We start from the raw sequence: 109,049 nt of genomic DNA, 5'->3' as shown, positions 1-109,049 counted from the left end.
GCATGGTCGTGCTCACCGACTCCGGGCGGCCCCTGCGCGTGCGGCAGATCGCCTTCGTGGTGCTGTTGGTCGGCATCACGCTCTCGCACTACTCGACGATCTACGTCGTGATCGTCGTCCTCGGGGTCGCCCTCGTCGCCGACGTGATCTGGCGCACGGTGGACCGCTACAGGTCCAGGCGCGCGCGCCAGCGCAAATACCGCCCTACCGAGGCCGCGCCCTTCCTGACCTGGTGGATCGTGGCGGGGGCAGCGGTCATGGCACTGGCCTGGGCGGGCCCGGTCACGCACACGAGCGGGCAGCTGCGGAGCACGCTGAGCGCGGTCGTGCAGGAGATCAAGAACCCGGGGCACGCGCGCGTCGGTTCGTCCGACACCTCGTACAGCCTCTTCGGCGGCGGGCCCTCGCTGACGGCCGAGCAGCGGCTGGGCGACTACCGCGAGGAGACCGTGCGGGAGACGACCGCCGACCGGGCGAAGGGGACGTACCTGCCCCTCGAGACGGTGGACGCCTACGCGACCCCTGTCGTGCCCAAGCAGAACATGGCCCCCACCGCCGCGGGGCGGGTGCTGGAAGGCATCGGCCTGAAGGCGACCACGGTCAACTCCCTGCTGCGCCAGTTCACCGCCGGCATGATGCAGCTCCTGCTGATCATCGGCCTCATCGTCATCGACGTCGGGCGACGCGGGGCCTTCCGCCCACGGCGCGAGCAGACCACGCTGGCCATCGGCGCCATCGCCCTCCTCGGGGTCCTCACGGTCGTGCCCCAGCTCTCCGTCGACTACGGCGTGCTCCGCGCCTTCCAGCAGGGCTTGTTCTTCTTCGCGCCCTTCATCGCGGCGGGCATGCTCTCCGCCCTGCGCTGGACCGGGCGCCGTCGGACCGTGACGGTGTACGCGCTGGTGGTGGCCCTCTTCCTGGACCTCACCGGCGTGGTGCCCAAGCTGCTGGGCGGCTATCCGCCGCAGTTGCAGCTCAGCAACGCCGGCCAGTACTACGACGTGTACTACCCGAGCGCCGAGGAGCGCATGGCCGCCTACTGGCTGTCGCAGCGCTTCGCGGCCGAGGGCAAACCGTCCCTGGTGCAGACGGACCGCTTCACCTTCAACCGGCAGCAGACCATCCTGACCGGACCCGTCGTGGGCGACGTCTTCCCGACCAAGCTGCGCACCGACTCCTACGTCCTGCTGGGCACTTCGACCGTGCGCACCGGACGCATGACGTTCTCCTACCGGGGCGACCTGGTCACCTTCCGCTACCCCACGGGCCTCCTCGACACGACCAAGAACGAGATCTACAGCAGCGAGGGAGCGAGGATCTACCGATGAGGGTCCTCCTGGTCAGCCACTACTACCCGCCGCACGTCGGCGGCATCGAGAACGTCGTCCGGATGGAGGCCGTGCACCTCGCCGCGCGCGGTGCCGACGTCACGGTGCTCACCAGCGGCACGCGCAGCGCGATCAGCCAGGAGGACGGCGTACGCGTCGTCCGTGTCGCGGCGTGGAACGGTGCGGAGCGGGCCGGCGTGCCCTTCCCCGTCCTGTCGCCCAGGCTGCTGACGGCCGCACTCCGCTGGGCCCGCCGGGCCGATGTGGTCCATGTGCACGACTGCCTGTACCTGACCTCGTGGACGGCCGGACTCGCCTCCGTGCTCACCCGCACCCCGCACCTGGTCACCCAGCACGTCGCCCTGGTCGAACACCCGTCCGCGTTGGTGCGCGGGGTGCAGCGGGCCGTGTACGCCGTCGCCGGACGCGGCCTGCTGCGGCGGGCCCGTACGGTGATCACCCTCAACGCCTCGGTCGCGGACTTCGTACTCCGCCACGGCGCCCGTCCCGCCCGGGCCCGCCACCTCGCGAACGGCGTGGACACCGCCCTCTTCCGGCCGGCCGCCTCGGTCGAGGAGCGGGCGCTGGCCCGCAAGCGCTTCGGGCTGCCCGAAGACCGGCCGCTGGTGCTCTTCGTGGGGCGCCTGGTGCCGAAGAAGGGCTACGACCTGCTGCTGTCCGGCCACGACCCCTCCGCCGGCTACGACCTGGTGTTCGCCGGGGACGGCGACTCCGCCGCCCTGGCGGGCCGGCCGGGCGTGCACCACCTGGGCGGGCTGCCCCCGCAGGAACTGGCCGAGGCGTACCGGGCCTGCGACGTCTTCGCGCTGCCGTCGACCGCGGAGGGCTTCCCCCTCACCGTCCAGGAGGCCATGGCCTCCGGCCTGCCCGTCGTCACCACCGACGACCCCGGCTACGCGCCCTACGGTCTGGACCGGTCGCGCGTCACACTGCTGGACCGGGACGCCGAGGAGATCCGTTCCGCGTTGTCCGCGCTCGCCGGGGACGAGCGGCGGCGCGAGCGCATGGGCCGGTACTCGCGCGAGCTCGCGACGACGGCCTTCGCCTGGGAGGAGCACGTGAGCGCGCTGTCCGAGTGCTACCGCGAGGCGGCGGGAGCGACCACCCATGGCTAGGAACGGCAAGCGCGCCCTGTCGCAGGACCAGGTGTACCGCAACTCCTTCTTCCTGATGGCGTCCACGGTGACCACGGCCGGACTGGGCTTCGTCTTCTGGGTCGTGGTGGCCCGCTTCTACACCCCCGAACAGGTCGGACTCGCCACATCGCTCATATCGGCGACCTCTCTGATCTCCTATCTGAGCCTGTTCGGACTGAACAGCACGCTGATCCGCTTCCCGGCGCCGGCCGCCTCCCGCAACGGACAGCTCACCCAGTCCCTCGTGCTGGTCGGCGCGGTCTCGTCCGTGATCGCCGCCGTCTACCTGCTCGGCCTGCCGGTCTACGCGCAGAAGCTGGTCTTCGTCCGCGACCACGCGTCGGCGGCCGCCGCGTTCGTGATCTTCTGCATCTGCGCGGCGGTCAGCCAGCTGACCTTCTCGGTCTTCGTCAGCGCCCGCATGGCCCATCAGAACGCGCTGGTCTACGGCCTGCTCCAGGGGCTGGTCAAGCTGGCCCTGCCGGTCGCCTTCGCCGCCTACGGCTCGGTCGGCATCCTCGGTGCCAACGGCGGCGGCTACGTGGCGACGGCGCTGGTCTCGCTGATCCTGATGCGCCGCCGGCTCGGCTTCCGGTTCCACCTGCGCGCCCGCGGCACCCGGATGCTGGAGCAGTTCCGCTTCTCCCTCGCGAGCTACGTCTCCAGCCTGCTCAACCTCGCGCCGCTGCTGGTCCTCCCGTTGATCGTCCTGGGGCAGTTGGGCGCGGCGGCGGCGGGCTACTACTTCATCGCCTTCCAGATCGCCAACCTGCTCAACTCCGTGTCGTTCTCCGTCGGTGAGGCGGTGTTCGCCGAGGTCTCGTACGATCCCTCGCGCTTCTCCGTACTGCTCCGCCGGTCCGCCGGCATCATCGCCGCGGTGCAGGTGCCCTCGGTCCTCGTCGTCGCCTTGGGCAGCGGACTCCTCCTGCGGATGTTCGGAGGTCCCTACGCGGACCGCGCGCAGACGCTGCTCACCGTGCTGGCCTGCGGAGCCCTCGCCGTCGCACTGAACACGTGGGCCAGCTTCGCCCTCAAGCTCGCCCGGAAGATGACGCAACTGGTCCTCAGCAACGTCGTCTACGCCGTGGTCACCATCGGTCTGGCCGCGCTGTGGGCGCCTCGCGGACTGGTGTGGCTCGGCTGGGCCTGGGGCGTGGGCAACCTCGCCAGCGGTCTCTACGCCGCCGTCGCCCTGTTCGGCAAGCGCGCGGCCGTGCCGCAGCTGCGGGCTTCGGAACCGGGCATCCCCATGGAAGAACCCGACATGAGCCCAGTCGAGGGGTACCACCGGTGAGAATCGTCGTCATCAACGCGTACGTGCGGGAGAACGCGGGGGACGCCGCCCTGCTGTCGGTCTGCCTCCGCCATGTCAAGGAGGCATTCCCGGGCGCCACGCTCGCCATCGCGGGCATGGAGGACGCCGCTGCCCACCCCTCGTTCGAGGGGGTGGACAACCTCGGCTCGATCCGTCGCCACGTCGCCGACGGCGGGGTGTCCCGGTCCCGGCGCCTGCTGCGCAAGCTGCTGGTGGCTCTTGTGGGCACGGCGGCCCTGCTGCTGCCACGGGCCGTCGCCAATGTGCTGCTGAGGCTGCTCCCCGTGGAAGCGCGCCGGGAAGCCGACGCCGTGTCCGAGGCGGACATGGTGGTGTCCATGGGCGGCGGGTACCTCCTCGCACGGCCCGGGCTGGACGGATACCAGAACGTGTTCTTCGTCCTGCTGCCCGCGCTGCTGGCGCAGAAGGCGGGGGTGCCCGTGGTCTTCGCGCCCCAGTCCTTCGGCCCGTTCCCCGGCAAGCCGCAGCGCCTGCTGGTCGGCCGCGTACTGCGCCGCGCGGCGCTGGTGCTCGCTCGCGAGGACGTGAGCGTCGGTCTGCTCGAGGAGTGCGGCGTGTCCGCGCGGCAGGTGCAGCGTGCCATCGACTCCGGCTTCGCCTTCGCGCCCGAGGTCACCTCCAACTGGCGCGGCAGGCTCCAGGTCGGGGCCCAGGAGCCGCTGGTGGGTCTCACCGCGCGTCGTTGGCTCGCTCCGGCCGCCCAGGAGCTCTACGAGCGGGCGCTCGCCCGGACGATCGACGCGCTCCAGTCGGACGGGGCCCGCGTGGTGCTCATCCCCCAGGTGACCACGGACTACCTCGGCGACGACGACCGCATCGTCGAACGTCGTATAGCGGACTACTGCGCGACCGCGCCGCTGCGGATCGAGGAGCGCGTCGACTACCGCGACCTCAAGGGTCTGTACGGCGAGTGCTCCCTGCTCATCGGGACCCGCTTCCACTCGGTGATCTTCTCGCTCACCAGTGGTGTCCCGTGCGTCGCGATCGAGTACGAGCACAAGACACGGGGCATCATGGCCGACCTCGGCCTCGGTGAGTGGGTCGTGCCGATCGCCGAGGTCACCTACCCGGCCCTGTGGGCCCTGGTGGACAAGCTCCGCGCGAACCCCGAGGCGTACCGTGCGGTGCTCCAGCAGCGGCTGCCCGCGTACATCGCCCGGGCGGAGGAGTTCCCCGCCCTGCTCCGCGCCGCCGCGGACACGGGCACCCGTCAGGGAACCGAGCGGGCGGCGAAGGTCGCGTGACGGTACGCACGGACCGGCTCGGGGAGCACGGTCGCCGGACCCGCACGGTGGCGGTGGTCGCACCGTATTACCCGCCCAAGGTCGGCGGCGTGGAGAACTACGCGGCCCGGATCGCCCGCGCGGTCGCCGAGGCCCCCGGGCTGCGTCCGGTCGTCATCACGACACGGCTCTCCGGACTCCGCACCACCGTCGACGTCGAGGAGGGCGTGCAGGTCATCCGGCTCGGCGCCTGGCTGAAGCTGTCCAACACCCCGCTCAGCCCCCTGTGGCCGCTGCAACTACGCCGCTGGCTGCGCCGGACCGGGGCCGAGGTGGTGAACGCCCACGCCCCGGTCCCCGGATTGGCCGACCTGGCGGTGGCGGTCTCCGGGAAGCGGCCGGCCGTCCTCACCTACCACGCGGGCTCGATGCACAAGGGCGAGCCCGGCAGTGGTGCGGCGGACCGGCTCATCGGCCTGTACGAACGCCGCGTGCTGCCGCGGGTGTTCCGGCGGGCGCGGACGCTGGTGGCGGTGTCGCCGGTCTCGCTGGCCGCCGGGCACCCGCACGCGGTCGAGATCACCCCCGGCGTCGACGTCGAGCGGTTCACCCCCGGGCGGCCCGCCGCGGAACGTCCCCGCACGGTCGTATACGTCGGCCGCATGGACCGCTCGTCGGCCTGGAAGGGCGTCGACGTCCTGGTGAGGGCGTTCGCCGGGCTGGCGGCAGAGGTGCCCGATGCGCGGCTGCGCCTGGTCGGCGGCGGCGACGCGGTGCCGGACCATCTGCGGCTCGCGGCGGAACTCGGCATCGCGGAACGGGTGGAGGCGGCCGGCGAACTGACCGGGGACGCCCTGGTCGACGCGGTGCGGACGGCCGCCCTCGCGGTACTGCCGTCGCGCACCGAGGCGGAGTCCTTCGGCATGGTGCTGGTCGAGGCGATGGCCTGTGGCACCCCGGTGGTGGGCGCCGCCGTGGGGGGCATCCCGCACGTCGTGACGGACGGCGAGACCGGGCTCCTGGTCCCGCCCGGCGATCCCGGCGCGCTGGCCGCCGCGTGCCGCAGGGTGCTGACCGACGCCGCGCTCGCCGACCGGCTGGGCGCGCGGGGCCGGCAGGAGGCGGAACGACGTTTCGCCTGGGACGGCCTGATGGAGCGCTACATCAGGCTGTTCCTGGCGCTGTAGCGACGGCCGGCCCGCGGGGCCGCTACTTCTTCTTGCGCTCGTAGGCGGCTATCGCCGCCTTGAGCGCCTCGAAGGCCGGCTTCTTCGTGCCGTCGTAGCTGCGCATCCCGTAGTACAGCGACCGTGACTTCTTCTCCTCGGGAGGTGCCTGGTCCTGGTCGGTGTACCAGAACATCGCCTCGACGTACGGGTTCGCCACCGCGGCCGGGATCGTGTCGGTGGCGATCTCGGCCTGGCGGGCCTGCGTGACGTGCGTGGTCCCCGGGGGGACCACCTTGCCGTCCGACACCTCACCGGGCCCGCTGGTCGGTGCTCCCGTCTCGGTGAGCCAGATGGGCATGTCGGGGGTGCCGTACTTGTCCAGGATCCCCACCAGGTTCTCCCGGAAGTTGCTGATCCGCTCGAAGGCGGTCCCGGTGCCGGGTGTCGCGCTGGGCAGGGTGGGATAGTTGAACGGGTGGTAGCCGACGGCGTCCACGTACTTATTGCCGCCGAGCTTGCAGACGGCGGTCAGGAAGTCCGTCTGGGAGAGCCTGTGGCGCGCGGGCTCGGTCTTGGCCACCGCGAGGCCGCCCATGATGACGTACGCCTTGGGGTCCGCGGCCCGCAGTGCCTGGCTCGTCGCCCGGAGGAGGATGGTGTAGCCCTTCGGGTCGGCGGCGGGCTTCCAGAAGCCGATGTTCTCCTCGTTCCACACCTCCCAGGTGTGGATCCCCATCGCGGAGTACCGCTCGGCGGCCAGCTTGGCGAAGCTGGCGAAGATCTCGGGGTCGGCCGGTGCGCAGCTCTGGCCGGACGTACAGCCCGCCACACGCGCCCACTTCGGGGTGTAGGCGAGCACAGGGAGCACCTTCAGACCGCGGGCCTTGGCGGCCTTGGCGACCCGGTCGAAGCGGTGCCACGAGTAGGTGTAGGGCGAATCCGGCTGGATGTTGTTCCACGACAGGTCCATCCGGACCCAGGTGACGCCGACTGCGACCGCGTCGTCCAGACCCCGTGCGAGGTCCGCGTCCGACTTCCACGTCAGGGTGTCGCCGTACGAGATGCCCATCTTCACCTCGCGCACGCCGCCGGCCTCCGCCTCGGAAGGCGACGACGACGGCTTGCCGGTGACGGGCGGCGAGGCCGCTGGGCTCTTCGACGGCATGGACGCGGCGACGATGGTCGCGACCGCGGACACCACGAACGCCACGAGGGCGACGAGCAGGCGCTGCCGTCGACTGGGATCCTTCACCATGCGCACAGCGTAGGCCAATCATTCATCAGGTCCTCCCGCCCCAGGACGTACCCGTCAGGCGGTGTAGTGCTCGCTCGGCACTCGTTCCCACTCCGCGTCGCCCACCTGGGGCGACTGCGCCTGCCGCTGCGCGGACATCAACGGCGCCGGTTCGGGCCGCGTGGAGCGGTCGTACCACTGGGCCCTGGTGTCGGTGCGCAGGGCGTTGTCCCGCAGCCGGTGGCGGAACAGCTGCGCCAGGTTGGCCACGCCGTCGGACAGCGCGTTGAGCTTCACCTGGCCACCGCGGGGCCGGTACTCGATGGGCACCTCCATGCAGCGGAAGCCCTCCCGCACGGCGGCGTTCTTGATCTCCTGCGAGAAGCCCATACCGTCGGAAGTGACCTTGAGGGTCTCCCAGATGTAGCGGCGGAACACCCACATGCCGCTCTGGGAGTCACGGATCCCGCTCTTGAAGAGCACGCGGCTGAGGAGGCTGAGGGCGTGGTTCGCGACGGTGTGGGAGGGCTTCATCGCCGCACGGTTCTCCGGGCCGAGCCGGTTGGTGTTGAGGAACTCGACCTGGTGCTCGTCGACGATCCTCAGCAGCCGGGGCAGGTCGTCGAAGGGGTAGGTGCAGTCGGCGTCACCGGTGGCGATCACGTTGCCGTACGCCGCGGCGATCCCTGCCTTGTAGGCGTTGCCGTAGCCGCGCAACGGCTGGTGGACGACCCGGGCTCCGTAGGACGCGGCTATCTCGGCGGTGCCGTCCGTGGAGCCGTTGTCCGCTATCACCACCTCGACGCCCCAGCCCTCCGCGGCGAGTTCTTCGAGCGGGATCGTCCCGAAGACGTGCGGCAGGTTCTCGGCCTCGTTCAAGGCGGGAATGACGATGGACAGAGTGGACACGGCAGGCTCCCCCAGCTGGCAGTGTGCGCAGAGGCCAAGTCAAGACCCGGCTTCCGTGCTCTCCCACCCCCCAGCCGGACCGTCCGATGGCATCGAACACTGTAGACGACGGTTAGCACAGCAGAACCACGGATACGCGATCGTAACCGAAAATCACATGCTCATCCACGGCGCTTAACCTTCCGGTTGTCGCCCGTCCCTCGTAAGTCCCTTGCCCACAGCGACATGTGACGGTCCGCCGGCGACCGATCCGGAACCGGCTCGGCCGAACACCCCCTCCTCCGCGCGGCATCCGCCGGTCACCCACGGAACGCACCGGGGCCCGTACCGCCGGGCGGCGGTACGGGCCCCTGGAGCCTGGAACGGCGGTCAGCGGTGGTGCGTCGGCGACACGGTGACCTCGACCCGCTGGAACTCCTTCAGTTCGGAGTAGCCGGTCGTGGCCATCGCGCGGCGCAGCGCGCCGAAGAAGTTCATGGAGCCGTCGGGCGCGTGCGAGGGGCCGAGCAGGATCTGCTCGGTCGTGCCGGCGGTGCCCAGGTTCATGCGCTTGCCGCGCGGCAGTTCCTCGTGCGTGGCCTCCATGCCCCAGTGGAAGCCGCGGCCGGGTGCGTCGGTGGCGCGGGCCAGCGGGGAGCCCATCATCACCGAGTCGGCGCCGCAGGCGATCGCCTTGGGCAGGTCGCCGCTGGAGCCGAAGCCCCCGTCGGCGATGACGTGCACGTAGCGGCCGCCGGACTCGTCCATGTAGTCGCGACGGGCCGCGGCCACGTCGGCGACCGCGGTCGCCATCGGCACCTGGATGCCGAGGACGTTGCGGGTGGTGTGGGCGGCGCCGCCGCCGAAGCCGACGAGGACGCCCGCGGCACCGGTGCGCATCAGGTGCAGCGCCGCGGTGTAGGTGGCGCAGCCGCCGACGATGACCGGGACGTCGAGCTCGTAGATGAACTGCTTCAGGTTGAGCGGCTCGTGGGAGCCCGACACGTGCTCGGCGGAGACCGTCGTGCCGCGGATGACGAAGATGTCCACGCCGGCGTCGACCACGGCCTTGGAGAACTGCGCGGTGCGCTGCGGCGAGAGCGCGGCCGCCGTGACCACACCGGCGTCGCGCACCTCCTTGATGCGCTGGCCGATCAGCTCCTCCTTGATCGGCGCCGCGTAGATCTCCTGCAGGCGCCGGGTGACGGAGGCGTCGTCCAGCTCGGCGATCTCGGCGAGCAGCGGCTCGGGGTCCTCGTAGCGGGTCCACAGACCCTCGAGGTTGAGCACGCCCAGGCCGCCGAGGTTGCCGATGCGGATCGCGGTCTCCGGGGAGACCACGGAGTCCATCGGTGCCGCCAGGAAGGGCAGCTCGAAGCGGTAGGCGTCGATCTGCCACGCGATCGAGACCTCCTTGGGGTCCCGCGTACGGCGGCTCGGGACGACGGCGATGTCGTCGAATGCGTATGCCCTGCGGCCGCGCTTGCCCCGCCCGATCTCGATCTCAGTCACTGTCGCTATGCCTTTCCTTCGTGGCCTGCCCGTCCAGTATCCCAGGCAGGGCAGCCGGAAGCCCGCGGCCGTGCGGCGCCGCGGGCTCCGGGTGATCCGCTCGTACCGGTCAGCGGGTGTGGTAGTTCGGCGCCTCGGTGGTCATCTGGATGTCGTGCGGGTGGCTCTCCTTGAGCCCGGCCGCGGTGATCCGCACGAAGCGGCCCTTCTCCTTGAGCTCGGGGATGGTGTGGGAGCCGACGTAGCCCATGGAGGAGCGCAGGCCGCCGATGAGCTGGTGGGCCACGGCGGAGAGCGGGCCGCGGTAGGGCACCTGGCCCTCGATGCCCTCGGGGACGAGCTTGTCCTCGGAGAGGATGTTGTCCTGGAAGTAGCGGTCCTTGGAGTACGACTTGGCCTGCCCGCGCGACTGCATCGCCCCGAGCGAGCCCATGCCGCGGTAGGACTTGAACTGCTTGCCGTTGATGAAGAGCAGCTCGCCCGGCGACTCCTCGCAGCCCGCGAGGAGGCTGCCCAGCATGACGGTGTCCGCGCCGGCCGCGATGGCCTTGGCGATGTCGCCGGAGTACTGCAGGCCACCGTCGCCGATCAGCGGGACACCGGCCGGGCCGGCCGCGAGGGAGGCCTCGTAGATCGCCGTCACCTGGGGCGCGCCGACACCGGCGACCACCCGGGTGGTGCAGATCGAGCCGGGGCCGACACCGACCTTGATGCCGTCGGCGCCCGCGTCGATCAGCGCCTGGGCGCCGTCGCGGGTGGCGACGTTGCCGGCCACCACGTCGATCTTGATGTTGGCCTTGACCTTGGCGACCATGTCGAGGATGCCGCGGCTGTGGCCGTGCGCGCTGTCGATGACCAGGAAGTCGGCACCGGCCTCGACCAGCCGCTGGGCGCGGAGGAAGGCCTCGTCGCCGACGCCCACCGCGGCGCCGACCAGCAGGCGGCCCTCGGCGTCCTTGGCGGCGTTGGGGTACTTCTCGGCCTTCACGAAGTCCTTGACCGTGATCAGGCCCTTGAGACGGCCCTCGTCGTCGACGAGCGGCAGCTTCTCGATCTTGTGCTTGCGCAGCAGGTCCATCGCCTCGACGCCGGAGATGCCGACCTTGCCGGTGACCAGCGGCATCGGCGTCATGACCTCGCGGACCTGCCGGGAGCGGTCGCTCTCGAAGGCCATGTCGCGGTTGGTCACGATGCCCAGCAGCTTGCCGGAGGCGTCGGTGACGGGGACGCCGCTGATGCGGAACTTGCCGCACAGCGCGTCGGCCTCGGCGAGGGTGGCGTCGGGGTGGACGGTGATCGGGTCGGTCACCATGCCGGACTCGGACCGCTTCACCAGGTCGACCTGGTTGACCTGGTCCTCGATGGACAGGTTGCGGTGGAGCACGCCCACGCCGCCCTGGCGGGCCATCGCGATGGCCATCCGCGCCTCGGTGACCTTGTCCATCGCCGCCGACAGCAGCGGGATGTTCACGCTGACGTTCCGGGAGACCTTCGAGCGGGTGTCGACCTGGTTCGGCACGACGTCCGACGCACCTGGGAGCAGCAGCACATCGTCGTAGGTGAGTCCGAGCAGCCCGAACTTCTCGGCTACTCCGTCGGCGTTCAGTGTCATGACACCTTCCCCATGGTCTTGCCCGGCGAGATGTTCAATGCTAATGGCTCCCGCGCGAAACCAATTCCGCCCCTGGTGTGGGGGCCGGGGGCGGGGTGCGCTAGGCGCTCAGACCGGGAGCACCCGCGGCGGCTTCCTCCGCCAGCGCCCGCAGCCGGGACAGCGCGCGGTGCTGCGCCACCCGGACGGCGCCCGGCGACATGCCGAGCACCTGACCGGTCTCCTCCGCCGTGAGGCCCACGGCGACGCGGAGCAGCACCAGCTCCCGCTGGTGCTCCGGGAGGTTGGCGAGCAGCTTCTTCGCCCACTCCGCGTCGCTGCTGAGCAGCGCCCGCTCCTCGGGCCCGAGCGAGTCGTCCGGCTGCTCGGGCATCTCGTCGGAGGGCACGGCCGTCGAGCCCGGACCGCGCATGGCGGCCCGCTGGAGGTCCGCGACCTTGTGCGCGGCGATGCCGAAGACGAAGGCCTCGAAGGGCCGGCCCTGGTCCCGGTAGCGGGGCAGGGCGCACAGCACCGCGAGGCAGACCTCTTGCGCGAGGTCGTCCACGAAGTGGCGCGCGCCACCCGGCAGCCGCGACAGCCTCGTACGGCAGTAGCGCTCGGCGAGCGGGTGCACATGGGCGAGCAGATCGTGCGTCGCCTGCTCGTCGCCGTCCACGGCTCGACGTACGAGTGCCCCTATGGCTGTCTCATTGCCGGTGGCCTCGTCGCGCATCCGTCCATAGTGCATCGCCGTGGGCCGCTCCGTGGGCTCACACCCGTGGTTGTGCTCCGAAGCGTTATGCGGCGCGCCGTGCGGAGCGTTCCGAGGGACCGCACCGGCCGTAGTCATGTCATGCACCCGCCGCCCCGCCCGACCGTGTCCCCGAGAGTCCATGCCTCAAGCATGCGCCCTCGGCGCGGAAACCGGTACGAGCGGGGCAGCCGCACAGCTGCCCCACAGCTCATCGGCCCCTCCAGCCCTCGAAGCCGCTGCCTCAGCGCACCAGGCCCCAGCGGAAGCCGAGCGCCACCGCATGGGCCCGGTCCGAGGCGCCGAGCTTCTTGAACAGGCGTCGTGCGTGCGTCTTGACGGTGTCCTCGGAGAGGAAGAGCTCGCGGCCGATCTCGGCGTTGGAGCGGCCGTGGCTCATGCCCTCCAGCACCTGGATCTCGCGGGCGGTCAGGGTCGGGGCGGCGCCCATCTCGGCCGAGCGCAGCCGGCGCGGGGCGAGCCGCCAGGTCGGGTCGGCCAGCGCCTGCGTGACCGTGGCCCGCAACTCGGCGCGCGAGGCGTCCTTGTGCAGGTACCCGCGGGCACCTGCGGCGACCGCGAGGGCCACCCCGTCCAGGTCCTCGGCGACCGTGAGCATGATGATGCGGGCGCCGGGGTCGGCGGACAGCAGCCGCCGTACGGTCTCGACACCGCCGAGGCCGGGCATCCGGACGTCCATGAGAATGAGGTCCGAGCGGTCGGCGCCCCAGCGGCGGAGGACTTCCTCGCCGTTGGCCGCGGTCGTCACACGCTCCACGCCGGGCACGGTCGCTACCGCGCGGCGCAGGGCCTCTCGGGCAAGCGGGGAGTCGTCGCAGACGAGAACGGAAGTCATGACCGTCCTCCGCAGCTGATCCGCGTCACGTTGAGCCTCCAGGCTGTACGAATCGTTCACCGGTGGGGATGACGGCCTCGGGCGCCTGCCCGATTAGTTCGACCGCCAACCACTTCCGCACCTTCAACGACCCTCACTCGAAAGAGTTACGGAGTTTGGCGGCCGACTCCCGCACTCTCCGTGCGCGGACCGACACGGATCAGCAACGTCGCAGGTCGCGGCTGTTCGCCGGGCCCCAAAAACCCGCACAACGGGCGCCCGCTTGCAGCACACATCAGCCGCCGACCGGGGGGCAATGTCAGATTTTGCCTGTTTGGAGGCTTTTTACCCGCATGGCGGGAGTTCGTTGGCGATTTTGTGATGAATCATATTTACATCTACTTCGACAGTAGATGTAACGTCGACAGCACCCTCCCAGAGCTTCGCGCCTGGACGGTGTCCCTGCAGCCCACCTCTCGAGGAGATGAGCAATGGCAGACTTCTCCCGCCTCCCGGGCCCGAACGCCGACCTCTGGGACTGGCAGCTCGTCGCCGCCTGCCGCGGTGTCGACAGCTCCCTGTTCTTCCACCCCGAGGGAGAGCGCGGCGCTGCCCGGAGCGCGCGTGAGGCGGCGGCGAAGGAGGTGTGCATGCGCTGCCCCGTCCGCGCCGAATGCGCGACGCACGCTCTGACGGTCCGCGAACCCTACGGGGTCTGGGGCGGACTCACCGAGGACGAGCGCGAGGAGATGATGGGCCGGTCCCGCAACCGGGTCATGAGCTCGCACGCCACCGGCAGTCACTGACCCACCGGACATCAGCCACAGAGGAAACGTTTCACCACAACGACGGACGTCCGCCTGCGCGCGGACTCAGACCGAAGGGCGGTCGCGCAGAGCCGCGAGACGCAGCCGCCCCAGCATCATGTCGACGGCCGGCACCTGGGCCAGGTCGGGCAGCGTCACCGCGGCCACGTCACGGCGTACGGCCGGCCGGAGTTCGCGCACGGCCACTGCGGGCAGCCGTACCGCCTCCAGCGCGAGGCCCGGCTGCGCCGAGACGTCCATGCCCGAGGCCACCAGGCCGACCGGCCGCCGGGTAGTCGTCCGTGGCGAAGTCGATGCGCGGCTCGAAACCCTCCCGCCCGCACAGCTCGACCAGGTGCCGGCGGCAGTGCGGGCAGCCCGCGATCCACGGTTCGTCCGCGAGGTCGGACAACCGCACCGGACCACCCCCGCGCGCCAGCGGGTGCCCGGCGGGGAGCACCGCGAAGAGCCGGTCGGACAGCAGTGGCCGCACCAGCAGCCCCTCCCACGCGGCCGCCCGATCGCCGCCGCCCTCGCCCTCGTCCTCGTAGCGGTAGGCCAGCGCCAGTTCGCACTCACCGGCACGCAGCATTTCCACCGCCCGCGGCGGCTGCGCCTGGGCCGGCGTGATCCGTACGTCCGGGTGCGCGGCGCGCATCGCGGCCGGCGCGGTGGGAACCGGGGACGGCCCCGCGCTCGGGAACGTCACCAACCGCACCCGCCCGGCGCGCAGGCCCCCGATGGCCGCGACCTCCTCCTCCGCGGCGGCCAGCCCCGCCAGGATGCCGCTCGCGTGCCGGGTCAGCGCCTCGCCCGCCTCGGTCAGCCGGGTAGTCCGCCCACCTCGGACCAGCAGCGGGGTGCCCGCGGCGAGCTCCAGCGCCTTCATCTGCTGGCTGACCGCCGGCTGGGTGCAGCCCTCCCGCGCGGCGCCCGACAGCGAGCCGGTACGGGCCACGGCGCGCAGCACACGGAGGTGGCGGGCCTCGAACACGCCCCGAGCACAAGCGTTCCTTGGGGGTGGCGTTCAGTGATCGATGATGGACTTTGGGCAGCCCGGGGCGCAGGCTGAGGAACCATGGACATCGCCGGGGAATTCGCGCTGGACGCCGGGATCACCTACCTCAACACCGCCTCCTCGGGCATCGGCCCGCTCCGCTCCGTCGAGGCGCTGCGCACCGCCGTGGCCGCCTGGTCCGACGGCACCGACGACTGGGTGCGCGACGAGCGCGTCCTGGGCGCCGCCCGCGCCGCCTACGCCCGCCTCACCGGGGTCGCCGCCGACCGCGTCGCGGTCGGCTCCTCGGTCACCACGCACGTCGGCATGATCGCCGCGGCCCTCCCCGCCGGGGCCGAAGTCGTGCTGGCCGACGGCGACTTCAGCTCGCTGGTCAACCCCTTCGCCTCCCGCGCCGACGTCGTGATGCGCACCGTGCCCCTGGAGGCGCTCGCCGACGCCGTACGTCCCACCACCGGCCTCGTCGCGGTCAGCGCGGTGCAGTCCGCGGACGGCCGGGTCGCCGACCTCGCGGCGGTCCGCGAGGCCGCGTCGCGGCACGGGGCGCGCGTGCTCGTCGACGCCACCCAGGCGGTCGGCTGGCTCCCGCTGCGCGCGGACGGCCTCGACTACGTCGTGTGCGGCGGCTACAAGTGGCTGCTCGCCCCGCGCGGGGTGTCCTTCCTGACCGTGCGGGAGGGCGCCGAGGACGGGCTGTCGCCGCACTTCGCCGGCTGGTACGCGGCCGAGGACCCCTGGGGCGACTGCTACGGGCCGGTCGCGCACCTCGCGCGTTCCGCCCGGCGGTTCGACGTGATGCCGCCGCTGCTGCCGTACCTGGCCGGGGCGGCCTCGCTGGGGCTCGTCGAGGAGCTGGGCGTCGAGGCCATCGGCGCCCACGACGTCGCGCTGGCCGAGCGCTTCCGGGCGGGCCTGCTGGGGCTCGGCCACAAGCCGGTGCCCTCCGGCGCGCAGGCCTCGGCGATCGTGGCCGTCCCGGGCCTGGGCGACGCGGCGGAGCGGCTGGCCGCCGCCGGCATCCGCGTCTCGGCCCGCGCGGGGAACCTGCGGGCGGCCTTCCACCTGTACAACACCGAGGCGGACGTCGACCGGCTGCTCCGGGTGCTCGCGGGCTAGGGCGTGTCTGATGAATAGCGCCGTCCGCCCGGAGGGCGGGGCTCGTGGCGGCTGGTGCCGGTCGCCGGAAAAGACCTCGCCGGGTGCAGGGCGGGAGCCGTACGGTCACGGGATGAAGCTGCTCTCGGTGAACGTGGGCCGGCCCCGTCCGAACCCGTGGAAGACCAGCGGGACGACCGGCATCGACAAGCTCCCGGTGCCGGGCCCGGTGGCGGTGACCGCACCGGGCCCCAAGGGCACCGGCGCGGTCGGCCTCGCCGGCGACCGGGTGTACGACGTGGCGCACCACGGCGGTACCGACCAGGCGGTCTACGCCTACGCACGCGAGGACCTCGACACCTGGGAACGCGAACTCGACCTGCCGCTGCGCAACGGCATGTTCGGGGAGAACCTGACCACCTCGGGGCCGGACGTCAACCAGGCCCTGATCGGGGAACGCTGGCGGATCGGCGGACCGGGCGGCGCCGTCCTGGAGGTGTCCTGCCCCCGGATCCCCTGCGCCACATTCCAGGGCTGGCTGGAACAGGGCGGCTGGATCAAGACGTTCACCCGCGCCGCGCTGCCCGGTGCCTACCTCCGGGTCGCGGAACCCGGGGAGGTCCGGGCGGGCGACCGGGTCGAGGTCGTCCACCGCCCGGACCACGAGGTCACCGTCGCGCTGACCTTCCGCGCGGTCACCCTGGAGCCCGCGCTGCTCCCCCGGTTGCTGGCGGCGGACGCGCTCCCACAGGACGTGCGCGCCGCGGCCCGCGGACGTACGGGGGCTCACTAGCCTGCGGGGCATGACGACTTCACTGATCACGGGAGCCACCGCGGGGATCGGCGCGGCGTTCGCGCGCCGGCTGGCGGGGGACGGTCACGCCCTCGTCCTGGTCGCCCGCGACGAGCAGCGGCTGGAGGAGTGCGCGCAGGACCTGCGGCGCGCGTACGGGGTGACCGTCGAGGTGCTGCCCGCCGACCTGTCGGCGGACAAGGGCATCGAGACGGTCGAGGCACGGCTCCGCGACCGCGAACGCCCGGTCGACGTGCTGGTCAACAACGCGGGCTTCGGCAACCGGGGCGGCTTCGGCGACGTGCCGATGGCCGATGAGCTGACCATGCTCAAGGTGCACTGCGAGGCGGTGCTGCGGCTGACCGGCGCCGCGACCGGCGCCATGCGGGAGCGCGGGCGCGGCTTCGTGATCAACGTGGCCTCGGTGGCGGCCTTCGTGCCGCGCGGCACGTACGGGGCCAGCAAGGCGTGGGTCGTCAGCTTCACCCAGGGCGTGGCCCGCGACCTGGCGGGCACCGGGGTGCGGCTGCTGGCGCTGTGCCCGGGCTTCGTCCGCACCGAGTTCCACCAGCGGGCCGGGATGGACACCGGCGGCATCCCCTCCTGGGCGTGGCTGGACGCCGACAAGGTGGTCGCCGCGGCCCTGCGCGACCTGGCCCGCGGCCGCTCCCTCAGCGTGCCCGACCCCCGCTACAAGGTCGCGGTGGCGGCGGCCAGGCTGGCGCCGAGCGGGGCGCTCGGCCGCGTCTCGTCGAAGGCGGGGAGGCGCTTCGGTCCGGCCTACCCCCGCGACTGAGACCGGCCGTCGAGGCGGCGTGGGCCGTCCCTGGCCGTCCCTGGCCGTCACAGCCCGAAGGCCCCCGTTCCCGGCCGGGAACGGGGGCCTTCGCGGTCCAGCTCAGTGGGAGTGGCCGTGGCCGTGACCGTGACCGGCCTCGGCGGGCTCCTCCTCCTTCTTCTCCACCACGAGGGTCTCGGTGGTGAGGAGCAGGGAGGCGATGGAGGCGGCGTTCTCCAGGGCGGAGCGGGTGACCTTGACCGGGTCGATGACGCCGGACTTCACCAGGTCGCCGTACTCGCCGGTCGCGGCGTTGAAGCCGTGGCCCTTCTCCAGCTCGGCGACCTTGGAGGTGATGACGTAGCCCTCCAGGCCGGCGTTCTCGGCGATCCAGCGCAGCGGCTCGACCGCGGCGCGGCGGACGACCGCCACACCAGTGGCCTCGTCGCCGGTCTTGCCGAGGTTGTCGTCCAGCACCTTGACCGCGTGGACGAGCGCGGAGCCACCACCGGAGACGATGCCCTCCTCGACCGCGGCGCGGGTCGCGGAGATGGCGTCCTCCAGACGGTGCTTCTTCTCCTTGAGCTCGACCTCGGTGGCCGCGCCGACGCGGATGACGCACACGCCGCCGGCCAGCTTGGCGAGGCGCTCCTGGAGCTTCTCGCGGTCCCAGTCGGAGTCGGTCGAGGCGATCTCGGCCTTGATCTGGTTGATCCGGCCGGTGATCTCCGAGGACTCGCCGGCGCCGTCGACGACGGTGGTGTCGTCCTTGGTGACGGTCACGCGGCGGGCGGTGCCGAGCACGTCCAGGCCGACCTGGTCGAGCTTGAGGCCGACCTCCTCGGCGACGACGGTGCCGCCGGTGAGGGTGGCGATGTCACCGAGCATGGCCTTGCGGCGGTCGCCGAAGCCGGGGGCCTTGACCGCGACCGCGTTGAAGGTGCCGCGGATCTTGTTGACCACCAGGGTCGACAGGGCCTCGCCCTCGACGTCCTCGGCGATGATCAGCAGCGGCTTGGAGGCACCGGCCTGCAGGATCTTCTCCAGCAGCGGGAGCAGGTCCTGGATGGAGGAGATCTTGCCCTGGGTGATGAGGATGTACGGGTCCTCCAGGACGGCCTCCTGGCGCTCCTGGTCCGTCACGAAGTACGGCGACAGGTAACCCTTGTCGAAGGCCATGCCCTCGGTGAAGTCCAGCTCCAGGCCGAAGGTGTTGGACTCCTCGACGGTGATGACACCGTCCTTGCCGACCTTGTCGATCGCCTCGGCGATCAGCTCGCCGACCTGCTTGTCCTGGGCGGACAGCGCGGCGACGGCGGCGACGTCGTCCTTGCCCTCGATGGGGCGGGCGGTCGCGAGCAGCTCGTCCGAGACGGCCTTGACGGCGGCGTCGATGCCCTTCTTCAGGGCGGCCGGGGAGGCGCCGGCGGCGACGTTGCGCAGACCCTCGCGGACCAGCGCCTGGGCGAGCACGGTGGCGGTGGTGGTGCCGTCACCCGCGATGTCGTTGGTCTTGGTCGCCACCTCCTTCACCAGCTGCGCGCCGAGGTTCTCGTACGGGTCGTCGATCTCGACCTCACGCGCGATGGTCACACCGTCGTTGGTGATGGTCGGGGCGCCGAACTTCTTGTCGATGACGACGTTGCGGCCCTTGGGGCCGATCGTCACCTTCACGGTGTCGGCGAGCTTGTTGACGCCACGCTCGAGGGCGCGACGGGCGTCCTCGTCGAACTTCAGGATCTTGGCCATACCGGCGGAATTCCTCGTCTTTGGGTTCTCGTCAAAGACCGCGCCCCGGGTCCCCGGTCCGTGCGAGGACTCGGTGTGCCCGGGGCGTGGTCACGGCATTTCTCGGTTACGAGCGGCGCCGGATTTACTTCTCGACGATCGCGAGGACGTCGCGAGCCGAGAGGACGAGGTACTCCTCGCCGCTGTACTTGACCTCGGTGCCGCCGTACTTGCTGTACAGCACGATGTCGCCGACCTTGACGTCGAGCGGGATGCGGTTGCCGTCCTCGAAGCGACCCGGGCCGACGGCCAGGACGACGCCCTCCTGGGGCTTCTCCTTGGCGGTGTCCGGGATGACCAGGCCGGAGGCGGTGGTCTGCTCGGCATCCAGCGGCTGGACCACGATGCGGTCCTCGAGCGGCTTGATGGCAACCTTGGTGCTGGTGGTCGTCACGATCCGACCTCCCCCTTCAAAGGGCTCACGGGAGTGTCTGTCTGGGGTGGCGACCTGGTAGGCCCGTCGTCGCGGGTGCCGGACCTGCCCGTCGCGTTTGTTCTGGCACTCGGCATGGCTGAGTGCCAGGTCCGAGATTAGGACGCGCTTAGCACTCGGTCAAGCGGAGTGCCAACGCCGCGCCGCACGATCCGCGCTCCCCCGGGGGGAACGGGGTGCCCGGACGCGCGGTTCCGGGCCCGGCGCGCCCGTGCCGCTCACCGGCGGACGGCGCTCCACGCGCCGAGCGCGGCAAGGGTGAACCCGTCGCGCAGCTCGCCCGAGCGGACCGCCCCCGCGATGTCGTCCGGGCCCCACCAGCGCGCCTCGGCGACCTCGCCGTCCCCGGCGGCACCGGGCCCGGCCACGGCGTCCCCGGCGACGGCCACCTCGACGACGGCCACCTGGCTCTCCAGCAGCCCGGAGTCGACGTCCAGGACCGCCACCACCGTCGCCGCCGAGCCCACCAGCCCGGTCTCCTCGGCGAGCTCGCGCAGCGCGTCGGCGGCGGGGTCGGCCTCGCCGAAGCCGCGCGGCAGCTCCCAGGCCCAGCGTCCCACCGCAGGCCGCCACTGACGGACCATCAGCACGTCCTCACCCCGCCGGGCGAGGACCACGACACCTGTGCGACCGCCGCCGACCCGGACCCGGTGCAGCTCGACCTCCGCCCCGGACGGCAGCCGGTAGGTGTCGAGGTGGACCTCGCACCACCGCCCGCCCTCGGCGTCGCCGTACGCCTTGCGGCTCCCGGTACGTGCCGCCTCGCCGTCCATCAGACCGCCCCCCGCGGGGTCGCCGGGAACTCCATCACGTCGTACCGGCCCCGGTAGTCCCGCAGGCGCGGCAGCCCCGCGGTCACGGCGGCGACGAGCACGGGCGTCAGGGCACCGGCCGCGCCGGCCGCGAACGAACCGAGCGCCCCCTGGCCGAGCACCCCCGCGGCGGCGCTCAGCCCGCCCGCCGCCAGGGACTCGGCGCCGAGCCCGCGGACCGCCCGCGCGACGCGCCGCACGCGGGTCACCGGCACCTCGTCCCCGCGGCCTTCCGGGGGCTCCTTGGTCCGTCCGCCGAGCAGGTCGCCGACCTCCTGGAGCGCGGCGAGGTCCTGCCGCTCCCACCACGCCGCGAGGGCGTCCGCGGCGTCGTCGGTGAAGCGCTGCCACTGCGCCGCGGTCAGCAGCCCGAGCCGCAGCTCGAAGCGGGTCGGCCAGGCCACCACCTGGGTCCGCTCCCCCAGCGCCTCGGCCTCCGCCCGCGGTACGCCGTGCCGGGTGGCGCTCACCCCGAGCGCGCACCCCTCACCGGCGGCGATCGCCCGGTAGTACGTCTCGTCGAAGGCGTCGCGCAGCGTCCGCCCGTCGGCCCGCACGTCCGGGTCGGGGTCGTGCAGCAAGGCGTCCAGCCGCTCGTGCACGCGGCTGCGGTGGGGCATGCCGTCCACGTCGAGCTCCCCGCCGGTCCACGCGGCCAGCACGGCCCGTCCCGCGTCACCGGCGAGCGCCCCGGGCGGGGGCGGGGGCTGCACGGCGTACGCGGCCCCGTAGTCGGCCGGCCGCAGCGGGCTGACCTCCAGCTGGCCGCGTCCTGCCGCCTGCAGCCAGTCGTCCCAGCGGGTGACCATGCGCCGCCGCAACGGGGTGCCGAGGACCCCGGTCGCCGCGAGCAGCCGGTCCGCCGTGGCGGCCGGACCCTCCGCCGCGAGCCTCGCGGCGGCGGCGGCCGGGTCGGCGCGGACGGCGAGCTCGTGCTGCAGGCGCAGGCACCGGTCGTCGGGGAGCGGCAGGGAGGAGAAGAGGAAGCCGCGGGAGAGGAGTGCGACGAGCTGCCCCGCCAGGTCCGCGTCGCGGGCGTTGACCCGGATCGGCATCATCGCCCCGCCGCCGACGGCGCGCAGCGCGAGCTCGTCGAGGAGTTCGGCGGGCCGCAGCACGGCGAAGGCGGCGCCGTCGAGCAACTGGGAGTAGGCCAGGAAGAGGCCGCCGCCCTGGAGGACCTCCCAGCGCAGCCGCCCGAGCAGTTCCGCCCGGGTCCGCGCGTCCACACGCTCCACCGGGGCGGCGCCGCCGGGTGCTCCGGCGCTCAGCGTGGCCCGCTGCCGTAAGGAGTCCCATTCCGTGCTGAGCACGGCCGTCATCCGTCCCCCCTCGTCCTCCACGTACCGGGCAAGTCCAGCACGCACCGGTGCCGCGGGACAATGGACGGCGTGGATCTTGACGCGTTCTCGGCTCTCCTGACCGACGAGGGGCAGTCGCTGCTGACCTCCCTGCGGGACTACGACCCCGCCGCCGAACTGGCGGCCGCGACACGGCTGCGGCGGGAGCACGACGCCGGGCTGGTGGCGGCGGCGCTGACGCAGGCCCGGCTGCGGCAGCGGGCGGCGGCGAAGTTCGGGGAGGACGCGTACCGGATGTACTTCACACCCGACGGGGTCGAGCAGTCGACGCGCGCCTCCGTCGCCCGGCACCGGGCGGAGCGGTTCGCCGCGCTCGGGGTGCGGCGGCTGGCGGACCTGTGCTGCGGGATCGGCGGGGACGCCGTCCCGCTGGCCCGCGCCGGGGTGAAGGTGCTGGCGGTCGACCGCTCCCCGCTGACCTGCGCGGTGGTGCGGGCGAACGCCGAGGCGCTGGGGCTGGCCGACCTGATCGAGGTGCGCTGCGCCGATGTGACGCAGACCGCCACGGACGGCTTCGACGCGGTGTTCGCCGACCCCGCCCGGCGTGGCGGACGGGGCAGGATCTTCGACCCCGAGGCGTACTCCCCGCCGCTGTCGTGGGCGGTGGCGGCGGCGCGGAGGGCGCCGCTGGCCGCCGTGAAGGTGGCGCCGGGGATCCCGCACGAGGCCGTGCCGGAGGACGCCGAGGCGGAATGGGTCTCCGACCACGGCGACGTGAAGGAGGCCGTGCTGTGGTTCGGCACCACACCGGGCGCCCGCCGCGCGACCCTCCTGCCGTCGGGCGCCACGCTGCCCGCCGCCGGGCTGCCCGACCCCCAGGTGCGCCCCGTGGGGCGCTGGCTGTACGAGCCGGACGGCGCGGTCATCCGGGCCCACATGGTGGCCGACGTGGCGGCGCAGGTCGGCGGCGGGCTGATCGACGGGACCATCGCGTACGTCACCTCGGACGAGCCGCACACGACGCCGTACGCGACCGCCTACGAGATCACCGACGTGCTGCCTTTCAACCTCAAGCGGCTCAAGGCCCTGCTGCGCGAACGCGAGGTCGGCGTGCTGACCGTCAAGAAGCGCGGCTCGGCCGTCGAGCCGGAGGAGGTGCGCCGCCGCGTCAAGCCCCAGGGCCCCCACGCGGCCACGGTCTTCCTCACCCGTGTCGCGGGCGCCCCGAGCATGCTGGTGGGCGGCCCGGTCCGCGGCTGAGGCGCTACGTCCGCCGCAGCAGGCGCCGCGCGGCGCCCGGCACGTCGGTGAGGGCGCCGGCGAGGACGGTGGGGTCGCAGCTGCCCAGCGCGGGGCCGGTGTACCCCCAGACCGCGCCGATCGACGGGATCCCGGCGGACGCCGCGGCGACGACGTCGGAAGGGCTGTCGCCCACGAAGCAGGCACGGCCGGGCGGCACCCCGAGACGGTCGAGCGCGAGCAGGATCCCCTCCCCGGAGGGCTTGGGCGCCGCGTCGCCCCATCCGACCACCACGCCGAAGTGCGCGGACAGCTCCGCGGGGACGAGCCGCGCCACCCGGCTCGCGGGCTGCATGGTCACCACCCCGATCGCCGTACCGGAGGCCGCGAGGTCGCGCAGCACGCCGACGGCGCCCGGGAACGGCGACGCACCCCACGTGGCGAGGGTGAGCGCGTCCTCCCAGGAGGCTCCGAACACGGTCTCCTCGTCGGTCACGCCGAGACGCGCCAGGAGTTCGTGATGGGGAAGGTGGTCGAGTCCGGCCGGCAGACGGCTCTCGTCGACGGGCTCGCCCAGGGCGGCGCGGGCGACGTCGAGGATCGCCTGTCGCATCGCCCGCCGGCTGTCGAGGAGGACGCCGTCGAGATCGAAGAGGACGGCACAGCCGGAATCGGTCACTACTTCGCCACCTGCGAGAACGCCTCCCGGACACCGGTCGTCCGGCAGGACGCCTGCTCGGGGGCGGCGCCGAGCAGAAGCCCGGTTGCGATCGACGCCGGACTCATCATACGACCGGCCCTCCCGCCCCCCGGGGCTAGGCCGTGTCCCCCACCGACTCGAAGCGCCAGCGGTGGACGGCCCGCCGGGCCAGGCCGTTGCCGGGCTCGGGCAGCTCGGGCAGCTCCGCGTCGTACGGGGCGTCCCACCAGGTGATGACCAGGACCCGGTCCTGGGGGGCGGAGAAGGTCTCGCGGCGCAGCGGGGCCGGGGACAGCGTCCGTTCGCGGGCCCACGCCAGCAGCTCGGGCCCGCGCCCTTCGACGGCGCGGGCCTCCCACATCAGGGCGACGGTCACGAGTAGAGGTTGTCCTTGCTGAGCTCGTGGAGATGGTCGTGGTCGTGGTCGTGCGTGTGGCCGGGCACGGACACGTCCGTCACCTGCAGCGAGGAGTCCGCCGGCAGGTCCCACGTGGAGGACGGCCGGCCGCGGGCCACCATCTCCGCGCCGAGGGCCGCGACCATGGCGCCGTTGTCGGTGCACAGCTTGGGGCGCGGCACGCGCAGGACGATGCCCGCGTCCTCGCAGCGCTCCTGCGCCAGCGAGCGCAGCCGGCTGTTGGCCGCGACGCCGCCGCCGATCATCAGGTGGTCGACGGCGTTGTCCTTGCAGGCCCGGATCGCCTTGCGGGTGAGGACGTCGACGACGGCTTCCTGGAAGGACGCGGACACGTCCGCGACCGGCACCTCCACGCCCTCCCGGCGCTTGGACTCGATCCACCGGGCCACGGCCGTCTTCAGGCCGGAGAAGGAGAAGTCGTAGAGCGGGTCGCGGGAGCCGGTCAGGCCGCGGGGGAAGCGGATCGCGTCCGGGTCGCCCTCGCGGGCCGCGCGGTCGATGGCCGGGCCGCCGGGGAAGCCGAGGCCCAGCACGCGGGCGACCTTGTCGAAGGCCTCGCCCGCCGCGTCGTCGATGGTGGAGCCCAGCGGGCGCACGTCGCCGGTGATGTCAGGGGCCAGCAGCAGCGACGAGTGGCCGCCGGACACCAGCAGCGCCATCGTCGGCTCGGGCAGCGGCCCGTGCTCCAGCTGGTCCACGCAGATGTGGGAGGCCAGGTGGTTGACCCCGTACAGCGGCTTGCCGAGCGCGTAGGCGTACGCCTTGGCCGCGGACACGCCGACCAGCAACGCGCCCGCGAGTCCGGGGCCGGCGGTGACGGCGATCCCGTCGAGGTCGGAGGCGGCGACGCCGGCCTCCTTCAGCGCGCGCTGGATCGTGGGGACCATCGCCTCCAGGTGCGCGCGGCTGGCGACCTCGGGGACGACGCCGCCGAAACGGGCGTGCTCGTCCACGCTGGACGCGATCGCGTCGGCCAGCAGGGTGTGCCCACGCACGATGCCGACACCGGTCTCGTCGCAGGACGTCTCGATGCCGAGGACAAGGGGCTCGTCAGCCATGGGTGGTCTCTGTTCCTTGTAGTCCCGGTACGTCAGGGGATGCCGGCAGCTCGCCGAGCCTCATCACGAGCGCGTCGACGTTGCCCGGCTGGTAGTAGCCGCGGCGGAAGCCGATCGGCTCGAAGCCGAAGCGCGCGTACAGCCGCTGGGCGCGGACGTTGTCGACCCGCACCTCCAGCAGCACCTCGTGGCACTCGAAGGCGGTGGCCTGGCGCAGCAGTTCCCCGAGCAGCAGCGCGCCGAGGCCGGTGCCCCACTGCTCGGGGGCGACGCCGATGGTCTGCACGTCCCCGGTGCCGCCGACGGCGGCCAGGCCCCCGTAGCCGATGATCCGCCCGGCCTCGTCCTCGGCCACGACGTAGTGCCGGGTCGCCGACGGGTGCCGCGCGTCGGCCAGTTCGGACCAGAACATGCCGCGCGACCACGCGTCGTCCGGGAAGAGCCGGTGCTCCAGCTCCATCACCGGGTCCAGGTCCCACCAGCGCATCTCGCGCATCAGCGCGGTCACTTCGGCAGGACCGCCTTGTAACCGGCCGGCACCTGGGCGTCCGGGCGGCGCAGGTAGAGCGGCAGCGCGGGGAGGAAGTCCTCGCCGTCCGCCAGCTTCACGGCGGCGAGCGCGGCCAGCGCGGCGGCGGACTGGTCGGCGGGCGGGCGGACGTCGGTGAAGGCCTCGGGGTAGAGGGCGGCGCCCGCGCCGACCGCGGGCACCCCGGCGACCTCGCCGGCGATGTCGCCGGGCCGGTCCACGGCCGGGTCGGTCACCCGGGCCCGCGGGCCCTCGTACCGGGCCCAGTAGACCTCCTTGCGGCGCGCGTCCGTCGCCACGACGAACGGCCCCTCGATCCCGGCGGCGTAGGCCAGCCCGTCGAGGGTGCAGATCCCGTGGACGGGGACGCCGAGCACGTCGGAGAAGGAGACCGCAGTCACCAGCCCGACGCGCAGCCCCGTGTACGGGCCGGGGCCGACCCCGACCACGATCCCGGTCACGTCGCCCAGTCCGGTCCCCGCCTCCCGCAGCACACGGTCCACGGCGGGCATCAGCAGCTCCCCGTGCCGTCTCGCGTCGATCTCCGTCGACTCGGCGAGCACGCGCCGGCCGTCGTGCAGGGCGACCGTCACGGCGGGGGTTGCGGTATCGAAGGCAAGCAGCAGCACGCGTTCAGCCTACGGCGTTCACCGGGGTGGCCCTGCCAGGACGGAGGCACCACCGCGGCCCGGGACGGCGCTCCCGTCGGCGTGCGGCCCGGCTGCTAACGTCAACCCAGCGTGACGCCCACCTCCGGAGGAAAGCCGTGGCAAGGATCGGTTCAGGGACGATCGTGACCGGACTGACCGCAGCCGCTCTGGCCGCCGTCGGCGTGCTCGCCGTCCAGGCCTCCAGCTCCGCCAGTGAGATGACCAAGGGCGTCCGTCCCACGGACACCGGCGGCCGCGACACCTCCCTGGCGGCCTCCGCCTCGCCCTCGCCGAAGCGGACGGACGAGCTCCCCGCGGCCTCCGGCACCGGCAGCAGGGTCGTGTACTCGCTGCGCGCGGACCGCGTGTGGCTGGTCGGCGACGACGGGAAGGTGCGCACCACGTACGGGGTCGTCCCCGGCACCGTGGACCCCGCCCCCGGCACCTACTCCGTGACCTCCCGCAGCGCCGCCAGCGTCGGCGGCGACGGCGTGGCCGTCGAGAACGTGGTGCGGTTCACGACCGTGGACAGCGTGGTGATCGGCTTCAGCGCGGCGAAGGACGGCTCCCTGCCCGACGCCCCGCCCCCGGGTCAGCAGACCGGCGGCATCCGCGAGAAGCGGAAGGACGGGGCGGCGCTGTGGAAGTTCGCGACCGTGAACACCAAGATCGTCGTCGTGCGCTGATTTCCCCCGGACGAGTGAACGCCTCCCGGGTTCACCCGGCGGGCGGGCACCTCGTGTCCCGCTGCCCGGCCGGACCGGTCCGGCCGGCCTCCGCCTGGGCGGCGTGCGCCTAGGCCGCGTCCGCCTCGGGGCGCCGCGTGGGTTCGTCCTGCGCCGTGTCCGGTTCCGGCTCCTCGGGCTCCCCCGGCGGGGTGCACACCGCGTTCGCCGCCGCGGCCGCCGCCAGCAGCGCCTGCATCGAGTAACCCGGCTCCGGCTCCGGGGCCGTGTGGGCCGACATGGATGCCTCCTGGGTCCGACGGGGGTCGGGTTAGGCAGCCCTAACCGACTCCTGGACTCCAGCAGAACACGGGGGACGTGCCGTACGCAACATCTTCCCGACACCTTGTCGGAACGGTTACGCGCTCAGACGCCGAGGCCCGCCAGGTCCTCACCGGCCCAGCGCCCGCCGACCCCGGTCACGACGACCTCGCGCACGTCGTGGTCCTCCTGCCCGTTCGCGGCGACCTCGCCCACCGCGCGGTGGATCACCAGCTGCAGCCGGTCGTCGGAGAGCTCCTCGACCTTGCCCTCGCCCCACTCGACCACGACCACCGACTCCGGCAGCGAGACGTCGAGGTCCAGGTCCTCCATCTCGTCGAGGCCGCCGGTCAGCCGGTACGCGTCCACGTGCACCAGGGCGGGGCCGCCGCCCAGCGAGGGGTGCACCCGCGCGATCACGAAGGTCGGCGACGTCACCGCGCCCCGGACGCCCAGGCCCTCGCCCAGGCCACGGGTCAGCGTGGTCTTGCCCGCTCCCAGGTCACCGCTGAGGACGACGAGGTCGCCGGCGCGCAGTAGCGGCGCGAGACGGCGCCCCAGCTCGCGCATCTGGTCGGGGGTCTTGACGGTGACCCGGATCGCTTCCATGCCGATGGCTTCCATGCCCATGTGCCCGAATGCTACGCGCCGCCGGAGACCACGCGGTCCGCCCTGCCCGGCCCGGCGGGCGGCGGCACCGCCAGTTCGCGCAGCGCCTGCGGGACCGCTGCGCGCGAGGCGTCGGCCGCCTCGGCGAGCAGCGCCGCCAGGTGCGTGTTGACCAGCTCGGGGTGCTCCAGCATCACCAGGTGCCCGGCCCCGGGCACCACCACCAGCTCGGTGTCCGGCAGGCGCTCGGCGATGGCCCGGCTGTGCTCACTGGGCGTCAGCAGGTCCTTGTCCCCGGCCAGTACGAGCCCGGGCAGGCCGTCCAGCACGTCCAGGGCCTCGCTCTTCTCGTGCTCGGTGAAGGCCGGGTAGAACTCGGCGACGACGTCGATCGGGGTCGACTCGATCATCCGCTCGGCGAAGCGCGCGACGCCCGGGTCCACCTCGGAGCCGAAGGAGTAGCGCTTGATGATCCCGGCGAAGAGGTCGGCCGTCGCCCGGCGCCCCCGTTCCACCAGGTCGACCTGGGTGCCCAGGATCCGCAGCACCCCCGGCGCCAGCGCCCGCAGCGCCCGCGCGCCGGCCGCCGGCAGGCCCAGCGTCACGCTGGCCAGCTTGCCGGAGGACGTGCCGACGAAGGCGAAGCCGGCCACGCGCTCGGCCACCACCTCGGGGAACTGGTCGGCGAACGCCATGACCGTCATGCCCCCCATGGAGTGCCCGACGAGCACCAACGGGCCCTCCGGCGCGGCGGCGTCGATCACCGCCTTCAGGTCGCGGCCGAGCTGGTCGATCGTGGCGGGCTCGCCGTCCGCCTGGTCCTTGCCCCGGCCGGAGCGGCCGTGGCTGCGCTGGTCCCAGTAGACGGCGCGTATCGCCCCGCGCAGCGCGGCGCGCTGGAAGTGCCAGGAGTCCTGGTTGAGGCAGTACCCGTGGCTGAAGACCACGGTCAGCGGCGGCGCCTGGCCGCTGCGGCGGAAGAACTGCCAGCGTCGCGTCGGCGCGGCCGCGTCGATCGCCGCCGGGTCCGCCTCCTCGACCTCGTAGTAGATCTCGGTGCCGTCCTCCGCGGCGACCCTGCCCGGCATCCCGCGCAGCGAGCCGTACGGCCCGGCCAGGTCGAGGGCGAGCCGGGCGCGTTTGCGCATCCCCCGGCCCACCGTGGCCCGCTCCAGCGCCACCCCCGCGGCGGCACCCGCCGCGACGACGCCCACGGCCGCGCCGACGATCCCGGCGCGCTGCCAGCGACCGGAAGCGGCGGCCGCTTCGGCCACCGCCTCGATCGCCGCCCCCGTTGCCCTACCGCTCTCGGTCATGGTCGTATCGCTGCTTCCCCTTGGCTACGCGTTTACGTACCCACGTAGACGCGCGGCACCCGGGTCCCGATCCGAGTGACGATCTCGTATGCGATGGTGCCCGCCGCCCGTGCCCAGTCCTCGGCGGTCGGCTCACCGCGGTCACCAGGGCCGAACAGTACTGCCTCGTCACCCGCGTCGGCCCCGTCGCCCCCGAGGTCGACCACGAACTGGTCCATCGCCACCCGCCCGGCGACCGTCCGCCACTTGCCCGCCACCAGCACCGGGCCGGTGCCCGAGGCGTGCCGCGGGACGCCGTCGGCGTACCCGACGGGCACCAGGGCGAGGGTCGTCTCGCCGGGCGTCGTGTAGTGGTGCCCGTAGGAGACCCCGTGGCCGCCGGGGACGCGCTTGGCCGAGGCCAGTCGCGCCGACAGCGTCATCACCGGGCGCAGCCCGAAGTCGGCCGGGCCGCCGACCTGCGGGACCGGCGAGATCCCGTACATCGCCACCCCGGTCCTGACCAGGTCGAAGTGCGCCTCGGGCAGGGTCAGCGTGGCCGGGGAGTTCGCCATGTGCCGGACCTCGGGGCGCAACCCGGCGCGCTCCGCGGTCTCCAGAGCGCTGTGGAAGACGGCGAGCTGCGCCGCGATGGAGGGGTGGCCGGGCTCGTCGGCGCACGCGAAGTGCGACCACAGCCCGGTGACCTTGACCAGGCCCTCGGTCTCGGCGGCGCGGGCGGCGGCGACGAGGTCGGGCCACTCCGCGGGCTGGGCGCCGTTGCGGCCCAGACCCGTGTCGGCCTTCAGCTGGACGCGCGCGGTCCGGCCCGCGGCCGCGGCGGCCTCCGCGACCTCGCGCAGCGCCCACGGCGCGCTGACCGTCACGTCGACGTCCGCCTCCACGGCGGCCCGCCAGGGCCCTCCCGGCGTCCACAGCCAGCACAGCACGGGGGCCGTGATCCCGGCTGCGCGCAGGGCCAGCGCCTCGTCGGGCGTCGCCGTGCCGAGCCAGCCCGCGCCCGCCTCCAGGGCGGCCCGGGCACACGGCACCATCCCGTGGCCGTAGGCGTCCGCCTTGACCACGGCCATCAGCCCGGAGCGGGGTGCGCGGGCGCGCAGCGCCGCGACGTTGGACCGCAGGGCGGCGAGGTCGATCGTGGCCTGGGCGCGCAGATTCGTCTCATCCATCGCGCCCAGTGTCTCAGGCCGGCCCCGTGCCGCCGTCACGTGGCGGGCTTCCTGCCCCACACGTACACCGCCTCCTGGATCTTCAGGACGTTCCACAGCAGGCGCGCGTTGCGGTTGGACAGGTTGATGCAGCCGTGCGATCCGGGCGCCTTGTAGACGCTCCCGGGAGTGGCGTGCATCGCCTGGCCGCCGCTGAAGAACTGGCTGTAGGGCATCGGGGCGTCGTAGATGTCGGAGACGTGGTCCTTGTGGCGCCAGTAGACGGAGAAGCGGCCGGTACGGGTGAGGTAGCCGGTGCGGCCGCTGCGGATGGCGACGGGGCCGAAGACGACCTTGGTGCTGCTGCTCTGCACCCACAGCAGCTGGCGGTTGAGGTCGATGCAGACGATGCGCTTGCCCCGGGCCGGCGCCGGGCACCGGCGGGAGGCGTTGGGGCCCTTCCTGGTGGCCTCGTCGAGACGGAGGTAGCCCCAGGTGGTGGGGCCCGCGAAGCCGGTGGCGGGCACGATGCCCTTGGACTTCTGGTAACGGCGGATCTCCGAGCAGTCGGCCTCGGACTGCCTGCCGTTCACACGCAGCCGCAGCCGCTTCTCGACCTCGCGCTGGTAGGGGCCGGTGAAGGACGTGCAGTACTCGGCGGGCTCCGGGTTCGACCCGTCCTCCTCGTCCTCCTCGTAGTACGGGTCCTGATCCTCCTCCTCGGCGGCCCGCTCCTGCTGGAACGTACGCGCCCGCTCGACGTCCTTGGCGGGCACGAACTCCACCAGCTGCGGATCCACCCAGTCCTCGCCCTCGTCCTCGGAGAGCACGGCGCTGCGCGTGGGCCCGGTCGGTGCCATGCCGATCGTGCGGGGCAGCGCACCCTGGTCGGGGGTGTCGACCTGCCGGGAGGCGGCAGGGCCGAAGGGGACCCCGGGGACGAGCCGGTCCACCGGCACCGGCCAGTCGTCGTCCGCGGCGGCCGTCGTGTGCGCACCGAGTGCGGCAAGGGCGACCACTGCCGCGGTGAGCAACCGGACCCTGCTTCTGGCATACGTTCCCATGAACACACAAATTGACGTGCGGCCGCCCGGCGGAACACCACGTCGGCGGACTCCACCCGTTTCGCCCAGTTGATTGACGGCGGATCAGGACCTGATGTCGCGCCAGGCGTCAGGAAGGGCGGCGGCCACGTCGTGCGCGGCGATCGGCGCGCCCACCGGGCCCGCGGCGACCCGCGCCGACAGACCGTGCAGGTAGGCGCCGACGGAAGCCGCGTCGCGCGGGGCGAGCCCGGCGGCCAGCAGGGACCCGGTGATACCGGAGAGCACGTCACCGCTGCCGGCCGTGGCCAGCCAGGACGTCCCCGTGGGATTGACCCGGACCGGCACCCCCGGCTCCGGGGACGCGACGAGCGTCGTGGAGCCCTTCAGCAGCGCCGTGGCGCCGAACGCCTCGGCCAGCCTCCGTACATGGTCCAGCCGCGCCGCCTCCACCTCCTCGCGGGCCACACCGAGCAGCGCCGCCGCCTCCCCCGCGTGCGGGGTCAGCACGGTGCCCGCGGCGCGGGAGCGCACCACGGCCCGGTCCAGCAGCCGCAGGCCGTCCGCGTCGACGAGCACGGGCACGTCCGAGGCGAGCACGTCGTCCACCGAGCGCCGCGCCTCCGGCCCGTCGCCCAGCCCGGGGCCCACCACCCAGGCCTGCACCCGGCCGGCCTTGTGCGGCGGCCCGGCCGACACCAGCGTCTCCGGGAAGCGGGCCAGCACGGCCCGCGCCCCTGGGCCCACGTACCGCACGGCCCCCGCGCCCGCCCGCAGCGCCCCCGCCACCGCGAGCACGGCGGCCCCGGGGTAGCGCTCCGAGCCCGCGACGACGCCGATCACGCCACGCCGGTACTTGTCGCTCTCGGCGTCCGGGCCCGGCAGGAGGGCGGCGACGTCGGCGTGCTGCAGCGCCTCCAGGTCGGGCGCGGTGCCGTCCAGACAGGGGCCGAGGCCGATGTCCACCAGGCGCAGGGCGCCGGCGTGCTCGGCGGCCGGGTCCACGAGCAGGCCCGGCTTGTACGTCCCGAACGTCACCGTCATGTCGGCCCGCACCGCCACGCCCCGGACCTCGCCGCTGTCGGCGTCCACCCCGCTGGGGAGGTCCACGGCGACCACGACCGCCCGGGACGCGTGCGCGGCCTCCGCCAGCGGCACCGCCTCGGGGCGCAGCCCGCCCTTGCCCCCGATGCCCACGATGCCGTCCAGCACGAGGTCGGCGCGGTGTATCAGAGCCACCGCGTCCACGTCGTCCGGGGCGACCGCACGGCCGCCCGCGGCGCGCAGGGCCGCCAGGCCACCGCGGTGCGCCTTCTGCGGCGCCACCAGGACGGCGGTCACCCCCGCCCCGCGCCGCGCCAGGCGCGCCCCCGCGTACAGCGCGTCGCCGCCGTTGTCCCCGCTCCCGGCCAGCACGACGACGCGGGCCGCGTAGACCCCGCCCCCGGTGCCGAGCGCGTTCGCGCACGCGGCCGCCAGCCCGGCCGCCGCCCGCTGCATCAGAGCCCCCTCCGGAACCCGCGCCATGAGCGCCCGCTCCGCCGCCCGTACGGTCTCCACGCTGTACGCCACCCGCATGGGGCCATGTTCCCACCGCGGGGCCGTGGTTGCGCGCCGTGCGCGGTCCGTCTCTGCCCGGCCGGTGGCTGTGCGCGGGTGCGTACCGCCTGCGGGCGGCTGCGCCGGGCTGCCCGGGTGTTTGTGTGCGGGTTGTTTGCGCCTGCGGCGGGCGTCCACCCGCCCTCCCGCCCTCCCCCAGCCTTCGGCCGGGGGGACCCCCATCCGGCGCGGTCAGTGACCGCCTCGCGCGGTCGTTGTGGGGTCGGTGCCGCGCCGGGGCACGCCCCCAGCCTTCGGCCGGGGGGACCCCCACCTCGGCGCTCGCGGCGCTGCCCAACATCATCCGGCCCCGCGCCCACCGCTCGTCGCCTGCGGGGGCACCCCGCCACACCCCCTCCTGCCGGTCGAGGCGACTAACGGCCGGACGAGGTTCAGAGAGCGGTCCGGGGTTGCCGCAAGTGCCTTACTCACCCCCACCGGCCGTCATGCGCCCACACAACGGGAGGGGGTGCGGCGGGGTGCGCCCATGGGGGTCCCCCCGGCCGAAGGCTGGGGGAGACGAGCGGCGGACCCGGGTGCCAAACGATGTCGGGGTAAACCGCGAGCGCTGTGGGGGCCCCCGGCCGAAGGCTGGGGGAGTGCGCCGGCGCGGCACCGACTCAGGCACACGTTGCGAGACCCGCACCGACCGCGCCGGATGGGGGTCCCCCCGCCGAAGGCTGGGGGAGGGAGGGCGGGCGGGGGATGCCCGCCGCAGGCGTAAGCAACCCGCACACAGACACCCGGCCGCAAGGGAAACCGCAAGAACAAACGCCCCGCACGCGGCGACACGGGGTAGGCCGGACCGGGTCAGCCCTCGGCGATGACCACCGCGGACGCGACCCCCGCGTCGTGGCTGAGCGAGACGTGGAACGTCCGCACCCCCAACTGCTCGGCCCGCGCCGCCACCGTCCCCCGGACGATGAGCCGCGGCTGCCCCGAATCCTCCGTGACGACCTCCGCGTCCGACCAGTGCAGCCCACCGGGCGCCCCCAGCGCCTTCGCGACCGCCTCCTTCGCGGCGAACCGCGCCGCGAGGGAGGCGCCGCCCCGGCGGGCCCCACTGGGGAGGTGGAGCTCGCCGGGGAGGAAGAGCCGCTCGGCCAGACCGGGCGTGCGCTCCAGGGACTGCTCGAAGCGGTCGATCTCGGCGACGTCGATGCCCACCCCGATGATCACGGCGTGCTCACTCGACCGTGACGGACTTCGCGAGGTTCCGCGGCTGGTCGACCTCGTTGCCGCGGGCCGTGGCCAGTTCGCACGCGAAGACCTGCAGCGGCACCGTCGCGACCAGCGGCTGCAGCAGCGTCGGGGTCTGCGGCACCCGCACCAGGTGGTCGGCGTAGGGGACGACGGACTCGTCGCCCTCCTCCGCGATGACGATGGTGCGCGCCCCGCGGGCCCGGATCTCCTGGATGTTGGAGACGATCTTGTCGTGCAGCACCGAGCGCCCGCGCGGCGACGGCACGACCACGACGACGGGGAGGTCCTCCTCGATCAGCGCGATGGGGCCGTGCTTGAGCTCGCCGGCGGCGAAGCCCTCGGCGTGCATGTAGGCGAGTTCCTTGAGCTTGAGCGCGCCCTCCAGGGCGACGGGGTAGCCCACGTGGCGGCCGAGGAAGAGGACGGTGTTCTTGTCCTTGAGGGAGCGGGCCAGTTCGCGGACCGGCTCCATGGTCTCCAGGACCTGCTCGACCTGACGGGAGATCTGGGAGAGCTCGCGGATGACGGCGAGGATCTCGTCGCCCCACTTCGTGCCGCGCACCTGGCCCAGGTAGAGGGCGACGAGGTAGCAGGCGACGACCTGGGTGAGGAACGCCTTCGTGGAGGCGACGGCGACCTCGGGGCCGGCGTGGGTGTAGAGCACCGCGTCGGACTCGCGCGGGATGGTGGAGCCGTTGGTGTTGCAGATGGCCAGCACCTTGGAGCCCTGCTCGCGGGCGTGCCGCAGGGCCATGAGGGTGTCCATGGTCTCGCCGGACTGGCTGATGGCGACCACCAGGCTGCGCGGGGCCAGGATCGGGTCGCGGTAGCGGAACTCGCTGGCGAGCTCCACCTCGCAGGGGATGCGGGTCCAGTGCTCGATCGCGTACTTGGCGATCATTCCGGCGTGGAAGGCGGTGCCGCAGGCGACGATGACGATCTTGTCGACCTCGCGCAGCACGGAGGCGGGGATCCGTACCTCGTCGAGGGTCAGCAGTCCGCTCGCGTCGATCCGGCCCAGCAGCGTGTCGGCGACGGCCTTGGGCTGCTCGGCGATCTCCTTGAGCATGAAGTAGTCGTAGCCGCCCTTCTCGGCGGCGGAGGCGTCCCAGTCGATGTGGTACGGCCGGACGTCGGCGGGCTTGCCCTCGAAGTCGGTGACGGTGACGCCCCCGCGGCGCAGCTCCACGACCTGGTCCTGGCCGAGCTCGATGGCCTCGCGGGTGTACGCGATGAAGGCCGCGACGTCGGAGGCGAGGAAGTTCTCGCCGTCGCCGACGCCCACGACGAGCGGGGAGTTGCGGCGGGCGCCGACCACGACGTCGGGCTCGTCGGCGTGGACGGCCACCAGGGTGAAGGCGCCGTCGAGGCGGCCGCAGACCTGGCGCATGGCCTCGGCGAGGTCCCCGGTGGAGGAGTAGGCCTCGGCGAGGAGGTGGGAGACGACCTCGGTGTCGGTCTCGGAGAGCAGGTCGTGGCCGCGCTCGGCGAGTTCGGCGCGCAGGGCGGCGAAGTTCTCGATGATGCCGTTGTGGACGACGGCGACCCGGCCCGCGTTGTCCAGGTGCGGGTGCGCGTTGGCGTCCGTGGGGCCGCCGTGGGTGGCCCAGCGGGTGTGCCCGATCCCGGCGGGGCCGCTCGGCAGCGGACGCTCGTCCAGCAGCTTCTCCAGGTTGGCGAGCTTCCCGGCCCTCTTGGCCGCGGCGAGCCCGCCGTCGGCGAGGACGGCGACGCCCGCCGAGTCGTACCCCCGGTACTCCAGGCGCTTCAGACCCGCGATGACGACGTCGAGGGCGGACTGGCCGCCCACGTATCCAACGATTCCGCACATGGGAAGAACTCTAGGCGGCGGACGGCGGACGTCGAACCCGACGGCGGACGCCGGTGGGCCCCGGACCGGGACGGTCCGGGGCATCCCGGGAAGCGCGTTCAGCTGCGCGCGCGGTAGGCGCGCATCACCAGCGGGACGAAGACCACCGCGATCCCCGCGGCCCACAGCAGCGACCACATGACCGGTCCGGCGACCGCACCGGAGCCGGTCATCAATCCCCGTACGGCGTCGGCCAGGCGGGTGACCGGGTTCACGTCCGCCCACGCCCTGAGCCAGCCGGGCATGGTGTCCGCGCGCACGAAGGCGCTGGAGGTGAAGGTGAGCGGCATGACCAGCACGAAGCCGAAGGTCATCACCTTCTCCGGCTCGGAGACCAGCATCCCGATCAGCAGCGTCATCCAGGACATGGCGACCGCGAAGGCCAGCAGCAGGCCCGCCGCGCCCAGTACGCCGGGCACGCCGCCGTCCACGTCGAAGCCCATGAGCACGCCCAGGCCCAGCATCAGCAGCAGCGACCACAGTTGCTTGCCGAGGTCCGCCACGACCCGCCCCATGAGCGGCGCGGAACGGGCGATCGGCAGCGAGCGCAACCGGTCCAGGACGCCCTTGGTGAGGTCGATGTTGAGGCCCATCGCGGTGTTCATGGTCGCGAAGAGGGCGTTCTGCACGATGATCCCGGGCAGCGCGTACTGCAGGTAGGCGTCGGGCGATCCGGCCATCTGGCCGCCGAAGACGTAGGTGAAGAGCAGCACGAACATGACGGGCTGGACGCTGAGGTCCATCAGCTCCATCGGGTTGTGCTTGATCTGCACCAGGTTGCGCCAGGCGAGGGTGCAGGTCTGCTGCAGCCCGTCGCGGAGCCGGACCTTGGCGACCGGCATCAGGTCCGCGGTCACGGCGCTCATACCAGGGCCTCCGTCTTGTCCTCGTCCGTCGTCGTCTCCTTCACCGCGCGGTGCCCGGTGAGGGACAGGAACACCTCGTCGAGGCTGGAGCGGCGCAGCGTGAGCTCGCTCACCCGCACCCCGGCCTCGTCCAGCCGCCGTACGACGGCGGGCATCAGCTCCGGGTCGTTCACCGCAGCGGTGACCAGGCCGGACTCGATCTTCGCGCCGGGCCCGGCGACCACCGAGACCATCGCGTGGACCTTCTCCAGCTCCGCCGCGGCCATCGGCCGCACCTGCAGAACCTGGCCGCCGACCTGCTCCTTGAGCCCGTCGGGGGTGCCCTCGGCGATCACCCGGCCGCGGTCGATGACCGCGATGTCGTCGGCGAGCTGGTCGGCCTCCTCCAGGTACTGCGTGGTCAGCAGCACCGTCGTACCGTCCCCGACCAGGCCACGGACGATGTCCCACAGCTCGTTGCGGCTGTGCGGGTCCAGGCCGGTGGTGGGCTCGTCGAGGAAGAGCACCCGCGGCCGGCCGACCAGGCTGGCGGCAAGGTCGAGGCGGCGCCGCATGCCGCCGGAGTACGTCTTGGCGGCCCGGCCGCCGGCGTCGGCGAGCCGGAACTCCTCCAGCAGCCGCGTCGCCCGGGCGCGGGCCTCACGGCGCGGCAGGCCCAGCAGCCGGGCGATCATCAGCAGGTTCTCGTGGCCGGTGAGCATCTCGTCCACGGCCGCGTACTGCCCGGTGAGCCCGACGAGCGCGCGTACGGCGCCGGCCTCCCGCACCACGTCGTGGCCGCCGACGAGCGCCCGGCCGGCGTCCGGCCGCAGCAGGGTGGCCAGGATGCGCACCGCCGTGGTCTTCCCCGCCCCGTTGGGGCCGAGCACGCCGAGCACCGTGCCGCTGCGCGCGGCCAGGTCCACGCCGGCCAGGGCCGTGGTCTCCTTGAAGCGTTTGACCAGGCCCTCCGCCTGGATCGCGTAGCTCATCCGCGATGTCCTCCCCGTCATGGTTCGCTCGGTTTTGCTCCGTTGCGCACCACTGTCCCGGACGCCACTGACAACGGGCTGACATACCGCTGACGCCGGCGCCGGCGCCGGCCCGGCCGACCCCGGCGTGAGCGCAGTTCACCGCGGCGCAACAATGAATCCGTGCCGCCGACGATTTCCCCCCACCCGACGCGCCGCCGCGCCGAGCCCACGCCGTACGTCGACCTGACGCGGGCCGAGTGGAGCGCGCTGCGCGACCGCACGCCGCTGCCGCTCACCGCGGACGAGGTCGAGCGCCTGCGCGGTCTCGGCGACGTCATCGACCTGGACGAGGTGATCGACGTCTACCTGCCGCTGTCGCGGCTGCTCAACCTCTACGTCGGCGCCACCCACGGACTGCGCGGCGCCGTCAACACCTTCCTCGACGACACCGGGGAGGGCCACGGCTCGCAGACCGGCACGCCCTTCGTCATCGGGGTCGCCGGCAGCGTCGCGGTCGGCAAGTCGACCACCGCGCGCATCCTGAAGGCGCTGCTCGCCCGCTGGCCGGAGCACCCGCGGGTGGAACTGGTCACCACCGACGGCTTCCTGCTCCCCAAGGCCGAGCTCCAGCGTCGCGGGCTGATGTCCCGCAAGGGCTTCCCCGAGTCGTACGACCGGCGCGCCCTGACGCGCTTCGTGGCCGACGTGAAGGCCGGCAAGGACGAGGTGCGCGCGCCCGTCTACTCGCACCTGATCTACGACATCGTGCCCGACGAGGAGCTGGTCGTCCGGCGCCCGGACATCCTCATCGTCGAGGGCCTGAACGTCCTGCAGCCCGCCCTGCCGGGCAAGGACGGCCGCACCCGGGTCGCGCTCGCCGACTACTTCGACTTCAGCGTGTACGTGGACGCGCGCACCGAGGACATCGAGCAGTGGTACCTGGCGCGCTTCCGCCAGCTGCGCGAGACCGCCTTCCAGAACCCGCTGTCGTACTTCCACCGCTACACCGAGGTCTCCGAGGTGGAGGCCATGGAGTACGGCCGCCACACCTGGCGCGCCATCAACCAGCCCAACCTGCTGGAGAACGTGCTGCCCACCCGCGGCCGCGCGACCCTGATCCTGCGCAAGGGCCCCGACCACAAGGTGCAGAAACTCTCCCTGCGCAAGCTGTAGTCCACCGGCCGCCGGGTAGCCTGCCCCGCATGCTGCATCTCCGGATGATCGTCCCGCAGGGGAGCACCGACGAGGTCGTGTCCCTCGTCGAGGGGACCGTGGGCGCCACCCACCTCGCCGTGCTGCCCGGAGCGGCCCGCAACCCGCGCGGGGACATCGTCATGTGCGACGTGGCGCGCGAGGCGGGCGACGAACTGCTGCGGGCCCTGCGGCGCATGGGCGTCGCCGACACGGGCTCGATCGCGGTGGAGCACATCGACCTGTCGCTGTCGGCCCGCGCCGAGAAGGCCGAGGAGGACGCGCCCGGGGAGGGCGCGGACGCCGTGCTGTGGGAGTCGCTGACCGACGCGACCCACGAGGAGTCCACCCTCACCGTCACCTATCTGGCGTTCCTGGCCCTGGCCACGATGCTGGCGGCCTGCGGCGTGATGCTCGACAGCGCGATCCTGATCGTCGGCGCGATGGTGGTCGGCCCGGAGTTCGGCCCGCTGGCGGGGGTGTGCACCGGTCTGGTCCAGCGCCACGGGCGGCTGGCCCGGCGCTCGCTGGTGGCGCTGCTGGTGGGCTTCCCGGTGGCGATGGTGCTCACCGGCGGCTTCGCCTACCTGATGGACGTCCTGGGCGTCTTCGGCGTGGCCGACTTCACGGCGCCGCATCCGTCGACCGCCTTCATCTGGCAGCCGGACGCCAGTTCCTTCGTGGTGGCGTTCCTCGCCGGGATCGCCGGGATCCTCTCGCTGACCTCCGCCAAGTCCGGCGCCCTGGTCGGCGTGGCGATCTCGGTGACCACCGTCCCGGCGGCCGCCAACGCCGCCCTTGCCCTGACCTACGGCGACTACCGCGAGCTGTGGGGCTCCTCGGCGCAACTGGGCGTCAACCTGGCGGGGATCGTCATCGCGGGCGTCCTGACGCTGCTCGCCCAGAAGGGCTTCTGGGCGATGCAGCGCAGGCGGCGGCGTACGGTGTCGGACGCGTCCTCGGTCTAGCCGAGCGCGGACTTCACGACGTCGGCGAGCCGGCCGGCCACCGAGCGGGCGTGGTCGATGTCGGCGGCCTCGACCATGACGCGGACCACCGGCTCGGTGCCGGAGGGGCGCAGCAGCACGCGGCCGGTGCTGCCGAGCTCGGCCTCCGCCTCGGCCACGGCCGCGGACAGCTCGCTGGAGGACCCGACACGGCTCCTGTCGACGTCCCGGACGTTGACCAGGACCTGCGGCAGCCGCTCCATGACGGTGGCCAGCTCGGCCAGCGAACGGCCGGTGGAGACGACCCGGGCGGCCAGCATGAGGCCGGTGAGGGTGCCGTCGCCGGTGGTGGCGTGGTCGAGGATGATCACGTGGCCGGACTGCTCGCCGCCGAGCGCGTAGCCGTGCTCCTTCATCGACTCCAGCACGTAGCGGTCGCCGACGGCGGTCTGGATCAGCTCGATGCCCTCGCGCTCCATGGCGAGCTTGAACCCCAGGTTGGACATGACCGTGCCGACGACGGTGTTCTTCCGCAGCCGGTCCGCCTCGCGCATGGCGACGGCCAGGACGGCCAGGATCTGGTCGCCGTCGACCTCGTTGCCCTGGTGGTCCACGGCCAGGCAGCGGTCGGCGTCGCCGTCGTGGGCGATGCCGAGGTCCGCACCGTGTTCGATGACGGCGGCCTTGATCAGGTCCAGGTGGGTGGAACCGCAGCCGTCGTTGATGTTGAGGCCGTCCGGCTGGGCACCGAGGGTGACCACCTCGGCGCCGGCCCGGGCGAAGGCCTCGGGCGAGACGCGGGCCGCGGCGCCGTGGGCCTCGTCCAGGACGATCTTCAGGCCGTCCAGGCGGTTCGGCAGGACGCCGATCAGGTGGGCGACGTACTGGTCGAAGCCCTGGTCGTACTCACGCACGCGGCCCACGCCGGCGCCGGTGGGGCGGTCCCAGGGGGCGCCGGTGCGGTGCTCCTCGTAGACGGACTCGATGCGGTCCTCGAGCTCGTCCGCGAGCTTGTGGCCGCCCCGGGCGAAGAACTTGACGCCGTTGTCGGGCATCGGGTTGTGGCTCGCGGAGAGCATCACGCCCAGGTCCGCGCCGAGCGCGCCGGTGAGGTAGGCCACGGCCGGGGTCGGCAGCACGCCCACCCGCAGCACGTCGACGCCGGCGCTGGCGAGCCCGGCCACCACCGCGGCCTCCAGGAACTCTCCGGACGCACGCGGATCCCGTCCCACCACGGCCACCGGCTTGTGGCCCTCGAACGTGCCCGCCTCGGCGAGCACGTGCGCCGCCGCGACCGACAGTCCGAGCGCCAGCTCAGCCGTCAGATCCGCGTTCGCGACACCGCGCACACCGTCCGTACCGAAGAGTCGTCCCACGTCGTTACCTCCGAGATGTTGCCGTGCTCCGCCCCGTACTCGCCGGGCGTCCATCCGGTTATACGTCTATACCCCCCGGAATGCGTACGCCCCGGAGACGCACAAAGTGCCTCCGGGGCGTACGTGCAGTGCAGCGCGCGCGTGATGCTTAGCGCTTGCTGTACTGCGGCGCCTTGCGGGCCTTCTTCAGACCGGCCTTCTTGCGCTCGATCTCGCGAGCGTCACGGGTCAGGAAGCCGGCCTTCTTGAGCGGGCCGCGGTTGTTGTCGACGTCCGCCTCGTTCAGCGCACGGGCGACGCCCAGGCGCAGCGCACCGGCCTGGCCGGAGATGCCGCCGCCGTTGATGCGCGCGATGACGTCGTAACGGCCGTCGAGCTCAAGGATCTTGAACGGCTCGTTGACTTCCTGCTGGTGCACCTTGTTGGGGAAGTACTCCTCAAGGGTGCGACCGTTGATCGTCCACTTGCCGGAGCCCGGGATGATCCGGACGCGGGCGACGGACTCCTTGCGGCGGCCCGTGCCGGCGGCCGGCTGGGGCTCGCCGAAGCGGGAGGCGAGGGACTCGGAGGTGTACTCCTCCGGGATCTCGATGGTCTCCACGATCTCGCCGTCCTCGACGAGAGGGGTCTCAGGGGTGGTCTCGGCCACGATGCTCCTCAGATGCTTTCTGTGTATCGGTGGTGGCCGGGACTAGCCCTGCGCGACCTGGCTGATCTCGAACGGAACCGGCTGCTGGGCACCGTGCGGGTGCTCGGCACCCGCGTACACCTTCAGCTTGGAGAGCATCTGGCGGCCCAGGCTGTTCTTGGGCAGCATTCCCTTGACGGCCTTCTCGATGGCCTTCTCGGGGTTCTTGTCGAGCAGCTCGTCGTAGCGGACGGAACGCAGACCGCCCGGGAAGCCCGAGTGGCGGTAGGCCAGCTTCTGCTGCTTCTTGTTACCGGAGAGGTGCACCTTGTCGGCGTTGATGATGATGACGAAGTCACCGGTGTCGACGTGGGGCGCATAAATCGGCTTGTGCTTGCCCCTCAGGAGGGACGCGGTCTGGGACGCCAGACGGCCCAGGACGACGTCCTGCGCGTCAATGACGTGCCACTGGCGCTGGACATCGCCGGGCTTGGGGCTGAACGTACGCACGGTCGTAGCCTTCGCTTCTTCAGTGAGTGGGTACTGACAAGGCCACCCGGACGATCACGACAGCCCTGTCACCCTGCGGCGACGCATACCGCGAGGTGAACGCTGGTCATCGGCCCGGTGGACCGGCGTAGCGGCCTCTCACGTGAGAACGAGCAAGCCAATACGCATAACGAACCTGCAGAATACCCGCGGCTGCCCGTTCGGGTCAAAACAGCCGGTGCGGGGGCGTGCCCGCACCGGCCGCCCCCGCCCGCCCGCCTCGGGGGCGCCGGCCCCGGGCCCCCGGCCCCGAGGCCCCGGTCACCGCTCCCGCGCGACCCGTGTCTCGTCCCACACCGGCTCCGGCGCCTCCCGGACGACCCCGTCCGCACCGAAGACCAGGTACCGGTCGAAGCTGCGGGCGAACCAGCGGTCGTGCGTCACCGCGAGCACGGTCCCGTCGAACGCCTCCAGCCCCTCCTGCAGCGCCTCCGCCGACTCCAGGTCCAGGTTGTCGGTCGGCTCGTCCAGCAGCAGTGCCGTCGCCCCGGCCAGCTCCAGCAGCAGGATCTGGAAGCGCGCCTGCTGCCCGCCCGACAGCTGGTCGAAGCGCTGGTCGCCCTGCCGGTCGAGCTCGTAGCGCCGCAGGGCGGACATCGCCTTGCCGCGGTCGCGCGCGTGCTCGGTCCACAGGATGTCGACGAGGGTGCGCCCCGCGAGCTCCGGGTGCGCGTGCGTCTGCGCGAAGTGCCCCGGCACGACCCGCGCACCCAGCTTCCACTCCCCCGTGTGCCGCACGCCGGGGTCGCCGGCCAGCAGCCGCAGGAAGTGCGACTTGCCCGAGCCGTTCGAACCGAGGACGGCCACCCGCTCCCCGTAGAAGACCTCCAGGTCGAACGGCTTCATCAGCCCGGTCAGCTCCAGCCGCCCGCAGGTGACGGCGCGCATGCCGGTGCGCCCGCCGGACAGCCGCATGCGGATGTCCTGCTCGCGCGGCGGCTCCTGCGGCGGCCCCGCCTCCTCGAACTTCCGCAGCCGGGTCTGCGCGGCCCGGTAGCGGGAGGCCATGTCGGGGCTGATCGCCGCCTGCTGACGGAGGGTCAGCACGAGCTTCTTCAACCGGGCATGCTCCTCCTCCCAGCGCCGTCGCAGCTCCTCGAAGCGGGCGAAGCGTTCGCGCCGCGCCTCGTGGTACGTGGCGAAGCCGCTGCCGTGCACCCACACGTCCGAGCCGGCCGGTCCCGGCTCCACGCTGACGATCTTCTCGGCGGAGCGGGCCAGCAGCTCCCGGTCGTGGGAGACGAACAGCACCGTCTTCCTGGTCTGCTGCAGCTGCTCCTCCAGCCAGCGCTTCCCGGGGACGTCGAGGTAGTTGTCCGGCTCGTCCAGCAGCAGCACCTCGTCGGTGCCGCGCAGCAGCGCCTCCAGCACCAGCCGCTTCTGCTCGCCGCCCGACAGCGTCCGCACCTCGCGCCACTGGGCCCGCTCGTACGGAACCCCCAGCGCGGCCGTGGTGCACATGTCCCAGACCGTCTCGGCCTCGTAGCCGCGGGCCTCGGCCCAGTCGCTGAGCGCCTGCGCGTAGGCCAGCTGGGCGGCCTCGTCGTCCTGCGCCATGATCTCCAGCTCGGCGGCGTCGACCGCGGCGGCTGCCTCGCGGATCCGCGGCGTCGCCACGGACACCAGCAGGTCCCGCACGGTGCGGTCGTCCCGCACCGAGCCGACGAACTGCGGCATGACCCCCAGCCCCCCGCTCACCGTGACCGTGCCGCCGTGCGGCTTCAACTCACCGGAGATCAGCCGCAGGAGGGTCGTCTTGCCGGCGCCGTTCGCCCCGACGAGGGCCACCGCGGCGCCCTCGCCCACCCGGAACGAGACGTCGCCCAGCAACACCCGGCCGTCCGGCAGGTAGTACTCCAGATGCGCAACGTCCACATGTCCCATGCCGTGGATTCTCGTAGCACGGTCGCCCGCCGCCAAACTGGTTTTCTCCTCTATAGAATCCGCGCCATGACTGACGGGCCGCTGCAGCCGTACCACCCGGACGAGGGATGGACCGCACCGCCGGGACGGCAGGGCGTCCCGGGCGTCCCCCGGGAGCGGCGCCACGTGGTCCTCGGACGGGTCGGCTCCGGCGGCTCCGGCCGCTGCCCCGCCGAGGCCGGCTCGCCGGCCTGCTGACCCCGCCCATGCCCTCCCTGCGCACGCTGCTGACCCTGCCCCGCATGCTCCGCCACGGCGCCGCCGTCGGGGCCGGCCTGCCACCGGACGAGGCCGTCGTCCTGGACGTCCCCGGCGTCCCGCTGCGCGGCGCGCTCGCCGCGGCGGGGACCGGCGACCACGGGCCCGCCCGGGAGCTGCTGTCCGCGACCCGGCTGGGCTGCCAGTGGGAACTGCGCGACACCTACGTCTGCGAGCTGGCGCAGTTCGCGCTCCACAACCCCGGGTGGCTGGACGCCTGGCTCGCCGCCGCGCCCGAGGACCCGGACGCGGCGCTGGTCAAGGCCGACCTGTGCGTCCTCCAGGCCTGGGAGATACGCAGCGGCGCCCGTGCCTCCGAGGTCTCGCCGGAGCAGTTCAAGGCCTTCTTCGCGCTGCTCAAGGACGCGGTGCCGGTGATCGGCGCCGCCGCCGAGCTCAACCCAGCCGACCCCGTGCCGTGGCGCGTCGCACTCACCCACGCGCGGGGCATGCAGTCCTCGCGGGAGATCTTCGACGCGTACTGGACCGAGGCCGTCGAGCGCGCCCCGCACCACTACGGCTGTCACGCCTCCGCCCTGCAGTACCTGTGCGCCAAGTGGTACGGCACCCACCGCGAGATGTTCGACTTCGCCGAGCAGGCCGCCGAGGAGGCGCTGCCCGGCTCGAAGATCAACTCATTGCCGCTGCTCGCGGCCGTCGAGTACGAGATCGTCGCGGGCGGACCCGCCGCCGACGACGCGTCCGGCGCGGACGCCGTCGAGCCCGCCCGCATCGCCGCCGCCGTGGACCGCGCCCTGGAGCTGTCCGGCTGGTACGACCCCGGCGACCCGGAGGCTGCGGGGTTCCGCAACCACCTGGCGCTGATGCTGATGCGCGCGGGCCGCTGGGAGGAGGCGCTGCGCGTCTTCCGCGACATCGGCGTGCACGCCACCAGCTTCCCCTGGGCCCACCTGGGCGCGGACCCCCGCCAGGAGTTCCTGGACTTCCGCACCGGGGTGCGGATGCAGGTCGCCACCCGCACGCCGTTCTTCGGCACCCCGCCCGCGGTCCCCCTACCGGCCGGCGCCCCCGACTGGGCGCCGCGCGCCCTGGCGGTGGCCTCCGCACCGCTCACCGCCGTCGCGCAAGCGGCGCTGCTGTGCCGGACCGGGCTGCGGCTGGCCCCGGCGGGGGCGGACTTCACCCATGTCGAGCTGACCGGGGAAGGCAGTCTGGCGGGCGCGGTCGACCTGTTCACGGCGGGCGAGAAGTGGCCCGCGGTCGTCCTGCAGCGCTCGGGCGACCGGTACGGGATCACGCTGTACGCCAGGGGCAGGAAGGTCGCCGCGCACGAGTGGGCACCGGGGGCGCCCGTACCCTCGCTGGACGCCGCCGGCGCCACGGCCGCCGCCTTCGCCGCGGCCTACGGCGTCCACGACGCACGGCCCCTCACGGCGCTGCTGCGCGGCATGGACGCCCCGGGGCGGCGGCTCGCGGACACGGTGGCGGCACTGGGCCTGCCGGTGCTGCCGGAGGGCTTCGGGGAGCGTCCGGCCGCGCTCGACGGGGTGCCCGGCGCCCGGGTGCTCGCCCCGCGCGGTTTCCTCTCCGGGGTCAGGGACACCCTCACCACGGAGACGGGCGCGATGCCGCTCCCCCCGCGGGGCACGCCGGTGCGCCTCCCCGCCCGCTGGTGGGCGATGCGCGCGCTCTACCTGCTGCTGCTCGTCCCGGCCGCCTGCTTCTCCTGGTGGGGCGCCTTCCACGACCGCCTCCGCCCCGTCCCGCTGGTGCTGACGTCCCTGGGCTCGGGCTACGTCCTCACCCAGGTGGTCACGGCACTGCGGCGCCGCAGATGAACGCACGGGCCGGCGGCGGCCCGGTGCGCCGCGGCGCCGCCCCTCAGGCGCGCGGCAGCGGCAGGGTACGCATGTTGCGGGCCTCGCGGCTGCGCGCGGCCAGCAGCTCGTCCGCCGGGTAGCCGACCTCCTCCAGGGTCAGCCCGTGCGGCCGCACCACGTTGACCGCCGAGTGCCGGACCCGTCCCGCCAGCACCTCCCCGGGGAAACCGGCCGGCCGGTGGCCGTCGCCGACCAGCAGCATCGACCCGACCAGGGCGCGCACCATGTTGTGGCAGAAGGCGTCCGCCCGTACGGTCGCCACCGCCAGCCCGGAGGCGTCCCGCTCCCAGTGCAGCTCCAGGAGGGTGCGGATGGTCGTCGCGCCCTCCCGCTTCTTGCAGTAGGCCGCGAAGTCGTGCTCGCCGAGGAGCTTGCGCGCCGCCTCGTTCATCAGGTCGACGTCCACCGGCCGGTCGTGCCACAGCACATGCCCCCGCAGCAGGGGGTCGACCCCGCCCTGGTGGTCGCCGACCCGGTAGGCGTAGCGGCGCCAGATCGCGGAGAAGCGCGCGTTGAAGCCGGCCGGGGCCTGCGAGACCTTCCACACCCGTACGTCCCAGGGCAGCCGTCCCGCCAGCCGGCGCAGCAGCTTGCCGCCCTCCGCCGCCCAGACGTCCACCGGCAGGTCGACGTGCGCGACCTGCCCGCGGGCGTGCACACCCGCGTCCGTACGCCCGGCGACGGTCAGCTCGACCGGCTCGGGCAGCCGCAGCACCGTCCGCAGGGCCGACTCCAGCTCCCCCTGCACGGTCCGCCGGTTTCGCTGCTTCGCCCAGCCGGAGAACTCGGCCCCGTCGTACGCCAGGTCCAGCCGCACCCGGACGTACCCGGGCTCCACCTCATCGCTCGCCACACTCACCCGCAGATCCTCTCAAACACGCGGACGGGCCCGCCCCCAGAGATCTGGGTGCGGGCCCGTCCGGTCAGGACGTCAGGCGTCCTTGGACTCCTCGGCCGGAGCCTCGGTGGCCTCGGCCTTGTCCTCGACCTCGGCCGGAGCCTCGGTCTTGGCCTCGGCCTCCTTGACCGCGCGCTTGGTCGCGGCCTCCGCCTCACCCGTGGCCTGCTGGGCCACGGTCAGCGCCTCCACCAGCTCGATGACGGCCATCGGCGCGTTGTCGCCGCGGCGGTTACCGATCTTGGTGATGCGGGTGTAACCACCCGGGCGGTTCTCGTACCGCGGGGCGATCTCGGTGAAGAGCGTGTGGACGATGCCCTTGTCCGTGATCGTCTGCAGTACCAGGCGACGGTTGTGGATGTCGCCCTTCTTCGCCTTGGTGATCAGGCGCTCCGCGACCGGACGCAGACGGCGCGCCTTGGCCTCGGTGGTGGTGATGCGACCGTGCTCGAACAGCGACTTCGCGAGGTTCGCGAGAAGCAGACGCTCGTGCGCGGCGCTGCCGCCCAGACGGGCACCCTTGGCGGGCTTCGGCATGGTGTTTCTCCTCAATCTCTGCACCGGCCGTGTCAGGTACCGGTGTCAGGCCCCCCAGGCGGACGCCTGGGGGCAGTCAGATCAGTACTGCTCGGTCTCCACGAAACCGGCGTCGACGTCGTCGTCCGCACCGAAGGTGTCGGCGGCGGAGGTCGGGTCGAATCCGGGCGGGCTGTCCTTCAGGGCCAGGCCCATGCCGGCCAGCTTCGCCTTGACCTCGTCGATCGACTTCGCACCGAAGTTGCGGATGTCGAGCAGGTCGGCCTCGGAGCGTGCCACGAGCTCACCCACGGAGTGGATGCCCTCACGCTTGAGGCAGTTGTAGGAACGGACGGTGAGCTCGAGCTCCTCGATCGGGAGCGCGAGGTCCGCCGCCAGGGCGGCGTCCGTGGGGGACGGGCCCATGTCGATGCCCTCGGCGTCGACGTTGAGCTCGCGGGCGAGCCCGAACAGCTCGACCAGGGTCTTGCCGGCCGAGGCCATCGCATCGCGCGGACGCATGGCCTGCTTGGTCTCGACGTCGACGATCAGCTTGTCGAAGTCGGTGCGCTGCTCGACACGGGTCGCCTCGACCTTGTAGGTGACCTTGAGCACCGGGCTGTAGATGGAGTCGACCGGGATGCGGCCGATCTCCTGGCCCTGCTGCTTGTTCTGGACGGCCGAGACGTAGCCGCGACCGCGCTCGACGGTCAGCTCCATCTCCAGCTTGCCCTTGCCGTTCAGGCTGGCCAGGACGAGGTCGGGGTTGTGCACCTCGACACCGGCCGGGGGCGCGATGTCGGCGGCGGTGACCACACCCGGGCCCTGCTTGCGCAGGTACATCACGACGGGCTCGTCGTGCTCCGAGGAGACGACGAGCTGCTTGATGTTGAGGATGAGGTCGGTGACGTCCTCCTTGACACCCGGCACGGTGGTGAACTCGTGCAGGACGCCGTCGACCCGGATCGAGGTGACGGCGGCACCCGGGATCGAGGAGAGGAGCGTACGGCGGAGCGAGTTGCCGAGGGTGTAGCCGAAGCCCGGCTCCAGCGGCTCGATCACGAACCGGGAACGGAACTCGTCGACGACCTCTTCGGCCAACGAAGGGCGCTGAGCGATCAGCATGGGGTGATGCCTCCAGTCTTCGGCACCCACTATTTGATGCCGAGGCTTCAAGGGTACGGGCGGCGCGGCGCCAGGAGCACCGCACCGCCCGGGACCGTGAGCGCTGCTACTTCGAGTAGAGCTCGACGATCAACTGCTCCTGCACCTGGGTGTCGATGACCGGGCGCTCGGGCAGGTTGTGCACGAGGATCCGCAGACGCGAGGGGATCGCCTCCAGCCAGGCCGGGACGGTCCTCTCGCCGGCCTCCCCCTGGGCCACCGCGAAGGGCGTCAGGTTACGGGAGGACTCGCGGACCTCGACGATGTCGTTCGCGACGACACGGGCCGACGGGATGTCGGTCTTGACGCCGTTCACGAGGAAGTGGCCGTGACGGACCAGCTGCCGCGCATGATCACGCGACTTGGCGAAGCCCGCCCGGTAGACCACGTTGTCCAGCCGGGACTCGAGGATGCGGAGCAGGTTCTCACCGGTCTTGCCGGACCTGCGGTTCGCCTCCACGTAGTACCCGCGGAACTGCTTCTCAAGGACACCGTAGATGCGCGCGCACTTCTGCTTCTCGCGCATCTGCAACAGGTACTCGCTGTCCTTGGTGCGCCCGCGTCCGTGCTCACCCGGGGGGTAAGGACGGATCTCGATCGGGCACTTCGCGCTCTCGCACTTGCTCCCCTTGAGGAAGAGCTTCTGCTTCTCCCGACGGCAACGCTTGCAGTCGGCCCCGGTGTAACGCGCCATTCCTGTTTGTCTCCTACCTGCTCAGCGGATTGCTGATCAGACGCGCCGGCGCTTCGGCGGGCGGCATCCGTTGTGCGGGGTCGGAGTGACGTCCTGGATCGAGCCGACCTCGAGGCCGGTGGCCTGGAGGGAGCGGATCGCGGTCTCACGGCCGGAGCCGGGGCCCTTGACGAACACATCGACCTTGCGCATGCCGTGCTCCTGCGCGCGGCGCGCGGCCGACTCGGCGGCCATCTGCGCGGCGAACGGGGTCGACTTGCGCGAGCCCTTGAAGCCGACGTGGCCGGCAGAGGCCCAGGAGATCACGTTGCCGGACGGGTCCGTGATCGAAACGATGGTGTTGTTGAACGTGCTCTTGATGTGGGCGTGCCCATGAGCGACGTTCTTCTTCTCCTTGCGGCGCACCTTCTTGGCGCCGGCCTGACGGCCCTTCGGAGGCATATGTGGTTACTCCCGGTGGAGGTGGTCGGTCCTACAGCGAAGACCGCTGACGAGCGTCCGCTGAGGACTACTTCTTGCCCGGCTTCTTCTTGCCGGCGATGGCGCGACGCGGGCCCTTGCGGGTGCGGGCGTTGGTGTGGGTCCGCTGGCCGTGGACCGGCAGGCCGCGACGGTGGCGCAGGCCCTGGTAGCAGCCGATCTCGACCTTGCGACGGATGTCCGCCTGGATCTCGCGACGGAGGTCACCCTCGGTCTTGATGTTGGCGTCCACGTACTCGCGGATCTTGACCAGGTCCTCTTCGTCCAGGTCGCGGACCCGGGTGTCCGGGTTCACGCCGGTGGCGGCGAGGGTCTCCTTGGCCAGGGTGCGGCCGATGCCGAAGACGTAGGTGAGGGCGACCTCCACACGCTTCTCGCGCGGGATGTCGACACCTGAAACGCGTGCCATTCAATGGCTCCTGTTGGTGTCCGGGGGTCTTCCACAGCGCCGTTCCTGACCGCCGTACCAGGTACGGATCAGGTCTCCGGCCCCCGCCGGAGGTGCCGTCAGCCGGAGCGTTCCGGCCGGACGGGCGCTGCGTATGTACATGTGTTTCGCGTCGCGCGAAGAACTGCGAGGTGCAGGTCGGCGTGCGTCAGCCCTGGCGCTGCTTGTGGCGCAGGTTGTCGCAGATGACCATGACCCGGCCGTGACGGCGGATCACCTTGCACTTGTCGCAGATCTTCTTGACGCTCGGCTTGACCTTCATGGGATGTCAGGTTCTCCGGGTCTTGAGATCTACTTGTAGCGGTAGACGATCCGTCCGCGCGTGAGGTCGTAAGGGGACAACTCCACAACGACCCGGTCATCGGGAAGGATGCGGATGTAGTGCATGCGCATCTTGCCACTGATGTGCGCGAGGACCTTGTGACCGTTCTGCAGCTCCACCTTGAACATAGCGTTCGGCAGAGACTCGATCACGGTGCCCTCGATTTCGATGGCGCCTTGCTTCTTGGCCATGTCCTGCTTTCGGGATCGGCTACCTTGGTCGGCTTTTGGCATGCCTGAAGGCATACGCGGGCCGACGTGACAGTCTACGTCAGCCGATCTGGAAAGACGAATCCGGGGTGTATGCCCGCGAAAGATGATCGGTAAGCGCGGCGGGCGGGGCGCTCAGGCGAGCGGGTCCGGCGCGGCCGTGATCCCGTACTCCGCCAGCTTGGCCTTGCCGCCGTCGCGGGCGGTCAGGACCAGCGGGCCCTCCTCGGTGAGCGCGACGGAGTGCTCCCAGTGCGAGGACCAGGTGCCGTCGTCGGTCTTGACCGTCCACTCGTCCTCGAGGACGTGGGTGAGCGGGGTGCCGAGGCTGACCATCGGCTCGATGGCCAGGCACATGCCGGGCACCAGGCGGGGGCCCTTGCCGCGCTTGCGGGACACGTAGTTCAGCAGGTGGGGGTCCATGTGCATCTGCGAACCGATGCCGTGGCCGCCGTACTCCTCGATGATCCCGTACTTGCCGCCGCCGGGCTTCGGCTGCCTGCGGATGTACGTCTCGATGGCACGGGAGATGTCGACCAGACGGTCACCCTTGCGGAAGGCGGCGATGCCGGCCCACATGGACTCCTCGGTCACCCGGCTGAGCTCCACCAGTTCCGGAGCGTGGCCGCTGCCCACGAACGCCGTGTACGCGGCGTCGCCGTGCCAGCCGTCGACGATCGCGCCGCAGTCGATCGAGATGACGTCGCCGTCCTTCAGGACGGTCGCGGTGTCCGGGATGCCGTGGACGACGACGTCGTTCACGGAGGTGCAGATGGTGGCGGGGAAACCGCCGTACCCCAGGAAGTTCGGCTTGGCCCCGTGGTCGGCGAGGACCTTGCGGGCCACGTCGTCCAGGTCCTTGGTGGTGGCCCCCGGGACGGCCGCCTCACGGGTGGCCTCGTGGATCGCGGCGACGACCAGGCCGGCCGCGCGCATCTTCGCGATCTGCTCGGGGCTCTTGATCTCCACCATCGGTCCTGGCCTTCCTTCGTCCCACCGGATACCTCAACGGTACGGCCGCGGGGTCCTGGGGGACACCGCGGCCGTACCGGTCACGCATGTGCTCAGGCGGCGCTGTCGCCCGAGTCCTTCTTGTCGTGCAGCGCGTCCATCGCCCGCTTGGTCACCTCGGCGACCTTGCCCAGGGCCGAGATGGTGCGCACCAGGCCCTGCTGCTTGTAGTAGTCGATGATCGGCTCGGTCTTGCTGTGGTACTCCTCCAGCCGGACCCGCACCTTCTCCTCGGTGTCGTCCGACCGCTGGTACAGCTCGCCGCCGCACTCGTCGCAGACGTTCTCATCGGCCGGCGGGTTGTACACCACGTGGAAGACGTGGCTGCCGTTCTTGCGGCACAGCCGGCGACCGGCGATCCGCTTGACGACCTCCTCCTCGGGAACCTCGAGGTCCAGCACCGCGTCCAGCGCTATCCCGGCCTCGGCGAGGATCTTGTCGAGCGCCTGCGCCTGGCCCACGTTCCGCGGGAAGCCGTCGAGCAGGAAGCCGTTCCCGGCGTCCGGCTGCAGCATGCGGTCCTTGGCCATGCCGATGGTGATCTCGTCGGGTACCAGCCGGCCGGCGTCCATGTACTCCTGGGCCTTGCGGCCCAGCTCCGTGCCCTGGCTGATGTTCGCCCGGAAGAGGTCGCCCGTGGAGATGTGCGGGATCGACAGGTTCCTGGCAAGGTACGCAGCCTGCGTACCCTTGCCGGCCCCGGGGGGCCCGACGAGGACGATGCGCATCAGCGGAGGAACCCTTCGTAGTTACGCTGCTGAAGCTGGCTCTCGATCTGCTTCACGGTCTCCAGGCCGACACCCACGATGATCAGGATGCTCGTCCCGCCGAACGGGAAGTTCTGGTTCGCGTTGAACAGCACCAGCGCCACGGTGGGCACCAAGGCGATCAGACCCAGGTACATCGCGCCCGGCCACGTGATGCGGTTGAGCACGTAGCTGAGGTACTCCGCGGTGGGACGACCAGCCCGGATGCCCGGGATGAACCCACCATACTTCTTCATGTTGTCCGCGACTTCTTCGGGGTTGAACGAGATGGCCACGTAGAAGAAGGCAAAGAAGACAATCAGCAGGAAGTACGCGGTGATGTAGATCGGGTGATCACCCTTGACCAGGTTGTCCCTGACCCAGTTTGCCCAGGTAGACGTGGATCCACTGAACTGGACGACCAGTGACGGGATGTACAGGAGCGATGACGCGAAGATGACGGGAATCACACCCGCCTGGTTCACCTTCAGCGGGATGTAGGTGGACGTTCCTCCGTACGAACGACGGCCGATCATGCGCTTCGCGTACTGCACGGGGATGCGGCGCTGCGCCTGCTCGACGAAGACGACGAGGGCGACCATCGCCAGACCCACCAGGATGACCGCGCCGAACTCGACCCAGCCGTCCGCGATCTTCCCGGACTTCTTGATCGCCCAGAGGGCGCCGGGGAAGCCGGCCGCGATCGACAGGAACATCAGGATCGACATGCCGTTGCCGATGCCGCGGTCGGTGATGAGCTCGCCCAGCCACATGATGAGGGCGGTACCCGCGGTCATCGTGATGACCATCGTGATCGTGGTGAAGATCGACTGGTCGGGGACGATGTTGAAGCGGTCGGGGCACTGCTGGAAGAGGCTGCCGGAACGGGCGGTGGCCACCAGGCCGGTGCCCTGCAGGATCGCCAGCGCCACGGTGAGGTAGCGCGTGTACTGCGTGATCTTGGTCTGGCCGGCCTGGCCCTCCTTCTTGAGGGCTTCCAGGCGCGGGATGACCACGGTGAGCAGCTGCAGGATGATGCTCGCGGTGATGTACGGCATGATGCCGAGCGCGAAGATCGTGAGCTGCAGAAGCGCGCCGCCGCTGAAGAGGTTCACCAGGCCGAAGAGGCCCTGGTTCCCGCCGACCGCCTTGATGCAGGAGTTGACCACCTGGTAGTCGACCCCAGGGATCGGAATGTGCGCTCCCAGCCGGAACAGCACCATGATGCCCAGCGTGAACAGCAGCTTCTTGCGCAGGTCGGGCGTCCTGAACGCCCGGGCGAACGCGGTGAGCACGGTGCCTCCTGCGCCCCCCGCTTCTTCGGCGGGAGGTGACGGTGTTGAAAGCTACGAATGGTCGAACTGCAAAACGATGGGGGTTGCCTGACCCGCGTCAGCGCACAGGCTCCGCAAGACCAGCCCGGCCCACCTTACCGGCGAGCGTCCGTCCCCGGAATGACCAACCGGGGATGCCCCGCACGAAAGTGCGGAACATCCCCGGCTGGATGTGGCATCACTCTCAGACGAGCTCGGTGACCGAGCCGCCCGCGGCGGTGATCTTCTCCTTGGCGGAGCCGGAGACCGCGTCGACGGTCACCTGCAGCGCCACGGAGACCTCGCCGGTGCCCAGCACCTTGACGAGCTGGTTCTTCCGCACGGCACCCTTGGCGACCAGGTCGGCCACCGTGACCTCGCCACCCTCGGGGTAGAGCGCGGTCAGCTTGTCCAGGTTCACGACCTGGAACTCGGTGCGGAACGGGTTCTTGAAGCCCTTGAGCTTCGGCAGACGCATGTGGAGGGGCATCTGCCCACCCTCGAAGCGTGCCGGAACCTGGTAGCGGGCCTTCGTGCCCTTGGTACCACGACCGGCCGTCTTGCCCTTGGACGCCTCACCACGACCCACACGGGTCTTGGCGGTCTTGGCACCGGGGGCCGGACGGAGGTTGTGGACCTTCAGCGGGTTCGACGTGTTGTCGGTGCCCATGTCAGTCAACCTCCTCGACCGTGACGAGGTGGCGGACGGTCTGGACCATGCCGCGGATCTCCGGGCGGTCCTCCTTGACCACAACGTCGTTCAGCCGCTTCAGGCCGAGCGAACGCAGGGTGTCACGGTGGTTCTGCTTGCTGCCGATGTACGACTTGACCTGCGTGACCTTGAGGCGAGCCATTACGCACCCACCCCAGCACGCGCCCGGAGCAGAGCCGCGGGGGCCACGTCCTCGAGGGGCAGGCCACGACGGGCGGCGATCTCCTCGGGGCGCTGCAGCCCCTGGAGAGCGGCCACCGTGGCGTGCACGATGTTGATCGCGTTGTCGGAGCCGAGCGACTTCGACAGGACGTCGTGGATGCCGGCGCACTCCAGAACGGCGCGCACCGGACCACCGGCGATCACACCCGTACCGGGGGAAGCAGGCTTGAGCAGGACGACGCCCGCGGCCTTCTCGCCCTGGATGGGGTGGGGGATGGTGCCCTGGATACGGGGGACCTTGAAGAAGTGCTTCTTGGCCTCCTCAACACCCTTGGCGATGGCGGCCGGCACCTCCTTGGCCTTGCCGTAACCGACACCCACGGTGCCGTCACCGTCGCCCACCACGACCAGCGCGGTGAAGCTGAAGCGACGACCACCCTTCACAACCTTGGCGACGCGGTTGATCGCGACGACGCGCTCAACGTACGCGGTCTTCTCGGCGGCAGCTGCGCCGCCGTCACGGCCCTTCCGGTCCCGCCGCTCGCCGCCACCGGCACCGCCACCGCGGCGCTGGGGTCCAGCCATTGGATTACCTCTCTCTGTTTCCGCTAGCTACGGAACCGGCTCAGAAACCGAGCCCGGCTTCGCGGGCGGCGTCGGCAAGGGCGGCGATGCGCCCGGCGTACCGGTTGCCACCACGGTCGAACACGACGGTCTCGACACCGGCCGCCTTGGCGCGCTCGGCGACCAGCTGGCCGACCTTCTTGGCCTGCTCGGTCTTGTCACCCTCGACGCCTCGGATGGAGGTGTCCAGGTGCGACGCCGAGGCCACGGTGTGGCCCTTGAGGTCGTCGATGACCTGCGCCGTGATACCGCGGTTGGAGCGGGTCACGACCAGGCGCGGACGCGCCTCGGTGCCCGAGATCCGCTTGCGGACGCGGATGTGGCGGCGCTTCTTGGCGGCGCCCTTGTAAGCATCGCCCTTGGCGATCTTCACACCGTATGCCATGGCTTACTTACCAGCCTTTCCGACCTTGCGGCGGATGACTTCGCCCTCGTACTTGACACCCTTGGCCTTGTACGGGTCGGGCTTCCGCAGCTTGCGGATGTTCGCGGCGACCTCGCCGACCTTCTGCTTGTCGATGCCCTCGACCGAGAACTTGGTGGGGCTCTCGACCTTGAAGGAGATGCCCTCGGGGGCCTCGACGACGATCGGGTGGCTGTAGCCCAGGGCGAACTCCAGGTTGGAGCCCTTCGCCTGGACGCGGTAACCGACACCGCTGATCTCGAGCTTCTTCACGTAGCCCGCGGTCACGCCGGTGATCATGTTCGCCACCAGCGTGCGCGACAGGCCGTGCAGGGCCTTGTTCAGGCGCTCGTCGTTCGGACGCGACACCTGCAGGGTGCCGTCCTCGCCCTTGACGATCTCGATCGGCGCGGCAACGGTGTGGGTCAGGGAACCCTTGGGGCCCTTCACCGAGACCGTCCGGCCATCGATGGTGACGTCCACGCCGGCGGGAACCGGGATGGGCAGCCGTCCAATACGCGACATGGCTATACCTCCGTTTCCCGACTACCAGACGTAGGCGAGGACTTCCCCACCCACGCCCTTCTTGTTTGCCTGCTTGTCGGTGAGGAGCCCGTGGGAGGTGGAGATGATCGCCACGCCCAGGCCGCCGAGCACCTTCGGCAGGTTGGTGGACTTTGCGTAGACCCGCAGACCGGGCTTGCTGATGCGCTTGATGCCGGCGATCGAGCGCTCGCGGTTCGGACCGAACTTCAGCTCGAGAACGAGGTTCTTGCCGACCTCGGCGTCCTCGACCTTCCAGCCGGTGATGTAACCCTCCTGCTGGAGGATCTCCGCGATGTGCGACTTGATCTTGCTGAACGGCATGGTGACCTCGTCGTGGTACGCGGAGTTCGCGTTCCGCAGACGCGTCAGCATGTCTGCGATCGGGTCAGTCATGGTCATGTGATGGCCTTAGGCCTCTCTCGCCGGGGTTTCCTATATGCGCCATCCCTCTCCCCCATCAGACTGGGGACGGGTGCGGCGCGGGGACCTACGGCGTAGTAAGACGGTCATGGGCGGCGGGCGCCCAACCCTTCTACCTTACGGTATGCAGGGCTGGGCTCCCGCCACTCATCTGCTTACCGAGAGCCCCTGGTGGTTACCAGGAGCTCTTGGTCACGCCCGGCAGCTCACCGCGGTGCGCCATCTCACGAAGGCACACGCGGCACAGGCCGAACTTGCGGTACACGGAGTGCGGACGGCCACAACGCTGGCAGCGCGTGTAGGAACGCACGCCGAACTTGGGCTTGCGGGCGGCCTTCGCGATAAGAGCCTTCTTCGCCACGGCTCACGCCTCCTTGAACGGGAAGCCGAGGTGACGGAGGAGCGCGCGGCCCTCAGCGTCGTTGGTCGCCGTGGTCACCACGGTGATGTCCATACCCCGGGTGCGGTCGATCTTGTCCTGGTCGATCTCGTGGAACATGACCTGCTCCGTGAGACCGAAGGTGTAGTTGCCTCGGCCGTCGAACTGCTTCGGCGACAGACCGCGGAAGTCGCGGATGCGCGGGAGCGCGAGCGACAGCAGACGGTCCAGGAACTCCCACATGCGGTCACCGCGGAGGGTGACGTGGGCGCCGATGGGCTGACCCTCGCGCAGCTTGAACTGCGCGATGGACTTCCGGGCCTTGGTGACGGCCGGCTTCTGGCCGGTGATCGTGGTGAGGTCGCGGATCGCGCCCTCGATCAGCTTGGAGTCGCGGGCGGCGTCGCCCACACCCATGTTGACCACGATCTTGGTGAGACCGGGGATCTGCATGACGTTCTCGTACTGGAACTCGTCACGCATCTTGCCCGCGATCTCCTCGCGGTAGCGCGCCTTCAGACGAGGCGAAGTGGTGGCAGTCATCAGATGTCCTCACCCGTCCGCTTGGCAACGCGGATCTTGTTGCCCTCGTCGTCGAAGCGGTAGCCGACGCGGGTCACGACCTTCTTGCCGTCCTTCTCCACGACCAGCTGGACGTTGGAGACGTGGACGGGAGCCTCCGTCGTGATGATGCCGCCGGTCTTCGAACCACGCGCGGTCTGGCCGGCCTTGGTGTGCTTCTTGACCCGGTTGACACCCTCGACCAGGACACGGTCCTCAGCCGGGTAGGCCGCGATGACCTTGCCCTGCTTGCCCTTGTCCTTACCGGTGATGACCTGGACCAGGTCGCCCTTCTTGATCTTCATCGGTTACAGCACCTCCGGCGCGAGCGAGATGATCTTCATGAACTTCTTCTCGCGCAGCTCCCGGCCCACGGGGCCGAAGATACGGGTGCCGCGGGGGTCACCGTCGTTCTTGAGGATGACGGCCGCGTTCTCGTCGAAGCGGATGTACGAACCGTCGGGACGGCGGCGCTCCTTGACGGTGCGCACGACGACCGCCTTGACGACGTCGCCCTTCTTCACGTTGCCACCGGGGATCGCGTCCTTGACGGTGGCGACGATGACGTCACCGATTCCTGCGTAGCGGCGACCGGAGCCACCGAGGACACGGATGCAAAGGATCTCCTTCGCGCCCGTGTTGTCGGCGACACGCAGTCGCGACTCCTGCTGGATCACGTCTATCTCCTGATCGTCTGCCGGTTCCCTCCGGGGCTGGCCCGGAGAGCCTGGCGGAACCGTCCTGCGGGGAACCCCCCGCAGGAATTACGTGCCGGCCGGGGCCGGGCCGCGCGAACGGGTCGCGCGGCCCGGCCGGCCGAGCAGTCTTACTTGGCCTTCTCGAGGATCTCGACGACGCGCCAGCGCTTGCTCGCGGACAGCGGCCGGGTCTCCATCAGGAGGACACGGTCGCCGACGCCCGCGGCGTTCTGCTCGTCGTGCGCCTTGAGCTTGTTGGTACGGCGGATGACCTTGCCGTACAGGGCGTGCTTCACACGGTCCTCGACGGCGACCACGACGGTCTTGTCCATCTTGTCGCTGACCACGAGACCCTCACGGGTCTTGCGGTCACCGCGCTGCTCGCTGCTCTCAGTCACATTCTTCTCGCTCATCAGGCGTTCTCCACCGTCTCGATGCCGAGCTCACGCTCACGCATGAGGGTGTAGATCCGGGCGATGTCCTTGCGGACAACCTTCAGCCGGGAGTTGTTCTCGAGCTGTCCGGTGGCCGCCTGGAAGCGGAGGTTGAACAGCTCCTCCTTGGCCTCACGCAGCTTGCCGACGAGCTCCTCGTCGCCCAGCTGACGCAGCTCGGTCGCCTTGGTACCGGCCGCCATCACAGCTCACCTGCCTCGCGCCGGACGATCCGGCACTTCATCGGAAGCTTGTGGGCGGCTCGGGTGAGCGCCTCACGCGCAACCTTCTCGTTCGGGAAGGACAGCTCGAACATCACCCGACCGGGCTTGACGTTCGCGATCCACCACTCCGGGGAACCCTTACCGGAACCCATGCGGGTTTCGGCCGGCTTCTTCGTGAGCGGACGGTCCGGGTAGATGTTGATCCAGACCTTGCCACCACGGCGGATGTGACGGGTGATGGCGATACGAGCGGACTCGATCTGCCGGTTCGTCACGTACGCGGGGGTGACGGCCTGGATGCCGTACTCACCGAACGCCAGCTCGGTGCCACCCTTGGCCATGCCATCACGCTTCGGGTGGTGCTGCTTACGGTGCTTGACCCGACGGGGGATCAGCATGGGGGTCAGGCCTCCGTTCCGGTGGTCTCCGCAGCCGGAGCCTCAGCGGTGGTCGCCTCGGCCTTGGGGGCCTGGGCGTCACCCTGGGGACGACGGCCACGGCCGCCGCGCTCGCCACCGCGGCGCTGCGGACGGTCGTTGCCACCGCCACGGGCCGGGCGGTTGCCGGCGCGGGCGGCAGCGTTCTCTGCGCGGACCTCGGCGATGTTCTTGACGTCGCCCTTGTAGATCCACACCTTCACACCGATGCGGCCGAAGGTCGTACGGGCCTCGAAGAAGCCGTAGTCGACGTTGGCGCGCAGCGTGTGCAGCGGAACGCGGCCCTCGCGGTAGAACTCCGAGCGGGACATCTCGGCGCCGCCGAGACGGCCACCGCACTGGATCTTGATGCCCTTGGCGCCGGCCTTCATCGTGCTCTGCATGCTCTTGCGCATGGCACGACGGAAGGAGACGCGGGAGGACAGCTGCTCGGCGACGGCCTGGGCCACCAGCTGAGCGTCCGTCTCCGGGTTCTTGACCTCGAGGATGTTCAGCTGGACCTGCTTGCCGGTCAGCTTCTCCAGGTCGCCGCGGATGCGGTCGGCCTCCGCGCCGCGACGGCCGATGACGATGCCCGGCCGGGCGGTGTGGATGTCGACGCGGACGCGGTCACGGGTGCGCTCGATCTCCACCTTGGAGATGCCGGCCCGCTCCATGCCCTGCGTCATCATCCGGCGGATGGCGACGTCTTCCTTGACGTAGTCCTTGTACAGCTTGTCGGCGTACCACCGGGACTTGAAGTCCGTGGTGATGCCGAGCCGGAACCCGTGCGGGTTAACCTTCTGGCCCATTACCGGGTTCCTTCCTTGCTGCTGACGACCACGGTGATGTGGCTGGTCCGCTTGCGGATCCGGTAGGCACGACCCTGGGCACGCGGACGGAACCGCTTCAGGGTCGGGCCCTCGTCGACGTACGCCTCGCTGATGTACAGCGACTCGGCGTCGGTGTGGTCGTAGTTGTGCGCGGCGTTGGCAATGGCGCTGTCGAGCACCTTGCCCACCGGCACGCTCGCGGCCTGCGGGGCGAAACGCAGGACCGCCTGAGCCTCCGTGGCGCTCATGCCACGGATGAGGTCCACCACGCGGCGGGCCTTCATGGGCGTGACGCGGATGTACCGCGCCTGGGCCCTGGCTTCCATGGTTGTCCCTTCGGTGTCTGTCATGGTCTTCGCTCTCCGCAGATCAGCGACGACGCGACTTGCGGTCGTCCTTCTCGTGGCCGCGGAAGGTGCGGGTCGGCGCGAACTCGCCGAGCTTGTGGCCGACCATCGACTCGGTGACAAACACCGGGACGTGCTTACGGCCGTCGTGCACCGCGATCGTGTGGCCCAGCATCGCCGGGATGATCATCGAGCGGCGGGACCAGGTCTTGATGACGTTGTGGGTACCGGCCTCGTTCTGAACGTCCACCTTCTTGATCAGGTGGTCGTCGACGAAGGGCCCCTTCTTGAGACTGCGCGGCATCTAAACCCGCTCCTAGCGCTTCTTGTTCGTCTTGCGGCGGCGGACGATGTACTTGCTGCTGGCCTTCTTCGGCGAGCGAGTACGACCCTCCTTCTGACCCCACGGGCTGACCGGGTGGCGACCACCGGAGGTCTTGCCCTCACCACCACCGTGCGGGTGGTCGACGGGGTTCATGGCCACACCGCGGACGGTCGGGCGGACGCCCTTCCAGCGCATACGGCCGGCCTTGCCCCAGTTGATGTTCGACTGCTCGGCGTTGCCGACCTCGCCGATGGTGGCGCGGCAGCGGGCGTCGACCAGGCGGACCTCACCGGACGGCATGCGGAGGGTGGCCATGGAGCCCTCCCTCGCCAGCAACTGGACGGAGGCACCGGCGCTGCGCGCCAGCTTCGCGCCGCCGCCGGGCCGCAGCTCGATGGCGTGGATGGTCGTACCCACCGGGATGTGACGCAGCGGGAGGTTGTTGCCGGGCTTGATGTCGGCGCCGGCGCCGTTCTCGATGCGGTCACCCTGGTTCAGCTTGGCCGGGGCCAGGATGTAGCGCTTCTCGCCGTCCGCGTAGTGCAGCAGCGCGATGCGAGCGGTGCGGTTGGGGTCGTACTCGATGTGCGCGACCTTGGCCGGCACGCCGTCCTTGTCGTGACGACGGAAGTCGATCACGCGGTAGGCGCGCTTGTGTCCACCACCCTGGTGGCGAACGGTCACACGACCGGTGTTGTTACGGCCGCCCTTGCTGTGCAGGGGGCGGACCAGCGACTTCTCCGGCGTGGACCGCGTGATCTCGACGAAGTCGGCGACGCTGGAGCCACGACGGCCCGGGGTCGTCGGCTTGTACTTGCGGATACCCATTTCTCAGTCCTCGGAAGATTCCGGACTTCTGAACGTTCCGGTCCCCGTTAGGAGACCGGGCCGCCGAAGATGTCGATGCGGTCGCCCTCAGCGAGGGTCACGATGGCGCGCTTGGTGTCCTTGCGCTTGCCGAAACCGGTCTTGGTGCGCTTGCGCTTGCCCTGACGGTTGATCGTGTTGACCCCGGTGACCTTGACCTGGAAGACCGCCTCGACGGCCTGCTTGATCTGGGTCTTGTTGGCACGCGGGTCGACGACGAACGTGTACTTGTTCTCGTCCAGCAGCGCGTAGCTCTTCTCGGAGACCACCGGCTTGACCAGGATGTCACGGTGGTCCGTGAAGGTCCGGCTGGTGATCGCGGTCTGCTCGGCCATCAGGCGTCGCTCCCTTCGGTCTCGGCGGCGCCGTTACCGATGAAGCGGTCGAAGGCGGCCTTGGTGAAGACCACGTCGTCGGAGACGAGCACGTCGTACGTGTTCAGCTGGCCGGCCTCCAGGATGTGCACCTGGGGCAGGTTGCGGGCGGACAGCCACGCGGCCTCTTCGGCGCGGTCGGCGACGAGCAGCACGTTCTTGCGGTCGCTGATCTTGCCCAGCAGCGTCTTGGCGGCCTTCGTCGACGGGGACTCGCCCTCGATGACGCCGGTCACGACGTGGATGCGGTTGTGACGCGCCCGGTCGGTGAGGGCACCGCGCAGGGCGGCGGCCTTCATCTTCTTCGGGGTCCGCTGCGAGTAGTCACGCGGCACGGGACCGTGCACGACGCCACCACCGGCGAACTGCGGAGCGCGGGTCGAACCCTGACGGGCGCGGCCGGTGCCCTTCTGGCGGTACGGCTTCTTGCCGCCACCGCGGACCTCGCCACGCGTCTTGACCTTGTGCGTGCCCTGACGGGCGGCGGCCAGCTGCGCCACGACGACCTGGTGGATCAGCGGGATGCTGACCTTCGCGTCGAAGATCTCGCCCGGGAGCTCAACGGTCCCGGCCTTGTCGCCCGCGGGCGACAGAATGTCAATGGTGCTCATATCCTCAGGCCCCCTTGGCCGCGGTGCGGACCAGGACGAGGCCGCCGTTCGGGCCGGGAACCGCGCCCTTGATGAGCAGCAGGCCCTTCTCCGCGTCAACGGCGTGGACGGTCAGGTTCTGGGTGGTGACCCGCTCGTTGCCCATGCGGCCCGCCATGCGCAGACCCTTGAACACACGGCCCGGGGTGGCGCAGCCACCGATGGAGCCGGGAGAGCGGTGCTTGCGCTGGGTGCCGTGTCCGGCGCCGAGGCCCTTGAAGTTGTGACGCTTCATGACACCGGCGAAGCCCTTGCCCTTGCTCTTGCCGGTGACGTCCACCTTCACGCCCGCCTCGAAGACCTCCGCGGTGATCTCCTGGCCGAGGGTGTACTCGGCGGCGTCGGAGGTGCGGAGCTCCACCAGGTGGCGGCGGGGGGTCACGTCGGCCTTGGCGAAGTGGCCCTTGAGGGGCTTGTTCACCTTGCGCGGGTCGATCTCGCCGAAGGCGATCTGGACCGACTCGTAACCGTCGACGTCGTTCGTACGGACCTGGGTCACGACGTTCGGGCCGGCCTTGACCACGGTCACCGGGACGACACGGTTGTTCTCGTCCCAGACCTGGGTCATGCCGAGCTTCTCGCCCAGGATGCCCTTGATCTGCTTAGCCATCTGTTCCGCGCCTCTCAGAGCTTGATCTCGATGTCAACGCCGGCCGGAAGGTCCAGGCGCATCAGCGAGTCAACGGTCTTGGGCGTCGGGTCGAGGATGTCGATCAGGCGCTTGTGCGTGCGCATCTCGAAGTGCTCGCGCGAGTCCTTGTACTTGTGCGGCGACTTGATGACGCAGTACACGTTCTTCTCAGTGGGCAGCGGCACCGGGCCCGCGACCTGCGCACCAGTACGCGTCACCGTCTCGACGATCTTCTTCGCCGAGGAGTCGATGACCTCGTGGTCGTAGGCCTTGAGCCGGATGCGGATCTTCTGTCCCGCCATGGCTACTTCGTAGTCCTGTCTGCTAGTCAGCGCTCTGGAACTCGGTGGTTCGACCGTCTTCTCCGACCCACGCGGTCGGGCGTGTCGCTTCCCTTCCCTTAAATCACCGCATGGCGGAGACCCTCAGGGAGGGGATACGTGGGAGAAGACACCCACCGAGCACCTGGTGAGCACCCCGCTGACGCTTCCCGGAAGATTCCCGTACGTCCGCCACCCCGCCTGGGGCGGAGAGTGACGACGAGTACTGTGGGACTCGCTTCCGGTCCTCCCGACGGGAGGCGCGCAGCATCGGCACTCGACCGAGCAACCCGGCTAGTCTGCCATACCGGACGCCTCGGACGCCAATCGGGGCGCAGTACCTTACCCCCCGCCGCCGCTCCCCCAAACCCGGGTCACAGTCCGGATGTGTACACCAGCAGGCGCGGGGTGCCGGCCGGGGCGTCGACGGGCACGCCGGACGTGGCGTTGGCCAGCAGCCAGGAGGCGAGGAAGGACGTGGAGACGTCCCCGTACGTGTCCTTGTAGAGCGCCGCCACCCCCGTGACGTGCGGGGCGGCCATCGAGGTGCCGCTCATGCGGACCAGGCCGCCGCCCATGGCCGCGGAGGTGATCCCCGTCCCCGGGGCACTGATGTCCACGCAGCCGCCCCAGTTGCTGAAGGACGCCTTGCGGTCCGACTCGTCGATCGCGGCGACGGTGAACGCGCCGGGCGCCGCGGCCGGGGAGGCCTGGCAGGCGTCCTCGTCGGAGTTGCCGGCGGCGACGGCCGGGAAGACCCCCGCGGCCGCCAGGCCCTCCACCGCACGGTCGGCCGTCTCGCTGCGGGCGCCGCCGGTCGACAGGTTGGCGACCGCGGGCTTCACCGCGTGGGCGGCCACCCAGTTCATCCCGGCGACCACGGTGGCCACCGAGCCACGGCCGTCGCAGCCCAGCACCCGCACCGAGACCAGCTTCGTCGCCCGGGCGACCCCGGTGGTGGCACCGCCGACCGTCCCGGCGACGTGCGTGCCGTGGCCGTTGCAGTCGGTGCCGTCCCGGCCGTCCCCCACCGCGTCGAATCCGGGCACCGCCCGTCCCCCGAACTCGGCGTGCCCGAAGTCGATGCCGGTGTCGATGACGTACGAGGTGACCTTGGCTCCCGTCGCCCGCACGCTGAAGGCGCCGCCGTCGTGGGCCCGGTTGCCGATCCGGGCCAGGCCCCAGGACGTCTCGGCGGCGGCCGCGGCCACCTGCGTCGCCGGCTTCGGTGCCGCGACCTCGGCGTCCTGCTCCACGGCCTCCACCCCGGGCACCGCGCGCAGCCGGGAGACCTGGCCGTCGGTCAGCCGGGCGGCGAAGCCCACCAGCGCGCTGGTGAACGTGAACATCGGCTGCGCCTCGACGCTGCGCAGCACCGAGCCCGGGTCCGTACCCGGCCGCAGCATCACCAGGTACTGCCCGGTGATGCCCCCCTGCGCCGCCATCCGCAGCGGGGCCCCGGGCGGCTCCGGCGTCGCGGCGGCCCCGCCGAGGGCGGGCAGGACGGCCGTCAGGACCGCGGCGACGACCACTGCCCGGCGCTGGGACAGGCGCATGGCGGGCTCCTCGGGGGACTCGTACGGGTGTGCACCGAACGTCACAAGTCGTAACACCGAGTGGTCACCCGCTGCTCGCGCAGCGTGCCAATCGGGCGAGCGGGTGAGGGGACGCCCCGATGACGTACACGCGTCGCCCGAGTGGCGCACGTCGCGGCGGTGCCCCGCAACCTCCCGGGCGGAACGGCCCTCTAGCGTGGCGTGAAGATCGTCCCCACCCGTCGGCGCTTCCTCGCCGCGTTCGCCACCGGCTCCGCGGCCCTCGCCCTGGGCGGCTGCTCCCGGTCCGCGGGCCCGGCCACCGGTCCGGCGCCCGCCCCCCTGGCGTTCCGCGCCCCGGCGGGCGGGGCGCGGCTGTTCCAGGTGCTGGCGCACCCCGACGACGAGCTGTACTTCATGAACCCCGACACCGTGCAGGCCGTCGAGGCGGGCGTCCCCGTGGTGTCGGTCTACGTCACCGCGGGCGAGGCGCACGGGGTCAACCGCCCACCGGGACGGCCGCGTCCGGCCCCCGACAAGGCCGCCTACTCCGCCGCCCGTCACCAGGGCCTGCGGCAGGCGTACGCGGCGATGCTGGGCGCCGACATCTTCACGCCCTGGCGGCGCGGCACCACGCGGCTGGCCCACGGCATGACCGCCGAGGTCGACACGCTGCGCGTGGGCGACCGGGAAGCGGTGCTGGTCTTCCTCAACCTCGCCATGCACGGCACGACCGACAGGGTCGGGCTGCCGCAGCTGTGGCAGCTGCCCGGCATGACCCTGCCGACCTTCACCTCGGCGGGCTCACCGAACGCCGCCAGGGACACCTACACCCACGAGGTCCTGGTGGACGTGCTCGCCGGACTGCTGCGGCACCACCGGCCGACCCTCGTCCACACCCTCGACCCCGACCCGGACATGGAGGCCAACGCGGCCACCCGGCGACGGGACGTCGAGCAACTCGGCTACAGCGACCACTGGGACCACACCGCGACCGCGCTGTTCGCCTGGAAGGCGATCGCCCGCTACGCCGAGGACGTCGCCCGCAGCGAAGGCATCGCGCCCGCCTTCCTGACGACGGCCTACCGCGGCTACTACAACCACCACTGGCCCTACAACCTCCCGCCCGCGCTGCTGCGCCGGAAGGCCGGCTACCTCGCCCCGTACGGAGGCGCCCCGGACTGGCCGTGCGGCGACCCCTCCGGCTGCGGCGACTACCAGGTCGGCATGGGCAGACCGCTCGCCAACCGCAAGGGCTGGGTGCGCAGCACCCACTACCGCCACCCCGGCGCCCGCCTCGTACCGGGGACCGACGCGCAGGGGCGGCTGGTCGCCCACGGCGTGCTCGGCACACGCGCGGTGCGCTGGCGGGAGACCGCCCCCGGCAGCGGGCGCTGGGGCACGCCGCGGGACCTGGGCGGCGGACCGCTCGCCCCCGCGCTGAGCGTCGTCACCGACCCGGCCGGCGGCGGACCCCTGCTGTTCGCGCTGCGGTTCGCCGCCCTGGAGAGCGACCGGGCGGCCAACACCCGTGACGTCGTGGTGCTGGCGGAGGGCCGTGACTGGGTGGGACTGGGCTCGCCCGAGGACGACCCGGACCGGGGGCGCAGGATCGGCGTCCCCGTCGCGGTGGCCGCGCCGGACCGACGGGTGCACCTGTTCGTGCGCAACGCGGCCAAGGGCCTGAGCACGCGCGTACGGGAGCCCGACGGCACGTGGACCGGCTGGCAGGACCTGGGCGGCGGCGAGGTGCAGGACGGGCTGAGCGCGGTCGTGGACCGCGACGGGAGGGTGCACGTGTTCGCCGCCGGGCGGACCGCCGTGCACCACTGGTCCCAGGACGCGCCGGGCCGGCCGCTCCTCTGCCGCGTGCTGACCGCGCTGCCGGGGCCCGCCGACCCCCCGGCGGCCGCGGCGGAGCCCGACGGCTCGCTGTCCCTGGTCTACCGCCTGCCCGCGAGCGACGGACTCCTCGTCCACCGGCTCGGCGTGGTCAGGGCGGCGCTCGGGCCCGGCCGGCCGCGGCTCTTCGACGGTTACGGTCCCCTCGCCCAGGCCCACGGGCTGCTCGCCGGACGCGCCGCCGACGGTGCCGTCCACGTCGCCGGCCTCGCGCACCCGGCCGGCGCGCTGCGCCGGGGCGCCCCCGGGTACGGCTTCCCGGCCCTGCACACCCGCCCCGGGGCCCGGCCGGCCGTCGTGGGCTTCGGGACCGACGCCACGCCCTGGATCTGGCGGCCGGAGCTGCGCACCCCGGTCTAGCCCGCCGGCCCCCGGCGGCTTCCGGGCCCGGGCCCCGGAGCCCCCGAACGCCGAAGGCCCCGGCCCACCGCGTGAACGGTGGGCCGGGGCCCTCGTACAGCTCGCCTACGGCAAGCGGCAGATCGCCGGGATCCTTACTTCAGGATCTTGGTGACCTGGCCGGCGCCGACGGTCCGGCCACCCTCGCGGATGGCGAACTTCAGGCCCTCCTCCATGGCGATCGGCTGGATCAGCGCGACCGTCATGGCGGTGTTGTCGCCCGGCATGACCATCTCGGTGCCCTCGGGGAGGGTCACGACGCCGGTCACGTCCGTGGTACGGAAGTAGAACTGCGGGCGGTAGTTGTTGAAGAACGGGGTGTGACGGCCACCCTCGTCCTTCGACAGGATGTAGGCCTGGGCCTCGAAGTCGGTGTGCGGCGTGACCGTACCCGGCTTGATGATGACCTGGCCGCGCTCGACGTCCTCGCGCTTGATGCCGCGGAGCAGCAGACCGACGTTCTCACCGGCCTGGCCCTCGTCGAGCAGCTTGCGGAACATCTCGATGCCGGTGACCGTGGTGGTGGTCTTCTCGGTCTTGATGCCGATGATGTCGACGGTCTCGTTGACCTTGAGGATGCCGCGCTCGATACGACCGGTGACGACGGTGCCACGACCGGTGATCGTGAAGACGTCCTCGATCGGCATCAGGAACGGCTTGTCGACGTCGCGCTCGGGGGTGGGGACGGACTCGTCCACGGCCTTCATCAGGCCGAGGAGCTTCTCGCCCCACTCCTTGTCGCCCTCCAGCGCCTTCAGCGCGGAGACGCGGACGACCGGCAGGTCGTCGCCCGGGAACTCGTACTCGGAGAGCAGCTCACGGACCTCGAGCTCGACGAGCTCCAGGATCTCCTCGTCGTCCACCATGTCGGCCTTGTTCAGGGCGACGACGATGTAGGGAACGCCGACCTGGCGGGCCAGGAGCACGTGCTCCTTGGTCTGCGGCATCGGACCGTCGGTGGCGGCGACCACGAGGATGGCGCCGTCCATCTGCGCGGCACCGGTGATCATGTTCTTGATGTAGTCCGCGTGACCCGGGCAGTCGACGTGCGCGTAGTGACGCGCGTCCGTCTGGTACTCGACGTGCGCGATGGAGATGGTGATACCGCGCTGCCGCTCCTCCGGCGCCTTGTCGATCTGGTCGAACGGCGTGAAGGGGTTCAGGTCCGGGTACGCGTCGTGCAGCACCTTGGTGATCGCAGCGGTAAGAGTGGTCTTACCGTGGTCGATGTGACCGATGGTGCCGATGTTGACGTGCGGCTTAGTCCGCTCGAACTTCGCCTTCGCCACTGGGGTCCTCCTGTGGAGTTGCTGTACGCCTTACTTCATCGGCGCCAGGGTGATCTTTGCTGGGTTACGGGCGGCCGGGGCATCCGACGCTCCCCTTGCGGTTCGCGGCGGAATGCCCCCAAGCCTCCCGGTCAAGCCTAGTGCGGGAACAACTGCTGGGTTACTCGCCCTTGGCCTTCGCGATGATCTCCTCGGCGACGTTCTTGGGAACCTCGGCGTAGGAGTCGAACTGCATCGAGTAGCTCGCGCGACCCGACGTCTTGCTGCGGAGGTCGCCGACGTAGCCGAACATCTCCGACAGCGGTACCAGGCCCTTGACGACCCGGGCACCACTGCGCTCCTCCATGGCCTGGATCTGGCCACGGCGGGAGTTGAGGTCGCCGATGACGTCGCCCATGGACTCCTCGGGCGTGGTGACCTCGACGGCCATCATCGGCTCGAGGAGGACGGGGCTCGCCTTGCGGGCGCCCTCCTTGAAGGCCTGCGAACCGGCGATCTTGAACGCCAGCTCGGAGGAGTCGACCTCGTGGTAGCCACCGTCGAGAAGGGTGACGCGGACGCCGACCATCTCGTAGCCGGCCAGGATGCCGAACTTCATGGCCTCCTGGGCACCGGAGTCCACCGACGGGATGTACTCGCGGGGGATGCGGCCACCGGTGACCTTGTTGACGAACTCGTAGGAGGCGTCTCCGCCCTCCAGCGGCTCCAGCGAGATCTGCACCTTCGCGAACTGGCCGGTACCGCCGGTCTGCTTCTTGTGCGTGTAGTCGATCCGCTCGACCGCCTTGCGGATGGTCTCGCGGTAGGCGACCTGGGGCTTGCCCACGTTCGCCTCGACCTTGAACTCGCGCTTCATGCGGTCGACCAGCACCTCGAGGTGCAGTTCGCCCATGCCGCCGATGATCGTCTGGCCGGTCTCCTCGTCCGAGTGGACCTGGAAGGAGGGGTCCTCCTCCGAGAGGCGCTGGATGGCGACACCCAGCTTCTCCTGGTCGCCCTTGGACTTGGGCTCGATCGCGACCTGGATGACCGGAGCCGGGAAGTCCATGGACTCCAGGATCACCGGGTTCTTGTCGTCGGACAGCGTCTCACCGGTGGTGGTCTGCTTCAGGCCCATGACGGCGACGATGTCGCCGGCGCCCACCGAGTCGATCTCCTCACGCTTGTTCGCGTGCATGCGGTAGATCTTGCCGATGCGCTCCTTCTTGCCCTTGACGGAGTTCAGCACGGAGCTGCCGGACTCCAGGCGGCCCGAGTACACCCGGACGAAGGTGAGCTTGCCGAGGTGCGGGTCGCTCATGATCTTGAACGCGAGGCCGGAGAAGGGCTCGTCGTCCGAGGGCTTGCGCTTGATGATCTGCTCGGCGTCGCCGACGGCGTGGCCCTCGATGGCCTCGACGTCCAGCGGCGAGGGCAGGTACCGCACGACCGCGTCGAGCAGGGGCTGGACGCCCTTGTTCTTGAACGCGGTTCCGCAGAACACCGGGGTGACGGTGACGGAGCCCGCGCCGCCCTTGGAGGCGAGGGTGATGCGGCGGATGGCCGCCATCAGCTGCTCCTGGCTGGGCTCGGTGCCCTCCAGGTACAGCTCCATCATCTCTTCGTCGTTCTCGGCGACGGCCTCGAGCAGCTTGCCGCGCCACTCGTCGGCGGCCTCGGTGTGGGTGTCGGGGATGTCGACGACGTCGTACATCTCGCCCTTGGTGGCCTCGGCGGACCACACGAGGGCCTTCATCTGGACGAGGTCGACCACGCCCTTGAAGTCGGCCTCGGCACCGATCGGCAGCTGCATGACCAGCGGAACCGCACCGAGGCGGTCCACGATCATGTCGACGCAGCGGTGGAACTCGGCGCCGGTGCGGTCGAGCTTGTTGACGAAGCAGATGCGCGGCACACCGTAGCGGTCCGCCTGACGCCAGACGGTCTCGGACTGCGGCTCGACACCGGCGACACCGTCGAACACCGTCACGGCACCGTCGAGCACGCGCAGCGAGCGCTCCACCTCGACGGTGAAGTCGACGTGACCCGGGGTGTCGATGATGTTGATGGTGTGGTCGACGTTCTCCAGCGGCCAGTGGCAGGTCGTCGCGGCCGACGTGATCGTGATGCCGCGCTCCTGCTCCTGCTCCATCCAGTCCATGGTGGCAGCGCCGTCGTGGACTTCGCCGATCTTGTACGAGACACCGGTGTAGAACAGGATCCGCTCGGTGGTCGTCGTCTTGCCCGCGTCGATGTGGGCCATGATCCCGATGTTGCGGACCCTGGCCAGGTCAAGTGAAGTGGTAGCCATAAGGCTTCAGTCTTCTCTCGGTTCTCTCGATGGGGGCGCGGACTACCAGCGGTAGTGCGCGAAGGCCTTGTTGGACTCGGCCATCTTGTGGGTGTCCTCGCGACGCTTCACCGCGGCGCCCAGACCGTTGCTGGCGTCCATCAGCTCGTTCATCAGACGCTCGGTCATGGTCTTCTCGCGGCGGGCGCGGGAGTAACCCACCAGCCAGCGCAGCGCCAGGGTGTTGGCGCGGCCGGGGCGGACCTCGATCGGCACCTGGTAGGTCGCGCCACCGACACGGCGGGACTTGACCTCGAGGGAGGGCTTGACGTTCTCCAGGGCGCGCTTGAGCGTGATGACCGGGTCCTGCCCGGTCTTCTCGCGCAGGCCCTCGAGGGCGCCGTACACGATGCGCTCGGCGGTGGAGCGCTTGCCGTGCAGCAGGATCTTGTTGACGAGCGACGTCACCAGAGGAGAACCGTAGACCGGGTCGATGATGACCGGGCGCTTCGGGGCGGGGCCCTTACGAGGCATTCTTACTTCTCCTTCTTGGCGCCGTAGCGGCTGCGGGCCTGCTTGCGGTTCTTGACACCCTGGGTGTCGAGCGAGCCGCGGATGATCTTGTAGCGAACACCCGGCAGGTCCTTCACACGGCCACCACGCACGAGCACGATGGAGTGCTCCTGCAGGTTGTGACCCTCACCCGGGATGTAAGCGGTGACCTCGATGCCGCTGGTCAGTCGCACACGCGCGACCTTGCGCAGGGCAGAGTTCGGCTTCTTCGGGGTGGTCGTGTAGACGCGCGTGCAGACGCCGCGGCGCTGAGGGGAACCCTTCAGTGCGGGCGTCTTGTTCTTCTCGACCTTGTCCTGCCGGCCCTTTCGGACCAGCTGCTGGATCGTAGGCACCGTTTCTCCGGTTTCTGTGTGCCGACTCGATACTTCTAACCTGGGGTTTCAGCGGCTCACGCCGACCCACGCGGTCGGGTGTGTCGCGCACCTCATACGATTTCCGCCGAAGCGAAACTGCATATTTGTCGGTGTATCGGCCTCGGTGTCCCGCACGGACAAGTGCACGCACGAGAACCCGGGCACACCCCAGGCACAAGGTCAGAGCGTACCCAGCGCCCAGCCTTCGGTCAAAACATATGGTCTCGGCCGATGCCGCACCCTCCCGCCGGGCCCCGCGGGGAGCTCGCGAGAACGCACTCAGCCGTGACTGACCGCCACTACCACCATAACGACGATCGCCGTGATCGCGACCGTGAACGCGGTCAGAAGGTACCCCATCACCAGTCCGCACACCGCGAGCGCGTCGCCCCGCTCGCCCGTGCGCCGGATCTCCCGGCGCGCCATGTGCCCCAGCACCACGGCCGGTATCCCGGGGATCACCAGTCCGAACATGCCCACCGCACCGCAGACCAGCGAGGCGACCGCCTTGGCGTTGACCGGCGGCGGAGGCGCGGGGAGCCGGCGTGGGCGCGGGATGTCCGCGGTGAGCCCGTACAGCTCCTGGTACGTCACCGCCTGGTAGGCCAGCCCGACCCGGTCCTCGAACTCCGGCTGGGTCAACCGCCCTTCGGTGAACGCAGCCTTGAGCACGTCCACCGTACGCTCGCGATCATCGTTCGCAGCCCGCATCGCTCCATTATGCCCGGAAAACCACGTTCCCAGGACGCCCCGTCACACGGTCGGCCGGTCCGTGCCGCCCCTCCCCCGCCCGTACCGCCCTGGAAGGCCCCCACAGGCCCGTCCAGGGCGGCACAAAGCCGCTGGGCGGCCACCCCGAGGGATGGCCGCCCAGCGGCTTCGAGCGGACGACTCAGCCGTTGTACGGGCCGTAGTCGTAGTCCTCCAGCGGGACGGCCTGGCCGGAGCCGGTGCCGAACGGGCTGTAGTCGATGTCGTCGTAGCCGACGGCCGAGTACATCGCGGCCTTGGCCTCCTCGGTCGGCTCGACCCGGATGTTGCGGTAGCGGGACAGACCCGTACCGGCCGGGATGAGCTTACCGATGATGACGTTCTCCTTGAGGCCCAGCAGCGAGTCGGACTTGGCGTGGATCGCCGCGTCGGTGAGGACCCGGGTCGTCTCCTGGAAGGAGGCGGCCGACAGCCAGGACTCGGTGGCCAGCGAGGCCTTGGTGATACCCATCAGCTGCGGACGGCCGGAGGCCGGGTGGCCACCCTCCGCCACGACCCGACGGTTCTCGGTCTCGAAGCGGCCGCGCTCGACCAGCTCGCCCGGCAGCAGCTCCGCGTCGCCGGACTCGATGATCGTCACCCGGCGGAGCATCTGCCGGATGATGATCTCGATGTGCTTGTCGTGGATCGACACACCCTGCGAGTTGTAGACCTTCTGGACCTCCCCGACCAGGTGGACCTGGACGGCCCGCTGACCCAGGATGCGCAGCACGTCGTGCGGGTTGGTGGCACCCACGGTCAGCTTCTCGCCGACCTCGACGTGGTCGCCCTCGCCCACCAGCAGCCGGGCACGCTTGGAGATCGGGTAGGCGATCTCCTCGGCACCGTCGTCCGGGGTGATGACGATCTTCTTGGTCTTCTCGGTCTCCTCGATCCGGATGCGGCCCGCCGCCTCCGAGATCGGGGCGACACCCTTGGGGGTACGCGCCTCGAAGAGCTCGACGACACGCGGCAGACCCTGCGTGATGTCGTCACCGGCCACACCACCGGTGTGGAAGGTACGCATCGTCAGCTGGGTGCCGGGCTCACCGATGGACTGGGCGGCGATGATGCCGACCGCCTCACCGATGTCCACCAGCTTGCCGGTCGCGAGCGAACGGCCGTAGCACATCGCGCAGGTGCCCACCGCGGACTCGCAGGTCAGGACCGAGCGGGTCTTGACCTCCTCGACGCCGTTGTGGATGAGCTGCTCGATGAGCACGTCGCCCAGGTCGGTGCCGGCGGTGGCCAGCACCTTGCCGTCCACCACGACGTCCTCGGCGAGGCAGCGCGCGTACACGCTGGTCTCGACGTCGTCCGTCTTGCGCAGCGAACCGTCCTCGGAGCGCTCGGCGATCGCCAGCTTGAGGCCGCGCTCGGTGCCGCAGTCCTCCTCGCGGATGATGACGTCCTGGGAGACGTCGACCAGACGACGCGTCAGGTAACCGGAGTCGGCGGTACGCAGAGCGGTGTCCGCGAGACCCTTACGGGCACCGTGGGTGGAGATGAAGTACTCCAGCACGGTGAGACCCTCGCGGAACGACGCCTTGATCGGCCGCGGGATGGTCTCGTTCTTCGCGTTGGACACCAGGCCACGCATACCCGCGATCTGACGCATCTGCATCATGTTTCCGCGGGCACCCGAGTCGACCATCATGAAGATCGGGTTGGTCTTCGGGAAGTTCGCGTTCATCGCCTCGGCGACCTCGTTGGTCGCCTTGGTCCAGATCGCGATGAGCTCCTGCGTGCGCTCGTCCTTGGTGATCAGACCGCGCTCGTACTGCTTCTGGACCTTCTCGTCCTGAGCCTCGTAGCCCGCGATGATGGCCTTCTTGGCCTCGGGCACGACGACGTCGGAGATGGCCACGGTGACACCGGAACGGGTCGCCCAGTGGAAACCGGACGCCTTCAGGTTGTCGAGCGTCGCCGCCACGATGACCTTCGGGTAGCGCTCGGCGAGATCGTTGACGATCTCGGAGAGCTGCTTCTTGCCCACCGGGTAGTCCACGAACGGGTAGTCCTCGGGCAGCAGCTCGTTGAAGAGCGCACGGCCCAGGGTCGTGTTCAGCCGGAAGGAGTCGCCCAGCTGCCAGGGCTCCTCGCCCTCGACGTCCGCCGGCGGGGTCCAGCCACGCGGCGGGACGGTGCCGATCGGGAACCGGATGTCGATCCGCGACTGGAGCGAGAGCTCGCGCGCGTCGAAGGCCATGATCGCCTCGGCGGTCGAGCCGAACGCCCGGCCCTCACCCCGGAGCTCGCGCTCCTCCGCGTCCGTGGTGAGGAAGAACAGACCCAGGACCATGTCCTGCGTCGGCATCGTCACCGGACGGCCGTCGGCGGGCTTGAGGATGTTGTTCGAGGACAGCATCAGGATGCGGGCCTCGGCCTGCGCCTCCGCGGACAGCGGCAGGTGCACGGCCATCTGGTCGCCGTCGAAGTCCGCGTTGAACGCGGTGCAGACGAGCGGGTGGATCTGGATGGCCTTGCCCTCGACCAGCTGCGGCTCGAAGGCCTGGATGCCGAGGCGGTGCAGGGTCGGCGCACGGTTCAGCAGCACCGGGTGCTCGGCGATGACCTCTTCGAGCACGTCGTACACGACCGTGCGGCCGCGCTCGACCATGCGCTTGGCCGACTTGATGTTCTGCGCGTGGTTCAGGTCCACCAGGCGCTTCATCACGAACGGCTTGAAGAGCTCCAGCGCCATGGCCTTGGGCAGACCGCACTGGTGCAGCTTGAGCTGCGGGCCGACGACGATGACCGAACGGGCCGAGTAGTCGACGCGCTTGCCGAGCAGGTTCTGGCGGAACCGGCCCTGCTTGCCCTTGAGCATGTCGGACAGCGACTTCAGCGGACGGTTGCCGGGGCCCGTGACCGGGCGACCACGACGGCCGTTGTCGAAGAGCGCGTCGACGGCCTCCTGGAGCATGCGCTTCTCGTTGTTCACGATGATCTCGGGGGCACCGAGGTCGAGGAGGCGCTTGAGGCGGTTGTTGCGGTTGATGACGCGGCGGTACAGGTCGTTCAGGTCGGAGGTCGCGAAGCGGCCACCGTCCAGCTGCACCATCGGACGCAGGTCCGGCGGGATCACCGGGACGCAGTCCAGCACCATGCCCTGGGGCTTGTTGGTGGTCTGCAGGAACGCGGAGACGACCTTGAGGCGCTTGAGCGCACGGGTCTTCTTCTGGCCCTTGCCGGTACGGATGATCTCGCGGAGCTTGGCGGCCTCCTCGTCCAGGTCGAAGGACTCCAGGCGCTTTTGCAGCGCCGCGGCACCCATCGAACCCTGGAAGTAGGTGCCGAAGCGCTCCCGCAGCTCGCGGTAGAGCAGCTCGTCACCCTCCAGGTCCTGGACCTTGAGGTTCTTGAAGCGGGACCACACCTCGTCGAGCCGGTCCAGCTCGCGCTGGGCGCGGTCGCGCAGCTGCTTCATCTCCCGCTCGGCGCCCTCGCGCACCTTGCGGCGCACGTCGGACTTGGCGCCCTCGGCCTCCAGCTCGCCGAGGTCGGCCTCGAGCTTCTTCTGCCGGGACTCGATGTCGGAGTCACGGCGCTGCTCGATCTGCTGACGCTCGACGGAGACCTGGGCCTCCAGCGAGGGCAGGTCGCGGGTACGACGCTCGTCGTCCACCCACGTGATCATGTAGGCGGCGAAGTAGATGACCTTCTCGAGGTCCTTCGGGGCGAGGTCGAGCAGGTAGCCCAGCCGCGACGGAACGCCCTTGAAGTACCAGATGTGGGTCACGGGGGCGGCCAGCTCGATGTGGCCCATCCGCTCACGACGCACCTTGGCGCGAGTGACCTCGACGCCGCAGCGCTCACAGATGATGCCCTTGAAGCGGACACGCTTGTACTTGCCGCAGTAGCACTCCCAGTCCCGGGTGGGGCCGAAGATCTTCTCGCAGAAGAGTCCGTCCTTCTCGGGCTTCAGGGTGCGGTAGTTGATGGTCTCAGGCTTCTTGACCTCGCCATGGGACCACTGTCGGATGTCGTCCGCGGTCGCAAGGCCGATCCGCAGCTCGTCGAAGAAGTTGACGTCGAGCACTTTGTCGTCAATCCCTCTTTCGGGGTCGAAAGTCAAACATGTCTGAACGGTCCGGGGGAGGCGGGGAGCTGCTCACGGCAGCTCCCCGGCCGGCCCGTCAGACCTCTTCGACGCTGCTCGGCTCGCGCCGGGACAGGTCGATACCGAGCTCCTCCGCCGCGCGGAAGACGTCCTCGTCCGTGTCGCGCATCTCGATGGACATGCCGTCCGAGGACAGCACCTCCACGTTGAGGCAGAGCGACTGCATTTCCTTGATGAGCACCTTGAAGGACTCGGGAATGCCCGGCTCGGGGATGTTCTCGCCCTTGACGATCGCCTCGTAGACCTTCACGCGGCCCAGGACGTCGTCGGACTTGATGGTGAGGAGTTCCTGCAGCGCGTAGGCCGCGCCGTACGCCTCAAGGGCCCACACCTCCATCTCACCGAAGCGCTGACCACCGAACTGCGCCTTACCACCCAGCGGCTGCTGGGTGATCATCGAGTACGGACCGGTGGAACGGGCGTGCAGCTTGTCGTCCACCAGGTGGTGCAGCTTGAGGATGTACATGTAGCCGACCGAGATCGGGTCCGGGAACGGCTCGCCGGAGCGGCCGTCGAAGAGCCGGGCCTTGCCGGAGGGCAGCACCAGGCGCTGGCCGTCGCGGTTCGGGATCGTGGCCTCGAAGAGACCGGCGATCTCGTCCTCGCGGGCACCGTCGAACACCGGGGTGGCGACGTTGGTGCCGGCCTCCACCTGGTCGGCGCCGATCGCCGTGAGGCGCTGCGCCCACTCGTCGCCGATGCCGGAGACGTCCCAGCCCTGGGCGGCGAGCCAGCCGAGGTGGATCTCCAGGACCTGTCCCGGGTTCATCCGGGACGGGACACCCAGAGGGTTGAGGATGATGTCGACCGCGGTGCCGTCCTCCAGGAACGGCATGTCCTCGATCGGCAGGATCTTGGAGATGACGCCCTTGTTGCCGTGGCGGCCGGCGAGCTTGTCACCGTCGGTGATCTTGCGCTTCTGTGCCACGTAGACGCGGACCAGCTGGTTCACGCCGGGCGGCAGCTCGTCGCCCTCCTCGCGGTCGAAGACGCGCACGCCGATGACCTTGCCGGTCTCGCCGTGCGGCACCTTCAGCGAGGTGTCACGGACCTCACGGGCCTTCTCGCCGAAGATCGCGCGCAGCAGGCGCTCCTCCGGGGTCAGCTCGGTCTCGCCCTTCGGGGTGACCTTGCCGACCAGGATGTCGCCGGCGACGACCTCGGCACCGATGCGGATGATGCCGCGCTCGTCGAGGTCGGCCAGGACCTCCTCGGAGACGTTCGGGATGTCCCGGGTGATCTCCTCGGGGCCGAGCTTGGTGTCACGGGCGTCGACCTCGTGCTCCTCGATGTGGATCGAGGAGAGGACGTCGTCCTGCACCAGACGCTGGCTGAGGATGATCGCGTCCTCGTAGTTGTGGCCCTCCCACGGCATGAACGCCACCAGGAGGTTCTTGCCCAGCGCCATCTCACCACGCTCGGTGGACGGGCCGTCGGCAAGCACCTGGCCGGCGATCACGCGGGCGCCCTCGTCCACGACGACCTTCTGGTTGAAGGACGTGCCCTGGTTCGAGCGGGAGAACTTGGCGACCCGGTAGGTGTTGTAGGTGCCGTCGTCGTTGGCGACGGTGACGTAGTCCGCGGAGACCTCCTGGACCACACCGTCCTTGTCGGCCTTGATGACGTCACCGGCGTCGACCGCGCAGCGGTACTCCATGCCGGTGCCGACCAGCGGGGCCTGCGCCTTGAGCAGCGGCACGGCCTGGCGCATCATGTTCGATCCCATGAGCGCGCGGTTGGCGTCGTCGTGCTCGAGGAACGGGATCATGGCGGTCGCGACCGACACCATCTGGCGCGGCGAGACGTCCATGTAGTCGACGTCCTCACCGGGGACGTAGTCGATCTCGCCACCACGGCGGCGCACCAGGACGCGCGACTCCGCGAAGCGGTTGTCGTCGGTCAGCGGGGCGTTCGCCTGGGCGATGACGAAGCGGTCCTCCTCGTCGGCCGTGAGGAAGTTGACCTCGTCGGTGACGACACCGTTCTCGTCGACCTTGCGGTACGGGGTCTCCACGAAACCGAACGCGTTGACCCGGCCGTAGGAGGCCAGCGAGCCGATCAGACCGATGTTCGGGCCTTCGGGGGTCTCGATCGGGCACATGCGTCCGTAGTGGGACGGGTGCACGTCACGGACCTCGAAGCCGGCCCGCTCACGGGACAGACCACCGGGGCCCAGCGCGGACAGACGGCGCTTGTGGGTCAGGCCCGACAGCGGGTTCGTCTGGTCCATGAACTGGGACAGCTGGCTGGTGCCGAAGAACTCCTTGATGGAGGCGACGACCGGCCGGATGTTGATCAGGGTCTGCGGCGTGATCGCCTCGACGTCCTGGGTGGTCATCCGCTCGCGGACGACACGCTCCATACGGGCCAGACCCGTACGGACCTGGTTCTGGATGAGCTCGCCGACGTTGCGCAGACGACGGTTGCCGAAGTGGTCGATGTCGTCGACCTCGACGACCACGGAGGAACCGTTGTCGCCGGTGGTCTCGGTCTCGCCCGCGTGCAGCTTGACCAGGTACTTGATCGCCGAGATGACGTCCTCGACGGTCAGCACGCCGGCGTCGAGCGGCGCGTCGGCACCCAGCTTCTTGTTGATCTTGTAGCGGCCGACCTTGGCCAGGTCGTAGCGCTTGGGGTTGAAGTAGAGGTTCTCCAGCAGCGTCTGCGCGGCCTCACGGGTCGGCGGCTCGCCCGGACGCAGCTTGCGGTAGATGTCCAGCAGCGCGTCGTCCTGGCCCTGGGTGTGGTCCTTCTCCAGGGTGGCGCGCATGGACTCGTACTCGCCGAACTCCTCGAGGATCTGCTCGGTGGTCCAGCCGAGCGCCTTCAGGAGGACGGTCACGGACTGCTTGCGCTTGCGGTCGATGCGGACACCGACCATGTCGCGCTTGTCGATCTCCATCTCCAGCCAGGCACCACGGGAGGGGATGACCTTGGCGGAGTAGATGTCCTTGTCGGACGTCTTGTCGATCTGGCTGTCGAAGTAGACACCCGGCGAGCGCACCAGCTGGGACACCACGACACGCTCGGTGCCGTTGATGACGAAGGTGCCCTTGTTGGTCATGAGCGGGAAGTCGCCCATGAAGACCGTCTGGGACTTGATCTCGCCGGTCTCGTTGTTGGTGAACTCGGCCGTGACGAAGAGCGGGGCCGCGTACGTGAAGTCGCGCTCCTTGCACTCGTCGATCGAGTTCTTCGGAGGCTCGAAACGGTGGTCGCGGAAGGTCAGCGACATCGACCCGGAGAAGTCCTCGATCGGCGAGATCTCCTCGAAGATCTCCTCCAGACCGGACTTGGTGGGGACGTCCTGGCCACTGTCCAGGGCCGCCTCGACGCGAGCCTTCCAGGCGGCGTTGCCGAGGAGCCAGTCAAAGCTCTCGGTCTGCAGCGCGAGGAGGTTCGGGACCTCGAGGGGCTCCTTGATCTTCGCGAAAGAGATGCGCAGCGGGGCGGTGCTTGCGCCGTTGTTCGAATTGGCAGTCGAGGCGTTGCGCGAGGCGGCCAAGAGGGGGTCCTTCCGAGGGCTCGGACTCACTACGCGCGTACCGGCTTCCGCCCCCGGGCGCAGACAAGGAGGCCCTGGTCAGGACGGTTCCTCATGTGTGCTCAGGCTTGGGCTTGCCCCTGGTGACGGGCCAGGCGGCAGCTAACAGGCAGCGCAAAGGGTCAGTGTAGCCACTTGGCACACTGATGTCCAGTGCAGAGTTTCGGAGACCGGTACTGCACCAATCTCGTCCTCCGGAGGGGTCGGTAGGAGCCCCTTGTTGTGAGCCGTCATGCCCTCTTTCACGCTTGCCACGCTAGGCATTCCCGCATCGCCTTCGTTCCATGCCTCGGTCCATGGCCGATGTGACGACGCGTCCTGAGAATCGCGCGCTGCGTGCGGTTCGTCAAGGCCTCCGCCCCGCGGAGATCGTCACAGCTCGAGGAAGCCGACGGTCCCGGAACAGTGATGATCACCCTACCCGGGTCGGTCGCCGGACCGGGTGACGCACCACGCAAACGACCGAGGGCGGCCACCCGAAAGGGTGGCCGCCCCGCGGCTGATCAGCCCCTCGGAAGGGGCAGGGATCACTTGACCTCGACGGACGCGCCCGCGGCCTTGAGGGACTCGGCGGCCTTCTCGGCGGCCTCCTTGTTGACCTTCTCGAGGACCGGCTTCGGGGTGCCGTCGACGAGGTCCTTGGCCTCCTTCAGACCCAGGGAGGTCAGCTCGCGCACGACCTTGATGACCTGGATCTTCTTCTCGCCGGCGCCGGTGAGGATGACGTCGAACTCGTCCTTCTCCTCGACGGCCTCGGCGACCGGGGCACCCGGGCCCGCAACGCCGACGGCGACGGGGGCGGCGGCGGTGACGTCGAACTTGTCCTCGAAGGCCTTCACGAACTCGGAGAGCTCGATGAGGGTCATCTCCTCGAACTGCGCGAGCAGGTCGTCCTGGCTGAGCTTCGCCATGATGGCGGTCCTTCCACTAATTCGGCAGGTGCCGGATGTACATGTCGGCGGGCGTACGGGCCCGCTAGAGCACGGGAGTGACTACTCCGCGTCCTCGGCGGGAGCCGGCGTACCGGCACCGCCCTGCTCGACCTTCTCGCGCAGCGCTTCCACGGTGCGGACGAGCTTCGAAGGCAGGGCCTGGAAGACAGCAGCGGCCTGGCCCTGCTTTGCCTTCATGGCACCCGCCAGCTTGGCGAGCAGCACCTCGCGGGACTCGAGGTCCGCGAGCTTCTTGATCTCATCGGCGGACAGCGGCTTGCCGTCAAGCACACCGCCCTTGATGATGAGGTTCGGGTTCTCCTTGGCGAAGTCACGGAGACCCTTCGCCGACTCCACCGGGTCACCGGTGACGAAGGCGACCGCCGTCGGACCCGCGAACAGGTCGTCCAGAGCGGTGATCCCGGCCTCGTTGGCCGCGATCTTGGTCAGCGTGTTCTTCACCACGGCGTACTGGGCGTTCTCACCGAGCGAACGGCGCAGCGTCTTGAGCTGCGCCACGGTGAGACCGCGGTACTCGGTCAGCACGGCGGCGTTGGAGCTGCGGAACTTGTCCGTCAGCTCGGCAACCGAACCGGCCTTGTCGGGCCTCGCCATAGAGCCTCGGCCTCCTTCCGGGTGATTCGGACCGCACGGGAAGGGGCCGGGCAAAACAAACGCCCCGGCGCAGGCGCACGGGGCGTGACTCGACCGGAATCGCGAGGAGCGTTCCCGGGAGTGCATCCACTGTCACCTGCGCGGGCCGTCCGCATCAGCGGATCCTTCGGCTGCCGCACCCTCACGGGCGCGCCAGCAACCAGCGGTCTTTGGCTTCCGTTGAAGAGTACGCGAACGGATCCGCACCAGGCAAATCCGGTGTCGGGGCAGGTCAGCCCGTGAGGCCGGAGCCCCCGGTCAGGCGCCTGAGGCCTTCATGTCCCCGAGCATCCCGAAGAGGTCGACGGTGTCCTTCGCCGGCGGCGCCTGGACGCTCACCGCGGTGCCGTAGTCGGAGTAGGAGGCGTTCATGCGGAGCGTGCCCTCGGGCGTCCTCACGCCCACGACCATCTTCACCGGGTAGTGGTCCTGGTTGACCCAGATCTCGGTGTCGTAGCCCTTGATGCCCGCCTTCTCGGCGTTGGCGACCAGGGCCTTGCGCTCCTTCTCGGACAGGACGCCGGTGGCCTTGTTGGCCTCCACCATCTCCGCGAAGGTCAGCGTGCCCTTGTAGTGGTCCGCCTGGACGCCGCCTACCTTCTCCGCGCCGACGTGCTTCAGGCTGGGCGACTGGAGCAGCAGGGCGAGCTGCTCGGCCGGGTCCTGGTTCATGTTGTCCAGGCCGCCGGTCATCTGCTTCTGCAGCTCTTCGCTGCCGCTCACCTCGGCCGCTGCCTTCAGGTCCAGCTTCATCCAGCGCTTGCCGTCCATCTCGGCGGCCTGCTTCGCCCCCATGTCCATGTACATGGCCTGGTCCAGCATGATCATGCGGATCCGGGAGGGGGCGTCCGGGTCGGCGGCGGTGAAGGCCGAGCCCTCCATGGTGACGTCCATGACCGCCGGGTCCCACCCCTGCACTCCGGCGATCCGCATCGTGCCGCCGCCCTGCGCGCCGGCCGGCAGGGTGAGCGTCATGCGCACCTTGGCGGACTTCGCCTCCGAGGTCTTCTCGAAGGCGGCCTGGATGGCCTTGGCGATCTCGCCCTGCCCCTGGACCGCCCCGTGCGGCGCTTCGGCCTTCTTGCGCTTCTTGCCGCCCCCGTCGCCGTCGTCGCAGCCCGCGAGCCCGACCACGACGGCCACGGCCGCCAGACCGACTCCCAGACGCTTCGCTGCCGACAAGCTCATGAAATCCCCACCCCATGCCGTCCGTCGTCCCCGGGTCCCCGTGGAACCGCTTGCCACGGTAACGCACGGCGCCGACACGGTCGTACGAAAAAACCGGCCCCGCACCTCCGGAGAGGCGCGGGGCCGGTTCACAACTGCACGGGCCCAGGGGCCCGACCCGGTCAGACGGAGGCCGGGTCCTCCTCGACGAGGAGGTTACGGGTGCGGTTCGGGTCGACCGGGATGCCGGGGCCCACCGAGGTGCTGATGGCGGCCTTCTTGATGTAGCGACCCTTGGCGGCGGACGGCTTCAGACGGAGGATCTCGTCCAGGGCCGCGCCGTAGTTCTCGACCAGCTGCTGCTCACCGAACGAGGTCTTGCCGATGATGAAGTGCAGGTTCGAGTGCTTGTCGACGCGGAACTCGATCTTGCCGCCCTTGATCTCGGTGACGGCCTTGGCCACGTCGGGGGTGACGGTGCCGGTCTTCGGGTTCGGCATCAGACCACGGGGACCGAGGACGCGGCCGAGGCGGCCGACCTTGCCCATGAGGTCCGGGGTGGCGACGACGGCGTCGAAGTCCAGGCGGCCCTTGGCGACCTCGTCGATGAGCTCGTCGGCGCCGACGATGTCGGCGCCCGCGGCACGCGCGGCCTCGGCACGGTCACCGGTCGCGAAGACCAGGACCCGGGCGGTCTTACCGGTGCCGTGCGGAAGGTTCACGGTGCCACGGACCATCTGGTCGGCCTTGCGCGGGTCGACGCCCAGACGGAAGGCCACCTCGACGGTGCCGTCGTACTTGCTGGTGGAGGTGTCCTTGGCGAGACGGACGGCCTCGAGGGGCGCGTACAGACGCTCCCGGTCGATCTTGGCGTCCGCAGCGCGGAGAGACTTGCTGCGCTTGCTCACTACTGCTCCTGTGTGTCCTGAGGAGTCGTGGTGCGGGCCGAGCAGGCCCTGCCACGGAACTGCTGGTGGTGTGGTCAGCCCTCGACCGTGATGCCCATGGAACGCGCGGTGCCGGCGATGATCTTCTCGGCGGCGTCCAGGTCGTTCGCGTTGAGGTCGGGCAGCTTGGTCGTGGCGATCTCGCGGACCTGGTCACGCGTAAGCTTCGCGACCTTGGTCTTGTGCGGCTCGCCGGAGCCCTTCTCCACACCCGCGGCCTTGAGGATCATGCGGGAAGCCGGCGGGGTCTTGGTGATGAAGGTGAAGGAACGGTCCTCGTAGACCGTGATCTCCACCGGGATCACCCAGCCACGCTGCGACTCGGTGGCCGCGTTGTAGGCCTTGCAGAACTCCATGATGTTGACGCCGTGCTGACCCAGCGCCGGGCCCACCGGCGGGGCCGGGTTGGCCGCGCCGGCGTTGATCTGGAGCTTGATAAGCCCCGTGACCTTCTTCTTCTTGGGAGGCATGTGCTCTCTCCGGGTCCTAGTGAGAGTTTTCCTGCCTGCGAGCAGGCATACCGCACCACGATAGCGGGTATCGTGCCGAGCCCTGAAACCGAGCAGGTCAGAGACGACCCGGCGGCACCCCCGAGGACCCCCGGAAACCGCCCGTAGCGGCCGTCTGCGCGCCTCTCACCCACCGCCGCGGGACCGCCCCCCCCCCCGTACGCGGAAGAGCCCCCGCCCGGCGGGTGACCGCGGGCAGGGGCTCTTCCGGTGTTCCGGGCTGCTAGTTCTTCTGGATCTGGTCGAAGCTGAGCTCGACCGGGGTCTCGCGGCCGAAGATCTCGACGAGGCCCTTGACCTTCTTCGAGTCCGGGTTGATCTCGTTGATCGTGGCCTGCAGCGTCGCGAACGGGCCGTCGGTGACCGTGACCGAGTCGCCGACCTCGAAGTCCAGCACCTGGACCTCGACCTTGCGCTTCGGGGCGGCACCGCCCTCGCCGCCCTCGGCGGCAGCGGCCTGCTCCTCGGCCTCCGGGGCGAGCATCTTGGTGACCTCGTCCAGCGTCAGCGGGTACGGGTCGTAGGCGTTGCCGACGAAGCCGGTGACGCCGGGGGTGTTGCGGACGACGCCCCAGGACTCGTTCGTCAGGTCCATGCGCACCAGCACGTAGCCGGGCAGCTTGTTCTGGCGGACGGTGCGGCGGTCGCCGTTCTTGATCTGGACGACCTCTTCCTGGGGCACCTCGGCCTGGTAGATGTAGTCCTCGACGTTCAGCGAGACGGCGCGCTGCTCCAGGTTGGACTTCACGCGGTTCTCGTAGCCGGCGTAGGTGTGGATGACGTACCACTCGCCGGGGAGGGCGCGCAGCTCCTCGCGGAACGAGGCGACCGGGTCCACCGGGGCCTGCTCCTCCGCGGCTTCCTCTTCCGTGGCCTCGTCCTCGTCCTCGTCCTCGTCGACGACCTGGACGGCAGCCTGCTCGGCGGGCTCGCCGGCGGCCTCGTCTGCAGCCTCCGCCTGGTCGATGTCGCCGTCGGCGGCCTCGACGATGTCAAGCGCGGTGTCGTCGCCCTCGACGGTCTCGTCGGCGTCGTACAGGTTCGGGTCAGACACGGTCGCTGCTTCTTCCTTCACGATGTGGAACAGGCGGTCGGGCGCCGCGGGCGCCCTCCGCGGGAGGAATCACCCGAAGACGTACGAGACGCCCTTGTTGAATCCCCAGTCAATCACGGTAACGAGCGCGATGATGACCACAACGAAGACAATCACCACGCTGGTGTAGGTGATGAGCTCGCTGCGCGTGGGCCAGACGACCTTGCGGAGCTCCGCGACGATCTGGCGGTAGAAGAGCGCGAGGCGCGCGAGGGGCCCCTTCTTGCCGCGCTTGCCGCCGCGGCGGGGCTTCTTGGAGCCGGCGTCCGTGGATTCACCGTCGGGACGACCGCTTTCAGGCGTCGCGGTGGAGCCCAGGGCTTCCGTCACTCGTCCTCACCTGAATCCGGGTCGTTTGCCGAAACAATCCTCAAAGCGTCTGCCTGCGTGTAGCAGGGCCGGAGGGACTCGAACCCCCAACCGCTGGTTTTGGAGACCAGTGCTCTACCAATTGAGCTACGACCCTTTGAGTGCCCCCCAACGTACCGCATCCGAGCGGCTGCACGATGTGTGCAGCCAAGATCAGCTCGCGGGGGCCATCGACGGATGAGTGTACGTGTTCGCGGGCCGGGCGTCGAATGCGTCGCGCGTCCGGGCGCGGTTCGGCGCGGTTGCGCGCGGTTCCGACCGGAACGTGAACTCGTGTGCTCCGGTACCCCCGGGTCTGCGACGATGCAGGCATGACCGCTGCAACTGAACGACGCGTGTCGGCCCGCATCGGGTCGATCTCCGAGTCCGCGACGCTCGCCGTGGACGCGAAGGCCAAGGCCCTCAAGGCCGCCGGGCGACCGGTCATCGGCTTCGGAGCCGGCGAGCCCGACTTCCCGACGCCCGACTACATCGTCGAGGCGGCCGTGGAGGCGTGCCGCAATCCGAAGTACCACCGCTACACCCCGGCCGGCGGCCTGCCGGAGCTGAAGGCCGCGATCGCCGCCAAGACGCTGCGCGACTCGGGCTACGAGGTCGACCCCTCCCAGATCCTGGTCACCAACGGCGGCAAGCAGGCCATCTACGAGGCCTTCGCCGCGATCCTCGACCCGGGTGACGAGGTCATCGTCCCGGCGCCGTACTGGACGACCTACCCCGAGTCGATCCGGCTGGCCGGCGGTGTCCCGGTCGAGGTGGTCGCCGACGAGACGACCGGCTACCGGGTCTCCGTCGAGCAGCTGGAGGCCGCCCGCACGGAGAAGACCAAGGTCGTGCTCTTCGTGTCGCCCTCCAACCCGACCGGCGCCGTGTACAGCGAGGCCGAGACCGAGGCGATCGGCCGCTGGGCCGTCGAGCACGGCCTGTGGGTGCTGACCGACGAGATCTACGAGCACCTGGTATACGGGGGCGCCTCCGCGGTCTCGCTGCCCGCGCTCTTCCCCGAGCTGCGCGACAAGTGCGTCGTCGTCAACGGCGTGGCCAAGACCTACGCCATGACCGGCTGGCGCGTGGGGTGGATCATCGGCCCCAAGGACGTCGTCAAGGCCGCCACCAACCTGCAGTCGCACGCCACCTCGAACGTGAGCAACGTCGCGCAGGTCGCCGCCCTGGCCGCCGTCTCCGGTGACCTGGTGGCCGTGGCCGAGATGCGGAAGGCCTTCGACCGCCGCCGCCAGACCATCGTGCGGATGCTCAACGAGATCCCCGGTGTCGTCTGCCCCGAGCCCGAGGGCGCGTTCTACGCGTACCCGTCGGTCAAGGCGCTGCTCGGCAAGGAGATCCGCGGCAAGCGGCCGCAGAGCTCGGTGGAGCTGTCCGAGCTGATCCTGGAGGAGGCCGAGGTCGCCGTGGTCCCGGGCGAGGCCTTCGGCACCCCCGGCTACCTGCGCCTGTCGTACGCGCTCGGTGACGAGGACCTCGTCGAGGGAGTCTCCCGGCTGCAGAAGCTGCTGGGCGAGGCCAAGGCCTGAGCCGACCGCCCCGCGGGCCCCCGGACCGGCCGGTCCGGGGGCCCGCGTGTGTGTGCGGGCAAGCGCTCGTTCGGGGAAAGCGGCCGAAAGAGGTACCGGCACCCCCCGCCGGTGCGGCAGGATCTGTGGATGGCACGCGATGTATCCCTCCTCCCCAAGGCGCACCTCCACCTGCACTTCACCGGCTCGATGCGGCCCGCGACCCTGCTGGAGCTCGCCGACAAGTACGGGGTGCACCTCCCCGAGGCACTGACCTCGGGCGAGCCGCCCAGTCTGCGCGCGACCGACGAGCGCGGGTGGTTCCGCTTCCAGCGCCTGTACGACATCGCGCGTTCCGTGCTCCGCTCCCCCGACGACATCCGCCGTCTGGTGCGCGAGGCCGCCGAGGAGGACGCCCGCGACGGATCGGGGTGGCTGGAGATACAGGTCGACCCCACCTCGTACGCGCCCCGCCTGGGCGGGCTGATCCCGGCCCTGGAGATCATCCTGGACGCCGTGGAGACCGCCTCCCGGGACACGGGCGTGGGCATGGCCGTCCTCGTCGCCGCCAACCGCACCAAGCACCCGCTGGACGCCCGCACGCTGGCCCGGCTCGCGGTGCGCTACACGGACCGCGGGGTGGTCGGCTTCGGGCTCTCCAACGACGAGCGCCGGGGTCTGGCCAGGGACTTCGACCGCGCCTTCGCCATCGCCCGGGAGGGCGGCCTGCTGGCGGCCCCGCACGGCGGCGAGCTGGCGGGCGCGGGCAGCGTGCGCGACTGCCTGGACGACCTGCACGCCAGCCGCATCGGTCACGGCGTACGGGCGGCGGAGGACCCGCGGCTGATGGCGAAGCTCGCCGAGCGCGGCGTGACCTGCGAGGTCTGCCCCGCGTCCAACGTCGCCCTGGGCGTCTACGAGCAGCCCGAGCAGGTGCCGCTGCGCACCCTCTTCGACGCCGGGGTGCCGATGGCGCTGGGCGCCGACGACCCGCTGCTGTTCGGCTCCCGGCTCGCCGCGCAGTACGAACTGGCCCGGGACGCACATGGCTTCACCGACGAGGAGCTGGCCGAACTGGCCCGCCAGTCGGTGCGCGGTTCCGCGGCGCCGGAAGGCGTGCGGACCAAGCTCCTGGCGGGGATCGACGACTGGCTCAGCGGCTGATCCCGGCCAGGACGGTGCGGGCGACGGCGACCGCGAAGTCGTCCAGCGGCTGGTCGTCGACGGGTTCGCCCAGGTAGCAGTTGAGGAAGCCGCGCTGGAAGCACGCGCCGAGCAGCAGCGCGGCGACCGCCTCGGGGTCGGCGTCGGCCCGGATGCGCCCGCTGTCACGCTCCGCGCGCAGGTAGCGGGCGAGCTCCCGCAGCGGCACGTGCGGCCCGGAGCCCATGGGGCGCAGTGCGTCACGGTGCCGTGCCAGCAGCGCGGGCTCCGCGAAGAGCGAGGCGGCGATCGGCACGCTGGACTCGTAGAAGAGGACCGCGGTGCGCGCGATGTCGGTGAGGCAGCTCTCGACGCTGCGGTCGCCCGGGTCGGCGGTGAGCTCGGCCATGAGCGGCCCGAGCCGTGGCGCCCGCTCCTTGAGCACCTGGACGAACAGTTCCTCCTTGCTGCTGAAGTGCTTGTAGAGCGCGGCCTCCGAGCAGCCGGCCGCCTTCGCGATCTCCTTGGTGGTGGTGCGGGCGAGGCCGATGGTGCGCATCAGGCGCTCGGCAGCGTCCAGGATCCGCGTCCGGGTGGGTGTTGACTCGGGGGTGAGCATGCACTCACCCTAAAGGTGAGTGAGTACTCACCCACCTGGGAGGGAACGATGGACGTCACGGTGTTCGGCGCGACCGGAGGCATCGGCCGGCAGATCGTGCGCCAGGCGCTGGCCGCGGGGCACCACGTCACCGCGGTGGTGCGCGACCCGGCACGGCTGCCCGTGACCGGATCCGGCCTGGAGGTCGTCACGGCGTCGCTGACCGACCCTGAGCCGCTGCGCGCGGCGGTCGCCGGGCGGGACGCGGTGCTCTCCGGTCTCGGGCCGCGCCGGCGCAAGGACGCGGGGATCGCCACCGAGGTCACCCGTCCGGTCCTGCGGGCCATGGAGGCGGAGGGCGTGCGCCGCTTCGTGGCGGTCAGCGCGGCCCCACTGGGCCCGGTGCCGCAGGACGAGACGCTGCTCGGCCGGATCACCGCACCCGTCGTCTCGGGGCTGCTGCGGCCCGTCTACGACGACCTGCGGGCGATGGAGGAGGAGATGCGCCGCAGCGCCACCGACTGGACCGCCGTACGGCCTCCGAAGCTCAGCGACAAGCCGCTGACCGGGGTCTACCGGACCGCGCTCAACGCCAATCTGCGCGGCGGCCTCACCATCGGCCGCGCCGACGTGGCGCACGCGATGCTCGCGGTGGTCGACGACGCGGCGACGCTGAAGCAGGCGGTCGGGGTGGCGTACTAGTACGAGGGGCGCCCGGCGGCGGGTCAGAGGCTGACGCCGACCGTCACCGGCTCGTTGACCAGGGTGATCCCGAAGGCCGCGTGGACGCCCTCGACGACCTCGCGGGCCAGCGCGAGCAGGTCGGCGGTCGTGGCCCCGCCCCGGTTGGTGAGGGCGAGGGTGTGCTTGGTGGAGATCCGCGCGGGGCCGGTGCCGTAGCCCTTGGCGAAGCCCGCCTTGTCGATCAGCCAGGCGGCGGAGGTCTTGATGCGGCCGTCGCCGGCGGGGTAGGCGGGGGGCGTGACGTCCGGGCCGAGGCGGTCGTGGACACGGGCCAGGAAGTCCGCGTGACCGGCCTGGGTGAGGACCGGGTTGGTGAAGAAGGAGCCCGCCGACCAGGTGTCGTGGTCCTCCGGGTCCAGCACCATGCCCTTGCCCGAGCGCAGCTTCAGCACCGTCTCGCGGGCGGTGTCCAGGGGCACCCGGTCGCCCGTCCCGACGCCGAGGGCGCGGGCCGTCTCCGCGTACTTCAGCGGGCCTGACATGCCGCCGGCGTCCTCCAGGGCGAAGCGCACGCGCAGCACGACGTGGCGCGCGGGGTCCGCCTTGAAACGGCTGTGCCGGTAGGAGAAGGCGCAGGCGGCGTTGTCCAGGACGACCGTCTCGCCGGTGGTGCGGTCGTACGCGACCACCTCGGTGATCGTGCTGGCGACCTCCTGGCCGTACGCGCCCACGTTCTGGATGGGCGTGGCCCCGGCGGAGCCCGGGATGCCGGCCAGGCACTCGACGCCCGCCAGGCCCGCCTCCACGGTGCGGGCGACGGCGTCCGTCCAGACCTCGCCCGCCGCGAGCTCCAACGCGGTGCCGCTGAGCTCGAACCCGCTGGTGGCGATGCGCAGCGCGGTGCCCGCGAAGCCCTCGTCGCCGATCACCAGGTTGCTGCCGCCGCCGATGACCAGCAGCGGCGTCCCGGCCGCGTCCGCCTCCCGGACGGCCTCGACGACCTCGGCGTCCGTGGTCGCCGTCACCAGGCGGGTGGCGGGGCCACCGAGGCGGAAGGTGGTCAGGGGCGCGAGCGGGGCGTCGTGGAGTACGTGCACGGCATTCAGGTTACGGGGCGGGCGGCCCCGCCAGGGATACCGCCCGCCCCGTACGGATCAGAGCGCCTCGAGGACCGTCGCGTTGGCGAGGCCGCCCGCCTCGCACATGGTCTGCAGCGCGTAGCGCGCGCCTCGGGCCCGCATGGCGTGGACGAGGGTGGTCATCAACCGGGTGCCGCTGGCGCCGAGCGGGTGGCCCAGCGCGATGGCGCCGCCGTTGACGTTGACCTTGGCCGGGTCGGCGCCGGTCTCCTGCAGCCAGGCGAGGACGACGCTGGCGAAGGCCTCGTTGACCTCGAACAGGTCGACGTCCGCCAGGTCCAGCCCGGCGCGGCGCAGCACCCGCTCGGTGGCCGGGATGACCCCGGTCAGCATCAGCAGGGGGTCGGAGCCGGTGACCGCGAAGCTGTGCAGCCGGGCGAGCGGGCGCAGTCCCAGGCGCTCCGCGGTCTCGCTGCTGGTGATCAGCACGGCGGAGGCCCCGTCGTTGACCGGGCTGCTGTTGCCGGCCGTGACCGACCAGTCGATCTGCGGGAAGCGCTCGGCGTAGCCGGGGTCGGCGAAGGCGGGGCGCAGTCCGGCGAGGATCTCCGGGGTGGTCGCGGGACGGACGGACTCGTCCGTGGTGAGTCCGGCCAGCGGCGCGACCTCGGCGTCGAAGGCGCCGGCCGACCAGGCGGCGGCGGCCTTGCGGTGCGACTCGGCGGCGAAGGCGTCCATCGCCTCCCGGCCCAGCGACCACTTGGCGGCGATCAGCTCCGCGCTGACGCCCTGCGGCACGAGTCCGCCCGGGAAGCGCTCGGCGACGCCGGGGCCGAACGGGTCCGCGCCGGGCGGCACGTTGGACCACATGGGCACCCGGCTCATCGACTCCACGCCACAGGCCACGACGACGTCGTAGGCGCCGGCGATGACGCCCTGCGCGGCGAAGTGCACGGCCTGCTGGGAGGAGCCGCACTGCCGGTCGACCGTGGTGGCCGGGACGGAGTCGGGGAAGCCCGCCGACAGCCAGGCCCAGCGGGTGGTGTTCATGGCCTGCTCGCCGACCTGGTCGACGGTGCCGCCGATGACGTCGTCGACCAGCGCCGGGTCGATCCCGCTGCGGCCGACGAGTTCCTTGAGGGTGTGGGCGAGCAGTTCCACCGGGTGCGTCCCGGCGAGCGCCCCGCCCGGCTTGCCCTTGCCGATGGGGGTGCGGACGGCTTCGACGATGACGGCGTCGCGCATGACGTTCTCGCCTCCTGAGGGTGCGGTGCGTAGTTAGTTTGATTTTCCAACTATCACGTGAGGACGAGGGTAGGGCGAGAGGGTTTGACATCACAACCTTCCGTGTGAGACTGGCCCGGTGAGCCCGACCACACCTGTGCCCCCACTGCCGGGGCGCCCCTGCTCGGCGGCCGCGGCGTTGTCCGTCGTCGGCGAGAAGTGGGCGCTGCTCGCGGTCCGCGAGATCCTCTACGGCAACAGGCGCTTCGACGCCATCGCCCGCAACACGGGCGCTCCGCGCGACCGCCTCACCGCACGGCTGCGCGCATTGGAGGAGGCCGGCGTCGTCGAGCGGCGCGCCTACAGCGAGCGGCCGCTGCGGTACGAGTACCACCTGACGGAGGCGGGGCGTGACCTCGCGCCGGTCATCCGGTCCCTGGTGACGTGGGGCGACAAGTGGGCGGTGGACGAGCCGCCGGTCGTACTCCGGCACCGGGACGACCATCCGGTGGACCCTGTCGAGTACTGCCGCGCGTGCGGCGAGGAGGTCCACGACCGCGACCTGGCGCTCGACATCCGCAGCGAGGGATGGACGCCCGCGGGGCGGACGGGGTCCGGGTAGCCCGGAGCGCGCGTCACCACCGGGCCGGCCGGTGGTGACGCGCGCCGGACGGGGCGTCAGGGCGTCGCGTCGACCAGGGACTTGGGCGGGGCGGGGACCGGCTCGGGGGCCTTCGTGGCGCGTCGGCCCGGGATGAGGAGGGCCGCGAGCGCTCCGACCGCGACGGCGGCCGCGCCCACCCAGAGGGCGGGAGTGAGGCCGTCGACGAACCGCGCCGCCGACTCGTAGCCGCCCTGGGCGGAGAAGACCGCCGCGAGGGTCGCGACGCCGAGGGCCCCGCCGACCTCGCGGAGGGCGTTGTTGGCGCCCGAGGCGATGCCCTGCTCCTCCGGCCGGACGCTGCCCATGACGATGTTGGCGCTCGGGGCGAAGTACATCGCCATCCCGATGCCGCTCACGATCAGCGCCGGCACCTGCGCCACGTAGGACACCCCCGGCTCGATCACCACGGCGAACCAGCCGAGGCCCACCGCCTGCAGGGCGAGTCCGGCGGCGACGACCGGGCGGCCTCCGATGCGGTCGGAGAGGAAGCCCGCGATGGGCGCGACGATCATCGGCATGCCCGTCCAGGGCAGCATGCGCAGCCCCGCCTCGGTCGGGGAGTAGCCCGCGACGCCCTGGAGGAACTGGCTGAGCAGGAAGATCGAGCCGAACATGCCGAGGAACATCAGCAGGCTGGCCGTGTTGACGGCGGCGAAGGCGCGGCTGCGGAAGAGCCGCATCGGCAGGATCGGGTTGCGGGCGCGGATGCCGTGCCGGACGAACAGGGCCATCAGCACACCGCCGCCGGCGAGTCCGCCGAGGACCGGGCCGCTGGTCCAGCCGTCGGCGTTGCCGCGGACGAGGGCGTAGACGATGCCGAACAGACCCGCGCTGGCGAGCACCGTGCCGGTCACGTCGAGCCGGGGGTCGGGGCCGCGGCTCTCGGCGAGCCGCAGCCGGGCGAGGGGCAGGAGGAGCACGCCGATCGGGACGTTCAGCCAGAAGATCCACTGCCAGGAGATGTGTTCGGTGAGCGAGCCGCCGATGAGCGGTCCGGCGGCGACCGCGAGACCGTTCACCGCGCCCCAGATGCCGAACACCATGCCGCGCCGCTCGGGCGGCACGGTGGCCGAGAGCAGGGTGAGGGTCAGCGGCATGAGGATCGCGGCGCCGACGCCCTGGACGGCGCGGGCGGCGATGAGTTCGCCCATGCCGGGGGCGAGGGCCGCGGCGGCGGAGGCCGCGGAGAAGACGCCGAGGCCCACCAGGAACATGCGCCGGCGGCCGAAACGGTCGCCCAGGGCGGCGCCGAACATCAGGAGGACGGCGAAGGTGAGCGTGTAGGCGCTCACCGTCCACTCCAGGTCCTCCAGGGCGCCGCCCAGGTCCGCGCGGATGGAGGGCAGCGCCGTGGTGACGACCAGGTTGTCGAGCGCCGCCATGAACCCGGCGACGCTGGTGATGACGAGTGCCCAGACGACGCTGCCGCGCCGGCCCTCCGTCGGTTGCTGTGCCATGAACTCCCCCAGCTGATTAGTAATCGATCAATAACTTTCATGGACATGGGTGGGCCCCACGGCAGGCCGACGCGACCCGTCAGCCCTTCCCCGGGAAGCGGTCGGCGTAGAGGTCCTCGATCCCCGCCCAGCCGCGCTCGTGCTGTGGGACACCGAGCGCCACCAGTACGTTCACGAGCATCCCCGTGCCGAAGAACTCCGCCGCTTCGCGGTCGCCCACCCCCGTACGTGCCCTGACGAAGTCCCACAGGCCCAGCCAGCCGCGCCGGCAGGCCTCGCGGATCTCCTCGTCGTCGACGGCGGCCACGTACATCTGCAACTGCATCCGCAGGACGTCGCCGTCCCCGATGAGCTCCTGGTACGAGCCGCACATCGCCTCGAAGGCCTCCTCCCCCTCCAGCCCCTCGGCCGCCTTCTCGAAGTGCGCCTCGATCGTCTCGACGCACCGCGCCGCGACGGCCATGAACAACGCCTTCTTGTTGGGGAAGAGCCGGAAGAGGTACGGCTGCGACACACCCATGCGCTTGGCGATGACGCCGGTGGAGGTGCCGTTGTAGCCACCCGTGCCGAACTCCGTCATCGCCGCGCGGATCGCCGCCTCGCGGCGCTCCTCCGCGCTCATCCGCATGCCGTCACCTGCCATGCCAAGTAAGTTATCAGTCAATAACAAGTGGGGGCAAGAGGAAGGCGGCGGGACGCCCCGCCGCCTTCTCCTCACGGCTATGCCAGCCGGACCACTGCGCGCGACATGCCCAGCACCTTCTGCCCGGCGCTGAGGGCCGTGACGTCCACCCGGACCGTGCGCTCGTCGTCGTCCAGCTTGGCCGCGACCTTGGCACTGACCTCGATCAGCGCGCCCGTGCCGTCGTTCGGCACCACGACCGGCTTGGTGAAGCGGACCCCGTACTCCACGACCGCGCCCGGGTCGCCCGCCCAGTCCGTCACCACGCGGATCGCCGAGGCCATGGTGAACATGCCGTGCGCGATGACGTCCGGCAGGCCGACCTCCGTGGCGAACCTCTCGTTCCAGTGGATCGGGTTGAAGTCACCGGAGGCGCCCGCGTACTGCACGAGCGTGGCGCGGTTCACGGGGAAGGACCGCGCCGGCAGCTCGGTGCCGACCTCGACCTCGTCGTAGGAGATCTTCGCCGTCATCGGTTCACTCACCCTCCGGCGCGCGCGCCACCAGTTTCATGAGCGCCGTCACCACGTGCTCGCCGCTCTCGTCGTGGACCTCGCCGCGGACGTCGATGACGTCGTTGCCCGCGAGCGACTTGATGGCCTCGATGGTGACCGTCACCGACAGGCGGTCACCGGCCCGCACGGGGCGGGTGTAGCTGAACCTCTGGTCGCCGTGCACCACCCGGCCGTAGTCCAGTCCCAGCTCCGGGTCGAGGACGACCTGCCCCGAGGCCTTGTACGTGATCACGAACGGGAAGGTCGGCGGCGCGATCACGTCCGGGTGGCCCAGGGCCTTGGCCGCGTCGGGGTCGGTGTAGACCGGGTTCGGGTCGCCGACGGCCTCGGCGAACTCGCGGATCTTCTCCCGGCCCACCTCGTAGGGAGCGGTGGGCGGATACGTCCGCCCCACGAAGGACTGGTCCAGCGCCATCGGCACCTCCTGGAGCTGTGGTCTGCACGTCGGCGGGTCCGCCAACGCCGAGAGGCCGCCCCCGGTGACAGGGGCGGCCTCTTCGGTCTTACGGCCTGGGTCAGCGCGTCTCGCGGTGCGCGGTGTGCGCGTTGCAGCGCGGGCAGTGCTTCTTCATCTCAAGACGGTCCGGGTCGTTGCGCCGGTTCTTCTTGGTGATGTAGTTCCGCTCCTTGCACTCCACGCAGGCCAGCGTGATCTTCGGGCGGACGTCGGTGGCGGCCACGTGAGTGCTCCTTGACGAACGGCAATAAGGTTTGAACACGGAAAGAGTAGCCGATTGAAGGACCGATCCCACAATCGGCTACGCGGGGTAGCGGCGACCGGACTTGAACCGGTGACACAGCGATTATGAGCCGCTTGCTCTACCGACTGAGCTACGCCGCTTCGATGAAAAGATCACCCGCCGGGTGGCGGGTCATCCGATCACCAGAGCCCCAATACGGAATCGAACCGTAGACCTTCTCCTTACCATGGAGACGCTCTGCCGACTGAGCTATTGGGGCGAGCGAGGAAGACATTACACGGTCCGCCGCCGAAGGTGAAATCCGTATCTTGCGGGCAGTCGCCGGACCACCTCCCACCTCCGCCGCCCCAGCCGCTCGGCCCCATACGTCACTTGACGTCACCAGTACGACTATTCGCTCTTCCCGGACGGACCGGGCACCGCGCCCTAGGCTCGGAACCGCGTGATCTTGCCTCCGGCCCCGAGGAGCGCGATGACCGACAGCCAGCCGCAGCAGCCCACCGACCCGCCGCTGGGCGAAACCGCCCCAGCCCCCGCCCTCCTGCTCTGCGGTGCCCGCCTCGCCGACGGCCGCACCGTCGACGTGCGCCTGGCCGGAGCGCGCATCGAGGCCGTCGGCACCGCCGGCAGCCTCCACGAGGGCACCCGTGTCGACCTCGGCGGTTACCTCCTGCTGCCCGCCCCCGCCGAACCCCACGCCCACCTCGACACCGCCCTGACCGCCGGCTCCGCCGGACCGCCCTCGTACGACGCCGAGGACGTGCAGCGGCGGGTCACCGAGGGCGCCCTCCACCAGCTAGGCCACGGCGCGACCGCGGTCCGCACGCACATCCGCATCGGCGACGTACAGGGGCTGCGCGCCCTGGAGGCGGCGCTGCAGGCCCGGCGCGCCCTGCGCGGCCTGGTCGACGTGCGGACCGTGGCGGTGCCCCGGGTGCTCACCGGGCCCGCCGGCGCGGACGGCCTCGCCGTGCTCCGCGACGCCCTCAAGATGGGCGCCGACGTGGTGGGCGGCTGCCCCGACCTCGACCCCGACCCGGGCGGGTACGCGGAGGCCGTGCTCGCCGTGGCCGCCGAGTTCGGCCTCCCGGTCGACCTGCACACCGACGCCGCCGACCCGGCCCGGCTCTCCCGGCTCGCCGCGATGGCGGGAGGACTGCGCCCCGGCGTCGCCCTCGGCCCCTGCGGCGGCCTGGCCCGGCTCCCGTACGACACGACCGTCCGTCTGGCGGGGCAGCTCGCCGCCGCCGGGGTCTCGCTGACCGCCCTCCCGCAGGGCGGCTGCGGCGCCCTGGAGTCGCTGCGCCGCGGCGGCACCGCGCCGGTGCGGACCCTGCGGGCGGCCGGCGTCCGGATCGCCGCGGGCAGCGGCGCGCTGCGCGACCTGACCAACCCCGTCGGCCGTGGCGACCCCCTGGAGGCCGCCTTCCTGCTCGCCTCCCACGGCGAGTGCGCCCCGGGGGAGGCGTACGAGGCGGTGAGCCGGGACGCCCGCGCCGTCATGGGGCTGCCCGAGGTGCGGGTGGAGGCGGGCTTCCCCGCCGAGCTGCTCGCGGTACGGGCCGACCGGCTGGAGAGCGCGCTCTCGCTCGCGTACAGCCGGATCGTCATCCACCGGGGGCGGGTCGTCTCCCGGACCAGCGCGGTACGCGAGTACACCGACACCCTGGCGCTCGACCTGCCGCGTCAGTCGAGGAGCCGACGTGACCCGGCATGAACGGCGCGCCGGGCGTAGCGTCGGTGGCATGCGCACTGTGATCGCTGGTGGACATGGACAGATCGCGCTGCGGCTGGAGCGGCTGCTCGCCGCGCGCGAGGACGAGGTGGCGGGCATCATCCGCACGCCGGAACAGGCCGATGACCTGCGCGAGGCCGGCGCCGAGCCGATCGTGCTCGACCTGGAGTCGGCATCGGTGGACGAGGTGGCCCAGGCACTGGCCGGGGCCGGCGCGGTCGTCTTCGCGGCGGGCGCGGGGCCGGGCAGCGGCGCCGCCCGCAAGGAGACCGTCGACCGGGACGCCGCCGTGCTGCTGGCCGATGCCGCGGAACGCGCGGGCGTACGCCGTTACCTGATGGTCTCCGCCATGGGGGCCGACGCCGGGTCCCGCTCCGGCACCGACGAGGTCTTCGCCGCCTACCTGCGCGCCAAGGGCGCCGCCGACGCCGAGGTGCGCCGGCGCGCCGCCCTGGACTGGACGATCGTCCGCCCCGGCCATCTGACCGACGACCCGGGCACGGGGCGGGTCCGGCTCGCCGCTTCCACCGGGCGCGGTTCGGTGACCCGTGACGACGTCGCGGCGGTGCTGGCGGAGTTGCTCGACACGCCCTCGACGGCGGGGCTCACCCTGGAACTGATCGAGGGTCACACCCCGGTGTCGGTCGCCGTGAAGGACGTCGCCGGGAACTGAACCGCACCCCGGGCAGCCCGGTGGGCCTTGGCGCCGGGCTCCGGGCTCCGGGCTCCGGGTGAATCCGCCGGATGCCGATGCGCCGTTGGCCGAGGGGCTTGGTGAAGTCCACGTACGGGAAGGCCTCGTCGAAGCCGATCTCCCGGGCGGCCTTGAGGTCACAGCAGTACACCGACCCGCGCATTCCACGGGGCGCGGGATGCGGGCGCGAGCGGACGGGTAGAGGGGGGACGGCCGAGATGCGATCAGTCCGGCTCTGGGCTGCACTTGATCGTATCGGGACGACCAGCGCCATCCCCCTGACGTCACGGAGAGACCATGCCGATGAAGCCCCCGGCACCCCCGTTCACCCGCGAGACCGCGATCGAGAAGGTCCGCCTCGCGGAGGACGCCTGGAACAGCCGCGACCCCGAGAAGGTGTCCCTCGCCTACACACCCGACAGCCGGTGGCGCAACCGCGGCGAGTTCGTCAACGGCCGGGAGGAGATCGTCGCGTTCCTCACCCGCAAATGGACCAGGGAGCAGGAGTACCGGCTCATCAAGGAGCTCTGGGCCTTCGACGGCAACCGCATCGCGGTCCGCTTCGCCTACGAGTGCCACGACGACTCCGGCAACTGGTACCGCTCGTACGGCAACGAGAACTGGGAGTTCGACGACGAGGGCCTGATGCGCGTACGGCTGGCCAGCATCAACGACACCCCGATCGCCGAGGCGGAGCGCGCGTACCACTGGCCGCTCGGACGACGGCCCGACGATCATCCCGGTCTGTCCGACCTCGGGTTCTGAGCGGCCCGCGCCTGCCGCCGCAGCTCCACGCGGGCCGCGGGCAACCGGCCGGGGCCGGTGCGCCAGTACGGGTGCCAGAACAGCCGGCAGGAGAGCCAGAGCAGGCGTCGCCGCAGGACCGCCGCATGGGCGGGCTCCGCGGCGAGTTGCGCGTAGGTGCGGTGCCATTCGCGCTGCGCCTGCACCAGGTCGGGCGGGAACACGGTGTTGGCCATGCACAGGATTCAATCATGTGTTCGATTTCCTGCGCACGCCTCACGCGTCACTCGTAGGGGTGAGCTTGCTGCGGCGCCCGCGTCGGACGTCAGGTGACCCCGGGGCCGTCTGCGCCCCGGGGTCACCGGCAGGTGCCCCCGGTACGGGGGCCCGGCCTACAGGTTCAGGACGACCAGCGCCCCCACGCCGCCCAGGGCCAGCGCGACGGCGGCATCGGCCCAGCCGCCCCTCCCCCAGCGGAAGTACCGGTCCAGCGCGAGCCGCCCGGGGCCGATGGCGGCGATCCCGAGGGCGACGACGGTGATGGCCAGGTTGTACTCGATGCCGCCCTGCTCGTCCCACAGCCCGCGGGCACCGGTCACCGTGACCATGGCGTTGATCATCACGCCGATGAGCGCCGCCGCGGCGAGCGGGGTGAACAGCCCCAGCGCCAGGCCCACGCCGCCCAGGAACTCCGAGGCCCCGCAGATGGCGGCGAAGACCTTCCCCGGCGAGTAGCCCATCATCTCGAAACCCTTGCCGGTGCTGGTGAGCCCCTGGCCGCCGAACCATCCGAAGAGCTTCTGGAGCCCGTGCCCCGCCATCAGGACACCGAAGGTGAGCCGGATCAGCAGCAGGCCGCAGTCACCGGCGCTCACCCGCGGGCGCACCGGTACGGCGTCCTCCGCCTGCGGCTGGACGCGCAATCGCTCGGCTATGTAGTTCATGGGGAAACCTCTTCTGCTCCCGAGGCCCCGGCGGGCGGCGTCGGCCGTCCGTAGGAGTCCGGCAGAGCGTGTCGGTGCGGTCACCGCGGATCACACAGGCATCCCTCCTCCCTCAGCAGGAGGTACGCGACAGCTGCGTGCCACGTTCAACCACTTTCCCCTCTTTCGTACATCTCATCCCGAAATACCGGAAGTGCCGGGTGGTACCGATGCCCACCAGGGGCTCCAGGTGGCTCCCGGTGGCCCTCGCGTCGCTCAGAGCCGCAGGCGCGGCGCCTCGTCGTCCGGGGTGTCCGGACTCGCGGAGTGGAAGGGGACCGAGAGGACGGAGGCCAGGGCCCGGCCTGCCCGGTCGGCGGCGACCGCCGAAGGGTGGCGCCGGCCCACGGCCCTCTCCTCGCCCAGGTACCGCACCGCGGTGCCCCGATGGGTCGACTGGCCAGGTGGTGCTCGCCCGCAGGGTCCGCGGTGATCGCCAGCAGCTCCACGAACCGGTCGTGCACGGTGTCGCCGTCCCACACCGCCTCGATCGCGGCGACGCGGCCGGGGAAGCCGGCGGCGCGGGCGTGCAGGGATTCCGTGTCGAGGGGGCTGTCGGGGGTGCGGACGATCCGTTCGCCGTGGTGGTCGTGGCGTTCGCCCACCACGATCTGGGCCTCGCGGAGCCCGAGGCCACGGGCCCGGCCTGCCATTCCCGGCTCCCTCTCCCCTGCGGCCCGCGTGACGGGACCGGCCGGATGCCACCGTACGGTGCGACCTCAACCGGCCGCGTCCCGGAGGAAGTTGCGCGGCCGTGCAACCCTCCGCGCACATTCGGGAGTACCTACGAATGGACGTCCAAGCGGCGGCCACCACATCCGGTGGCCACCGCAGGCCGGCGCGCGGGCCCACGCGCCGGCCGTCAAGGACCGCCCGGCGCGGTGCCGGGTGGCGGCTTCGAAGGAGAAATGCTCCGTGGCTCTCAGTTTTGCCAGGAAGGCAGGCGTGGCGGCCGCCACGGCGGTCGCGATCGGCGCGATGTCGCTCGGCGCCTCCGCCATGGCGGCGCCGTCGGCCCCGTCCGCCCCGGCCACGCACCGCGCCGGCGCACCCGCCGCCGTGGCCGCCAAGGCGGTCGCCGCACCCGGGAAGCAGGCGCCCAAGGTCGTCACGCAGCTGATCGGCGAGGGCCGGGTGGACGGCAAGCGCTGGTCGGTGGCCCTGGAGTTCCACCGGACGCTGCCGGAGGGCTACGACCTTCCCACGTCCCCCGACGGCACCACCGCCCCCGGCACGGCGCTGCTGTGCCAGCGCATGTACATCGACGGCGTCCGCATCGACCACCAGGGCGGCCCCTGGTCCGACTGCCAGCCCGTCACCGGCGCCCACGACCCCGCCGGCAGCGGCGGCATGGGCCTGTGGGGCTTCCAGGACAAGGGCACCACCGGCTCCCGCCTCATGGTCTCCAACCCCGAGGCCGCCGTCGCGTACGGCGTCGTCGTCCTCACCGACGGCACCCGTCTGAAGGCTCCCACGGTCACCGTCCCCGGCACCGACTACCGTGCCTGGGCCGTCGCCATACCCGACGGCAGGACGATCGCCGCCGTCGACCAGTACGACAGCCACCGCCACCGCCTCAGCCACGACACCTACTGGCGCTGATCCCAGGAAGAAGGACGGGCACCTCCTGCCGTGCAGCCACGTGACCACCGAGCCGAGGGCAGCGAACCGGACGCGGAGTTCACCCGCTTCGTCGCCGCCCGCTGGCGCGCCTTGACGCACACCGCGTACCTGCTCACCGCGGACTTCCACGAAGCGGAGGACCTGGTGCAGTCGACGCTGGCCAAGGTGTACCCGCACTGGGGGCGGTTGCGGCCCGAGCACGCGGAGCACTACGTGCGGCGGGCGCTGGTCAACACCAACCGCAGCCGGCACCGCCGCCGCAGGATCGCCCACCTCCTCCTCCCGTCGCTGCCCGACACCCGCCCCGCCCCCGAGGACGGGGCGGGTGTCGGGGGCGTGGACGGGTACGACGCCCTGGCCCGCCTGCTCGCCGGACTACCGGAGCGGCAGCGGGCGGTCGTCGTGCTGCGCTACTGCGAGGACCTGTCAGCGGAGGAAGTGGCGGACGTCCTCGGGTGCTCGGTCGGCACCGTGAAGAGCCAGGCCTCCCGGGCCCTGGACAAACTGCGCAACCGGGCGACCCTCGCCCGTCTTCACCCGTCCAGCCGCCCCGCAGAGGCACGATGACTCCCGACCACGACCGCCGCCCCGCCCAAGAGGACTGGCTGCGCGACGCCTTCGCCCGGTCGCGCGACGCCTACCCCGCCTCCCAGGCCCCCGTCGACCGGATCCTCGCCACCGCGCGGGCGCACAGGAAGCGCCACCGCGCGGCGGTCGCCGTCGGCGCCGTGGCCGGTGCCGCCTGCGTCCTCGCCGTCGCCGTGGCGGTCTCGATCCAGGGGGCCCGCCCCTCCGCCGGCCCCGCGGACCGTTCCTCCCCGGCGGCGAGCCCGACCGCCACCGCGTCGCCCGGCCCCGTCACCGTCCGGGTGGCCGGCGGCACGACCGGCGGCGCCCCCTGGTCGGTCGCGCTGGAGTTCCACCCGACGCTGCCGGAGGGCTACCGCCTCCCCGCGCTCCCCGACGGCACCACCGCCCCCGGCACGGCGCTGCTGTGCCAGCGCATGTACATCGGCGGCATCCGCATCGACCACCAGGGCGGCCCCTGGTCCGACTGCCAGCCCGTCACCGGGGCCCACGACCCCGCCGGCAGCGGCGGCACGGGCCTGTGGGGCCTGCACGACAAGGGCACCACCGGCTCCCGCCTCATGGTCTCCAACCCCGAGGCCGCCGTCGCGTACGGCATCGTCAACCTCACCGACGGCACCCACCTCAAGGCCACCACCGTCACCGTCCCCGGCACCGACTACCGCGCCTGGGCCGTCGCCGTCCCCGACGGCAGGACCATCGCCACCGTCGACCAGTACGACAGCCACCACCACCGCCTCAGCCACGACACCTACTGGCGCTGACCCCGGGAGGAGGGGACCCGTCGCACGGCCGGTGTCACATACCGCCCCGCCGCCCTGTCGTCATGGTCGAAGAGCACACCGATCACGGAAGGTGGGGGGTTCCTCATCATGGGCGTCGAGCGGTCGCAGCAGGCCGAAGGCCACGTCCGTACCGGCCACCCGGCCCGGTACCCGGCGCGACGGCGCACGAAGCTCGGCCTCGCAGCCGTCGTCGTGTTGGTCGTCGTCGCCCACCTGGGCCTGGGCGGGCTGCTCCTGACGTCCGGCCCCTGGAAGCACTGGGCCGTCGGCGCCCTCGTGGCCGTCGTCCTGGCCAAGGCCGTCTTCCTGCTCCTACGCCGCGGCAGAAGCCGTGGACATCGAGGTCCGGGGCGTACAACCAAGCGCGTTCCTCATCGGTCCTGATCGTCGGTGGTGCCGCCATGCCGCCGAGGACCGGAAGCGAAGGAACGCATGAACCGACCCAGAAGCGCCACGGTCGCCACGGCCGCCACCGTCGTGCTCGCCACAGCGGGCGGCCTGCTCACCGCGGCCACGCCCGCTTCCGCCGCCGTGACCTGCACCTCGCCGGTCTTCAAGCGAACGTTCTACGCGAACACCACGTTCTCCGGGACACCCAGGCACACGGACTGCGACTCGGCGATCGACCAGAACTGGGGCACCGGCGCGCCCTACAAGGGCCTGCCCGTCAACAACTTCGGCGTCCGCTGGTCCACCACGCGCGACTTCGGTTCGGGTGGGCCGTTCACGTTCACCGCTTCCTCCCGCGACGGCATCCGCGTCTACCTCGACGGCGTCCGCAAGGTCGACCTGTGGAAGAACGTGTCGTCCACGGTGCGCAAGACCGCCAACGTCACCGTCCCCTCCGGCAAGCACACCCTGCGCGTCGACTTCGTCAACTGGACGGGCTCGGCCAACGTCACGTTCGGCTACGCCCCCCGCACGTCGGCGACGGTCGACAAGGTCAAGCCCCTCGTCCCGGCCGGGACCACCGTCGCCTACAGCGCGACCACCGCGTCCACGAAGGTCGGCTGGGCCAAGAACAAGGAGATGGACCTCGCCGGGTACCGCGTCTACCGCCGGCTGAAGGGCGCCTCCTACCCCTCGAAGCCGATCGCCACGACGACCTCCACCTCGTACACCGACACGACCGTCCCGAAGGACGGCAACGTCTACTACTACGAGGTCCGCGCCTACGACAAGGCCGGGAACACCTCGCCGGGCACCGCCGACCTCGGCATCACGACCGTCGACAGCGCCGCCCCCGCCGCCCCGAAGGGCGTCGAGGAGAACTGGGCCATGGGCTACCCCAGCACGATCACCCTGTACTGGGACAGCAACTCCGAGCCCGACCTGGCCGGCTACCGCGTCTACCGCTCGACGTCCCTGCCGGTCGCCCTCACCCCGGAGAACCGGGTGACCGGCGACGCCTTGTCGCACGGCGGCTACACGGGGCCGCTGCCGCAGACCGGCGACATCCACTACTACGTGGTCACCGCCGTCGACACGCACGGCAACGAGTCGGCGGCCTCGCACGCGGCGATGTATTACACCCGCGACCTGACGGGTCCGGTCGACACCGCACTCAACGCGCGCGGCCGGGAGGACGAGGCAGGCGTCACGCTGACCTGGGACCCCTCCGAGCGGACCAGCGACGACTTCGCGGGTTACACGATCATCCGGTACGCCCAGCCGCGCGGTACCGGGGGCCCGCGGGAGGTGGTCGGCACGGGGGTCGAGGGCACCACGTTCACCGACGCGGCGCCGCCGCCCGGCGCCACCTACTACTACGGGGTGGTCGCGGTCGACCACGCGGGCAACGGAGGCACCCCGTCCCAGGAGGTCGTCGTCACCGTCTCCGGGAACACGACGGCTCCCGCCCCGGTCAACGGCTTGACCGCCGACCCCAAGGAGAACGGCGTCACCCTCACCTGGGACGCCGACACCGCACCGGGCCTCGACCACTACCGCGTGCTGCGCGGCACGTTCGCCGACGGGCGGTGGACGTACGCCCCGCTGATCGACCCCTGGACCCTGCGGCCGCGGGAGATCAAGGCGACGACCTTCCACGACCGGACGGCGGCCGACGGCCAACGGATCCGCTACGCGGTCGTCTCCGTCGACCAGTACGGCAACCAGCTCACCCCCGACACCGGCGCGACCGTCACCGAGGTCACCGAACTCGACCTCCGCCCCACCGCCCCACCGGCGACCGGCGCCCCGATCCACCTGAACAGCAACGAGACCGGCTCCCTCCACTGGTTCCTCACCGACGGAAAGAACGCCAACGGCAGCCCGGTGACGGCCTTCACCGTGAGCCGATGGAACCGCGAGAGCGGGACCTTCGACGCGCTCGCCACGGAGCCCAAGGGCAACTCGACCGACTGGTACTGGTCCGACCGCACCCAGCCGGCCGCCACCACGGTCTACTACCGCGTCACGGTCCTCTACGCGGACGGCACGGAATCGGGCGCGTCCGAGGTCGCCGCCCTGAGCTACTGACCCCGCCCGCGCCGGCGGCGACAGCTGGGAAGGGGACCGGAAGTGAGTTTCCGGTCCCCTTCCACCGAGTCGTCGTCCGCCGGCGCGGGAAACCGTCCTGCGATCGGCGCATGGGCAACGCCACGGAGGTGCACGAGCGGCCCCACGCGCTGGCCGAAGCCGACCCCGGCCATCGGCGATTCGGTGCGGCACGTCACCGCCACCAGCTCGACCCGCCGGTCACGGAATCCCGAATGGCTCGCTTCGAGCAGGAGCACGGGATGAGCCTTCCTCCCTCCTACCGTGCCTTCATCACGGCAGTGGGAAGCGGGGGCGGGGGGCCTTGTCGCGCGCTGTTCCGGCGCCAGCAGACCGATCTCGGCGAACGGTGGGCAGACCTGCTGGCCACGCCGCCTCCTCTCCGACCAGGCGCTCAGCCACGGACCGGACTTCGACTGGTACATGTAGTGGCCGATGAACCCCGGCGGCACAGTGGACTCTTGAGCTCCGCGCTATGGCTTGATGTCAAAGAGCGGGATGGTCGGTGGCGGCGGGGCGAGTACGGCGCGAAGGCTGTTGAGCGTCGCACGCCATTGTCTGCCGTCCCGTGGGTTGACCCAGTTCGACGCCAATCCGGATTCGTCGCTGACGATGCGGCCGAGGGCTTCGTCCGCCAGGTTCCGGAGGTCGGAGCGGAAGGTCGGCATGGGTGAAGGGGCCGGTAGCCCAGGTACCCATGATGATCTCCTCGCACGGCTATGCCGGGAGCCTCGCACTGGCCACTGACAATGCGGCCACGACCGCGAAGCCAAGGTGCAGCCAGCCGTCCCACGCATGCCCCACAGCCGCAGGTCGGGCTCCGGATTCCCGTCCACACCCCGTCCACAACCGCTGGTGGAGAGCGTCCGAGAACGGGACGGAGCGAGACAGCGGCCAACGCCCGCCCGAGCAAGCAAAACAGCCCCTGCTCTGCGTTTCCGCAGCTCAGGGGCTGTGTTTCCACTGTGGCGGCGCCAGGATTCGAACCTGGGTAGGCTAAGCCGACGGATTTACAGTCCGCTCCCATTGGCCACTCGGGCACACCGCCTGGGAAGTGTCTCCGTGGGCCGCTTGTGTGCGGTCCCCGTGGCGACGTCGTAAACAATACCCGATGCGCGGGGGTGCTTCGCCACCCTATTGATCAGCGCTTCGGGCGGGTCCGGTGGCTAGGCTTGCGGGGGCGGCCCGGAGGCGGGTCGCGGACCTGACGGATCAGAGCCAAGGAGCCAACAGAAGATGGCCGACTCCAGTTTCGACATCGTCTCGAAGGTCGAGCGGCAGGAGGTCGACAACGCCCTCAACCAGGCCGCCAAGGAGATCTCGCAGCGCTACGACTTCAAGAACGTCGGCGCGTCGATCTCGTGGTCCGGGGACAAGATCCTGATGCAGGCCAACTCCGAGGAGCGGGTCAAGGCCATCCTGGACGTCTTCGAGACCAAGCTGGTCAAGCGGGGGATCTCGCTGAAGTCGCTGGACGCGGGCGAGCCCCAGCTGTCCGGCAAGGAGTACAAGATCTTCGCGACCATCGAGGAAGGCATCTCGCAGGAGAACGCCAAGAAGGTCGCCAAGATCATCCGCGATGAGGGGCCCAAGGGCATCAAGGCGCAGGTCCAGGGCGAGGAGCTGCGCGTGACGTCCAAGAGCCGGGACGACCTGCAGGCCGTCATCGCGCTGCTGAAGGGCAAGGACCTCGACTTCGCGCTGCAGTTCGTGAACTACCGCTGAGCGAGGTCTTGCCGAGGCCCCGGCCGCGAGGAGGCGGCCGGGGCCTTCGCCACGCGCACGACGGGGCGCATTCGGAGGGTGCCACCCGGGAAGCCGCCGTAGGTGCGTAGTGTCTTCCTGTTAGGTCTCCCCGGGACCGCCCCGCCCGTCGACGGCGGACCCGGGGCAGTGTCTCGAGGATGGAGCCGGGCATGCAAAGCCGCACCGCTTTGGTCGAGGACCTGATGAGCCGCTTCCCGCACGTCCCCCGCGAGGCGGTCATCAAGGAGGACCTCCTGCGCGGCGGGATCGCGTTCGACGAGTCCGCGCTCAGCGGCAACGAGGACGGCGACGTCAAGCCGAAGTCGTACTTCATCTTCTCCTTCGACCACCGCACCCTCCCCGAGCTGGGCGCCGCCGCGCTGAAGCGGCCGCCGGAGGAGATCGTGCTCACCGGCGGGCCGTACGACCTGCGCCGCACGGTGGTGTCGGTACGGGTGAACCCGGCCTCGCCGTACCGCGTGCGGGCGGGCGGGCGCGGTGTGCT

At 71.0% G+C, this 109,049-nt stretch carries 118 protein-coding genes, 4 tRNA genes and 1 pseudogene (2 of these 123 only partly in view); 30 read left to right on the top strand and 93 right to left on the bottom strand.

The genetic code is table 11. The features are described from left to right. The 5 genes in view from ABZ312_RS11005 to ABZ312_RS10985 are tightly spaced (each overlapping or abutting the next) and all read left to right on the top strand, a layout consistent with a single transcriptional unit that may run on beyond the window. On the top strand, positions 1 to 1,328 hold the 3' portion of the coding sequence (locus ABZ312_RS11005; RefSeq protein ID WP_500437237.1) for a DUF2206 domain-containing protein. The gene continues 1,216 nt to the left of window position 1, outside the view; only the last 1,328 of its 2,544 coding nucleotides appear in the window; its start codon lies beyond the left edge, outside the window; the stop codon is at positions 1,326 to 1,328. Next, the gene (locus tag ABZ312_RS11000) at positions 1,325 to 2,464 is read left to right on the top strand and encodes a glycosyltransferase family 4 protein (RefSeq protein ID WP_500357463.1); all 1,140 of its coding nucleotides are present in this window, start codon (positions 1,325 to 1,327) and stop codon (positions 2,462 to 2,464) included. Before ABZ312_RS11005 ends, ABZ312_RS11000 begins: the two co-directional genes overlap by 4 nt. Then, positions 2,457 to 3,782, top strand: coding sequence for a lipopolysaccharide biosynthesis protein (locus tag ABZ312_RS10995; RefSeq protein ID WP_500328095.1), 1,326 nt, complete (start codon positions 2,457 to 2,459; stop codon positions 3,780 to 3,782). Before ABZ312_RS11000 ends, ABZ312_RS10995 begins: the two co-directional genes overlap by 8 nt. After that, positions 3,779 to 5,068, top strand: coding sequence for a polysaccharide pyruvyl transferase family protein (locus tag ABZ312_RS10990; protein ID WP_500357467.1), 1,290 nt, complete (start codon positions 3,779 to 3,781; stop codon positions 5,066 to 5,068). The genes ABZ312_RS10995 and ABZ312_RS10990 overlap by 4 nt, the downstream gene beginning before the upstream one ends. Beyond that, positions 5,065 to 6,234 carry a glycosyltransferase family 4 protein gene (locus ABZ312_RS10985; protein ID WP_500328098.1) on the top strand — a complete coding sequence of 390 codons (1,170 nt, stop codon included), beginning with the start codon at positions 5,065 to 5,067 and terminating at the stop codon, positions 6,232 to 6,234. The genes ABZ312_RS10990 and ABZ312_RS10985 overlap by 4 nt, the downstream gene beginning before the upstream one ends. A 22-nt stretch (positions 6,235 to 6,256) precedes the next feature. Here the strand turns inward: ABZ312_RS10985 and ABZ312_RS10980 are convergent, their stop codons facing one another. The 6 genes from ABZ312_RS10980 to ABZ312_RS10955 all read right to left on the bottom strand — a co-directional run bounded on the left by ABZ312_RS10980 (position 6,257) and on the right by ABZ312_RS10955 (position 13,051). Continuing rightward, a complete protein-coding gene (locus ABZ312_RS10980) occupies positions 6,257 to 7,471 on the bottom strand; it encodes a cellulase family glycosylhydrolase (protein WP_500437236.1) in 1,215 nt (404 codons plus the stop codon). Positions 7,472 to 7,525: 54 nt separating this feature from the next. Beyond that, positions 7,526 to 8,359 (bottom strand): glycosyltransferase family 2 protein, encoded by an 834-nt coding sequence (locus tag ABZ312_RS10975; protein ID WP_500328100.1) that lies wholly within the window; start codon positions 8,357 to 8,359, stop codon positions 7,526 to 7,528. 369 nt (positions 8,360 to 8,728) lie between these two features. Next, on the bottom strand, positions 8,729 to 9,850 hold the full coding sequence (locus ABZ312_RS10970) for a GuaB3 family IMP dehydrogenase-related protein (protein ID WP_499513468.1): 1,122 nt from the start codon (positions 9,848 to 9,850) through the stop codon (positions 8,729 to 8,731). Positions 9,851 to 9,959: 109 nt separating this feature from the next. After that, positions 9,960 to 11,462, bottom strand: coding sequence for an IMP dehydrogenase (gene guaB, locus ABZ312_RS10965; protein WP_500328102.1), 1,503 nt, complete (start codon positions 11,460 to 11,462; stop codon positions 9,960 to 9,962). Positions 11,463 to 11,562: 100 nt separating this feature from the next. Further along, complete coding sequence (locus ABZ312_RS10960) at positions 11,563 to 12,177, bottom strand: sigma-70 family RNA polymerase sigma factor (protein ID WP_499513466.1); 615 nt, start codon at positions 12,175 to 12,177, stop codon at positions 11,563 to 11,565. A 262-nt stretch (positions 12,178 to 12,439) separates the two neighbouring features. After that, a complete protein-coding gene (locus tag ABZ312_RS10955; RefSeq protein WP_003948568.1) occupies positions 12,440 to 13,051 on the bottom strand; it encodes a response regulator transcription factor in 612 nt (203 codons plus the stop codon). A gap of 470 nt (positions 13,052 to 13,521) precedes the next feature. On the opposite strand from ABZ312_RS10955, the gene ABZ312_RS10950 reads away from it, so the two are divergent. Continuing rightward, positions 13,522 to 13,836, top strand: coding sequence for a WhiB family transcriptional regulator (locus ABZ312_RS10950; RefSeq protein WP_319138961.1), 315 nt, complete (start codon positions 13,522 to 13,524; stop codon positions 13,834 to 13,836). Positions 13,837 to 13,902: 66 nt separating this feature from the next. On the opposite strand, the pseudogene ABZ312_RS10945 reads toward ABZ312_RS10950, so the two are convergent. Further along, positions 13,903 to 14,830, bottom strand: a pseudogene (locus ABZ312_RS10945) (LysR family transcriptional regulator). 84 nt (positions 14,831 to 14,914) lie between these two features. Here ABZ312_RS10945 and ABZ312_RS10940 point away from each other — a divergent pair. The 3 genes from ABZ312_RS10940 to ABZ312_RS10930 all read left to right on the top strand — a co-directional run bounded on the left by ABZ312_RS10940 (position 14,915) and on the right by ABZ312_RS10930 (position 17,538). Then, complete coding sequence (locus tag ABZ312_RS10940) at positions 14,915 to 15,970, top strand: aminotransferase class V-fold PLP-dependent enzyme (RefSeq protein ID WP_500328104.1); 1,056 nt, start codon at positions 14,915 to 14,917, stop codon at positions 15,968 to 15,970. A 112-nt stretch (positions 15,971 to 16,082) separates the two neighbouring features. Next, on the top strand, positions 16,083 to 16,742 hold the full coding sequence (locus ABZ312_RS10935; RefSeq protein ID WP_500437234.1) for an MOSC domain-containing protein: 660 nt from the start codon (positions 16,083 to 16,085) through the stop codon (positions 16,740 to 16,742). Between the two features lie 10 nt (positions 16,743 to 16,752). Then, a complete protein-coding gene (locus tag ABZ312_RS10930; protein ID WP_500328107.1) occupies positions 16,753 to 17,538 on the top strand; it encodes an SDR family NAD(P)-dependent oxidoreductase in 786 nt (261 codons plus the stop codon). A 102-nt stretch (positions 17,539 to 17,640) separates the two neighbouring features. Here ABZ312_RS10930 and groL read toward each other — a convergent pair whose 3' ends face one another. The 4 genes from groL to ABZ312_RS10910 all read right to left on the bottom strand — a co-directional run bounded on the left by groL (position 17,641) and on the right by ABZ312_RS10910 (position 21,866). Beyond that, positions 17,641 to 19,269: a chaperonin GroEL gene (gene groL, locus ABZ312_RS10925; RefSeq protein ID WP_500328108.1), complete on the bottom strand. Its 1,629-nt coding sequence runs from the start codon at positions 19,267 to 19,269 to the stop codon at positions 17,641 to 17,643. Between the two features lie 124 nt (positions 19,270 to 19,393). Further along, the gene (gene groES / locus ABZ312_RS10920; RefSeq protein WP_319158003.1) at positions 19,394 to 19,702 is read right to left on the bottom strand and encodes a co-chaperone GroES; all 309 of its coding nucleotides are present in this window, start codon (positions 19,700 to 19,702) and stop codon (positions 19,394 to 19,396) included. A gap of 257 nt (positions 19,703 to 19,959) precedes the next feature. Beyond that, the gene (locus ABZ312_RS10915; RefSeq protein ID WP_500328110.1) at positions 19,960 to 20,514 is read right to left on the bottom strand and encodes an NUDIX domain-containing protein; all 555 of its coding nucleotides are present in this window, start codon (positions 20,512 to 20,514) and stop codon (positions 19,960 to 19,962) included. Beyond that, on the bottom strand, positions 20,514 to 21,866 hold the full coding sequence (locus ABZ312_RS10910) for a hypothetical protein (RefSeq protein ID WP_500437232.1): 1,353 nt from the start codon (positions 21,864 to 21,866) through the stop codon (positions 20,514 to 20,516). Before ABZ312_RS10910 ends, ABZ312_RS10915 begins: the two co-directional genes overlap by 1 nt. 69 nt (positions 21,867 to 21,935) lie before the next feature. On the opposite strand from ABZ312_RS10910, the gene ABZ312_RS10905 reads away from it, so the two are divergent. Then, positions 21,936 to 23,114: a THUMP-like domain-containing protein gene (locus ABZ312_RS10905; protein ID WP_500328113.1), complete on the top strand. Its 1,179-nt coding sequence runs from the start codon at positions 21,936 to 21,938 to the stop codon at positions 23,112 to 23,114. Between the two features lie 4 nt (positions 23,115 to 23,118). Here ABZ312_RS10905 and ABZ312_RS10900 read toward each other — a convergent pair whose 3' ends face one another. The 5 genes from ABZ312_RS10900 to tsaB all read right to left on the bottom strand — a co-directional run bounded on the left by ABZ312_RS10900 (position 23,119) and on the right by tsaB (position 26,427). Next, a complete protein-coding gene (locus ABZ312_RS10900; RefSeq protein WP_500328115.1) occupies positions 23,119 to 23,772 on the bottom strand; it encodes an HAD family hydrolase in 654 nt (217 codons plus the stop codon). Positions 23,773 to 23,908: 136 nt separating this feature from the next. Further along, positions 23,909 to 24,169: a hypothetical protein gene (locus ABZ312_RS10895; RefSeq protein ID WP_500328116.1), complete on the bottom strand. Its 261-nt coding sequence runs from the start codon at positions 24,167 to 24,169 to the stop codon at positions 23,909 to 23,911. Next, entirely contained in the window at positions 24,166 to 25,269 is a 1,104-nt protein-coding gene (gene tsaD / locus ABZ312_RS10890) for a tRNA (adenosine(37)-N6)-threonylcarbamoyltransferase complex transferase subunit TsaD (RefSeq protein ID WP_500328118.1), read from the bottom strand. Before tsaD ends, ABZ312_RS10895 begins: the two co-directional genes overlap by 4 nt. Continuing rightward, entirely contained in the window at positions 25,262 to 25,765 is a 504-nt protein-coding gene (rimI, locus tag ABZ312_RS10885; protein ID WP_500328203.1) for a ribosomal protein S18-alanine N-acetyltransferase, read from the bottom strand. The genes tsaD and rimI overlap by 8 nt, the downstream gene beginning before the upstream one ends. An 8-nt stretch (positions 25,766 to 25,773) precedes the next feature. Further along, the gene (gene tsaB, locus ABZ312_RS10880; protein WP_499513455.1) at positions 25,774 to 26,427 is read right to left on the bottom strand and encodes a tRNA threonylcarbamoyladenosine biosynthesis protein TsaB; all 654 of its coding nucleotides are present in this window, start codon (positions 26,425 to 26,427) and stop codon (positions 25,774 to 25,776) included. Between the two features lie 164 nt (positions 26,428 to 26,591). On the opposite strand from tsaB, the gene ABZ312_RS10875 reads away from it, so the two are divergent. Beyond that, a complete protein-coding gene (locus ABZ312_RS10875; RefSeq protein WP_500328120.1) occupies positions 26,592 to 27,134 on the top strand; it encodes a hypothetical protein in 543 nt (180 codons plus the stop codon). Positions 27,135 to 27,243: 109 nt separating this feature from the next. Here ABZ312_RS10875 and ABZ312_RS10870 read toward each other — a convergent pair whose 3' ends face one another. The 10 genes from ABZ312_RS10870 to ABZ312_RS10825 all read right to left on the bottom strand — a co-directional run bounded on the left by ABZ312_RS10870 (position 27,244) and on the right by ABZ312_RS10825 (position 38,059). Further along, positions 27,244 to 27,414 (bottom strand): hypothetical protein, encoded by a 171-nt coding sequence (locus ABZ312_RS10870; protein WP_500328121.1) that lies wholly within the window; start codon positions 27,412 to 27,414, stop codon positions 27,244 to 27,246. A gap of 125 nt (positions 27,415 to 27,539) precedes the next feature. After that, positions 27,540 to 28,064: a tRNA (adenosine(37)-N6)-threonylcarbamoyltransferase complex ATPase subunit type 1 TsaE gene (gene tsaE, locus ABZ312_RS10865; RefSeq protein ID WP_499513452.1), complete on the bottom strand. Its 525-nt coding sequence runs from the start codon at positions 28,062 to 28,064 to the stop codon at positions 27,540 to 27,542. An 11-nt stretch (positions 28,065 to 28,075) separates the two neighbouring features. Continuing rightward, the gene (locus ABZ312_RS10860; protein ID WP_500328123.1) at positions 28,076 to 29,359 is read right to left on the bottom strand and encodes an alpha/beta fold hydrolase; all 1,284 of its coding nucleotides are present in this window, start codon (positions 29,357 to 29,359) and stop codon (positions 28,076 to 28,078) included. 32 nt (positions 29,360 to 29,391) lie between these two features. Next, positions 29,392 to 30,528 carry an alanine racemase gene (gene alr, locus ABZ312_RS10855; RefSeq protein ID WP_500328124.1) on the bottom strand — a complete coding sequence of 379 codons (1,137 nt, stop codon included), beginning with the start codon at positions 30,526 to 30,528 and terminating at the stop codon, positions 29,392 to 29,394. A 35-nt stretch (positions 30,529 to 30,563) separates the two neighbouring features. Next, a complete protein-coding gene (locus tag ABZ312_RS10850) occupies positions 30,564 to 31,541 on the bottom strand; it encodes a L,D-transpeptidase (protein ID WP_500328125.1) in 978 nt (325 codons plus the stop codon). Between the two features lie 114 nt (positions 31,542 to 31,655). Beyond that, positions 31,656 to 33,128, bottom strand: coding sequence for an NAD(P)H-hydrate dehydratase (locus ABZ312_RS10845; RefSeq protein ID WP_500437230.1), 1,473 nt, complete (start codon positions 33,126 to 33,128; stop codon positions 31,656 to 31,658). Between the two features lie 831 nt (positions 33,129 to 33,959). Continuing rightward, the gene (locus tag ABZ312_RS10840; RefSeq protein ID WP_500328127.1) at positions 33,960 to 34,328 is read right to left on the bottom strand and encodes a holo-ACP synthase; all 369 of its coding nucleotides are present in this window, start codon (positions 34,326 to 34,328) and stop codon (positions 33,960 to 33,962) included. 7 nt (positions 34,329 to 34,335) lie between these two features. Beyond that, positions 34,336 to 36,183 (bottom strand): glutamine--fructose-6-phosphate transaminase (isomerizing), encoded by a 1,848-nt coding sequence (glmS, locus tag ABZ312_RS10835; protein ID WP_500328128.1) that lies wholly within the window; start codon positions 36,181 to 36,183, stop codon positions 34,336 to 34,338. 98 nt (positions 36,184 to 36,281) lie between these two features. Further along, complete coding sequence (locus tag ABZ312_RS10830) at positions 36,282 to 37,088, bottom strand: ABC transporter permease (RefSeq protein WP_500328129.1); 807 nt, start codon at positions 37,086 to 37,088, stop codon at positions 36,282 to 36,284. After that, positions 37,085 to 38,059 carry an ATP-binding cassette domain-containing protein gene (locus ABZ312_RS10825; RefSeq protein WP_500328130.1) on the bottom strand — a complete coding sequence of 325 codons (975 nt, stop codon included), beginning with the start codon at positions 38,057 to 38,059 and terminating at the stop codon, positions 37,085 to 37,087. The genes ABZ312_RS10830 and ABZ312_RS10825 overlap by 4 nt, the downstream gene beginning before the upstream one ends. A gap of 162 nt (positions 38,060 to 38,221) precedes the next feature. Between ABZ312_RS10825 and coaA the strand changes: the two genes are divergently transcribed. Together coaA and ABZ312_RS10815 are read left to right on the top strand one after the other, a co-directional pair. Beyond that, complete coding sequence (gene coaA / locus ABZ312_RS10820; RefSeq protein WP_500328131.1) at positions 38,222 to 39,214, top strand: type I pantothenate kinase; 993 nt, start codon at positions 38,222 to 38,224, stop codon at positions 39,212 to 39,214. A 29-nt stretch (positions 39,215 to 39,243) separates the two neighbouring features. Beyond that, a complete protein-coding gene (locus ABZ312_RS10815) occupies positions 39,244 to 40,200 on the top strand; it encodes a DUF389 domain-containing protein (RefSeq protein ID WP_500328133.1) in 957 nt (318 codons plus the stop codon). Here the strand turns inward: ABZ312_RS10815 and glmM are convergent. The 4 genes from glmM to ABZ312_RS10795 all read right to left on the bottom strand — a co-directional run bounded on the left by glmM (position 40,197) and on the right by ABZ312_RS10795 (position 44,616). Beyond that, positions 40,197 to 41,555, bottom strand: a complete 1,359-nt coding sequence (gene glmM / locus ABZ312_RS10810) for a phosphoglucosamine mutase (protein ID WP_499513441.1) — start codon at positions 41,553 to 41,555, stop codon at positions 40,197 to 40,199. The two genes, ABZ312_RS10815 and glmM, sit on opposite strands and share 4 nt — an antisense overlap. Before the next feature lie 148 nt (positions 41,556 to 41,703). Next, a complete protein-coding gene (rpsI, locus tag ABZ312_RS10805; RefSeq protein ID WP_319140461.1) occupies positions 41,704 to 42,204 on the bottom strand; it encodes a 30S ribosomal protein S9 in 501 nt (166 codons plus the stop codon). Positions 42,205 to 42,246: 42 nt separating this feature from the next. Continuing rightward, on the bottom strand, positions 42,247 to 42,693 hold the full coding sequence (gene rplM / locus ABZ312_RS10800; RefSeq protein WP_089229083.1) for a 50S ribosomal protein L13: 447 nt from the start codon (positions 42,691 to 42,693) through the stop codon (positions 42,247 to 42,249). 300 nt (positions 42,694 to 42,993) lie between these two features. Continuing rightward, positions 42,994 to 44,616, bottom strand: coding sequence for an ATP-binding cassette domain-containing protein (locus ABZ312_RS10795; protein WP_500328135.1), 1,623 nt, complete (start codon positions 44,614 to 44,616; stop codon positions 42,994 to 42,996). A gap of 66 nt (positions 44,617 to 44,682) precedes the next feature. On the opposite strand from ABZ312_RS10795, the gene ABZ312_RS10790 reads away from it, so the two are divergent. Together ABZ312_RS10790 and ABZ312_RS10785 are read left to right on the top strand one after the other, a co-directional pair. Continuing rightward, a complete protein-coding gene (locus tag ABZ312_RS10790; protein ID WP_500328136.1) occupies positions 44,683 to 44,853 on the top strand; it encodes a hypothetical protein in 171 nt (56 codons plus the stop codon). An 8-nt stretch (positions 44,854 to 44,861) separates the two neighbouring features. Beyond that, entirely contained in the window at positions 44,862 to 46,712 is a 1,851-nt protein-coding gene (locus tag ABZ312_RS10785; RefSeq protein ID WP_500437229.1) for a hypothetical protein, read from the top strand. 43 nt (positions 46,713 to 46,755) lie between these two features. On the opposite strand, the gene truA is transcribed toward ABZ312_RS10785, so the two are convergent. From truA to ABZ312_RS10620, 33 genes are all read right to left on the bottom strand, one after another. After that, the gene (gene truA / locus ABZ312_RS10780) at positions 46,756 to 47,613 is read right to left on the bottom strand and encodes a tRNA pseudouridine(38-40) synthase TruA (RefSeq protein WP_500328139.1); all 858 of its coding nucleotides are present in this window, start codon (positions 47,611 to 47,613) and stop codon (positions 46,756 to 46,758) included. A 72-nt stretch (positions 47,614 to 47,685) separates the two neighbouring features. Next, the gene (gene rplQ / locus ABZ312_RS10775; protein ID WP_499513436.1) at positions 47,686 to 48,189 is read right to left on the bottom strand and encodes a bL17 family ribosomal protein; all 504 of its coding nucleotides are present in this window, start codon (positions 48,187 to 48,189) and stop codon (positions 47,686 to 47,688) included. Between the two features lie 81 nt (positions 48,190 to 48,270). Beyond that, positions 48,271 to 49,293: a DNA-directed RNA polymerase subunit alpha gene (locus ABZ312_RS10770; RefSeq protein WP_499513435.1), complete on the bottom strand. Its 1,023-nt coding sequence runs from the start codon at positions 49,291 to 49,293 to the stop codon at positions 48,271 to 48,273. A gap of 106 nt (positions 49,294 to 49,399) precedes the next feature. After that, positions 49,400 to 50,026 carry a 30S ribosomal protein S4 gene (gene rpsD, locus ABZ312_RS10765; protein ID WP_499513434.1) on the bottom strand — a complete coding sequence of 209 codons (627 nt, stop codon included), beginning with the start codon at positions 50,024 to 50,026 and terminating at the stop codon, positions 49,400 to 49,402. 36 nt (positions 50,027 to 50,062) lie between these two features. Next, the gene (gene rpsK, locus ABZ312_RS10760) at positions 50,063 to 50,467 is read right to left on the bottom strand and encodes a 30S ribosomal protein S11 (RefSeq protein WP_018558890.1); all 405 of its coding nucleotides are present in this window, start codon (positions 50,465 to 50,467) and stop codon (positions 50,063 to 50,065) included. Positions 50,468 to 50,534: 67 nt separating this feature from the next. Then, the gene (rpsM, locus tag ABZ312_RS10755) at positions 50,535 to 50,915 is read right to left on the bottom strand and encodes a 30S ribosomal protein S13 (protein ID WP_499513433.1); all 381 of its coding nucleotides are present in this window, start codon (positions 50,913 to 50,915) and stop codon (positions 50,535 to 50,537) included. Between the two features lie 187 nt (positions 50,916 to 51,102). Beyond that, positions 51,103 to 51,216, bottom strand: coding sequence for a 50S ribosomal protein L36 (rpmJ, locus tag ABZ312_RS10750; RefSeq protein WP_003956441.1), 114 nt, complete (start codon positions 51,214 to 51,216; stop codon positions 51,103 to 51,105). Between the two features lie 29 nt (positions 51,217 to 51,245). After that, positions 51,246 to 51,467, bottom strand: a complete 222-nt coding sequence (gene infA / locus ABZ312_RS10745; protein WP_003956442.1) for a translation initiation factor IF-1 — start codon at positions 51,465 to 51,467, stop codon at positions 51,246 to 51,248. Between the two features lie 153 nt (positions 51,468 to 51,620). Then, positions 51,621 to 52,457: a type I methionyl aminopeptidase gene (map, locus tag ABZ312_RS10740; protein ID WP_499513432.1), complete on the bottom strand. Its 837-nt coding sequence runs from the start codon at positions 52,455 to 52,457 to the stop codon at positions 51,621 to 51,623. Positions 52,458 to 52,549: 92 nt separating this feature from the next. Continuing rightward, complete coding sequence (locus tag ABZ312_RS10735) at positions 52,550 to 53,224, bottom strand: adenylate kinase (protein ID WP_500328143.1); 675 nt, start codon at positions 53,222 to 53,224, stop codon at positions 52,550 to 52,552. Then, positions 53,224 to 54,537: a preprotein translocase subunit SecY gene (gene secY / locus ABZ312_RS10730; protein ID WP_500328144.1), complete on the bottom strand. Its 1,314-nt coding sequence runs from the start codon at positions 54,535 to 54,537 to the stop codon at positions 53,224 to 53,226. Before secY ends, ABZ312_RS10735 begins: the two co-directional genes overlap by 1 nt. Before the next feature lie 223 nt (positions 54,538 to 54,760). Beyond that, on the bottom strand, positions 54,761 to 55,225 hold the full coding sequence (rplO, locus tag ABZ312_RS10725) for a 50S ribosomal protein L15 (protein ID WP_384295517.1): 465 nt from the start codon (positions 55,223 to 55,225) through the stop codon (positions 54,761 to 54,763). 1 nt (position 55,226) lies between these two features. Next, positions 55,227 to 55,409 carry a 50S ribosomal protein L30 gene (gene rpmD, locus ABZ312_RS10720; RefSeq protein ID WP_087927574.1) on the bottom strand — a complete coding sequence of 61 codons (183 nt, stop codon included), beginning with the start codon at positions 55,407 to 55,409 and terminating at the stop codon, positions 55,227 to 55,229. After that, positions 55,409 to 56,014 (bottom strand): 30S ribosomal protein S5, encoded by a 606-nt coding sequence (gene rpsE, locus ABZ312_RS10715; RefSeq protein WP_319658494.1) that lies wholly within the window; start codon positions 56,012 to 56,014, stop codon positions 55,409 to 55,411. Before rpsE ends, rpmD begins: the two co-directional genes overlap by 1 nt. A 40-nt stretch (positions 56,015 to 56,054) precedes the next feature. Next, the gene (gene rplR / locus ABZ312_RS10710) at positions 56,055 to 56,438 is read right to left on the bottom strand and encodes a 50S ribosomal protein L18 (RefSeq protein WP_499513428.1); all 384 of its coding nucleotides are present in this window, start codon (positions 56,436 to 56,438) and stop codon (positions 56,055 to 56,057) included. A 3-nt stretch (positions 56,439 to 56,441) separates the two neighbouring features. Further along, entirely contained in the window at positions 56,442 to 56,981 is a 540-nt protein-coding gene (gene rplF / locus ABZ312_RS10705; protein WP_500328147.1) for a 50S ribosomal protein L6, read from the bottom strand. 21 nt (positions 56,982 to 57,002) lie between these two features. Then, positions 57,003 to 57,401: a 30S ribosomal protein S8 gene (gene rpsH / locus ABZ312_RS10700; RefSeq protein WP_326572868.1), complete on the bottom strand. Its 399-nt coding sequence runs from the start codon at positions 57,399 to 57,401 to the stop codon at positions 57,003 to 57,005. A 196-nt stretch (positions 57,402 to 57,597) separates the two neighbouring features. Beyond that, complete coding sequence (locus ABZ312_RS10695; RefSeq protein ID WP_059127180.1) at positions 57,598 to 57,783, bottom strand: type Z 30S ribosomal protein S14; 186 nt, start codon at positions 57,781 to 57,783, stop codon at positions 57,598 to 57,600. 3 nt (positions 57,784 to 57,786) lie between these two features. Beyond that, the gene (rplE, locus tag ABZ312_RS10690; protein WP_018558880.1) at positions 57,787 to 58,344 is read right to left on the bottom strand and encodes a 50S ribosomal protein L5; all 558 of its coding nucleotides are present in this window, start codon (positions 58,342 to 58,344) and stop codon (positions 57,787 to 57,789) included. Continuing rightward, entirely contained in the window at positions 58,344 to 58,667 is a 324-nt protein-coding gene (rplX, locus tag ABZ312_RS10685) for a 50S ribosomal protein L24 (protein ID WP_431944472.1), read from the bottom strand. Before rplX ends, rplE begins: the two co-directional genes overlap by 1 nt. Before the next feature lie 3 nt (positions 58,668 to 58,670). Beyond that, entirely contained in the window at positions 58,671 to 59,039 is a 369-nt protein-coding gene (rplN, locus tag ABZ312_RS10680) for a 50S ribosomal protein L14 (RefSeq protein ID WP_055718836.1), read from the bottom strand. Between the two features lie 149 nt (positions 59,040 to 59,188). Continuing rightward, on the bottom strand, positions 59,189 to 59,473 hold the full coding sequence (gene rpsQ / locus ABZ312_RS10675) for a 30S ribosomal protein S17 (RefSeq protein WP_018558878.1): 285 nt from the start codon (positions 59,471 to 59,473) through the stop codon (positions 59,189 to 59,191). After that, the gene (rpmC, locus tag ABZ312_RS10670) at positions 59,473 to 59,697 is read right to left on the bottom strand and encodes a 50S ribosomal protein L29 (protein WP_319139014.1); all 225 of its coding nucleotides are present in this window, start codon (positions 59,695 to 59,697) and stop codon (positions 59,473 to 59,475) included. The genes rpsQ and rpmC overlap by 1 nt, the downstream gene beginning before the upstream one ends. After that, positions 59,697 to 60,116: a 50S ribosomal protein L16 gene (gene rplP / locus ABZ312_RS10665; protein WP_499513426.1), complete on the bottom strand. Its 420-nt coding sequence runs from the start codon at positions 60,114 to 60,116 to the stop codon at positions 59,697 to 59,699. Before rplP ends, rpmC begins: the two co-directional genes overlap by 1 nt. A gap of 5 nt (positions 60,117 to 60,121) precedes the next feature. Next, positions 60,122 to 60,946, bottom strand: a complete 825-nt coding sequence (rpsC, locus tag ABZ312_RS10660) for a 30S ribosomal protein S3 (RefSeq protein ID WP_361800646.1) — start codon at positions 60,944 to 60,946, stop codon at positions 60,122 to 60,124. Then, on the bottom strand, positions 60,946 to 61,293 hold the full coding sequence (rplV, locus tag ABZ312_RS10655) for a 50S ribosomal protein L22 (protein WP_361800744.1): 348 nt from the start codon (positions 61,291 to 61,293) through the stop codon (positions 60,946 to 60,948). The genes rpsC and rplV overlap by 1 nt, the downstream gene beginning before the upstream one ends. A gap of 43 nt (positions 61,294 to 61,336) precedes the next feature. Next, positions 61,337 to 61,618 (bottom strand): 30S ribosomal protein S19, encoded by a 282-nt coding sequence (rpsS, locus tag ABZ312_RS10650; RefSeq protein WP_018558873.1) that lies wholly within the window; start codon positions 61,616 to 61,618, stop codon positions 61,337 to 61,339. 12 nt (positions 61,619 to 61,630) lie between these two features. Further along, positions 61,631 to 62,467 carry a large ribosomal subunit protein uL2 gene (gene rplB / locus ABZ312_RS10645; RefSeq protein ID WP_499513425.1) on the bottom strand — a complete coding sequence of 279 codons (837 nt, stop codon included), beginning with the start codon at positions 62,465 to 62,467 and terminating at the stop codon, positions 61,631 to 61,633. A 47-nt stretch (positions 62,468 to 62,514) separates the two neighbouring features. After that, complete coding sequence (gene rplW / locus ABZ312_RS10640; protein WP_499513424.1) at positions 62,515 to 62,841, bottom strand: uL23 family ribosomal protein; 327 nt, start codon at positions 62,839 to 62,841, stop codon at positions 62,515 to 62,517. Further along, the gene (gene rplD, locus ABZ312_RS10635; protein ID WP_499513423.1) at positions 62,841 to 63,491 is read right to left on the bottom strand and encodes a 50S ribosomal protein L4; all 651 of its coding nucleotides are present in this window, start codon (positions 63,489 to 63,491) and stop codon (positions 62,841 to 62,843) included. Before rplD ends, rplW begins: the two co-directional genes overlap by 1 nt. A 4-nt stretch (positions 63,492 to 63,495) precedes the next feature. After that, the gene (gene rplC, locus ABZ312_RS10630) at positions 63,496 to 64,140 is read right to left on the bottom strand and encodes a 50S ribosomal protein L3 (protein WP_431944486.1); all 645 of its coding nucleotides are present in this window, start codon (positions 64,138 to 64,140) and stop codon (positions 63,496 to 63,498) included. Between the two features lie 14 nt (positions 64,141 to 64,154). Then, entirely contained in the window at positions 64,155 to 64,463 is a 309-nt protein-coding gene (gene rpsJ, locus ABZ312_RS10625) for a 30S ribosomal protein S10 (RefSeq protein WP_014144312.1), read from the bottom strand. A gap of 392 nt (positions 64,464 to 64,855) precedes the next feature. Continuing rightward, positions 64,856 to 66,037 carry a S8 family peptidase gene (locus ABZ312_RS10620; protein WP_500328150.1) on the bottom strand — a complete coding sequence of 394 codons (1,182 nt, stop codon included), beginning with the start codon at positions 66,035 to 66,037 and terminating at the stop codon, positions 64,856 to 64,858. Positions 66,038 to 66,238: 201 nt separating this feature from the next. Here ABZ312_RS10620 and ABZ312_RS10615 point away from each other — a divergent pair, with 201 nt between their 5' ends. Beyond that, entirely contained in the window at positions 66,239 to 68,278 is a 2,040-nt protein-coding gene (locus ABZ312_RS10615) for a PIG-L family deacetylase (protein WP_500328151.1), read from the top strand. Positions 68,279 to 68,412: 134 nt separating this feature from the next. Here ABZ312_RS10615 and tuf read toward each other — a convergent pair whose 3' ends face one another. The 15 genes from tuf to ABZ312_RS10540 all read right to left on the bottom strand — a co-directional run bounded on the left by tuf (position 68,413) and on the right by ABZ312_RS10540 (position 86,989). Continuing rightward, entirely contained in the window at positions 68,413 to 69,606 is a 1,194-nt protein-coding gene (tuf, locus tag ABZ312_RS10610; RefSeq protein WP_018558866.1) for an elongation factor Tu, read from the bottom strand. 160 nt (positions 69,607 to 69,766) lie between these two features. Continuing rightward, on the bottom strand, positions 69,767 to 71,896 hold the full coding sequence (gene fusA, locus ABZ312_RS10605) for an elongation factor G (protein ID WP_499513420.1): 2,130 nt from the start codon (positions 71,894 to 71,896) through the stop codon (positions 69,767 to 69,769). Positions 71,897 to 71,938: 42 nt separating this feature from the next. Then, positions 71,939 to 72,409 carry a 30S ribosomal protein S7 gene (rpsG, locus tag ABZ312_RS10600; protein ID WP_018558864.1) on the bottom strand — a complete coding sequence of 157 codons (471 nt, stop codon included), beginning with the start codon at positions 72,407 to 72,409 and terminating at the stop codon, positions 71,939 to 71,941. 2 nt (positions 72,410 to 72,411) lie between these two features. Further along, positions 72,412 to 72,783 carry a 30S ribosomal protein S12 gene (gene rpsL / locus ABZ312_RS10595; protein WP_014144289.1) on the bottom strand — a complete coding sequence of 124 codons (372 nt, stop codon included), beginning with the start codon at positions 72,781 to 72,783 and terminating at the stop codon, positions 72,412 to 72,414. Between the two features lie 300 nt (positions 72,784 to 73,083). Continuing rightward, positions 73,084 to 73,515 (bottom strand): DUF1707 and DUF4190 domain-containing protein, encoded by a 432-nt coding sequence (locus ABZ312_RS10590; protein WP_500328153.1) that lies wholly within the window; start codon positions 73,513 to 73,515, stop codon positions 73,084 to 73,086. Between the two features lie 181 nt (positions 73,516 to 73,696). Further along, positions 73,697 to 77,596, bottom strand: a complete 3,900-nt coding sequence (locus tag ABZ312_RS10585; RefSeq protein ID WP_499513418.1) for a DNA-directed RNA polymerase subunit beta' — start codon at positions 77,594 to 77,596, stop codon at positions 73,697 to 73,699. Positions 77,597 to 77,693: 97 nt separating this feature from the next. After that, complete coding sequence (rpoB, locus tag ABZ312_RS10580) at positions 77,694 to 81,182, bottom strand: DNA-directed RNA polymerase subunit beta (protein WP_500328154.1); 3,489 nt, start codon at positions 81,180 to 81,182, stop codon at positions 77,694 to 77,696. 566 nt (positions 81,183 to 81,748) lie between these two features. After that, a complete protein-coding gene (gene rplL, locus ABZ312_RS10575) occupies positions 81,749 to 82,132 on the bottom strand; it encodes a 50S ribosomal protein L7/L12 (RefSeq protein ID WP_500328155.1) in 384 nt (127 codons plus the stop codon). Between the two features lie 81 nt (positions 82,133 to 82,213). Continuing rightward, positions 82,214 to 82,768, bottom strand: coding sequence for a 50S ribosomal protein L10 (rplJ, locus tag ABZ312_RS10570; protein WP_319135235.1), 555 nt, complete (start codon positions 82,766 to 82,768; stop codon positions 82,214 to 82,216). A gap of 297 nt (positions 82,769 to 83,065) precedes the next feature. Next, positions 83,066 to 83,995, bottom strand: a complete 930-nt coding sequence (locus ABZ312_RS10565) for an SCO4651 family lipoprotein (RefSeq protein WP_500328156.1) — start codon at positions 83,993 to 83,995, stop codon at positions 83,066 to 83,068. A gap of 161 nt (positions 83,996 to 84,156) precedes the next feature. Beyond that, positions 84,157 to 84,882 (bottom strand): 50S ribosomal protein L1, encoded by a 726-nt coding sequence (gene rplA / locus ABZ312_RS10560; RefSeq protein WP_499513414.1) that lies wholly within the window; start codon positions 84,880 to 84,882, stop codon positions 84,157 to 84,159. A gap of 74 nt (positions 84,883 to 84,956) precedes the next feature. Continuing rightward, a complete protein-coding gene (gene rplK / locus ABZ312_RS10555) occupies positions 84,957 to 85,391 on the bottom strand; it encodes a 50S ribosomal protein L11 (RefSeq protein ID WP_319135229.1) in 435 nt (144 codons plus the stop codon). 262 nt (positions 85,392 to 85,653) lie between these two features. Beyond that, entirely contained in the window at positions 85,654 to 86,484 is an 831-nt protein-coding gene (gene nusG / locus ABZ312_RS10550; protein WP_500437226.1) for a transcription termination/antitermination protein NusG, read from the bottom strand. A 69-nt stretch (positions 86,485 to 86,553) separates the two neighbouring features. Further along, the gene (secE, locus tag ABZ312_RS10545; RefSeq protein ID WP_499513412.1) at positions 86,554 to 86,853 is read right to left on the bottom strand and encodes a preprotein translocase subunit SecE; all 300 of its coding nucleotides are present in this window, start codon (positions 86,851 to 86,853) and stop codon (positions 86,554 to 86,556) included. Positions 86,854 to 86,916: 63 nt separating this feature from the next. Further along, a tRNA-Trp gene (locus ABZ312_RS10540) sits at positions 86,917 to 86,989 on the bottom strand. A gap of 214 nt (positions 86,990 to 87,203) precedes the next feature. On the opposite strand from ABZ312_RS10540, the gene ABZ312_RS10535 reads away from it, so the two are divergent. Together ABZ312_RS10535 and ABZ312_RS10530 are read left to right on the top strand one after the other, a co-directional pair. Further along, the gene (locus ABZ312_RS10535; protein ID WP_500328159.1) at positions 87,204 to 88,421 is read left to right on the top strand and encodes a pyridoxal phosphate-dependent aminotransferase; all 1,218 of its coding nucleotides are present in this window, start codon (positions 87,204 to 87,206) and stop codon (positions 88,419 to 88,421) included. Between the two features lie 129 nt (positions 88,422 to 88,550). Beyond that, the gene (locus ABZ312_RS10530) at positions 88,551 to 89,564 is read left to right on the top strand and encodes an adenosine deaminase (RefSeq protein ID WP_500328161.1); all 1,014 of its coding nucleotides are present in this window, start codon (positions 88,551 to 88,553) and stop codon (positions 89,562 to 89,564) included. On the opposite strand, the gene ABZ312_RS10525 is transcribed toward ABZ312_RS10530, so the two are convergent. Beyond that, entirely contained in the window at positions 89,554 to 90,162 is a 609-nt protein-coding gene (locus tag ABZ312_RS10525; protein ID WP_500328162.1) for a TetR/AcrR family transcriptional regulator, read from the bottom strand. The genes ABZ312_RS10530 and ABZ312_RS10525 overlap by 11 nt on opposite strands. A gap of 48 nt (positions 90,163 to 90,210) precedes the next feature. Here ABZ312_RS10525 and ABZ312_RS10520 point away from each other — a divergent pair, with 48 nt between their 5' ends. Continuing rightward, positions 90,211 to 90,843 (top strand): NAD(P)-dependent oxidoreductase, encoded by a 633-nt coding sequence (locus ABZ312_RS10520; protein WP_500328163.1) that lies wholly within the window; start codon positions 90,211 to 90,213, stop codon positions 90,841 to 90,843. A gap of 23 nt (positions 90,844 to 90,866) precedes the next feature. On the opposite strand, the gene ABZ312_RS10515 is transcribed toward ABZ312_RS10520, so the two are convergent. Then, positions 90,867 to 91,922 (bottom strand): UDP-N-acetylmuramate dehydrogenase, encoded by a 1,056-nt coding sequence (locus tag ABZ312_RS10515; RefSeq protein ID WP_500328165.1) that lies wholly within the window; start codon positions 91,920 to 91,922, stop codon positions 90,867 to 90,869. A gap of 57 nt (positions 91,923 to 91,979) precedes the next feature. Continuing rightward, positions 91,980 to 93,149: a thiolase family protein gene (locus ABZ312_RS10510; RefSeq protein ID WP_500328166.1), complete on the bottom strand. Its 1,170-nt coding sequence runs from the start codon at positions 93,147 to 93,149 to the stop codon at positions 91,980 to 91,982. A 118-nt stretch (positions 93,150 to 93,267) separates the two neighbouring features. On the opposite strand from ABZ312_RS10510, the gene ABZ312_RS10505 reads away from it, so the two are divergent. Further along, positions 93,268 to 93,750 (top strand): winged helix-turn-helix transcriptional regulator, encoded by a 483-nt coding sequence (locus tag ABZ312_RS10505; RefSeq protein WP_500437224.1) that lies wholly within the window; start codon positions 93,268 to 93,270, stop codon positions 93,748 to 93,750. 56 nt (positions 93,751 to 93,806) lie between these two features. Here ABZ312_RS10505 and ABZ312_RS10500 read toward each other — a convergent pair whose 3' ends face one another. The 7 genes from ABZ312_RS10500 to ABZ312_RS10470 all read right to left on the bottom strand — a co-directional run bounded on the left by ABZ312_RS10500 (position 93,807) and on the right by ABZ312_RS10470 (position 97,406). Then, a complete protein-coding gene (locus ABZ312_RS10500; protein WP_500437222.1) occupies positions 93,807 to 95,249 on the bottom strand; it encodes an MFS transporter in 1,443 nt (480 codons plus the stop codon). A 79-nt stretch (positions 95,250 to 95,328) separates the two neighbouring features. Further along, the gene (locus ABZ312_RS10495; protein ID WP_499513403.1) at positions 95,329 to 95,892 is read right to left on the bottom strand and encodes a TetR/AcrR family transcriptional regulator; all 564 of its coding nucleotides are present in this window, start codon (positions 95,890 to 95,892) and stop codon (positions 95,329 to 95,331) included. A 77-nt stretch (positions 95,893 to 95,969) separates the two neighbouring features. Next, complete coding sequence (locus ABZ312_RS10490) at positions 95,970 to 96,404, bottom strand: MaoC family dehydratase (RefSeq protein WP_500328170.1); 435 nt, start codon at positions 96,402 to 96,404, stop codon at positions 95,970 to 95,972. 4 nt (positions 96,405 to 96,408) lie between these two features. Continuing rightward, a complete protein-coding gene (locus ABZ312_RS10485; protein WP_500328171.1) occupies positions 96,409 to 96,861 on the bottom strand; it encodes an FAS1-like dehydratase domain-containing protein in 453 nt (150 codons plus the stop codon). Positions 96,862 to 96,961: 100 nt separating this feature from the next. Continuing rightward, positions 96,962 to 97,126 carry a 50S ribosomal protein L33 gene (gene rpmG / locus ABZ312_RS10480; RefSeq protein ID WP_004571794.1) on the bottom strand — a complete coding sequence of 55 codons (165 nt, stop codon included), beginning with the start codon at positions 97,124 to 97,126 and terminating at the stop codon, positions 96,962 to 96,964. A gap of 88 nt (positions 97,127 to 97,214) precedes the next feature. Beyond that, a tRNA-Met gene (locus ABZ312_RS10475) sits at positions 97,215 to 97,287 on the bottom strand. Between the two features lie 46 nt (positions 97,288 to 97,333). Beyond that, positions 97,334 to 97,406 (bottom strand) — tRNA-Thr (locus ABZ312_RS10470). Positions 97,407 to 97,619: 213 nt separating this feature from the next. On the opposite strand from ABZ312_RS10470, the gene ABZ312_RS10465 reads away from it, so the two are divergent. The 3 genes from ABZ312_RS10465 (at position 97,620) to ABZ312_RS10455 (ending at position 100,341) form a co-directional block, all read left to right on the top strand. Next, on the top strand, positions 97,620 to 98,864 hold the full coding sequence (locus ABZ312_RS10465) for an amidohydrolase family protein (protein ID WP_499513400.1): 1,245 nt from the start codon (positions 97,620 to 97,622) through the stop codon (positions 98,862 to 98,864). Positions 98,865 to 98,892: 28 nt separating this feature from the next. Beyond that, a complete protein-coding gene (locus ABZ312_RS10460; protein WP_500328173.1) occupies positions 98,893 to 99,555 on the top strand; it encodes an NAD(P)H-binding protein in 663 nt (220 codons plus the stop codon). A gap of 318 nt (positions 99,556 to 99,873) precedes the next feature. Then, positions 99,874 to 100,341 (top strand): nuclear transport factor 2 family protein, encoded by a 468-nt coding sequence (locus tag ABZ312_RS10455; RefSeq protein WP_500328175.1) that lies wholly within the window; start codon positions 99,874 to 99,876, stop codon positions 100,339 to 100,341. Here ABZ312_RS10455 and ABZ312_RS10450 read toward each other — a convergent pair. From ABZ312_RS10450 to ABZ312_RS10440, 3 genes are all read right to left on the bottom strand, one after another. Then, a complete protein-coding gene (locus ABZ312_RS10450; RefSeq protein WP_499513397.1) occupies positions 100,311 to 100,556 on the bottom strand; it encodes a DUF8825 domain-containing protein in 246 nt (81 codons plus the stop codon). The genes ABZ312_RS10455 and ABZ312_RS10450 overlap by 31 nt on opposite strands. Positions 100,557 to 100,712: 156 nt before the next feature. Then, the gene (locus ABZ312_RS10445) at positions 100,713 to 101,264 is read right to left on the bottom strand and encodes a DoxX family protein (RefSeq protein ID WP_500328177.1); all 552 of its coding nucleotides are present in this window, start codon (positions 101,262 to 101,264) and stop codon (positions 100,713 to 100,715) included. A gap of 255 nt (positions 101,265 to 101,519) precedes the next feature. Then, positions 101,520 to 101,651, bottom strand: a complete 132-nt coding sequence (locus tag ABZ312_RS10440; RefSeq protein WP_500437220.1) for a hypothetical protein — start codon at positions 101,649 to 101,651, stop codon at positions 101,520 to 101,522. Between the two features lie 567 nt (positions 101,652 to 102,218). Here ABZ312_RS10440 and ABZ312_RS10435 point away from each other — a divergent pair. The 5 genes from ABZ312_RS10435 (at position 102,219) to ABZ312_RS10415 (ending at position 106,780) form a co-directional block, all read left to right on the top strand. Next, a complete protein-coding gene (locus tag ABZ312_RS10435) occupies positions 102,219 to 102,905 on the top strand; it encodes a hypothetical protein (RefSeq protein ID WP_500328179.1) in 687 nt (228 codons plus the stop codon). Between the two features lie 30 nt (positions 102,906 to 102,935). Next, on the top strand, positions 102,936 to 103,493 hold the full coding sequence (locus tag ABZ312_RS10430) for a SigE family RNA polymerase sigma factor (RefSeq protein WP_500328181.1): 558 nt from the start codon (positions 102,936 to 102,938) through the stop codon (positions 103,491 to 103,493). After that, positions 103,490 to 104,278: a hypothetical protein gene (locus ABZ312_RS10425; protein ID WP_500437218.1), complete on the top strand. Its 789-nt coding sequence runs from the start codon at positions 103,490 to 103,492 to the stop codon at positions 104,276 to 104,278. Before ABZ312_RS10430 ends, ABZ312_RS10425 begins: the two co-directional genes overlap by 4 nt. A 108-nt stretch (positions 104,279 to 104,386) precedes the next feature. Continuing rightward, positions 104,387 to 104,683, top strand: a complete 297-nt coding sequence (locus ABZ312_RS10420; protein ID WP_500328184.1) for a hypothetical protein — start codon at positions 104,387 to 104,389, stop codon at positions 104,681 to 104,683. A 48-nt stretch (positions 104,684 to 104,731) separates the two neighbouring features. Continuing rightward, positions 104,732 to 106,780 (top strand): PA14 domain-containing protein, encoded by a 2,049-nt coding sequence (locus tag ABZ312_RS10415; RefSeq protein WP_500437216.1) that lies wholly within the window; start codon positions 104,732 to 104,734, stop codon positions 106,778 to 106,780. A gap of 491 nt (positions 106,781 to 107,271) precedes the next feature. Here the strand turns inward: ABZ312_RS10415 and ABZ312_RS10410 are convergent, their stop codons facing one another. Together ABZ312_RS10410 and ABZ312_RS10405 are read right to left on the bottom strand one after the other, a co-directional pair. Continuing rightward, the gene (locus ABZ312_RS10410) at positions 107,272 to 107,466 is read right to left on the bottom strand and encodes a hypothetical protein (protein WP_500356549.1); all 195 of its coding nucleotides are present in this window, start codon (positions 107,464 to 107,466) and stop codon (positions 107,272 to 107,274) included. 298 nt (positions 107,467 to 107,764) lie between these two features. Continuing rightward, a tRNA-Tyr gene (locus ABZ312_RS10405) sits at positions 107,765 to 107,846 on the bottom strand. A 188-nt stretch (positions 107,847 to 108,034) separates the two neighbouring features. On the opposite strand from ABZ312_RS10405, the gene ABZ312_RS10400 reads away from it, so the two are divergent. After that, complete coding sequence (locus tag ABZ312_RS10400) at positions 108,035 to 108,523, top strand: YajQ family cyclic di-GMP-binding protein (protein WP_018558836.1); 489 nt, start codon at positions 108,035 to 108,037, stop codon at positions 108,521 to 108,523. Positions 108,524 to 108,714: 191 nt separating this feature from the next. Beyond that, positions 108,715 to 109,049 carry the beginning of a radical SAM protein gene (locus ABZ312_RS10395; protein ID WP_500328188.1) on the top strand. 988 nt of this gene lie beyond the right edge of the window, so the window shows 335 of its 1,323 coding nt (coding positions 1-335); its start codon is at positions 108,715 to 108,717; the stop codon falls past the right edge of the window.

It is taken from the genome of Streptomyces sp. NPDC006207 (assembly GCF_040613835.1).
Lineage (GTDB): Bacteria > Actinomycetota > Actinomycetes > Streptomycetales > Streptomycetaceae > Actinacidiphila.
The sequence above is the reverse complement of the archived record's forward strand: the minus strand, read 5'-3'. Positions and strand labels throughout refer to the sequence as shown.

What these genes read in the sequence shown, in the direction of transcription:
- rpsQ (WP_018558878.1), bottom strand. Translation starts at nt 59,473, where the DNA reads ATGAGCGAGAAGAATGTGACTGAGAGCAGCGAGCAGCGCGGTGACCGC.
- rplL (WP_500328155.1), bottom strand. Translation starts at nt 82,132, where the DNA reads ATGGCGAAGCTCAGCCAGGACGACCTGCTCGCGCAGTTCGAGGAGATG.
- ABZ312_RS10860 (WP_500328123.1), bottom strand. Translation starts at nt 29,359, where the DNA reads ATGACCGAGAGCGGTAGGGCAACGGGGGCGGCGATCGAGGCGGTGGCC.
- infA (WP_003956442.1), bottom strand. Translation starts at nt 51,467, where the DNA reads ATGGCCAAGAAGCAAGGCGCCATCGAAATCGAGGGCACCGTGATCGAG.
- rpmD (WP_087927574.1), bottom strand. Translation starts at nt 55,409, where the DNA reads ATGGCTCGCCTCAAGGTCACGCAGGTCAAGTCGTACATCGGCAGCAAG.
- rpsK (WP_018558890.1), bottom strand. Translation starts at nt 50,467, where the DNA reads ATGCCTCCGAAGGGCCGTCAGGCCGGCGCCAAGAAGGTGCGCCGCAAG.
- rplK (WP_319135229.1), bottom strand. Translation starts at nt 85,391, where the DNA reads ATGCCTCCCAAGAAGAAGAAGGTCACGGGGCTTATCAAGCTCCAGATC.
- ABZ312_RS10830 (WP_500328129.1), bottom strand. Translation starts at nt 37,088, where the DNA reads ATGAGCGCCGTGACCGCGGACCTGATGCCGGTCGCCAAGGTCCGGCTC.
- ABZ312_RS10955 (WP_003948568.1), bottom strand. Translation starts at nt 13,051, where the DNA reads ATGACTTCCGTTCTCGTCTGCGACGACTCCCCGCTTGCCCGAGAGGCC.
- guaB (WP_500328102.1), bottom strand. Translation starts at nt 11,462, where the DNA reads ATGACACTGAACGCCGACGGAGTAGCCGAGAAGTTCGGGCTGCTCGGA.
- rpsE (WP_319658494.1), bottom strand. Translation starts at nt 56,014, where the DNA reads ATGGCTGGACCCCAGCGCCGCGGTGGCGGTGCCGGTGGCGGCGAGCGG.
- ABZ312_RS10455 (WP_500328175.1), top strand. Translation starts at nt 99,874, where the DNA reads ATGCCGATGAAGCCCCCGGCACCCCCGTTCACCCGCGAGACCGCGATC.
- ABZ312_RS10510 (WP_500328166.1), bottom strand. Translation starts at nt 93,149, where the DNA reads ATGCGCGACGCCGTCATCGTCGAAGCCGTCCGCACCCCCATCGGCAAG.
- rplV (WP_361800744.1), bottom strand. Translation starts at nt 61,293, where the DNA reads ATGGAAGCCAGGGCCCAGGCGCGGTACATCCGCGTCACGCCCATGAAG.
- ABZ312_RS10980 (WP_500437236.1), bottom strand. Translation starts at nt 7,471, where the DNA reads ATGGTGAAGGATCCCAGTCGACGGCAGCGCCTGCTCGTCGCCCTCGTG.
- ABZ312_RS10915 (WP_500328110.1), bottom strand. Translation starts at nt 20,514, where the DNA reads ATGGACGGCGAGGCGGCACGTACCGGGAGCCGCAAGGCGTACGGCGAC.
- ABZ312_RS10400 (WP_018558836.1), top strand. Translation starts at nt 108,035, where the DNA reads ATGGCCGACTCCAGTTTCGACATCGTCTCGAAGGTCGAGCGGCAGGAG.
- ABZ312_RS10425 (WP_500437218.1), top strand. Translation starts at nt 103,490, where the DNA reads ATGACTCCCGACCACGACCGCCGCCCCGCCCAAGAGGACTGGCTGCGC.
- rplX (WP_431944472.1), bottom strand. Translation starts at nt 58,667, where the DNA reads ATGAAGATCAAGAAGGGCGACCTGGTCCAGGTCATCACCGGTAAGGAC.
- rpsD (WP_499513434.1), bottom strand. Translation starts at nt 50,026, where the DNA reads ATGGCGCGTTACACCGGGGCCGACTGCAAGCGTTGCCGTCGGGAGAAG.
- ABZ312_RS10905 (WP_500328113.1), top strand. Translation starts at nt 21,936, where the DNA reads ATGGACGGCGTGGATCTTGACGCGTTCTCGGCTCTCCTGACCGACGAG.
- rplR (WP_499513428.1), bottom strand. Translation starts at nt 56,438, where the DNA reads ATGGCATACGGTGTGAAGATCGCCAAGGGCGATGCTTACAAGGGCGCC.
- rpsM (WP_499513433.1), bottom strand. Translation starts at nt 50,915, where the DNA reads ATGGCACGCGTTTCAGGTGTCGACATCCCGCGCGAGAAGCGTGTGGAG.
- ABZ312_RS10420 (WP_500328184.1), top strand. Translation starts at nt 104,387, where the DNA reads ATGGGCGTCGAGCGGTCGCAGCAGGCCGAAGGCCACGTCCGTACCGGC.
- ABZ312_RS10785 (WP_500437229.1), top strand. Translation starts at nt 44,862, where the DNA reads ATGCCCTCCCTGCGCACGCTGCTGACCCTGCCCCGCATGCTCCGCCAC.
- rplO (WP_384295517.1), bottom strand. Translation starts at nt 55,225, where the DNA reads ATGGGCACCGACAACACGTCGAACCCGCTGAAGGTCCACAACCTCCGT.
- ABZ312_RS10465 (WP_499513400.1), top strand. Translation starts at nt 97,620, where the DNA reads ATGACCGACAGCCAGCCGCAGCAGCCCACCGACCCGCCGCTGGGCGAA.
- ABZ312_RS11000 (WP_500357463.1), top strand. Translation starts at nt 1,325, where the DNA reads ATGAGGGTCCTCCTGGTCAGCCACTACTACCCGCCGCACGTCGGCGGC.
- tsaD (WP_500328118.1), bottom strand. Translation starts at nt 25,269, where the DNA reads ATGGCTGACGAGCCCCTTGTCCTCGGCATCGAGACGTCCTGCGACGAG.
- ABZ312_RS10495 (WP_499513403.1), bottom strand. Translation starts at nt 95,892, where the DNA reads ATGGCAGGTGACGGCATGCGGATGAGCGCGGAGGAGCGCCGCGAGGCG.
- ABZ312_RS10535 (WP_500328159.1), top strand. Translation starts at nt 87,204, where the DNA reads ATGACCGCTGCAACTGAACGACGCGTGTCGGCCCGCATCGGGTCGATC.
- ABZ312_RS10930 (WP_500328107.1), top strand. Translation starts at nt 16,753, where the DNA reads ATGACGACTTCACTGATCACGGGAGCCACCGCGGGGATCGGCGCGGCG.
- ABZ312_RS10870 (WP_500328121.1), bottom strand. Translation starts at nt 27,414, where the DNA reads ATGTCGGCCCACACGGCCCCGGAGCCGGAGCCGGGTTACTCGATGCAG.
- ABZ312_RS10530 (WP_500328161.1), top strand. Translation starts at nt 88,551, where the DNA reads ATGGCACGCGATGTATCCCTCCTCCCCAAGGCGCACCTCCACCTGCAC.
- ABZ312_RS10500 (WP_500437222.1), bottom strand. Translation starts at nt 95,249, where the DNA reads ATGGCACAGCAACCGACGGAGGGCCGGCGCGGCAGCGTCGTCTGGGCA.
- ABZ312_RS10520 (WP_500328163.1), top strand. Translation starts at nt 90,211, where the DNA reads ATGGACGTCACGGTGTTCGGCGCGACCGGAGGCATCGGCCGGCAGATC.
- ABZ312_RS10950 (WP_319138961.1), top strand. Translation starts at nt 13,522, where the DNA reads ATGGCAGACTTCTCCCGCCTCCCGGGCCCGAACGCCGACCTCTGGGAC.
- groL (WP_500328108.1), bottom strand. Translation starts at nt 19,269, where the DNA reads ATGGCCAAGATCCTGAAGTTCGACGAGGACGCCCGTCGCGCCCTCGAG.
- ABZ312_RS10490 (WP_500328170.1), bottom strand. Translation starts at nt 96,404, where the DNA reads ATGACGGCGAAGATCTCCTACGACGAGGTCGAGGTCGGCACCGAGCTG.
- rpsG (WP_018558864.1), bottom strand. Translation starts at nt 72,409, where the DNA reads ATGCCTCGTAAGGGCCCCGCCCCGAAGCGCCCGGTCATCATCGACCCG.
- rplP (WP_499513426.1), bottom strand. Translation starts at nt 60,116, where the DNA reads ATGCTGATCCCCCGTCGGGTCAAGCACCGTAAGCAGCACCACCCGAAG.
- ABZ312_RS10960 (WP_499513466.1), bottom strand. Translation starts at nt 12,177, where the DNA reads ATGCGCGACGAGGCCACCGGCAATGAGACAGCCATAGGGGCACTCGTA.
- ABZ312_RS10460 (WP_500328173.1), top strand. Translation starts at nt 98,893, where the DNA reads ATGCGCACTGTGATCGCTGGTGGACATGGACAGATCGCGCTGCGGCTG.
- ABZ312_RS10815 (WP_500328133.1), top strand. Translation starts at nt 39,244, where the DNA reads ATGCTGCATCTCCGGATGATCGTCCCGCAGGGGAGCACCGACGAGGTC.
- ABZ312_RS10445 (WP_500328177.1), bottom strand. Translation starts at nt 101,264, where the DNA reads ATGAACTACATAGCCGAGCGATTGCGCGTCCAGCCGCAGGCGGAGGAC.
- ABZ312_RS10935 (WP_500437234.1), top strand. Translation starts at nt 16,083, where the DNA reads ATGAAGCTGCTCTCGGTGAACGTGGGCCGGCCCCGTCCGAACCCGTGG.
- rpsH (WP_326572868.1), bottom strand. Translation starts at nt 57,401, where the DNA reads ATGACCATGACTGACCCGATCGCAGACATGCTGACGCGTCTGCGGAAC.
- ABZ312_RS10620 (WP_500328150.1), bottom strand. Translation starts at nt 66,037, where the DNA reads ATGCGCCTGTCCCAGCGCCGGGCAGTGGTCGTCGCCGCGGTCCTGACG.
- ABZ312_RS10825 (WP_500328130.1), bottom strand. Translation starts at nt 38,059, where the DNA reads ATGAGCTACGCGATCCAGGCGGAGGGCCTGGTCAAACGCTTCAAGGAG.
- glmS (WP_500328128.1), bottom strand. Translation starts at nt 36,183, where the DNA reads ATGTGCGGAATCGTTGGATACGTGGGCGGCCAGTCCGCCCTCGACGTC.
- rplD (WP_499513423.1), bottom strand. Translation starts at nt 63,491, where the DNA reads ATGAGCACCATTGACATTCTGTCGCCCGCGGGCGACAAGGCCGGGACC.
- ABZ312_RS10525 (WP_500328162.1), bottom strand. Translation starts at nt 90,162, where the DNA reads ATGCTCACCCCCGAGTCAACACCCACCCGGACGCGGATCCTGGACGCT.
- ABZ312_RS10415 (WP_500437216.1), top strand. Translation starts at nt 104,732, where the DNA reads ATGAACCGACCCAGAAGCGCCACGGTCGCCACGGCCGCCACCGTCGTG.
- ABZ312_RS10845 (WP_500437230.1), bottom strand. Translation starts at nt 33,128, where the DNA reads ATGCGGGTGGCGTACAGCGTGGAGACCGTACGGGCGGCGGAGCGGGCG.
- alr (WP_500328124.1), bottom strand. Translation starts at nt 30,528, where the DNA reads ATGGATGAGACGAATCTGCGCGCCCAGGCCACGATCGACCTCGCCGCC.
- rplF (WP_500328147.1), bottom strand. Translation starts at nt 56,981, where the DNA reads ATGTCGCGTATTGGACGGCTGCCCATCCCGGTTCCCGCCGGCGTGGAC.
- tsaE (WP_499513452.1), bottom strand. Translation starts at nt 28,064, where the DNA reads ATGGGCATGGAAGCCATCGGCATGGAAGCGATCCGGGTCACCGTCAAG.
- rpmC (WP_319139014.1), bottom strand. Translation starts at nt 59,697, where the DNA reads ATGGCGGCCGGTACCAAGGCGACCGAGCTGCGTCAGCTGGGCGACGAG.
- map (WP_499513432.1), bottom strand. Translation starts at nt 52,457, where the DNA reads ATGGTGGAGATCAAGAGCCCCGAGCAGATCGCGAAGATGCGCGCGGCC.
- ABZ312_RS10795 (WP_500328135.1), bottom strand. Translation starts at nt 44,616, where the DNA reads ATGGGACATGTGGACGTTGCGCATCTGGAGTACTACCTGCCGGACGGC.
- rpsS (WP_018558873.1), bottom strand. Translation starts at nt 61,618, where the DNA reads ATGCCGCGCAGTCTCAAGAAGGGGCCCTTCGTCGACGACCACCTGATC.
- ABZ312_RS10735 (WP_500328143.1), bottom strand. Translation starts at nt 53,224, where the DNA reads ATGCGCATCGTCCTCGTCGGGCCCCCCGGGGCCGGCAAGGGTACGCAG.
- ABZ312_RS10995 (WP_500328095.1), top strand. Translation starts at nt 2,457, where the DNA reads ATGGCTAGGAACGGCAAGCGCGCCCTGTCGCAGGACCAGGTGTACCGC.
- ABZ312_RS10450 (WP_499513397.1), bottom strand. Translation starts at nt 100,556, where the DNA reads ATGGCCAACACCGTGTTCCCGCCCGACCTGGTGCAGGCGCAGCGCGAA.
- rpsC (WP_361800646.1), bottom strand. Translation starts at nt 60,946, where the DNA reads ATGGGCCAGAAGGTTAACCCGCACGGGTTCCGGCTCGGCATCACCACG.
- rplQ (WP_499513436.1), bottom strand. Translation starts at nt 48,189, where the DNA reads ATGCCGAAGCCCGCCAAGGGTGCCCGTCTGGGCGGCAGCGCCGCGCAC.
- ABZ312_RS10590 (WP_500328153.1), bottom strand. Translation starts at nt 73,515, where the DNA reads ATGCGGGCTGCGAACGATGATCGCGAGCGTACGGTGGACGTGCTCAAG.
- ABZ312_RS10790 (WP_500328136.1), top strand. Translation starts at nt 44,683, where the DNA reads ATGACTGACGGGCCGCTGCAGCCGTACCACCCGGACGAGGGATGGACC.
- rplB (WP_499513425.1), bottom strand. Translation starts at nt 62,467, where the DNA reads ATGGGTATCCGCAAGTACAAGCCGACGACCCCGGGCCGTCGTGGCTCC.
- rplW (WP_499513424.1), bottom strand. Translation starts at nt 62,841, where the DNA reads ATGGCCGAGCAGACCGCGATCACCAGCCGGACCTTCACGGACCACCGT.
- ABZ312_RS10410 (WP_500356549.1), bottom strand. Translation starts at nt 107,466, where the DNA reads ATGCCGACCTTCCGCTCCGACCTCCGGAACCTGGCGGACGAAGCCCTC.
- rimI (WP_500328203.1), bottom strand. Translation starts at nt 25,765, where the DNA reads ATGCGCGAGATGCGCTGGTGGGACCTGGACCCGGTGATGGAGCTGGAG.
- rplE (WP_018558880.1), bottom strand. Translation starts at nt 58,344, where the DNA reads ATGACTGCCACCACTTCGCCTCGTCTGAAGGCGCGCTACCGCGAGGAG.
- ABZ312_RS10770 (WP_499513435.1), bottom strand. Translation starts at nt 49,293, where the DNA reads ATGCTGATCGCTCAGCGCCCTTCGTTGGCCGAAGAGGTCGTCGACGAG.
- rpsJ (WP_014144312.1), bottom strand. Translation starts at nt 64,463, where the DNA reads ATGGCGGGACAGAAGATCCGCATCCGGCTCAAGGCCTACGACCACGAG.
- rplJ (WP_319135235.1), bottom strand. Translation starts at nt 82,768, where the DNA reads ATGGCGAGGCCCGACAAGGCCGGTTCGGTTGCCGAGCTGACGGACAAG.
- ABZ312_RS10565 (WP_500328156.1), bottom strand. Translation starts at nt 83,995, where the DNA reads ATGAGCTTGTCGGCAGCGAAGCGTCTGGGAGTCGGTCTGGCGGCCGTG.
- fusA (WP_499513420.1), bottom strand. Translation starts at nt 71,896, where the DNA reads ATGGCTACCACTTCACTTGACCTGGCCAGGGTCCGCAACATCGGGATC.
- rplC (WP_431944486.1), bottom strand. Translation starts at nt 64,140, where the DNA reads ATGGCTAAGCAGATCAAGGGCATCCTGGGCGAGAAGCTCGGCATGACC.
- ABZ312_RS10940 (WP_500328104.1), top strand. Translation starts at nt 14,915, where the DNA reads ATGGACATCGCCGGGGAATTCGCGCTGGACGCCGGGATCACCTACCTC.
- ABZ312_RS10485 (WP_500328171.1), bottom strand. Translation starts at nt 96,861, where the DNA reads ATGGCGCTGGACCAGTCCTTCGTGGGGCGGACGTATCCGCCCACCGCT.
- rpmJ (WP_003956441.1), bottom strand. Translation starts at nt 51,216, where the DNA reads ATGAAGGTCAAGCCGAGCGTCAAGAAGATCTGCGACAAGTGCAAGGTG.